The following is a 115,343-nucleotide window of genomic DNA, read 5'->3' on the forward strand; positions in this document are numbered from 1 at the left end:
AGAAGCCATATCCAAGTAATCGTATTAACGATTGATTTCAAAGTCTTTGTAATTTTTATTTTCATAAATTCTATTTTAATAGGTTACGCTTTATGAAGCGATTTTTAAAAATTTGTAAGGCTTTTGGTGCTAAAGCATACTGGAGTTATATGTTGCCTGAGCATCGCCACAATAAGTTTTGATCAGCGCTATTACTAAACTCAAACCACTATGCTTTAGACACGAAACCCGTGATTGAATGAAAAATGTCAAGTGTTGGAAGTCATTATTAAATATTATTTTATGTGTATAATTTGTAGTTGGGGTTAATTCTTGACATTAATATCATATCTATGTATCGACCATTTTTAAACGTGCTCAAACGCTTTACACCCTCTGTTTCAAATCCAATTTTTTCATATAGAGATTTTGCTGATATGTTATCAGCATGCACTTCTAATTCCACGCGTACTAAATTCAGCCAGTTATCAGCCTGATTAATTGCCTCTTGCATTAGAGATTTCCCTACACCTTTACCTTGACTAGCAGGGTGAACAGCAATAGCTACTGAAGCAGTGTGTTTGCCACGTGCTTTATTTGTTAGGAATAAAGTGGCGTGTCCAATTACTTTCCCATCTATTTCTGCAATCAGAGTGTATTGATCCGATGACGAGAACAGATTTGAAACTTGTGAGGAACTCAAAAATGGAGGCTGTGAAGTATTCGCTAATACCTCACTAAAGCTATAAATTTCATGAAGATCTTTATGGTCTATTTCTTCTAAATGTCTTATTTTCAAACTACATCCTTATTGTAAATTGGACTGAACGCATAACGTTCGGTTTAGGGGCGGCTGAAGCATAGCGTAGAAAGCCTCCCCCCTTAAAGTAGACACCACCTTATGCGGCTATTCTTTCATATTCATCTGGGCTTTTGAACCCAATTGAACTATGTCTTCTCTTCAAGTTATAGCATTTATCAAGGCACCAAGATGAGTTCGCCCTAAGGTCCTTAACCGACTCAAAGTAAAAGCCTTTGATACTATCAGTTTCAGTGTCTGGAAAAATGATTCTACATACACATTATTATTCATAAACCCTGGTCGATTCATGCTTGGGTCAATACCTGGTTCTTTGAGTCGGTTTTGGTATGCATAGGCACCGTACTCAGACTCACGGTCGTTGTGAAATATTAGATCTGATTTTATTGCTTCTGCGACGGAAAGCTTTATTTAGCGCTGATAGTGTCGATTCAACAGTTCGAGTATCCAACAATTCCCAACCCACTACTTTTCGGGAGTAAAGGTCAATAATTACGGCTAAATATTGCCATTTCCTATTGATCTTCAGATAGGTCACATCACTTGCCCATGGGAGTCTGGTTTCGCCGACATACCATGCTCTCGTTGTATATTTTCAATCTTAATACAAGGGTTTTCAGGTGACGGGCGTTGACGATAGATCTTTCCTGCTTTTCCCACGACTTCAGTCTCTCGCGTAAGGCGCTCAACGTGTTTGTGATTTGCTCACTCACCATTAGCTTTCAGCTCTGTGCTAATTCTTGGGCTTCCATAATTACTATTATGCTGCGTGTAGATAGCCTCTATAGACCCTAGAATCCGTTTACTTTCTATGTCTGGAGTACTCTCATCACTGTTAAGCCGCTTATAAAAAACTTGAGGTTTAATATTTAAATTTCTACATAAGTACCTGACACCAAAGTCTGATCGATTAAGAGCTATGAACGTTCAGGTACATTTCCCACTTTTTTAGGAGATCATTCTCCTTTTGCAATTTCTCAACCTGCTTTTTAAGACGTTTTATCTCTTTATCATCAGTTTGAGACTGAGTTTTCGTTATCTTTGTCATACTTATTCTACGACTGGGCTTCTCGACCAGCTTGCCTTCTCTACTTTCCTGTCGCCATCTATACACCATTATTGGATGCAAACCAATAATGTTAGCGATAGTAGTCGTATCTACTTTCAGTTGATTAGTGAGAGCTACCACTCTAACTTTGAGCTCTGTTGAGTATTCAACAATCCGCTCTTCACTCAGTATTTTCGGCATTTTTTCCTATCCTATTCAAAAGGTAGGCGTCTATTCCATGGGGGGAGGTTTCAAAGCCGTTCCAGTCATGCAAAGCATGGCGACTACAGCCGCTTGTTAGGATCTTGATTCGCAAAACTCTCTCTCATGAACTCTATTACACCAGTAAAGAGAATTCTTATACCACAATTTACTGATGCGGCTCTCAGGGCCTGCATAAGAAATTAATGGCTGATAAAAAGTACTATGTAGAAAAATAGCGGTACGTGCGATTGTATAACCTGGTTCTACACCAACTGTATATCTGGCCATCAGAGGATATAAACAGAAGAACCCAGCTATATAGAATGAAGCAATCCACACAGTTAAGTAGGCGAATATTCTGTGCTTTCTCTGCATTTGTGGGCCTCCTAACGCCCACGGCATGGGCGGCTTGCCTTATGCGCGTTTTGTGCGAAAATGGGAGCGAAGCGACCGCGCAAAACGTGCATAAGGTAAGCCGTCCCGCAGAGGCCCGAAGGGCCGGAGCTTCACTGCCCATGATTGTTATGTTTGATCTCGCCGCGTAGCCTCTAAATATACAGTTCTTTGACGATAACTCTCTTCAAATGCCACCAGCGACGCTAGCAACCCGGCCAAAATAATCCCAAAAGCTGCGTAGACAGCAAACGAAAGCATATATGGCACGGAGACACCAAAATACATTCCAGGAACAATACAGATCGGGACTAAAGCAAGTACAGCAGTTGAAATGAAATGCAAAATTTTGAGGACTGCAAGTAGCGGCTTCAGATTTTCGCTTCTAAGATTTTTATAGCTGAACATTTTGCTTTCCTTGGCTTTCTGCTACCGAAACATAACGTTGCCAGCAAGTGCAGCCGAAGCGGAGCGTAGGCTGTCCAGCCCAGCCTCCGGCTGGGCATTCTTGCCTGGCCTGGTTATAGTTGGCGCGCACTGAACGACCTACTAGCTCTCTGCCAGCCAACTTTGGCTGGCCACTGCCCGATAAATTTACAGGGAAAAATACCATACTTTCCCAACCAGTTAACTATCTGATTCGCACTCTATGATGGCGTAGCTGGCTTGCAGGGCTTGCTGACTTAAAACGATGGCACTGGAGCGAAACTGCGGTACCAGATTACAGGAAAACTCTCAGGAAAAGAGTGCTCAGATAGAGATTGATGCTTGCAGCAGCTACAAAACATCTAAAAATTAGACCGCCACAATAACGCCCACAACAGGGGCGGCCGAAGCGTAACGTAGGCCGTCCCGCAGAGGCCCTGTCAGGGGCCGGCGCAAACTGCCTGTGAATGTTAGGGCTGATTTTGCACGGCACTATCAGCCACCTTAATTAATACCACCGGGGGTAACCTTCTTGCTTGATCAAATGCGAACTTCTCTGATTCAGTTAGAAGAAATTCTTTGTTGCGATACTTTACGTAAAAGTATGATTTTTCATCCATGAACTCACTTTGGAAGGTGATTTGGTTTCCATGTAAGGAGTATGAACCTCTATAGGGCCTGTATGGCGGGTTATTAAGATGACAATTTGGGTCACTTCTATCGCATAGGATGTCGGTGGTCATTTGGTGAATAAAACCACCTTTGTTTACTTCTAAGATGTGCCCGCCAAATAGGCCTAGGCCTATCGTTGATTCGCTTTCATACTTGCCATAAATTTCACTTCCTAGAACTGAGCTAGAAATTAGCAAACACATGGCAGCAACAATTCTTAGCATGATGCTGCCCTAACGTCGCAAACACGCGCTTGACGCGTGCTTTGCCTTGTTAACCCCACTCAACAAAACTCTCCCCTTGCTCATTTATTTCAATGAAAATATCTGAGTAAGGCGAAATTTCAGGAAACTCGACACCAGGGTCACAGCGAACAGTAAACCCAAGAGCCTCCACTAGCCTTCTAGCAAATTCAACATCAGAGTTCCATTTTTCTGCACCCTTGATAAAAACTGATATATAACCATCTTTAATGCCAGTATTAATCAGAACCGCAGTCTTATTACACGTGAATAAAGTATATCTCTCATTGATTTCGCAATCGCAAGACAACGCACCAATCTCTTCATTGAGGAATGAAACCACTTGCGTTGTTTCATTTCCTTTCACGTAAACTTCTATATCTTCCATTTTAGTCATATGGGTTAACGTTGCCAGCAAGGGCAGCCGAAGCGGAGCGTAGGCTGTCTCGCGGAGGGCCGCAGGCTCGGAGCAAACTGCCCGGCATTGTTATGAGTTTCCGCGACTTCAGTGGGCACCGTATTCTCCCAGGCTTGGAAAAGCGAACGTAGTTGTAACGAGAGAAAACATTACTAAGGATTTTATTAAAAGCTCTACTCTTGATCTACGCCAAACTTCGGGTGAACCTTCCATGTTGCTCCACTCTCCCGGCATATCATCATCTAGCGTGACCAAGTGACCGATCACAGCCCACACCGATAGACCGCAAAGTGTATAGATGTACGCAACACCCGCAAAAATTGACAATCCAACTACAACGACAAGGATAAACAAGCTTGATAGAAATATATTTATTTTCTCATTCACAATGAAACCCAGTCATTCGGACTCATAACGTCCTGCTAAACGGCAGCCGGAACAAATTTCAGCAATTTGTTAGGTGTTTCTGGCACGATCTACCCTCTCGATTAACTCAGTTACAATGGGATTTTTTGAAAATGGGTTTAGCCTCATTGGGGGATTAAACGCCAGCTCTTTGCCTATGGCACCATCTGAACGGACATGTAAGATAATCCTTTCTGGTGAGCTCATTTGGTTGTAGCTAATGTTAACAATATCTTTGAGAAGAACTTTTTGCTCCTTCCCTCCTTTTCGGAAGAGTAATGAATCACCATCATCATAGACTTCGTCAGCTAGATCCCAGAGTAGATTTTTGAAGAAGAAAAAGCCAAAGGCAGCCATGAACACTGGCATGACCAAAAACATCAATGACTCTTTGGTTGCCCCAGCTATTAAAGAGGTGACCAAAAATAATGTAAGAAACCCAAACCATATACTTGGGAAAAGCTTCTTAAAATAGAATGTTGTTCCAGATATTTTCTTCATGCAATCTCTGATACCTAACAGCGTATTCAAAAGCAGCTGCATTATATCTCCATTCATATATCCCATCATCATAGACCGCAGGCATAGCGAAAAAAACCAGAAAACTCAGTCTTTTAGACATAATTAGTACAAACGTCAGAATGTGGATATAAGAAGTTGCATAGTTATCTTGTTATTTCGTGGCTTTTGATATTATTGACAATGCCTTAAAAGTCAGTGAGTTGGCTGGTTGCTCCGGTGGATATGTGCCGCTGCTTTTGATCTTGGATACATCTAGAGAACAGCGCCGTAGCTACATTGTTTTAAGCATTATTGCCATTTAACAGTGACATTTTGGGTTTGGCTAAATAGGGTGGGGCTGTGAGCGCTGGGGAGGGGGTGGTAGGTGACTGTGATTTTGAAGTAAAAAAGAGCGGGCTTTGCCCGCTCTTTCAGCTCTTAAGGCCTACTGCCCCAAGCTAAACAGTTGCGTATTACCGCCAGTGGCAACGGTATTTATAGTTTTGGTTTTTTCGGTGGCAAAGCGGAACAGGTAGTGGGGGCCGCCGGCTTTGAAGCCGGTGCCGGAGAGGCCTTGGCCGCCGAAGGGGTTTACACCTACCACTGCGCCTACCATATCGCGGTTTACGTAGCAGTTGCCCACGTTCACACGCTTGAATACCGCGTCGGCGCGGCCCTCGATGCGGGAGTGCAGGCCGAAAGTGAGGCCGTAGCCGGTGGCGTTGATACGGCGGATCACGTCCTCCAGTTCTTCGGCTTTAAAGCGCACCACGTGCAGGAAGGGGCCGAAGACTTCGCGCTTGAGCAGGGAGAAATCTTCGATTTCTACCACTTGCGGGCCGAAGAAGGTGCCTGTGTTGGGCTTCTTGTTTTCATCGAAGGCGAATAGCGGTTTGGCTTCTTTGGCCATACGATCGCGATGAGCTTCCAGCAAGCCCAGGGCTTTTTCGTCGATTACTGGGCCGATATCGGTTTCCAGTTTACTGGGGTCGCCAAGGGTCAATTCTTCGCAGGCCCCTTTGAGCATATTGAGCAGGTTATCTGCAATCACGTCCTGCACACACAGAATACGCAGGGCGGAGCAGCGTTGGCCGGCACTCAGGAAGGCGGATTGAATTACATCGTCTACTACTTGCTCGGGCAGGGCAGTGGAGTCTACGACCATGACATTCTGGCCGCCGGTTTCGGCGATCAGCGGCACGATCGGGCCCTCTTTAGCGGCCAACTGTTGGTTGATCAGGCGCGCAGTTTCGGTGGAGCCGGTAAAGGCTACGCCGCCCAGGCGCGGATCTTCGATCAGCAGTTTACCTACGGCGGCGCCGGTACCGGTAATCAGGTGCAGTACCTTGGGGGGAACGCCGGCGTCGAGCATGATACGCACGGCGTGCGCGGCGATGATTGGGGTTTGCTCGGCGGGCTTGGCCAGTACGGCATTACCGGCGGCGAGGGCGGCAACCACTTGGCCGGTAAAGATGGCCAGGGGGAAGTTCCAGGGGCTAATGGCCACAAATACGCCGCGGCCGCCAAGGAACAGTTGGTTCTTTTCACCGGTAGGGCCGGGCAGCTCGGTGGGCTCAGCAAAGTGTTGGCGCGCGGCATTGGCGTAATAGCGGCAGAAGTCTACCGCTTCGCGCACTTCACTAATGCCGTCGTTGAGAGTTCGGCCCGCTTCCAGGCAGATAATGGCTGCCAGTTCGTTGGTTTTCTTCTCATAGAAGTCGGCGATACGATCGAGAATCTCAGCGCGGCTGTTGCCACCCTGTCGGTCCCAGTCGATCTGCGCTTCGGTGGCGGAGGCGTAGGCCCGCTCAATTAAATGTTTGTCGGTATTGGCGGTATGGCCGATTACTTCGCCGCTGGCTGGGTTGTAAACCGGCTCTTCAGACTTGCCCATTACGCCATCAACAATAGGGCCACCGAGGAAGTGCTTGCCCTGTTGTTTTTGTACTTCTTCCAGCAGGGGTTCTACTGCGAGTGGGTCGGTCAGTTCTATGCCGTGTGAATTTTTCCGTGGCAGGGCCTCTGCGCCCATATAAATATTCTCCGGTACAGGAATTTGCGGGTGGCGGAGTGGGTTGCAGGCTTCGCTTAAATCGAGGGTATCCTGCACCAGTGCTTCAATGGGTGTGTCTTCATCCATAAAGCGGTTCACAAAGGAGCTGTTGGCGCCGTTCTCCAATAGGCGACGCACCAGGTAGGGCAGCAGGTCGCGGTGGGCACCCACGGGGGCGTAAACCCGCACGGGTACACGCTTGCCGTGTACGGCTTCGATCTGTGCGTAGAGCAGGTGACCCATGCCGTGCAGGCGTTGGAATTCAAAATTGGTGCGCTCGCCGGCCATTTCCAAAATCAGGCCCACGGTATAGGCGTTGTGGGTGGCGAACTGCGGGTAAATCGCTTCTTCCGCGTCCAGCAGTTTTTTTGCACACACTTGGTAGGACAAGTCGGTGTGGCATTTACGCGTGTACACCGGGTAATCGCTCAAGCCCATTTGTTGGGCGTGCTTGATTTCGCTATCCCAGTAAGCGCCTTTAACCAGGCGCACCATCAGCTTGCGGCCGGTGTCGCGGCCCAGGGCGATCAACCAGTCGGCCACATGGGGGGCACGCTTCTGGTAGGCCTGCAAAACAAAGCCGAGGCCCTGCCAATCTTTCAGTTCCGGGTCGCGGGCCAGGGCTTCAAAAATATCCAGGGAAATATCCAGGCGCTCGGCCTCTTCCGCATCGATATTCAGGCCCATATCGTATTTGGCGGCGGCCACACACAGGCGCTTTACCTGCGGCAGCAGTTCGTCCATTACACGCTCGCGCTGCAATACGCTGTAGCGGGGGTGCAGGGCGGAGAGTTTGATAGAGATGCCGTTGGCCTCGACAACATCGCGCTTACTATTGTCTTTGCCGATGGCTTCGATGGCCATCATATAGGCGTCGTAATAGCGCTGGGCGTCGGCCATGGTGCGCGCACCTTCGCCGAGCATATCGAAGGAGAAGCGGGTGCCGGGCAGGTTTTCCTTGGGGCCGCGCTTCAGGGCTTCTTCAATGGTGCGGCCCAATACATATTGGCCGCCCATAATTTTCATGGCCTGCATCATAGAAGTGCGCACCATGGGTTCACCGATGCGGCTGATCAGGCGCTTCATCCAGTGAGAGGGGCGCTCGGTAATATCCGGGTCCAGCTCGACCACGCTGCCGGTGAGCATCAGCCCCCAGGTAGATGCGTTCACGAACAGAGAATCTGACTGGCCACGATGGCTGGACCAGTTGCCGGAATGCACTTTCTCGGCAATCAGTTTGTCGGCAGTATCAGCATCGGGAACCCTGAGGAGGGATTCCGCTAAGCACATCAGTGCCACGCCTTCTTTATTGGAAAGGCCGAACTGCTGCAGGAAGGCATCAAGTGTGCCGCGCTTGCTGCGCTGCTGGCGAGAGTGGCGCACCAGCTCGCGCGAGGTGTTCAGAATTTTCTTGCGCAGGGCGTCACTGGGGCGGGGGGCGGCCAGGAGCTCGCTAACACATTGGTTTTCGTCGGCGTGCAAATACTCGTGTGCCCGCTCTCGGGCATTCTGGAGATCTCCGGCGAAGTTTGTCGACATATCGTCTCCCAAGCTCTATATCTAGGGTCAGAATAAAAGACCGGATTATGTGCGAAAGTGCTTAGAATTAATCGCCATTTTGGCGACGGTTGTGGTTAAATATCACGCCTAAATGCGTGATTGCCAGTAGGGTATTTTGTAATGTCTCGACAGTTGGAAGATCTGGATCGTATCGATCGCCAAATACTGCGGATTCTTCAACGGCATGGCCGCCTGCCAAACGTGGAGTTGGCGCGCCGTGTGAACCTCAGTCCCACCCCCTGCCTGGAGCGGGTCAAGCGCCTCGAGCGAGAGGGCTTTATCCGTGATTATGTGGCGTTGCTGGACCCTCTCAAGGTTCATGCCGGCTTGGTGGTATACATCCAGGTGACGTTGAATAACACCGCTACCGAGGCCCTGGAGGCCTTTAACCAGCATGTGGCAGGCCTTGAGGAAGTGCAGGAATGTCATATGGTGGCCGGCGGCTTTGATTATCTTGTGAAGATTCGCATTAAGGATATGCTGGGTTACCGCCGTTTTCTTGGTGAGAAGCTGGCCTCGGTACCGGGTGTACGGGAAACCCACACCTATGTGGTGATGGAGGAAGTAAAAACAGATACTGCCGTGGCGGTACCTGATCCAGAGCCTAAAGGTAAAACTACCAGGCGCTAGGCCTGCGTTTGAACGGTCAAGGATGGCCGAAACGCTCACCACTTGGCAGATAATAAACAAACAAGGTTGCCGAGACGGTGGGGGAGAGAGCACTCTTAGGTATCTTTCCGGGATAAGCTCGAGCAGGGCTACACACCTAAACACTTCCCAGCACCGCAAACCTTTCTATTGATTGCAGATTTCCCAGGGGAAAATGGCGAATTGGCAACCAATGTCTGCCAGGATTTTATTATCCTCAACATTATGAGTGAGCGGTGCCCTGTGCCGCCCATCCAACCGCGATAACGATAAAGTAGGTACTGTATGGATTTTTCACTGAGCGAAGAGCAGCAGATGATTCAGGATGCGGCGCGTCAGTTTGCCGAGAGCGAACTGAAGCCCATCGCCGCAGAGCTCGATAAAACCGGTAACCGCGAGTTGATGCTGGCCAAGCTGAAAGCCTTGGCTGAACTGGGTTTTATGGGGATCAATATCGATCCCAACTACGGTGGCACCGGTGCCGGCACCATAGCTTTCAGCCTGGCGATTACCGAGCTCGCCCGCGGCTGCAGTTCCACGGCTACGACCACTTCAGTTACCAATATGGTGGCCGAGGTCATCCAGGCCGTCGGCAATGAAGAGCAGCGACAAAAGTATTTACCCAAGATTTGCAGCGGTGAATATGCCGCGGGTTCTTTTTGCCTGACAGAACCGGGGTCAGGTTCCGATGCCGCAGCCATGCGCACCCGCGCCGTGAAAGACGGTGACGAATATGTGCTCAGTGGCAGCAAACTGTTTATCAGCAGTGCTGAGTTCGCTGGCATTTTTGTAGTTTGGGCAGTAACCGATCCCGAGGCGGCCAAAGGCAAAGGCATTAGTTGCTTCCTGGTGGAGGCTGGCACACCGGGTCTGATTATCGGTAAGGCCGAGGAGAAGATGGGGCAGAAGGCATCTGTCACCAATGAAGTCTCCTTCGACAATTGCAGAATCCCCGCCGCCAATCTGTTGGGTGCAGAGAACCGCGGTTTCCGCATTGCCGCCGGCGAGTTGGCCGGTGGGCGCATTGGTATCGGCTCACTAGCGCTGGGCATCGGCCTTGAGGCATTGGACTGCGCTCGCAGTTACATGCACGAGCGCGAGCAATTCGGCAAGAAGTTGGCGCAATTCCAGGGTTTGCAGTGGCAATTAGCCGACAAATATACCGAGCTGGAAGGCGCCCGTTTGCTGCTGTTACAGGCTGCCTGGCAAAAAGATGCCGGCCAGGCCTTTGGCCCTGCGGCCTCTATGGGCAAACTGTTTGCCAGTGAAAAAGCCAATGAGGCCTGCTACCTGGCACTACAAATTCACGGTGGGGTGGGTTATACCCGCGAGTATCCGCTGGAGCGTATGAGCCGCGATGTACGCATTACCACTATTTACGAGGGAACCAGCGAAATACAACGCCTGATTATCGCCCGGCATCTACTCGATGTGCGTTGATGGATTTATGTAGCCAGTGACTTGTGGCCCTGGGGAGGTGGACTATTTCCGACTTGCCCAGTGCCCCCGGAGCCGCACCTTATAGTGTCCCAGCCAGGACACCCTGGCTGGCCCCGCCCTTCATAGCGGGGCTAGTGACTAACGACCTTCCTCTGCCAGCCTATAATCCTTCCTATTCTCTACAGAAGAGCCTCTTCTTCCACTTTGCTCTCAACCATTATTTTTTACTAATCGGCAGATCCACTACAGGGTTTGGCGCAATTTAATATCGGGTGAGAAAAATGAAAAAAAACCGAGGTGCTATTGCTAGAAATGGCGCTCTGATCTTATTTTTTTTGTTATTCATTCCCAGTTTACTGTTGGCGTACGAGCCAAAGCCTGCCAGCGTAATTACAAAAAAAGCAAATCAGGCGGTACTGAAAGAGTTGCCCTTTGCCAATCGGGAGGATTTTGCCAATGTAAAAAGGGGATTTATTGCCCCACTTTTGAATGACGGTATTATCAAAAATGAAAAAGGTGATCAGGTATGGAACCTGCAGGCCTTCCAATTCGCCAATGACCAACAAGCCCCTGCCACAGCTAACCCCAGTCTCTGGCGCCAGCTTCAGTTAATCTCCCAGGGCGGTCTCTATGAAGTGATACCGCGAATTTACCAGGTGCGCAGTGCGGACCTCTCCAATATCACTTTTATTGAGGGGGATACTGGGGTCATTGTTATGGACCCCTTAATCTCTACAGAAACCGCAAAAGCCGGGTTGGATTTATATCGTGAGCACCGAGGGCATAAACCGATAGTGGCAGTGATTTATACTCACAGCCATGTCGATCATTACGGCGGTGTGCGTGGGGTTGTTAATGAAGAGGAAGTAAAATCTGGCAGGGTGAAAGTGATCGCACCCAAAGATTTTTTAATTGAGGCGGTCAGTGAAAATGTGTTTGCCGGTAATCATATGGCGCGCCGTGCCAGTTTTATGTATGGCAACCTTATACCCAAAGGCCCAATGGGTACTCTGGGATCGGGCTTGGGGCTGGAAACGTCCACAGGTACGGTCACTCTGATTGAGCCTACCGATACGATCAGTAAAACTGGTGAAACAAGAAAAATTGATGGCCTCACGTTTGAGTTTTTGATGGCACCGGGCTCCGAGGCCCCAGCAGAAATGCACTTTTATATTCCCGAATTAAAGGCGCTTACTGCTGCGGAGAATGCCACTCACACACTGCACAACCTTTACACCCTGCGCGGCGCCAAGGTGCGCAATGCCCGAGCCTGGTCTCGCTATCTCAATGAGACACTTCAGCGTTGGGGGGGGCAGGCGGAGGTGCTCTTTGCTCCACACCACTGGCCCACCTGGGGGCCGGAGAAGGTCGTCAACCATTTGAAAAAGCAGCGCGACCTGTATAAGTACCTCAATGACCAGACCCTGCGACTGGCCAATCATGGCTATAACATGGTCCAGACTGCCGAGTTAATGCAGCTACCCCCAGAGCTTTCCCAATACTGGGCCAATCGTGGATATTATGGCAGTGTCAATCACGATACCCGAGCGGTCTGGAATTATTACCTTGGGTTCTTCGATGGAAATCCAGCGCGGCTCTATCCAATGCCACCCACGGCTGCGGGAAAAAAATACGTTCAATATATGGGGGGTGCGGCCAATCTCATAAAGCAAGCCAAGAAAGATTATGAGGCTGGAGAATACCGCTGGGTGGCGGAAGTGCTGGACAAGCTGGTTTCCGCTGAGCCCAACAACCGCGCTGCCCGTGACCTGCTGGCGAATGCGCTGGAACAGATGGGTTACCAACAAGAGAATGGTACCTGGAGGAACTTTTTTTTAAGTGGTGCCAGGGAGTTGCGTGATGGTATAGAGCGATTGCCAGTGCCATTAACTGCCAGTGCCGATACCATTCGCAGTATGCCTACTGTGCTTATTTTTGATTATTTGGGAATTCGATTAAATGGGCCCAAGGCCACCGGGAAGCAGATTGCTATTAATATTAGTTTGCCGGACATACAGGAAGCTTACTCTCTTGTGCTTGAGAATGCTGTGCTCAACTATGGCCCCCCAATAGAAAAGCCCCAAAGCTTCGTTACTATTAATCGCAATGATCTCAACGATATTATCCTGGGGGCATCCTCTATACAGGAAAAACTGAATGAAGGTGCGGTGAAAATTGATGGGGATGTGGGGCAATTAAAGGTATTGCTTTCCCTTATGGATAAGTTTGATTTTTGGTGGAATCTGGTTACTCCAGAACCTATGAATATAAATACTCCAGCGGAACTGCCGTAAACTATTTTTCTCTGGCTGATATTAGAAATTATGGGGTTTCATTTTCGTTGGTAACTATAAGTCGGAATGCTTATGAAAAAGGGCACTTTGGCGGAAATGCTTAAAGGATTTGGCTCTATAGAGGAGGTTGCTGGTGGGTTTGAAATAACAAGTCTGCAATCCCTGCGGGTATGGGCGATGGTGGCACTAGTAATGCTTCATAAAGTATTTGTTCTGCCATGGCAAGGGAAAAAGAAAAAACGATTGCTTGATGATCTGGATTCACTTAAAAACCTGACTGTAACTATTTCTCGAGATAAGCTGGATAGGCCAAAGGAGGGGGGCTGCTTTCTCAATGAAAAAGATTTAGACTTTTTTGAGAAGAATGGTTATTTGCCTCCGTTTCAGGTTATTTCTAAAAGTGAGGCAGAGCAACTTAGGGGTGAGCTACTGGAAGAATTTTCATGTGATTTTCATGGGAAAAATTACATGAGCGAAAAAGTTAAAGATATTGCTGAAAGGCACGATCAGTGGTCGATAGAGGCGGCCGGACTTTATCAGGCATTGAGAATAAAGTCACTAAGAGCACTATTTCGCAGGCCGCAAATAACAGAGCGCCTAGCTAGCTTGTTGGGTGATGAAGTTATGTGTTGGCGGAGCCAAATGTTTCATAAGTTCCCTGGTGCAAGGGGGACGATATGGCATCAAAATGCTACTTTCCGAGAGACAGGGAAGTATGCCAAGTTACAGCCAAGCCAGAAGATGGACCCAGCTGTTATCCAGTTGAACGCCTGGGTGGCGCTTACAGACTGCACGGAGAAAAATGGTTGTTTGCGTATATTGCCGGGGTCAATGGGCGACGCTCGGATGGATTATCTCTATGGTTATGTTCAGGACAATCAAATCTTTTACTTGTCATTGTTGCCATTTTCTATTTCTCATTTATATGCGTTGCTCAAGATAGCACTCTATGGAACTATTTTTGTTAAGAGTACACTACTTTTTCGTACAGCAGTTGAGCTGTTAGGTGAGGACTACTTTGATAAGTTTAAAGTTGTTGACCTCCATATGAAGGCTGGTGAATGCCTGATTTTTTCCTCTTTGAATATGCACGCTTCATACCCAAACACCAGTAATGATGATTCACGGTTTTCTGTTGTGGCTCGCTGTACACCAAATCATGTTAGGGTGGCTCCATCAGGAGTTGATGTGTATTCAACGGCAGAAGGGTTAGTTGAATACAAGCTTCCAGACGTACCCAATTTTCAAGTATATGGGACAGATATTTATGGCTACAATAAAGTAATGGACGAATAAGTTTTCATTCTTGAATTTTGTATAAACCTTCGTTTATTAGCTTCACTAAAAACCTTGCTACTCCACATAATACTGGGGCATCGCTTAACGATCCTCTCTTGTTTAATGGGTGGCCATATCTTCTGTTATGCTAGTGTTAGCTGTTTCTTTTTCTAAGTTTGCGGAAGCCTTTTTTGATTGAAAGGTAAGATAAGCATCCTTAATAGGCTCCTGTAGTAAAATTTTGCAATCTTGTTCGTAATTATTCAGTAGGCGCCACGGATATTTATTGCCCTGGCGGGGAAGGGCATGATTTCCTCTTCTGACATAACCGGAACTCAGGCTGCTCATCACAGAGTTGATTTCAGCACAGGCCTCGTTATCTTCCGCCAAACAAATCTCATACTGATGTTCATCCATATAATTGATTAAACGGCAGATGTAGCGGGCAGAGATATCTGCTTTTAGGGTCCAGGGGGCATTAGTATATCCAAACACCCAAGACATATTGGGGACACCTTCCAAGAGCACAGCTTTGTAAGTGAGCTTTTCACTGATGGGTACTTTCTTGCCATCAATACTCAGCTGCATGCCTCCGAGCACTTGGATATTTAATCCGGTAGCTGTGATAATGATATCCGCATCGATCTGTTGCCCTGATTCCAACTCGATACCCTGTTTGTCAATGGCCTTTATCTCCCCGGTTTCTACTGAGGCTTTGCCTGATTTTATTGCTGCAAAGAAATCATCATCGGGCACTGCGCAAATACGTTGATCCCAGGGGCTGTAGCTCGGTGTGAAGTGACGCATATCAAAGTCGTTGGGTAGGCTTTTGCGAACACCCCGCAGGAACAGTTTGCGCATAAAATGTGGCCAGCGTTTAGAAGCCTTAAAGAGCCAGCGTTGTATTTTTATATTTCGCCAGCGCGCAAAATTAAACACCCAGGATTTTGGTAGAAACTTTAGTAACAGTGCCGAGAGTTTATCGAACGCGGGTACGGAAATAACATAACTAGGAGAGCGCTGTAACATGGTGACATGCTTGGCTTGATCAGCCAGGGCGGGTACCAGCGTAATAGCGGTGGCACCACTGCCAATCACAACAATTTTTTTGTTTTGGTAATCCAGTTCTTCCGGCCAGTGCTGGGGGTGGATGTAGTCACCCTGAAACTGTTCGGCACCAGGAATTTTGGGGAGATATCCCTGGGAATGATCGTAATACCCGGTACATGAGATTAAAAACTTGCAGCTGTAGTAACAGGGCTTGCCGCTCTGAGTATTGCTTCCCTGCAGAATCCATAGTTCTTTTTGGCTATCCCAGTTGGCGCTGAAGAGGTCGACATTAAAGTGAATATCTCTACTAACTGCATACTCGTCTGCAGTATCAATGAGGTATTGGCGGATAGAGGGTCCATCAGCCAGTACCTTCAGCCCCGGCCATGGGCGGAAGTCGAAGCCAAAGGTGAACATATCTGAATCCGAACGAATACCTGGGTAGCGGAATAAATCCCAGGTGCCTCCGATTTGAGAGCGACGCTCTAGGATGGCAATTTTCTTGGAGGGGCATTCGCGGCGCAGGTGGCAGGCGGTTCCGATACCGGAAAGCCCGGCTCCAATAATTAGCACATCAAAGTGAAGTGGTTGCAAAATCATCATCCTTCTTGTGTCTTTAGACGCAATAGACTGCGTAGATGTGGAGCCTTTTTATTGCTACATTGCGACAAAAAATTATCTTGAGGCGTCAGCTGGCGCCCTGGAGGAGCAATGGGTAGTTTGATACGAGCCAGTGTGCTTACGGGGTATAGCGAACTGGCATCGGAGCTTGGAGGAGATGCCCGCACATTTCTTACGGAATTTAGTCTTCCTGAGGATATTGTCATATCGGATAGCCGCTTGCTGTCACACTTGGATGTAGCGCGCTTGCTGGAACTAACCGCCGAGCGGTTACAGTGCGCTGACTTTGCCCTTCGTCTGGCAGTAAGACAGGGTGTCGATCGATTGGGGGGGATTGCGGTGATAGCCTGCAACTCCACTTCGGCCAGAGAGGCGATTCTGGCGGTGGCTAGGTTTATGTCATTGCACAGCCCCGCTATTCACTTGCGGATTGAATCGGTCCCTGGTGGTACTTTAGAGCGCCTGGTATTCGATCAACTCGATCCGGCTTTATCGTGCTTTCACCAGATCCATGAGCAAACCTTGGGGAGTGCGCTGGTGATGTTGCAAATGCTGATGGGCGCGAATGTGGCACCGCAGCGAGTCCTGTTGCCACATGCCGCTCTGACCGATCCCGCCGATTACTTTGAATACTTTTCCTGCCCGGTGGAATTCCTTTCCGGTTACTGCGCCATGGAGTACCCGGCAGAGCAGCTGGATACTCCGCTCGCTTGTGCCGATCCGGTTACCAAACGGTTGGCCATCAATTATTTAGAGCAGCAGTCTGTTTCTTCTGATGCCTCTCTGAGTACACAGGTTAGGGACTTGATGCGGCAATTGCTGCCTACTGGCCAGTATCAGGTGGGGGTGGTCGCGGCCCACTTAAGCCTGCACCCACGTACTCTGCAGAGACGTCTGGCAGGTGAGGGTCTGCGCTTTGATGCCTTGTTGGACCTGGTGCGTAGGGAGATGGCTGCGGAGTACTTGGCAAATACCGGGCTAGCTCTGGGACAGATTACCGGGCTGCTGGGATATGCGGAGCAGAGCACTTTTCAGCGCGCTTGTCGGCGGTGGTTTTCGGATACGCCGCGTAACTACCGTCGCCGACTGGCCCCTGCCGATCAATAGTCTGTGGGCTCAACCTCTCCTGGGCGCCAGGTCTTCTCCAGCCAGGGCCCCAGGGGGCCATAGAGTCGCAATATCACAAAAAAACCCTTGCCCGGCACTGTCTCCAACCAGTTGTGTTCGAAGCCCTTGGGGACTTGGGGACCAAAGTAGATGTCGTAAGAGCCGTCGGAATTTTGTTTGATCCCTTTGCTCTGGCTGCTTACCGAGGGGAATTTCTGGCTTGTCTTGAGCTGTGAGCGGGTCTGGCTGTCGTAGATATTAACGGCCCAGAAAGCGTTGACAGGCACCTCCGGCGGTAAGTGCAGTTTGTACTTCTTGGCACCATCGAAGGGCTCCTTATTTTCATCGACAAAGGCGATGGCGTAATCAGAGCCCTTGCCGGGCTCAAGGGCAATCATTGCCGGACTTACTCCAGTGTAGGGGTAGAAATAGCTGACCCGTGCATCGCTATTGATGGTTTTGCCATCGGGGCCATTAAAGAAAATATTCTTGCCGGGAAATGCCATTACCCAGGCGCTGTCGGTGCCGGGGTAGATCTTGATATCGGCAAGGGATTTGTCGGTGCGGGGATACCAGACGATAGAGCGGGCGATGCCATTGCCGATGGCAACGGCATCGGTAAGGATCTTGGTCATGCGTTCATCGGGGCTAAACGCTTTGCCTTTTTCGATACCAATAGAGGCAAACAGGCCGCGAGTTTCCGGGTTCAGCATGCCAATCCATTCGTACTGAATGACTTCATTGAGGTGTTTATAAAATTTGTAGTTGTTGGGATGAATGGTATTGAAGGCCTTGCCCGAAGCGCTAATGAACACCATCGGCGGGGGGGTTCCCTTTCTAGAGAGGGGGTAAATCCTGAGGTGGTCTTTGACACTTTGGGCGGCGGCTTCCAATGGCTGTTCCCCAGGTGAGCGCATAAATACCCATACTCGAAAAGAGCGAGGGTAGACGGGAAAATACCCAAAGGGCAGATTGCCTTTGTAGTCTGGCGGAAGAACCAGATATTTACCGCCGCGCCCTTTATCTGGCCCGGAGCGACCAATGTCCTCCACATAGCGGAACCAGGCATCATTAAATGCTCCCGAAACCCCTGGTGGTGAATGCAGCACAGTGGGGCCATCGCGCTTGAGATCCAGAAAGGCGAGGGTGTAAATCGTCGATGTGTTTCCGGTTAGAAATAGAGATTCAGAATTCATCAGCCGATCAAAGATTAAAACCTCATTGGCGGCTTTAGCTCCCAGCTCACGAGCGCCTTTCATTAATCCGTGCACCGAGGCCCCTTGAATGCCTTTTAAGAAGCTATCTACTGCACGCATATGATCCAGGTAGTCGTAGAGTTTCTCTGCCGTATCGGGATAAGGGGCGCCATCGCGAAACTTGAGCAGCCCAATGCTGCTTTCTACTTTATCTGGTGTACTGATGGATTCTACAGACTCCCTACTCACATCAGCGCTTAGGTTAGGATGCAATAGCGCAATGAGGATTAATGGAGTGAGAAAAATCATCCGCGAGGTTATGTTGGATTTTTGCGGCTGGTGGGTGAGCGGCAATGGCCAACTGTTCAATCTCAATTCCTCTTTGATTTTCTATGACAGCTCATAAGACTGATGCAATAAAAACTCGGGCTGCAAATCACATAAATCATCTTTATCGTTTACAACTTCTGTAGCGAGATGCATTGATCGGAATGCGATTCAAAAAACTATCGACGCAAGCACATCCTGGGAAATATTTAGTGACTGATGGTTCAGGTTTTTGCAGCGGCTGGAAGCCAATAAATCGACTTCTGCTTTGCCTATATTGTTTCCAGTGAAACTATTTGTGCCGCATGAAATTAAAAGCCAAGTGAATCCCGCAAGACTCTTCATGATCAAAACCAAGCGTTGGTCTGATTATATTAGCCGCTACTTCTAAAAGTCTTTTTTGGCTTAATTTTCCACCAATTCTTGTTAAGGGTTTGGCCATTAGCCTGATGGAAGTGTCGCCAATAACTCCTCAAAGAGCGCACTGGAATGGCTGTGTTGGTTCTGAGTTCGTGGTGCTTGATGCATTTAATGCCGAGAAGCACAGTAAAAAATTTTTTTGTTAGATGTTTAATGTAACAAAAGGTCAACAACTTAAAGATATAATGTCAATTTCAAAAATTTAGGTTGGCCATGTGACTATTGAGAGTGGTGAGGTACTTTAGAGATAAACCTCATTGATAATGGAAATAATTTGCACATTAATAACCGATTTGCGGAATTCAAGGTGTCACTAAAAAATAGTTTCCCTTTGCTGCTCACCAATAAAATTATTTTTCTGCTGAATGTCCTGTTCAATAATAATCAAAAGTCAACATAAAAAAAATTTAGGAAATTATGACTTTCCTGAACTGCATGAGCCGGAATGAAAACTTCATCACAGGATTTCAAGATAATGCTTGTCATTATGGAGAGCTCACTTTATAAAATGATCGTGCCATCTAGGTAGCTCCAGTTTCTTTTTTGGGGGGAAGTCGGGAGCTATAGAATAATTTTTAAAAAAAATATTTGGACTAATGATGTTCTCGCTTGCCGACCTGTTCGATAGGGTTATTAGTGGCTTCTGGAGTGGAAGCCTTGAAAATCTGACTGGGGAAAACTTATCAAATCAATGCTGTGAGAGGGCTCTGTCTCTTTTGCAGTTGGCCGATACTCCGTTGGTCCATGGAGACAGGCTGGTAATCAGAGCGCAAAACGATATTCCTACAGTGGCAACAATGTTGGCGGCCTGGCACCTCGGTTTGGTGGTGGTTCCCGTCAAGGGTGATGCCTCACAATCCGCAGTGAGTGCAATAGCAAGCGACTGCAATGCCAAGGCCATTGTGGAAGGTGAAAATGTTATTTCGCTGGCTACTTATCGACCGCAGCAGCGATTATTTGAACTCAGCACACCTGTCAGGGTGACAGGTGTTGACCTGGCCCTCATTATCTACACCTCGGGAAGTACCGGTAAGCCAAAGGGCATAATGCTCACCCACCAGAATGTGCTTACTTCTCTGGATTCACTCTCGCAGTATCTTCGCTTGGCTGAGACGGATCGCATACTCTGCCTTTCACCATTGTCATTTGATTACGGTTTATACCAGGTGTTGTTTGCCCTCAAAACGGGGTGCTCAACAATTCTTTACGATAAAACGTTCAACCCTCTTCATGCTTTGAAAGTAATATCTGATCAGAAAATTTCAGTGTTACCCATTGTTCCGGCGATGGGGGCTTCCTTGGCGAAAATTTTGACACTGGTAAAACCTGATCTTTCTGTACTTCGCGCTTTAACCAATACTGGTGGGCACCTACCTGAGTATGTCATTCGCACTTGGAAAGAATATTGTCCGGCGCTCGATGTTTTCTCAATGTATGGTCTCACTGAGTGTAAAAGGGCCCTTTATCTGGAACCGGAACTTTGGGAGCAGAAGATGGGGTCTGTGGGTAAGCCTATTCCCGGCCTAGATGCTCGAATTTTTCTGATGAATGCCGGTACCAACGCCTATAGAGAGGCCGAGGCCAATGAAATTGGTGAGCTTTTCGTGCGTGGCTCCGGAGTTATGCAGGCATATTACGATCCCTGTGCTCAAGGGGGGGCACAAATCTTTAATGGTCTGTACCGGGATGATAACTGGCTTGCTACTGGCGATTTATTTAGTCGGGACCAGGAGGGTTTCTATTACTTCAGGGGGCGCTCCAAGGATCTGATCAAGCAAGCAGGTTTTTGCCTTTTCCCCAAAGATTTGGAAGCCGTAATTGATACATGCCCGTTGGTACACCTCAGTGTAGTGCTCGGTTCTTTAGATAAGTTTCAAAATGAGGTTGCGGTTTGTGTAGTTGAACTGCAGGAAAACACGCCTGAAAATCAACAGCACCTCAAAGTGTGGTTGAAAGAGAATCTGGATGCTGATTACACTCCGAGGGAAGTGCGATTTGTTGAATCAATCGACCTAACAGCAAACGGCAAAATTGATAAGAAAAAACTTGAACAAGAGCTTCAAGCATGAGTTTTCTCAGTTGGAAATACTGAGACTATTTGGTCGGCGGGCAGCGTACTAGCTTATTAATAAATAATATTTTAGACCGGTAAGTCGTAAATACGGCTGAAATATTTGTGCCCTATATAAGAATGAATTTAAATTTATCCTGGTGATATCATGAAAGCTTCATTGGAAAAGCTCGTTGCCCAGCTGAGCCAGCAAAGGCAACACTTTTCAACACCGTGCTATGTCTACTCCCTAAAAGATATTGCCGATAACTACCAAAAACTGAAAGGCCGCCTGGGAACATCTCTCATATATTCCCTAAAGGCGAATAGCTGCCTTGATCTTGTCGTACGTAGTGGTCATGTTTTTGAAGATGGAGTTGAAATTGCCTCTGTGGGGGAGTTGAATCTTCTCCCTCGAGGTGAAAGCCCTCGCTATATCAATAACCCTTCCGCAGATAAAAGTTTCCTCAGAGCGGCAATTGCAAGTAAGTGCACACTGGTGATCGATAATCTATCCCAGTTAGAAATCGTTAAGGAGTTTCAGGGGAAGCGTCCGATTAATCCGCTGATACTTCGTTTGAACCCCAGTACCTTGGATCAATTTGAGAAGGCTCCGGTAACCACGAGAAGAGACCACTTTGGCTTTGGTTGGAGTGATGTTGAAACGGCCTTGGCATTCTGTAAAAAACATGAGTTGAAAGTTGCTGGATTCCATGTGTTCCGAGGATCCTATAATTTCGCAAAGCTCGCTTTTAATACTGCGCAAGCAGCTTTGCAAATAGTTGAGAAATTTGAGAGGGAGCTAGGCTATGCCATTGATTTAGTTAACCTTGGCGGTGGCTTTGATCTGAATTGGGAAAGTATTGATTTTAATTTTGAACAATATAGGGAATTACTTGGTGAATTTCCCTCTCACATAAAAATCGCCCACGAAAGTGGGCGTGCTCTGGTTGCCAGTGCGGGATATTTTGTAACTCAGATTCGCTACGTGAAATCGATAGAAGGGCAGCAGTACGGAATCTGTGATGGCGGCATGGCGCAGAACTTTCTTTTAGCGAAAACGGAAAGTACTTTTAAACGCTTCAGTCAGCCACTGATATTGCGTGGCGATGAAATATTGGAATTTGAGAGCAGTACAGAGAGCTGTTTGCTGGTAGGTACTTCCTGTAACAAGGAAGATGTGATCGGTGAAATAAAAGGCGGGCCTGTACAGCCTGGCGACCTGGCTGTTTTCAGCAATTGCGGAGCCTATAACGCGAGCTATACCGTTGCTCCATTCCTGAGTTTACCTTCTGCTAAATCCTACCTCATGGAGTAACTTATGGAACTGCAATCTATTGCCGGCAGCTTTGTAATCAATCAGCTTTCTTCCGTTTCTCCAGTGCCAGCTTCACTGCAAGGGCTTCTTGAGGAGGCCTGTGTGCGTCTGTTCGATGCTTCAATGATCATTGAAGACCCTCTGACAGAGCCTGCCCCTCTTCGAGAGCCATCGGTCAAGCAGCCACTAGAACAATTTGAACAAACTTTTGTTATTGATCAAATTATTGACAAGGTGCGCGATGAGGGGTTGGCCCACCATTTCCATGAAATGATAGGACTGTTTGGTTCCATCATGATGAGTCTGACGGCGACTGAAGATCAGCTGGCTCAAGTGAATAACTGGGTGGAGCAGGGGATTTTTGGTCACTTCTTGATGACAGACCCCGGTGGCCCAAGCCTGCAGAGCTGGAAGACTGAGATACAGGATGATGATGGTGTTTTGCAGCTTAATATCAATAAAATTCATGGTATAGAGGCACAAAAGCTAGGGTTTGCCATGGTTGTTGCCAAACAGGCAGCAAGGCCATTCCCAGTTACATTGATGCTGCCTCCTGAACTCTGTGCTGAATTGAAGCAGTCATCTGTTGGTGAGCCCTTCCTGGATGGCAAGCTGCAACTGGGGAACTGCCGTGGTCGTGTCTCAGTTACTAAAGAGATGCTGCTTAGCAAAGGTGGTCTAGGGAGTGTTAATCGCTTCCTGACACTTGTGCGTCCCCGTTTTGTGAAGTCTCTGATGCACTTTGTGCTTTGGTTACGAGATCAAGGGGAGGTTGAGTTGTCTGTTGCGGATCAGGAGATTGTCGAGTATCTGATTTATCTCTGTAATGAGCAAACCTCGGCCACCATCTTCTCAATGCATAGTGTGAATAGAGTGCTGGCAACAAAATTTGCCAGTAACGAATTACTTTTGCACTTGGTATCTTCGGGTAAGGTACAAAGCAAAACTCGCCAGCGGGATTTGCTGGCGTTCACCAAGATGGAAGGAAGTTCCTACCGCTGCTTTTTCGAGATTTATAGTAAGGCGAAAGGGCATCGGCTATGAGCTTATACCTGAAGTCAGCGGCATTTACCCCCATAGAAAATATTACTTTTGCAGAGAGTGGAGGCTTGCAAGAAGCCTTCGCACAAATCGGTGAAATTATATCAGAACAGAGTGCTCGTGTAACAGAGGTTATTCCAGAGGAGGTAAGGGCTGAGATTAACCGACACTTTCTTTGTTCAACCATGATTGAGCTACCTTTTACGACTGGGGCCGTTAATACGGACGATTTAAACTCTCTGAAAAATCGACCAAGTATTCCTGTGACCAGTTTTGTGAACACTTATGAGTGTGCATCCTGGGGTTACAGCCTGCGCTATTACTTGCGACAAAATCCAGTTGTACGTTATGTACTAGTCAGTATTCTGGATGCCAATGTGCTGGATTTAAGCTTTTGGCAGAGTAATGAAAATTGGGGCAAGAGCGGCTTTGGTTTATGCACATTGCTCTTGGAAGTCGACTCATTCAGAGTGGAAGATATTACAGCCGGTTGTGCGGTTACCTATAACACAACACCAGAGTTTGCAACAATTATCAGAAAGATGGCCAGTGCTGGGAAGGATCTAACTTTATCTTTGCCATTTTTCCCAGAAAACATACGACAAATATTTACCCGTTTACTCAGTAGTTTCCAGCAGCTTCCCGATCTTCATGAAAGGTGGGGGCACTGTTTTGGTAGTGATCCCTGGTTAAACATTATTAGCCACGGAGTTGAGGGTAGATTCCAAGAGGATGAGAAGCTATTGGTATGTTCTATTGCTCTCAATGGCTATTACTGTACGGCTGAAGTTAGGGTTGACCAGGGTAGCACTTTTTACTTGGCGGAGGCGGTATGAGTAAAGTGATAGAGCTTTCCAGTAGGTTACTGCGCAATCCCTATCCGCAAACCCCTAAACTCTGCGCAGCCCAGACATTGCCCTTGAAAGGTGAATCCGATTTTCTAGCAATTTCTCAGTTACCGGTGGGTACAATTCCAGTACTTTTAAGCTTTGCTGAGCACTATCAACTCTTGGTTGAGCTATTGGAGTGCTTGGATCAATCTGGGGTTTTGATCGAAACAATCTTGATGAGAATGCAGATGCCTGCTGGTGGAAGAATGCCAAAAGTATTTCTACATGAGCGGGTCTTAATGTTGCAGGATATTCAGGCTGAGGAATATATCTTACAAAGGGAGGGCAAACCGTATCTGGTTATTGAGGATAACTTGGTACGACACCCTCTGGAAGCAGGCAATAATAGTATTCACATCAGGATATCTGCTACAGAGAACTGTGAAAAATTAGTTTCTTTATACTCTGAAAAATTATTGGAATTAGGTTTTGGTGCCATTGAAAAAATGGCCAGGGAAGGAACCGCATAAAATGTATATAAGAAGCCTCTGGGTTGATCATAAAGGGGAAACAGAGCAACTGTTGAACTCCCTAAACCATTACCTTTCGGGATTGGATTATATCCCAGAGCTTGTATATGTCGTTTCAGCCGGCGAGGCTAATGTGTTACTGGAGCGGCCGGTTGTTGAGTTTCTAGTTCAGCTGGAAGAGGCTGGGCATAACATTCAATTTGTAGGTAGTGCATGTACCAGTTTTCATGCTGCGCTTTTAAGTTATTCCAAACGTCATGAAGAAGACGCCCTGGTTATAAATTTAGAGCTGGGTAAAGAGCGGCAGCAGGAATGCCTGGATGCCCTGGGTATAGGAATAAAGCCTGGGCAGGACGGTTTGGATGTGATTACAGGAGTGGCAGTTTCCTGGTTATGTAGGCATTACCACGAACGGAGTTTATGCCAAATTTCCAGTTGTGATATTTTATCGCAAGCGCCATCACTCAATGGGGCGCCTGAGCTGGTGCAAAACCTCAAGAAATTAATGGCGACTGATCTGGACAATTCCTGCCGTGTAGTGTCCTTTGATATTCAATCTCGCTGGGCGAAAGGATTGCTGAAAGGCTTTTCTCATGAGGATAAAACTCATTGGCTGCCTAGTGTTGAGCTTGATGGGCTTCACTATCTTAGTATTAAGCCTCTTGCGGAGATTGATAAATATTGTTTGAGAGACGAAATTGAAGGTCTCTGGATAATCACTCTTGGTGGCGGTGGTAGGGCTGGTTGCCTCCGGGTACACAGAACCCCACAAGCAAATGGACAGCTGCTTTCCCGTCTGGTGAACACAGAGACCGTTTCTCTTGAAGAGGCTTATCAGGGTTTTAATGCAGCACAATGTCTCGAAGATGCATACGGCCAGGATCACCTTCCTCATGTTCGCGGCGCCATGATTTATCCCCAGAAAAAATACCGGGGAAGACATAATCAAATATTTCACTGGGTGCTGGGTTCCGGCAGCTGGCGGTCACTCTTGGAAAATCAAGGAGCCAAACATGGGTAGAAATATCTATAAGTCTGATTTGCGGGAATTTAAATTTCTTATTGAAGACCAGTTTCATCAGGCCAAAACACTATTTGAGCACCCACGCTATAGTGATTGCTCTGCTGAAATCGTAGATGATGTTCTGCAGCGTGCGAAAAAATTTGCTACTGAGGTATTGGGACCAGGTTATCAAGAGGCTGATGAACAAAGTTGCCACTTGGTTGATGGCAAGGTACAGCTGCCTTCCTCTTTTCCGGAGATGTGGAGTCGTTTTAAAGAGGAATGGGGAGACTTATCTTCTAGCAGTGGCGGTCAGGTAACCGATCTTCCGCCCTTTATAATGCAAATGCTGTTAGAAATGTTTATGGGGGCCAACCCCAGCTTTATGACCTATGGTGGTTTTTGTTTGCCATCTTCTACCCTGGTAGAAAAATATGGTTCAGAAATTCAAAAAGCACTATTTAAGGACAAATTGGCTACTTCTGAGTGGACTTCTTGCCTTTGTTTGACTGAGCCACAGGCTGGCAGTGATGTTTCCCTGGTCGATACCAAGGCCGCGCGGCAAGCAGACGGTACCTATTTACTCACTGGTGAAAAGTACCTAATCAGTGCTGGTATGCACGACCTAACAGATAATACCTTGTACTTTGTGATGGGTAGAGGGGAGAAGAGTGGCTCGGGAACCTATGGCTTGTCTTGCTTTATCGTACCCAAATACTGGGTTGAAGAAGATGGCAGCCTAGGAGAGTTTAATCATGTTGAATGTATCTCCCTTGCTGACAAAATGGGTTTTAAAGGTTGTGCCAATACTCACCTTACCTTCGGCAAGAATGGCCAATGCCGTGCATATTTACTAGGTGATCGGGAAAATGTTGGATTATTGCAGTTCTTGACCCTGATGAATCAGGCAAGAATTAGCACAGGGGTTTATGCCCTGGGAATGGCTTCTTCGGCTTACTACAACGCTCTAGCCTATGCCAGTAAACGCATTCAGGGCAAACGTTTTCATGAAAGCTTCAGCGCTAAGGCAAGCAGGGTCAATATTGTTGAGCATGTAGATGTGCAGCGCATGTTACTGGAAATGAAATCCAAGGTTGAGGGCTGCAGGGCCTTGATCGCCAAGCTGACCCTATCTGAAAGCTTACTTAAGACATTCGAGGGGGATGAGGCTAAGAAAACTGAGGTTGCCTATCATCAGGGGCTGGTAAACCTACTGACTCCCGTGGTGAAAGCCTATATCAGTGATCAGGCATGGCGCATTTGTGAACTGGCCATTCAGACCTGTGGTGGCCAGGGTTACCTGAAAGAATTGGGTATTGAGCAGTATGCTCGGGATATCAAGGTACTCGCCATTTGGGAAGGAACTAATTATATCCAGAGCCAGGATCTTATCCGAGATAAGTTAGGGCTGGGCAACTCCAGCAAGCTGTTTCAAATTTATAAGAGTGAGTTTGAATCATTTATTAATAGAGCGGGTGATTTCCCCAATTTCAAAACCGAATTTAGTCGCCTTCAAGAATCCTTCGAGCACTTGGAGACTGTCCTGAAAACCGTACATGTGTGGGTCAGGACCAAAGAGATGTTCAAAATTCCGGCTTACAGTACTCGTATTCTGCACATGATGGGGGACATTACTCTTGCCTGGTTGTTGCTAGAAGCTGCCTGTAGTGCATCCAGTCGCCTGAGTAAAGGAGAGGAGGATAAAGCTTTCTACGAGTCGAAGGTCACTAGCGCTAAATTCTTTATCAGGAATGAATTACCCAGAACCAAGATGGTGATGGACATTATTCAGGATCATGATTCATTTTGTCAGGTTGACTCTCCCGTATGGGATTCTCTTCTCACTGGGGTGGAATCGCTGTGATGAATGCTTTCGATCAAATACAAAAAGAATATGACGTTGTCATCATTGGCGGAGGCTGGGCCGGGTTGACTCTGGCTCGGCAAATTAGACGCGGTGGCCAGGATGTTTCAATTTTGGTTGTAGAAGCCAGTGATAGTTTCCGTGCAAAAGTGGGGGAAGCTACTGTTGAGATGACCGGCCATTACTTTATGAAGCAGTTGGGCTTGGTTAATTATCTTTATAGGAACCACCTTCCGAAAAACGGTTTGCGCTTTTTCTTTGATAAACCTGATCACAGCTTGTCTCTAACCGAAATGAGTGAGCACGGAACTACTAGTATTCCGCCTCATCCAGCTTTCCAGCTGGACAGAGCTCGCTTGGAGGCGGACCTGGTTGAAATGAACCGGGAAGATGGTATTCAAGTTCTGATGGGTGTGAAAGCCAAGGGCCTCAGTATTGAGTCTGAGGATAACCGTCATTCCGTTCAGCTGTCTGTGGCTGATTGCAACACTGAGATTGCAGCCCGCTGGTTAGTGGATTGTAGTGGGCGCAATCGCTTTGCAAAGAAACATAAAAAGTTAACACGCCAAGAGAATGTACCCGAGCACTTCTCTTCCTGGGGACGCTTCAAGAATATCCGGGATATTGACTCCATGGGAGATGAATCTTGGAGAAAACGGGCTTTTGGCCGTTTCTTATCTACCAATCATTTTTCCGGAGATGGCTATTGGGTGTGGTTTATTCCACTGAGTGGTGGCTACACCAGTGTCGGAATTGTCGGTGAAAAGGATAAGTTTGAAAAACCACCCACCAAGCGTGAAAGCTTCCTGGAATTCCTGATGAATTATCAGGCAATTTCAGAATTGTTAGATGGCGCTGAGCTGGTGGATTTTGAAGCTTGGGGGCAGCTTGCCTATCGTGCGGATGAATTTATTTTCCCCGATCGTTGGGCTACCTCTGGTTTTGCCTCTATGTTTCTCGATCCGCTGTTCAGTGGTGGTGGCGATATGATCGCTTTGTTTAATGATCATATCTGTAAATATATCCTGATGGATCTCGCTGAACCTGATAGAGGTAAAGCCCAGAATTTACTGAATCAGGAGCTAGCCATTGCGAATCAGACCGTAAAAGAGTTTTATCAAGGCCTCTATGCTCATGTGGCCAATGTATACCCGGTTATTGATTCTGCTGAGCTCTGCTCACCTCTGTTGGCATATAACACTGCTGCTTATTTTCTGGAAATCGCCTGGGACTATATGTCAGGCAGCTACCTGGATCAGGAGTACTGGCAGCGTAAAAGTTACCTGCGCCGGGGTTATATGGCATTGGAGCTTATATTGCAGAGGCAGTTGATAGATACCGCGAAAGTTCTTAAATCGGAAGGTCGTTATTACCGTAGGAATGATGAAGGATTTTTTGAGTCTGGAGCGGATCATTACAAGTATTTTGTCTACCTGATGGGTACTGCTGGTCGGGATGGTTGGCGCATTGATTTAAGGGTAAAGCTGTGGGTTGAGATATTTCTCAAGGTGATTGAGGCCAAATTGGATTTCCCTGGGCTAGCTAACAAAATGGTAGTTCAGCAAAGTATATTGTTGCCGGATTTATTGGGGAGGCCCAATTTAAGCACTGCCGACAAGGGGTGGTTGCTGGAGAAAATTTCTGAAAAATTCTCAGAAATACTCTCAGATGAGGCGGAGCGCCCTGTTCAAGTTAGAGTGACGGAAGACTCTTTCCATACGGAAGCACTGGAAATTAAGGATTCTTCCGGAGAGCTAACTATAGATGAACTTGACAAGCTCGCTAAAAAAGCCAAATCGCTCTGGTCTCAAAATCAGGAATACATTGCGATGCCAGGTATGGTACCGGTTTTCTTGGCATTTGCACGTAGCCAACCCGACAGCATTATGGATTCTGTAATTGATCAGAGAAAAGCTATGGGAATGGATCAACAAGCCTCAGAAAGTCCTGTAGTGGAGGCGGTGTGATTCAAGAGTTTTTCAAAGCGCGTGATAGTAAGAATCTGGCATTTCGCTGGCTGCCAGCAGAAGATACAGAGACCGCGCTCATATGTATGCACGGCAGCACTTTTAGCAGTCAGTGGTATTTAATGTTTGGGCGAATGCTACACAAACAGGGAATGTCCATTTGCTTACCGGATTGGAGAGGGCATGGGAAAAGTGAGGGGCGTCCTGGAGATCTGGATTATCCGAACCAATTACAGGATGATCTGCAGGATCTGATAGCGCACCTCAAGGAGAGAGGAGTTCGCCGTTTTGTACTCGGTGGGCATAGCGCCGGCTCTCTTGCCTCTCTGAGATACCTCGGAATATATGGTACCAAGGACATCGTGGGTTTTTTTGCTATAGCACCACCGCTAACCCAGGCAGAAGAAACTCGAAAGTATGATATTGCCACTTCAGGACTTGAGTACTTTATCCGCTATTTTCGTAAACGGCGACACAGCAGACCAATGGCGGGCCCAGAGCAGCAAAATTTGCCCAAAATAAATCTTTGGAAATATTGGCTGGCGATGCTTATTCCTGCATTCAGGCGGATGCCTGTTTTAAGCTTCCCTCCAGTAGGTTCAGCTGCTGGTAATCAGGGTAGGGTACTTGATTGTAGTTTCAACTTACTTAGTGCTTACACTATTAAGAGATATACCGATCTATTCGCCAGTATTGATATCCCGTGTCATATCACCGTGGGCCAGTACGATGAAGTAGTCGATGCACATACCTTATATACGGTAATGAATTGGTATATCTCACCTAAAGTAGAATCCTATTTAACTGAGATTCCCAATGCTACCCATATGTCAGCTATCTCAGCTTCGGCTAAACCGATCTCCAGCTGGCTCGATAAGGTGGTAGAGAGGCGATTGGAGGCTGCTTTGTGAAACAAATGGTTTATGATATTTCTGGGGTAAAGCCTGTAACACTAGCAGTGGGTGCGGAGTTCTCTGTGTTGGACTTATACCCCGATAAATATAAAAAATTATTGAGCACATCAGAGGTTAAGCATAAGGGTGTTATCCAGAGAAGTGATCGCAATTGCTTTCACATTAAAGTTGCAGATTTGTTCAATTTGCCCCTGTATTACTTTACCCTGAATGAGCAACTGTTCATCAGTGCGAAATTGTCCTCATTTTTGGCCGTAGGTGCAGATAAAGTCGATCTGAACTATTTGGTTGAGCTTGAATATTTCGGTTTTCCTACTGAAAGAAAAAGCCTGCTGGAAAATGTCAGAATGATTTTTCCGGGTGATGAGGTGACGATCACAGCTGAGTCATTAATCTGGCTGGATGATGCTCTTGCTACAGAACCTAATTTGAAGGCTGCTTTGGTAAAGCCTCAAAGCAGAGGGGAGGCCTTATACAATCTTCTCCCCATGGTGGCTTCACAATTATTTACACCTTTCGATCATGTGTTCTTTGCTCAAGTGTTTGAGCAAGTAGAAGCTTGTGAAGAGCTTTTGTGCGAAATTAGTAAAAATAGCCTGCCGCGAAAATTTGGGTTTAATCGTCAAAGGTCAGATATCTTTAAAGCGGCGCACAAGTCCAGAAAGGTTGAAGGTATTGATCTGAAAAACTATGTTAGAGAGATTAATGATCAGCTTGAATCGAGCTGGGAAGCTTCTGGTAAGGAACAGGATAGGGATGTCTACCTGGCAGAGTATTTGTATCATCCTTTTATTCTTTTTCATCTGAATATTCTGGCTGCAGAGTTAGGTAAGGAGGTCAGGCTTGTCGATGAGAGTAATTTGAAAGAAAAGGGTGGTCTGAATCAAATTTTCTCTTTGGATGATAACCCTATAGTTAATGTTTATGAGTCTTTTCAGAGGGTGTTTTTTTACGGAAACCGATGGCTTTCACGTATCTGGTTTTTTATACCCCCTATGATTAGCGCCAAGATTATTAAGCGGCAACAGAAATACTCTGAAGGTGAGCAGCATGTATGTATATATGCTTTGACCCTAGATTATTTGTTGCGATTCTATCCCTTGAAAGTTGGTAATGTAACTGGAGATTAGGTATGTCTACAGCAGTCGTAGAGAGCAAAGTACAGGAACTCTGTGAGCAGATCGCTCTTATGCTGAATGTTGATTCTGTTGATGCGGATACCCCTATTGCTGAGTTGGGTGTGGATTCACTCAATATTGTTGAAGTGATATTGATTTGTGAACAGCTTTATCCTGGTGTGATGAGCCCAGAAAATCTGGTTTTTGATGAGCACACTACCCTAAAGGAAATGGATACACAGTTGCTCGAAAATTCAGCTGAGATTTAAATCTTTTTTAGGGGGTAGCCCATGTTTAAGAAAATGCTAACAATATTAATAAGTAGTCTTCTGATTGGTAACATTATTGCCTGGTTTTCAGGGGCTGCTCCCATTGACTTCAAAAAGATAGACTATAGCAAAACTGAATTTGAACAATTGGAGTTTCTGACAGCTGAGCTGGATCAGAATCAATCTGACCCTGAATTAATGTTGCAACTTGGGCAGCTGTACAGCTACCACAATGAAATAGACAGAGCGGATAATTTACTGGCTACCGCCTACCAACAAGATCCTGAAAATATGCTGATTAAAGCAGCCTATTTTTCCAATGAAGGTAAGTTGGCTGGTGCCATGTTCGATCCGGCCATGGGGTTGTATAAACTTTATCGTCTGCGTCAAGCGATGAATCAAGTGGATGAAGCGGCGCTACAAGCTAGCTCTGACTTTAATGTGCGACTGGTTCGGCTGCTCACTTTTTCTTTTGTCGGTGAAGTTAGCGGTCACTTTGACAGAGTGTTTGAAGATGAAGACTGGTTCATAGCTCTGATAGAAAAAGATAATGATGCTTTACCTGGGGAAGTCAAACAACTTGTGTATCTGGCTCTCGCTAATGCCTACAGGATTAAAGGGTTGGATAATAGTAATGAACTTAATATAGCTCTGGATTATTACCAGAAAGCAGAAAGTTTGGCTGAATGTCCTTCTACCATGCTGGATGCCTGTGAGCAGTTGAGTCAAATGGTTATTACTTTGGGCGAAGCCTAATGTTGGTTGAATTGCGCAATGTATCTAAACGCTATGCCATGGGTGATATCTGGGTAGACGCCCTAAAAGATATCACTCTTTCCTTGGGAAAAGGCGAATTTCTCGCTGTGAAGGGGCCTAGCGGTAGTGGTAAGAGTACTTTGCTTAATATTTTGTCGGCTCTTGATCAGTGCGATTCCGGCACTGTTCAGGTTGGCGGTGTCAATATCGGTAAATTGGGAGAGCACAAGCGTTCAAAATTCCGAAACCGGCACATTGGCATTGTATTTCAGTCCTTTAATTTGATACCAGTGCTTACTGCCCTGGAAAATGTGATGTATCCGCTGACTCTCAGGGGAGTGAAAGATGCCAAAGCAAGGGCTCTGCAGGCACTGAAAGATGTAGGCCTTGAAAAACAGGCTGGGCAAAGACCAACCCAGTTATCGGGGGGGCAGATGCAGCGGGTAGCTATAGCCAGGGCGATTGTCACACGGCCTGATATTGTATTAGCAGATGAGCCTACGGCAAATCTGGACTCGAAAACCTCAGAAACGATCATGGCGCTGATACAGAAGTTGAATAGAGAGCAGGGCATAACCTTTGTTATTTCAACACATGACGATTATGTAACTAGCCTGGCATCCAGAGTGATTACTATTTTGGATGGAGAGTTAGTGAGTGATCGCCTTAGTGGTGACGTTCTGGCCAGTGGGTATGATAGATCCAGTATTACAAGTTCGGGGGTTGAGGTATGAAAATACTTAGCACACAGGATTTTCTGAAGGTACTTACAGCTTTCTTTTTTCTGTTTGTCAGCCTTCCAAAGGTGATTGCTGAGGAGTACATACCCCCTTCAGAGATCCCCTCTTCTAACCTCGAGAGAGTTCGCCTGGTTGAAGATTTAAATGAAGAATCCACACCAGAACAAAAGAAAATTGCGTATTTGGCCGAATTGGCATTGCTGACTTCCTCAGGGGATACACGAGTTGAACAAGTGGAATCCCTGGAACAAAAAATGACCAAATTGAAGAGCACGCAGAACAATGATCCAGAGTTGAGTGCCGCTCTAGGATCGGCAATTTCCTTTCGATCTAGTTTCTATCTCGATCAATTGGCAAAGTTATCCTTATTTTCAAGGCGGGGAAATCGCATGATGGATAGGGCAGTAAAGCAGGCCCCTTTCAATCTTGGGGCAAGATTGCAGAGGGGCATCAGCTGCGCAAATATGCCGGCCTTCTTGAAACGGGCCCGCTATGCAGTAGAAGACCTGGAGTTAGTTCAACAAAAAATTGGTGATAAGTACGGTGATGAGTTCCAGGCATTTGTCGACTACTACCTTGCACAGGCCTATGAACGTAATGATCAGGCAGATAAAGCCAGAGAACTCTGGACAAGGTTGACAGCTTCAGAAACCGAGTGGGCGAAAAAATCTCGCCTGGCCCTGGAGAAACTTTAGTTATGACTCTGGGTTGGAAGGTAGCGCTGTTAAATATTCTTAGAAACGGTCGACGCAGTATAATCACCCTTGCGGCGGTTATTTTTGGCTGTACCAGCTTGATTGTGTTCGGTGGTTTTGTTCAGTCCATGTACGATGGCATGCGTGAAAGCATGATTCGCTCGCAGCTAGGGCATATCCAGATTTATGCCGATGGCTACAACCAATATGGTAAAGCCGAGCCAGAAAAGTACCTGATTCCCTCTGCCAGCTTAGAGCAGATTACCCAGCTAATTGAAGAGAAGAGCCAGGCTTTGGTTGTTGCACCGCGACTGAATTTTAATGGTCTTCTGAGTGATGGGAAGCAGTCAATTGCAATATCGGGTATTGGTATCGATGCTGAAAAAGAGGTACTACTTTCCTCTGCAATCCATATTGTAGAAGGTGAAGATCTATTTCCTGAGGATGTTGCTGCTGCGCATTTGGGAGAGGGGTTGTTCAACTCCCTGGACGCTCAGGTAGGGGACTACCTAACATTGCTTGCAAGCACCCAGGATGGAGCAATAAATGCGGTAGACATTCAGATAGCCGGTGTGGTGACCACTGGCGTGAAGGAATTGGATGATCGCTTACTCAGAGTCAATTTGCCACTTGCGCAGGAATTACTTTATACCTCGGATCTAACCCGGCTGGTTGTATTGCTTGAAGAAACTGAACTAACCGATCTGGCTGTAGACGCCTTGCGTAAGGCATTTAAGCAACAGAATCTAGGGCTGGAATTAAGAAGCTGGTGGGACTTGGCGGCTTATTATCATCAGGTTGTTGGCCTATTTAATGGAGTGTTTGGTTTTATCACCGTAATTGTCCTGGTGATTGTAGCTCTAAGCATATCCAATACCATGTTGATGGCTGTGATGGAGCGCACCCGAGAGATCGGGACTATTCGAGCCATGGGCGGGACACCTACGCAGGTAGTTGGCTTAATTCTTTTAGAGTCTGTGTTTTTAGGTATTATCGGTAGCCTCTTAGGATTGCTTATCGGAATTCTTGCGGCAAAGGGCATTACTTATGCCGAATGGATGATGCCGCGGCCGCCGGGCAGTACTCAGGATTACCCGATAAGGGTATTTGTGGTTAATGAAATTCTTATCAAAACCTTTGCCTTGGGTTTTTTGGTCTCCTTAATTTCTAGTGTTTATCCAGCAGTAAAGGCTTCCAGAATACCGGTAGTGAATGCGTTGAGATTCACTTGACGGTAATGCAATAGGTTTATAGGTGTAGGGTAAAAAGATGAAAAGAAGCCGTTTTATTTTTTTTGTTGGGTTTTTATTCTCCCTAGTCGTGCCAGCAGTGGCTGAGGTAACGGCTGAATCCCTGGTGAATCGATTAGATGAAGTTAGGGGGTATAAGGATCAAGGATTTGTTTTTAATATTACTAATATCAGCTATAAGAAAGATAAAGAACCTCGAACTAATACGCTCAGTGTTAAAGTGTTTAACGATAAGTCTTTGATTCACTTTGAATCTCCCGCTCGTGAAAAGGGGAGGGCCATGTTAAAGGAAGGTAACAATATGTGGCTCTATATTCCCGGAACTCGCCGAGTTATTCGTATTGCACCGTCTCAGCGGCTGATCGGGGAAACCAGTAATGGAGATGTTGTTGGGACTAATTTCTCCAGAGACTATCGTGCAGAAATTATTGGAGAAGAAACTCTCGAAGGGCAGGATTACTGGTTGTTGGAGTTAACTTCAACGGCTTCCGGTGTGGCTTATGCAAAAGTGAAAGTGTGGATGGAAAAGACAGAAGGAAACCAACCCTTTAAGAGTGAATTCTATTCCCGGTCAGATCGCCTACTGAAAACAGCTTTTTACAAAGAATATAAAACCTTTGGCGATGAATTGAAATTACATAAGCTCCTTCTCGTGGATGCCCTGTTGCAGGAAAACTATACCTGGATGAAATTCGATGATTACCGTCTCAAGGAATTGGATCAGGCTATTTTCCAGAAGGCCTCATTGGGTAAACTGAATTAATATAGAAAGACCATGGCGATGCCAAATTTAACCCAGCGCAAACTGGCCATAATCTTAAGTGTCTCTGCCTCAGCTGCTTTAGCTAGTGCGCAAGAGTTTAAAGATCCTTTCTCTAATGAGCTCTCTGAGAGTTCTAAAACACAAGATCTTTCATCCAGTAATAGGGAAAGTGGTAATTATTGGAATTATGATATTTCGGCTATTGCCTATCAGCAGCAGAATAGCGTGCGGGAAGACCAGTATTTTAACCCTGGAAATCTACAATTTAGTGAAAGAGAATCTTTGCTAGCACTGGATTTCAGTAGTCAGTTTTTATCGGGGCCACAATTTTCTACTTTTACTCGCCTAGCCTTTATTCAAGACTATAAGGTGGATGACGGTGGCGCCTCTTCAGAAGAGTTCAATGCCTACCTATTGGAGGGCTACTTATCTTCGTACACATCTAACCGGAGATTGGGTATTAATATTGGCAGGATCAAACCTCAGTGGAGTAATGGTTACAATTGGTCCCCTGCCAACTTACTCAAGCCTGTCTATGACCGGCCAAATCTGGATACAGATGATCTGACCCAACAACAGGGTTGGGATATGGCGCATCTGGATCTTCGCTACGGTGACTGGAACGCGGGTATCTACATTGCTGAAGTGGAAGATAATCTGGATCGGAAGCTGGACCATCCGTTTGCTGACCACGAGTATCAATATGCATTGGTTCTGAATAGGGAGGGGGATCTGGATACCAGGTTAGTAGTACACCAGTTGGATGGTGGAGAACTGAATACGGCCCTGGGTTTGAGTGCATTGGCACGTGATAATATTACTCTACGATTTGAAGGGGCCTGGGAACAGCAGCGCGAGCTGCCAGTGGCTAGTGATATCTCCTATGGAGGTCTACAGGATCACGGCTACCTAAAAGCAGTGCTAGGTGCTCAGATGAGCCTTAAAGGCGGCTGGGATATTACGGCAGAATATCTATACAACGAACATGGGTATGAGTCAGAAGAGTGGGACCAGGTTATCGAACAAGTGGATCTTGCCAAGCAAGGTTTACAGTCCGTTCAAGCGCCAGCTGCCTTTAATTTCCTGATTGATAGCTATGAGCTGTTATCGGTGGGACAGTTGCGCCGAGAGTATTTGTTTTTTATGTGGGGTAACACCCGGATTGAACGTAAGTTTCAGTATCGTCAGAGTATTCAATATAACATTGATGATCAGAGCCAGTATCATAACTTGGAATTAATCCAAAATTGGACAGAGCATTTCAGTACTCGACTTCAGGCCCAAGTGTTTAGTGGCTGTGAGAGTTGTGAGTTTGGTCTAATTCCGAATGAGCACTTGCTCCGCTTGAGTTTTTATTACGATTTTTAGTCATCTACTAATTGTTTAGCTTCAACTAAAACAATAGAAGGCTTTTGGGGCTATTGATTGCTTCCAGCAAGGAAGTTTTCATATTTTTTAGCCTTCTCCAGGTTGCCGGATTCTCGATTAATGGAGATTAAAGCCCGAAGGATATCTATTGAGGAAGGGAATTGCTCAAGCCCCCTCTCAAGCGTTGCCAGGGCTTGTGTAGAGTTGCCGGCGGAGTGTAGTGCGATCGCATAGACATATATATAGCGGCTATCAGTCTGTTTAGACTCAGAGGCCTGCTTGAGATAACCGATAGCCTCTGAGTGACGTTTCTGTCGTATTAATGATAGCCCTAAGGAGTGTTGTATTGCTGCCTTCCTCTCTGCTTTATCCAGGGCATTTCGCAGCACTTCTTCTGCACTTTTCTCTTTTCCCTTTATTCGATAAAGGTCTGCCAGATTGATGTATGCAGCTGTGTAATAGGGCGCTTTACTTATAGCTCGATGATAGAATACTTCTGCTTGCTGTGAGTTATCTCTCTGTTGATGTAGCCCCGCCAAGTTGGATAAGGATTCTGGTCGATCACTGTTAAACAATTCTGAGGTTATATATTCCTGAAGTGCCAGAGAAAATTGCTGGCGAACCTGAGCAGGGTAATTTCCCAGGGGTAAGGTTGCTAGAGCATTGGCGGCCAAAGAGCGGGTGACGCGTTCTCGCTCGTAGAGTAGAGGTATTCCCAAGGCAGGTCGTAATTGCTCCGGTATTCTATCTAATGACTGTGCCAGTGCCAGACTGAGTAGTGGTTCATCGCTTTGTGCTATGGATTGCAATAATTGTACAGAATCGCGGCTGAGGTATTCCGCCAGAAAGGTTATAGCGGTTGCTCTAGCGATTGCTGGCTGTTCTCGGTCTAGGATCAATTTACTTAATTTCTTCTCTGCATCCCATGCTCCTGTAAGGCCTGCGTGTAGAGCCTCGCCAAAGTGGTTTGTCTCTGCTGGGCCAAATCGCTTGCGCAGAACTTCAGCAGCCCACTGATTGCTTTGATTCTTATGGCAATTGATACAGGCATTTGGTGTTTTTAATTGATCTGAAAGGTCTGGACGGGGGATGCGAAAACTGTGATCGCGGCGGCTATCTACCTGCATAAAGTTCTTTGCTGGCATATGACAATTGATACATCGCGATCCGGGGCTGTTTATTGGGTGAAGATGATGATCGGTTTGAGCGAACTTCTCAGGTAGATGGCACTGGGCACAAACCCCGTCGCCACTGCTACGTAACTGTAAACTATGGGGCTCATGACAATTGCTACAGGTGACGCCTGCGCTATACATTTTACTTTGTAAAAAAGAGCCATAGACATAGACCTCTTCGTTAATTTGACCATCCGCATGATAGAGGGGTGGTTGTAGCAGGGCGAGGTTATAGTGATCCAAAAATTTACTCCCAGCAGTTGCGCCAGGTGAGAATGTCGCGCGCCTGGAATGGCATTGTGCACAAGTTTGTATTTCTTTGGCGACCTTGGTTGATTTGCTTGAGGCTATTCCAGTTTCAAGGTTCATTTTCCACTGGTTTGTATTTATCCTCTGTAATTCATGAGTAAAGCCAAAATTTTGAAGGCTCTGTTGTTGATTTTGAGCCCATTCAAGATGCTTGGAGGCGGGCCCATGACAGGATTCACAAGCAATATTTATCTCAGACCAACTGGTTTGAAATGTATCGGTTTGAAGATCGTAATTTTTTTGTAGATTAGTAGAGTGGCAATCCGCACACATAAAGTTCCAGTTCTGATTAATACCACTCCAGTGTAGGTAGTCTGTATGTTCGATCTTTTCATTCGGGTATAAATGGAACCAGCGTTGACCACCATCAACTATTGGGCGGTTATCCCAAGCGATACTGAGCGCCTGTAGCCTCCCGCCGGGAAATTGAATCAAGTATTGCTGGAGAGGAGTTACCCCAAAAGTGTATGAAATGGGGAATTTTTCTAGAACACCTTCAGTTCCTTCGGTCTCGACAAAAAAATTTCCTTTGCGCTTGTAAAAGGTTGTAGTTACTCCGCCGTGGTCAAAGGTGGTTCCATCGAAGTTGCCGAGAACAGTGTCTTCACTGGCTGGCATCATGGCTTGCGCGTGATGGGAGTCTTTCCAGGCAGTGCTTTCTTTTTGGTGACAGTTTTGGCAGGAGGCTGAACCGATAAATGTTGCGTGTTCTTTCTCCGAATGACTTATCTGATGGGTAGTGGTTAAGATAGATTCGTTTTCATCAGTTTTATCCATTTCGGATTTTTCATTCTTATGCCCGCCACATCCAGCTAGTGGTAATAGAACGAGAACAATAAAAATCCTGTGAATTTTTCCAGCTATATTTATCATATATTTAGTTTTATTGACTTTTCTGTTGGATTGATCTGGCTTTGACAAGCCAAGATTAGTTCATTGTGTGCCACTTCAAGCAATCCATGTTTACTTGAGTCTCTTAACCTAATGGCTTTCTCTCAAAGAAAATTGACAGTTTTTTGCTTGCTGCTTCTGATAAATATTTTCCAATCCAGTCCAGGTGTGAGTGCAGATCTTCCATCATGGAATAATACGTCAACAAAATCTGACATCATAAGTTTTGTAAAAAAAGTGACGCGAGAAGGCAGTTCCGACTTTGTTCCTCCAGAGCTTCGTATTGCTGTATTCGATAACGATGGCACTTTGTGGGCGGAGAAGCCTGCTTACGTTCAGTTACTTTTTGCGATAGATGAGATTAAGCGATTGGCACCTGAGCACCCGAAGTGGCAGAAGGAGCAACCTTTTGCCTCCATTCTAAAAGAAGATTTTCATAGCTTATTGACCCTTGGCAAAGCGGATAGGTTAAAAATAATCAGTACTACTCAAACAGGTATGACAGATACGGAATTTAATAGGGTTGTAAATTCCTGGCTTACTGCCGCCAAAAACCCCCTTACGGGAAAGCCTTATCGAAATATGGTTTATCAGCCGATGCATGAATTGCTGGAGTACTTGCGCGCAAATGGTTTTAAAACCTATATATCTTCAGGTGGTGGAGTTGATTTCATTAGGGCACTCTCAATGAGCTTCTACGACATCCCGCCGGAACAGGTAATTGGTAGCCGTTTTAAATTACGGTATGAAGATGATGATGGTCATCCTCAAATCATTACAACGGATAAACTTGACTTCGTGAATGATGGTGTAGGCAAGGCTATTGGCATAAGCCAGGTTATTGGGATCCGTCCAATTTTTGTTGCTGGAAATTCAGACGGTGATTTACAGATGTTGGAGTGGTCTACTTCCGGTAAAGGGCCTCGTTTTGGCATGTTAATTCACCATACCGATAGTAAGAGGGAGTGGTCTTATGATAGTGGCTCTAAGGTAGGGCACCTGGATAAGGCTCTAAAAGCTGCCAAGCTCTATGGGTGGACGGTTGTAGATATGGCAAAAGACTGGGCAGTGGTTTTTCCTCAGTCTAAAGTCACCACACCTGAAAAGGAAATATCTGAAACACCGGTTGAAGATGGTGGTTAACATCCATCTTTCATGCCTTTGAATTCATTGCCGCAAAACCTTCTCTAATGAACGCTTTAAACAAGTTTGTCTAATCTTGTTGTATTACCCTTCCTAAAAAGCGTGAATTTACACCTATTGGCACCAGTAATTTTTAAAAGGTTTTTCTTGTCAATAGAGGTTTATTTGTCGCTATATGCACTCTCTATAGATGTTAAATGATTTATGAGACCCAATATGTTTTCATCCACTCTGGTATTCCGTCGATTGTTCATGGGTGCAATTGTATTGTGTTTTTTGCAATGGCACGTTATTGCTCAGCCTCAGCCTCAGCCTCAGCCTCAGCCTCAGCCTCAGCCTCAGCCTCAGCCTCAGCCTCAGCCTCAGCCTCAGCCTCAGCCTCAGCCTCAGTTGGAGGAGCAGGGGCAAACTCAAGCCCCACCGGAGCTTCAAGTTCAGGACACCCCGCTTACAAAGCCCAATATCCTGGTGATTTGGGGGGATGATATCGGTATTTGGAATATCAGTTTTAATAGCCGAGGCATGATGGGTTATGCCACGCCCAACATTGATCGATTGGCTGTTGAGGGGCTGTCATTTACCGATTACTACGGCCAGCAATCTTGTACGGCCGGAAGGGCCGCTTTCCTGGCAGGTAATGTGCCAGTGCGTACTGGAATGACCAAAGTAGGGCTCCCAGGAGCCAAGGAAGGCTGGCAAAAGAGTGATGCGACAATTGCCACGGTTATGAAAAGCCTCGGTTATGTTACCGGTCAGTTTGGTAAGAATCACCAGGGTGACCGGAATGAACATCTGCCCACTAACCATGGGTTTGATGAGTTTTTCGGAAATCTCTACCATCTCAATGCTGAAGAAGAGCCAGAGAATCGCGATTACCCCAAAAATCCTGAATTCCGCAAAAAATTTGGCCCACGCGGAGTGATCAAGTCTTATGCGGGTGGCTCCATTGAGGACACAGGCCCGCTCACTAAAAAACGCATGGAGACAATTGATGATGAAACTCTAGCTGCAGCTATTGACTTTATAGAGCGTGCTCATCAGGCCGGAAAGCCTTTCTTTGTCTGGTGGAATGCTACTCGGATGCATTTTCGTACTCATGTTCGAGAGGAGCATAAAAATCTGGCTGGACCGAACAGCAACGAGTATATGGATGGCATGGTAGAGCATGACATCCTGGTGGGAAAATTACTGAGTTTACTCGATCGTCTGAAAATTGCTGACAATACGATTGTATTTTATTCCACCGATAATGGACCACACTTCAATACCTGGCCTGACGCGGCCACAACTCCCTTTCGCAGTGAAAAGAACTCCAACTGGGAAGGGGCTTATCGGGTACCGGCTTTTGTTCGCTGGCCTGGAAAATTCCCAGCTGGCACTACCCTGACGGGCATCGTTTCCCATGAAGACTGGCTGCCAACACTGGCTGCCGCCGGCGGAAACCCTAATATCAAAGAGCAACTAAAGCAGGGGGTGGAATTGAACGGTCGCCGCTACCGCAACTATGTCGACGGTTATAACATGTTGGATTATTTTTCTGGTAAGGCCAAGTTGTCACCACGAAAGGAATTTATATATGTTAATGATGATGGTCAAATAGTCGCTATGCGTTACGAGCCATGGAAAGCCATTTTCCTGGAGAATCGTGGTAAAGGTTTTGAAGTCTGGCGCGAACCTTTTACTGAACTGCGTATTCCTTTACTGTTTAATTTACGTCAGGATCCTTTCGAAAAAGCACAACATAGCTCCAATACCTATAATGATTGGTTTATTGATCGTGCATTTGTATTGGTTCCTATGCAGCAGCTCGCTGCCAAGTTCCTGAGCACCATGAAGGAATACCCCCCCAGTCAAGTTCCCGGCTCTTTCAATTTGGAAAAGGTACAAAAACAGCTAGAGGCTGGAGCTTCGGGTAGTAACTGAATTTTCATAGGGCGCTAAATTAGGTCACAGGGCATGAAAAGGTGATGAATTACTCTCTAAACAGAGAGGGAGGGTAGGAAGCTCAGGTCTATAGTAATCGCTTTAAGTCAAGTAAAGCACATAGGTGATTTTTCCTGGATGCACTTTGATGCGTAGCAATAAGCTGTTGTAATTAACAACGCTCTGGTTTGATACAAATTGTCATTCAGGTTTAGGGGTGTCAATTATAGTTGCTTTAGTTTTAAAGGTAACCTAATGATTTTGCCTTAATCTAAAACAAGGCGTTTCCCCAAAGTTTGAATAGTGTTCAACTCTTAAAGTTAAAAAGTTATTTTAAGTTATCTTTCCCCTTGTTTCGGTTCTATCGTACCTTATCTGCCTGATCAAAAGTTAAATTAGCTTACTTCCTTTATATGCCTGTATAGTGTCTCAGGCGCCTTATCGGCGTCTCTGTATATGAAATTTACAAATGGAATTTGGTGATATGTATAAATTTATAGTATTCATCGCTTCAGCGGCTCTTTGGTTGCCCTTACAATCAAAGGGCGCTGATAGTGCTCCACAACAAGCAAAACTTTTGTTTGAACAGGCCGTTTCCTCAGATACTGTTCCTGGTATTAGCGTGGCCGTTGGCGATACTAATGGCACTCAGTGGGCTAAAGGATTTGGGTATTCAGATCTTGAGTCTAAAGTTCCTATGACCAAAAAAACAAAACTCCGTATTGGAAGCGTTTCTAAGGTGATTACTGCGGCTGCTTTGATGCGTCTGGTAGAGCAGGGAGTTTTAAATTTGGATTCAGAGGTAAGACTTTTGGTGCCAGACTGGCCTGAAACCCACCCAGCGATAAGCTTGCGCCAGTTAACCAATCACACCGCTGGAATTCGTGACTACATTATTCCGCATGAGTTTCTCTCGAATGTGCAATACAACAACACTTTAGAAGCTTTGAATATTTTTAAAAATGACCCTTTGCTTTTTATTCCCGGTTCGGATCAGAGTTATTCTACTTATAATTGGACTCTACTGAGTGCGGCAATGGAGTCAGCAAAAGGGGAAACCTTTAAGGAGATAGTTAGTACTGAAGTTTTTGAACCTCTAGGATTGAAGAGAACTACCTTTGATGATGCGGCACCAATTATCCCAAGTAGACAGGGCGCTTATTCTTTTTTTACAGGTGTGCTTATAAATTCTCCAGAGGTGAATAGTAGCTATAAGTATGCTGGCGGTGGAATATTATCCACGCCAAAAGATGTGGTGAAATTTGCGCTTTCTCATCTGAAGCCTGGTTTTCTGCAGGAGGAATCCATTTCTGAGCTATTTACTAACTCTAAACTTTCAGATGGAACAGAAACCAATATTGGTATTGGTTGGTTTCTTGGGGGGCAAGATTTCTTAGCTGGATATAACTCGGAAGAGTATGCGGATATAAGGCGTATTCTCCAAGTACACCCTAATTTGCTATACCACACGGGGCTAAGTATAGGAAGTACAAGTGTGCTTATACTTTGTCCTGAACACCAGCGGGCAGTGACTGTTATAAAGAATGTGGACTTGGAATCCAGTGTGGATCTGGTTGCCCTTTCTCTAAAGACCCTAGATCTCTTTCATAGTAATGAGCAAGTAAAATAGAAGACTCAACTCTCTGCGTGTACCTTAAGTCGGCCTCGTAGTCTCTGGATTGCGAGGTATCCCCGATCCTGAGTTGAAATTAATTGCTGTTGATCCACTATTGTATTTATATACAGTGTTTGGTAGGTTTGTAGTAGAAGGGGTGCTGACCTGTGGAGAGTTTGAGTTTAAGAATGAATTTTTAGTCATTGCTACCCTGCATCTTTTAGCTCTGCAGTTATTGCATTCCATTGAGAGATGGTTCTATCTAATGCCTTTTTGTCTTCTGCAGAGTTGTTTTAAATTTTATTGATTTTCTAAATTTCACTTAGTATCAATTGGAGGGTTTTATGCCACATGTAACAATTACAACAGTTAAAGAGCTAGTTGATGAGCGTGTGAAGAAGGAGTTGCTGCAAAAAATCAGTGATATTATGGTGGAGGTCGAAGGCGGCGGAGATGAGAGTTTTAGGCAGCATGTGTGGGTTTCTTTAGACTTGGTTGAGGCAGAAAACTGGTCGTTAGGTGGGCAAATCTTAACGAAAGAGATTGCCTTGCAAATCAAAAAGAAAGCAGATTCCTGTAGAGCGTTGTAGAGTATTTCCTCCTGATACTTTTATCCTGCGCTTAAAATAAGCTTAATGTGATAAATAGGATGGTACTGTCCACAGCATACTATTAATTTCTGACTGTAGATTATTGGAAATGGGATTAACGAGATGATCAAAGCGATAGATATCGCTATTCCTAATGCCCTGGCTTTCAGGGTATCTGATTCAATTACAGAAAGTGATGTTTCTGAGACTTTGGCTCAAGCAAAGTTGCTTGGTGAGAAGTATAAGAGGATCACTATCTATGAGGAAATTGAGTCATTTAAGGGGCTTGAGTTCTCGGCAGTGCTAGAAAAATTGAAATACTTGGTTAATGTTGGTATTTCTAATATCTCTGCGGCAGCCATTCTGACGGATAAGCAATGGCTACAAAAGATTGTGAAGGCTGAAGATAAGATATTTAGGAATATAGATATCCAGTGCTTCTCTTTGGAACAGCGTGACGAGGCGGTTCAATTTCTCAACCGTTACAGGCCAGAAAAACTCGATTAACTCAGCAAGAGGTAGTTGTGGAATTTTTCTTCGGTTTGGGGCTCAAAGCAAGGAAATTACTACAGGGAAGGAGCTACCCTTAGCTTTAAGGTGAACCCCTTTAGTTGTTCATCCATGCACTTAGCTGTGTATTGGAATACAAGTAACATCAATAATTGATAAAAATGAGGTAGTTATGGTCGTTGAACAAATTCCCGGCTTTGATTTGGTGGGGCTCTGCGCAAGAACAAAGAATGAGAATGAGGCGGATGCCTCTACTGCGCAAATAGCTCCCCTGTGGGAGAAGTTTAGTACCGAGGCAGCTCCCAAGTTTACGGGAGCTCCCCAGATTTATGGGGTTTATACCAACTATGAGTCAGACCATAGCGGGTTGTTTGATATCTATGCTTGCTCAGATCTGCTTTCAACAGATATGTCCGAAGATTTCAAGCCGATACATGTGCAATCGGGAAAGTATCTGGTGTTTTCCGCCCAGGGAGAAATGCCGCAGACGGTTATCGACTTATGGGGTGAGATATGGAATTACTTTTCTTCACCGGATTGTCCTCATCAAAGAGCCTACACCACAGACTTTGAACATTACCTGAGCCCAAATGAGATAAGAGTTGCCATTTCAATCAAATAGTGTCCTTGGGGGCTCCTAAGACGACTGTGCCTACAGGTTTAGGGTCCCTCTATCTTGCTTCGCTTCTACAAAGAGCTTTTTCCGAAAGGCTTTCTGATGGTTGAAAAATGATCGCCTGCTTTACCAAAACTTCAAAACGCCCAGATAGACAGCATGGTCACTATGGACATGTCCCAGCGCCAAAATAGACAGTACTACTATTGCTGTCTCGGTTCGCTTGTGCACTAGGTGCTGGTTGGTGACATCCTATTTCCTACCTCTTCGATACTTTGTCTTTGCAGGTACCAATTCTTCCTCCCTCAAGTTTTCTAACCACATTTCCCTAACTTCCTCTTGAGAATTCCCATGAAACTATGGGGCTAGGAGGGGAATACAGGTGGGCAGCACACTTCTCCTTACAGGCTTCGCAGTTGTTTATTTCTTACTCTCGTTGTTCCTGGAGTCGTTTAGTCTCAGCCCTGAGAGCATCTGTAAAAAGCAAGCTAGCATGATTAAAAGGCACTTATCCTGATCCCAAGGTGCAGAGGGTAGGCCTTGTTAAAGTCCATAACACTAGATAGTCTTTAAGCCCCCTTGGACTGGCGGGTCTGTGCAAATTAGTGGCTCCCTTTGCATTATTCAGTAAGGTTGGAAGCTTTTTGCGCAATATGTCTCGTCTATCACCGCATTGAAAAAGCAGGTTTATGAGCAACAACGAAAAGCGTCCCTTATATATCCCGCATGCTGGCCCCTCTCTACTGGAAATGCCACTGCTAAACAAAGGCAGTGCATTTACCCTAGAGGAAAGGCTTGAGTTTAATCTGGCGGGTCTCTTGCCGACCAATGTAGAGACTATTGAGGAACAGGCTCGACGGGCCTATTACCAGTACCAACAGTGTAAGACTGGCCTGGATAAGCATATCTTTTTGCGTGGTATACAGGACGATAATGAAACGTTGTTCTTTTACCTGATTGAGCATCATATTGATGAAATGCTGCCGATCATCTATACGCCTACCGTTGGGGCGGCCTGTGAGGAATTCTCTAATATTTATCGCAACCATCGAGGTCTGTTTGTTTCCTACCCAGACCGAGAATATATAGATGATATCTTGCGCAGTGCCACTAAGGAAAACGTCAAGGTTATCGTCGTTACCGATGGTGAGCGTATCCTCGGTCTTGGCGACCAGGGTATTGGCGGCATGGGGATTCCCATTGGTAAATTATCTCTATACACCGCCTGTGGTGGTATCAGCCCAGCTTACACACTTCCGGTTACTTTGGATGTTGGCACCAATAACCGCACTCTGCTCAGCGATCCTATGTATATGGGTTGGCGCCATGAGCGTATCTCTCAGAAGGAGTACGATGAGTTTTTAGAGCAGTTTATCGAGGCGGTGAAGCGTCGCTGGCCCAAGGTTTTGGTGCAGTTTGAAGATTTTGCTCAAACAAATGCCATGCCGTTACTGCAGCGCTATAGGGATCAAATCTGCTGTTTCAATGACGATATCCAGGGTACCGCCGCTGTTACCCTGGGCACTATTTTGGCTGCTTGTAAAACCTGGCAGGAGCCCTTAACAGCCCAGCGGGTTTTGATTGTGGGTGCTGGTTCTGCCGGTTGCGGAATTGCTGAACAGGTGGTGTCCGCCATGGTACAGGCGGGGCTCAGTGATACGGATGCGCGCTCGCGTATTTTTATGTTTGATCGATATGGATTGGTCACCTCGGATATGAAGGGGCTGCACGACTTCCAGGCTGCACTGGCTCAGTCACCGGATATCTTCGATGGGGCGCCAGAGTCAGACCTGCAAAGTCTGATCAGTAAGGTGAAACCAAGTATTCTTATTGGCGTATCCGGGCAAGGTGGGTTGTTTAACCAACAAGTAATTGAGGCGTTACAAGCTGGTCATGAGCGCCCACTGGTGATGCCGCTTTCAAACCCCACCTCCCGCGCGGAGGCGACTCCTACGGAAATATATACCTGGACTAAGGGAGAGGCGCTGGTGGCTACCGGTAGTCCTTTTGCTGCCGTGGAAATTGATGGGCGCCACCACCCGGTTGCTCAGTGCAACAATGTGTATATCTTTCCTGGTATCGGTCTTGGGGTGATCGCAGCCAACGCCACACGGGTTACCGATGGCATGTTGATGGCAGCTTCCAACGCCCTGGCGGAGCAGGCACCAGTGGTGAAGCAGGGGGAGGGCGCGCTGCTGCCGCACTTGGATGATATTCGTGAGGTGAGCATTGATATCGCCAGAGCTGTAGCTGCCCAGGCACAGCTCGATGGAGTTGCCCCCAAAGTGAGCCACGAGCAGTTAGAGAGGTCTCTCAAGCGCAACTTCTGGCACGCAAACTATCGCAGTTATCGACGCCGTTCCTTCTAATCACCCTGAATAAATCTAAGCCGGGTATTTTTTACCCGGCTTTCTTTCCTTAAGCCAACTGCTCCCCAGAGTAGAAAACTTCCGGCCTGCGCAGCACAAGATAATCCTCCCATTGAAATCCGTTGCTGAGGAACTCGATCGCCGCCCTTACGCCGGACAGGAACAGGTGTTCGCAGTGCTCTCCTGGCATGGCGAAATCCAACCAGTGGGGATGCTCGCCGTTGGTCATAGGTTCTATAGCGATCTCTTTCACCAGCGTGTGGTATTCCGCATTTAGGCTGGCCCGCACATGGTTGTCGAGCATGTTACGGCAGGTATTGATTAGCCCCATGGCAAAGCGCCCAATCTTGTCAGACTTGGGTTGGTAGTGGTCCACTTCCAGCTTAATGCCAAAAGTGGGTAGTTTGGGGGTACCGACTGGCTTGTGGAAGATATCAAAGGGGAAGTTGGATACCAGGCCACCATCCACAAACTGAATTTCTTTAGGAAAACCATTTTTAAAGAACAGCCTGGGGTCACCAATTCCCTTAATACTGCGCCAGTTCTCGGCCACTGAACTGCATTCATCCAGCTGGGGAATATTCTTCACTGTATAGGGTTTGAAAAAGCCCGGCACAGACATAGAAGCCCGTACGAATTCGGCGGGATTTATCGCATCCGGGTTGCTAAAGTAGAGGGGGGCCTTTGCCGGAAAAACAGCTCGTGTCTCAGTGGTAATATCTGCTGCTACCAGCGCCACTTCTGCAGCGCCCACCTGATGATCGGGTTCTCCCCGATAATGGAGAGTGGGAAACTGGTTGATACGCTGCTTAAGTTGCGCGGTATTGGTAATGCCCAGCTGGCGTAACTCTTCTTGCAACCATTGGCTAAAAGCGTCGCCAGGATTGAGGCCCTTATCTCGCAATAGCTGTTTGCAGGTACGCAGGGAGTCGAATGGGTGTAAGGCCAGGCTACTAAACAGCCCTTTGCCTTTGAGCAGGCGCTGCACAGTTTCACGCGCAAAGCGCTCACCATCTTCAAAGCTGGCAAAGTCCGCCTTAGCCATAATATCCAGTAACTTTGCACTCTTAAGTGAGCTCGGCGTACCGGCAGCGGCTAAAAATAGTGCATTGATGGCACCTGCAGAAGTGCCTGCAACCTTGCGAAAGCGAATACCGGCCTTCTCAAGGATGTAGGTGTAGCCCACCAGGGCAATCCCTAGCATGCCACCGCCTTCCATCACCAGGTCGACATATTGGAGACCGTTAGAGTCCTGCACATCACTAAATGACTTGCCTTCGATCGATGTACGCGAATTTTGCCAAAGGGTATCGGCTTCGGAGATGGCGCTGGTCACCCACGCTGTGTTACTCATATGATCTTTCCCTGAGGTGGCAGTAGGTTCCATACGAAAGTTGAAATTAGTATCGGCTAAAAGAATGGGGCAGGGTATCATCCAGAATCAAATTCGCCATAGCATCCAGTTTGATTTCGTGTCTTCCCACTTGGGCATCACTAGATTCAGTAAGCGGTAAAATCTCTGGGGCAGTGCTTTTACTAAATGAGGATACAAAGGTGGGCGTGTACGGATACGGTTTTCGTTGCTACGGTGGCCTTCATCGATAGGCGCAATCAGGTCTGCACTGAAGATGAGTAATCCGGTGATTCGATTTGAGATTCGGCTGGAAGCTCAGCGCCTTGTCCCTTGCCTGTAGTACCATAGTCAAGGGCTTGCCAAAATCTGCGGTATGCCAATGTATGCCACCCACCGTCGCTGCCAAGTTGCGCAATAAGCTCTAGTAGCCGTACAGTGCCAAATACCTGCCAGTAACGTACAGCGATCTTATAGGTTTTATTGTTGAGTCGAGTACGGTAGCGGGATCACCTTCAGCAGCTGTTGGAGCGACAGTTAGCTGGCCAACAGTAGATCATTGTCGTCCAGGACCAACTTTCTGCCGGCAGCGCTTTGTTCTGTGCGGGGCTGCACGCTATGAAAGTTAAGTGGTCGATAGATTTATGTGAAAGTGGCCAATTTTCACCAGCAAAATGAAAGGTCCACTGGCGCCAGCTCTTGGTGCAGTATTTACGAGAGCACACCCGGCTCAGATTTCTATTGCGGGCTTCGTGACTTCGGAGTAAGACAGAAACTTAATCCTGATTGCATAGTATGGCTAGCGCGGGGATCTTCACTGCGTATTCTTTTCGTAGTTTCGGTACGGCTATGTAATCAATTCCACGATAATAGATATCTCCAAAGGGAAATCTGTTTCTTATTGAGATAAAATTTTTTCCGGGCTGTTGAGAAACTGAGAAAGCGCTATTGCCAGTCCGCTACTAACTAGCTTGTGTTATAGGTGATATAGGTTAGAGGCCTGTGAGGTTGCAGGCTTGTTTAAAGTAGTGGGCAAGTTGTTGTTTCTACTATCCAGTGGTTTTGGGGCTGGGTAGACTTTGGTGTGAGTGACTGTGCGTAGTTTCCGAGTACTAATGTCACGGCTAGAGCATTAAACTTGTTATTAATGCGCCACACCCTAAAAATGTGAGAGGTTCACTTTTTGGGTTGGGCTGCCAAATAGCTAGTGAATAATTAATATTATCCACTAGCTGAAATTACTGACTGTTAAATTGATACACCCATATTGTCTTTAGTACCGACACAATATCCAAATATTTCGTGGAAATAGAGGCTTTTACATTCAAAGTTGGATGCGATATGGAAAGTGTCATTTGGGAATTTAGGATCGTAGAGTCCCAGGTTGCTTTCGGTTCCCACACAGTAGATATCACCTCTTGGGTCACCGGGCCTAAAGGCAATCCAGTCCAGTTTCCAGCCGCCCAGATCACCCTGATCATCCCACTTGTTGTCAATGGGGTTCCATTTGCCTACGTTACCTTTTTCACCAACACACCACATTTCTCCGGAGTTATCGAAGGCAATCATTTTTAGGTCCCAGGGCTTTTCAATGTCCGGTTCCTCCCATGCTCCAGTGGTGGTATTCCACTTGGCAAGATTACCTTTAGTTCCAACGCTCCACATTGCATTTGACTTGTCAAATGCAATCATTTTGGAATCCCAGGATTGGTTGTACTCTTTTTTGTCAACGAGGCCAAAAGTTCTTGAATTCCACTTTCCGATATTATTCGAAGTTCCCACACACCACAGGTTATCTTCTCTATCAAAAGTGACCATATTTAAGTGCCACGTTGAGAGGAATCCTCTGTCTTTAAAGTTCATTTCCATGATTAATCTCCTTTGGGTTTTTGGATCGGGGCTTTCTAGTGCTTCGGGGTACCAAAATCTGAAGACTTAAAGTGAATTCATTGAATAATTAATTAATAAACCAGCTGGAGCCTTGGTAATATTTTTGTTGGCAGTTTTCAGGGAAAAGTATTCGTAGCCTTTTGAAAGGATAAGTTTTTTATTTACGCTTAGTACTTTCCAGTAAAGACTTACCATGTGCCGGCTTATTTATTTTCTATTCGCCGGGTACGGTCTATTCAATGGCGGCTATTGCTGCAAAAAGTGAGATTGAGGCCTTGTGGCTGGTTATATTTCTGTCCACTGAAGGGTAGAACTGGCCACTCGGCTTGATAAAAACCTCCTAATCAGTTGTTTCAAGCGATCTTAAAGCAAAGGTCTGTAATTTAATATCCTCCCCCGCTAAAAGGGCGGGGATTCCTACGGGTGGTTGGTGCCATCTTGGAAATGGTCTTCCAATAGAAGAAAAGTTAGAAAAGTAAAATAATTGCGGGATCCCTAGATGTCGGGGATGGTGATTCAGCTGCCGGATGGCGTCAAGGGCATTTATACCCTTATATCCTGAGCGTGATGCAGCGGCTTAGGTCGTGGAAGTCACTGCCGGATAATTCGTGTTGGCGACAGACTCTCCTTGATTGTTTTTTGCGCTGCTGTGGTGGGTCTTCGGTATGGCTGGGCTGGCTAATCTATAGAGAGCCCTGTTCGCGGAAGCACTGTTGAGGCGCTAATGACGCCAGAGCAGTGGCTGGGGCTTGTTAGCAGGGAGAGGAGGTCAAATATGATTCGGCATATTGCATGTATCTTGGCGAGCCTGGTTCTGGGGTTCTGTGGGAGTTTGAGCCTGGCCGAGACGGAGCAAAACAAAGGAAGGTATCTCGGGGCCTTTAATGACCCGGTGGCTTATTGCCGAGTCGTGGTCAATGCAGACAACCCGGAAGAACCCTATATCGGCCCGGCAAAACCGCAGGTAGTGTTATCGGGTATTTACCAGGCGGCTGGTATTTCTGCCGGTGCGCCGAGGGATTGGGTTGCGGGGGGTACTTTTTGGCGTTGTATGCATGGCGGAGTCTATGCGTGCTTTGTTGGCGCCAATCTTCCCTGTGAAGAAAAGGCGGACACTTCGAAGGAGCCAAGTGAGGCAATTGCCGCTTACTGTAAGAGCAACCCTGCGTCGGAATCTATACCAGCCGTTGTAACTGGGCGGGTGACTATCTATGCATGGCACTGTGAGAATGGCGTTCCAGAAATTACCCGCCAGGCGCTACAGGTAGATGAGCGGGGTTATATTGCTAATTATTGGTATCGGATGGATCGATCAGGATAAAGAGCAATTTTCGCGAAAGTAGTTTCGCCTTATAGTAATTGAGAGCTTCTGCTACTGAGATGTAAAAACATAACGTCGCTGTGAAATACGGGCAAACTGTTTTGGGTTTAGCGCACTTGGGGTTAGCGTACTTAGTGTTAGTGCCGGAAAGGCCCTAGGGGAGGGGGTTACTCCCCCGCTGCTTTTGTGGCCTCTAAAATCTGCAAATTTTCCCCTTTAGGCCTGCTCGTTATCCAGTTTTTTCGCGAGCTTGTGCCCTTCATCAGAGTCCCCAAGTTTCCAATAACTGGAAATGTAAATATGGGTTTTGGGGATTTCTTTATCCTGCTTAAAAAATTTCCGTAACTGCCGCATGCTACTAAATTCGCAGGCGGCCCAGATGGCGGCTTGGCCTGGAAGCCAGGGCAGTGCCTGAATTTTAGGGAGGAGAAGTTCGCCGGAAGGGAGGGAATTTACCATCCAGTGTAGCTGCAGCTTTTTTGGGTGTTTCAGTGGCTGAATATCCGATTCGCTTGAAACTTCTATCACCGCATATCCCCTGGCCTCGTCAGGTAGTTGGGCCAGGTTAACACTGATGGCGGGTAGTGCGGTCATATCGCCAGCGAGTAAAAACCAGTCGGTCTCGGGGTTAACCAGCTTCTTGGGGCCTGGTCCTCCTATCAAAATAGAGTCTCCGGGTTGTGCATTGGCCGCCCAATTTGAGGCTGGCCCTTCATGTTCATGCAAAGCGAAGTCGATATCGATTTCTGTCTGCCGTTGGTGCCTGATGGTATAGCTTCTCATCAATGGGCGTTCACCTTCACCCTGGGAGAAAACCAGTTTTATATAGGCGCTTTCCTGGTCGCTGGGAAAGGATTCCAACTCTTCGCCACCCAGAGTGATACGTAACATGTGTTCTGAGACTTTGGTGGAGCGCAAAACGACCAGCTCTCGTGTGCGTTTTTCAGCCATAGTATTGAGGCTCCTTAATCTGAAGTAGAGTGTTCGGTCAGGTTCTCGATCATAACGCTGGCGATATGGGCAAACGCCTTGAGTTTTTTTTCGCTCAGGTTTTGAGTCATTACAGCGATAACCTCTGTTTCCAGGTTTTGCACTTTTTCAAGAATCTTTTTTCCTGATGCTGTGGGAGCAAGGAACTGACTGCGGCGGTCATTAGGGTTGTCTGTTTTTTTGATAAGTTTGGATTGAACCAACTCATTAAGTACCCGTGTAATCTGGGCCTTATCTTGATTCATTCGCAGTGCAATTGACCGTGCGGTACTCTGCGGATACTTGCAAATTCCCTTGAGCACGCGAATATGATTTACCGGAAGGTCAATTCTTTGCTCCTGAATGCTGATCCGCAGCTGCTTTTTGTAAGCGTGGATCAGCTGGTGCAAGGTTTCGTTGACTGAGTAGCTCACAGGGTTGTCGCGTTAACTTGATTGATATTATCAACTTTATTTTAGGCGGTTGATTGTGTCAACTAAATCGAAGGGTATTGTTTTGGGGCGAAAGAAGCTTTTCGTCGAGGGAGAAATTACTGTGTGAGCTTTGTAGAAACTTTCGCCTTTGGGCGCAAAGTATTGAAAGCTAAAAAGCCGATTAAAGGGGAGGGGGAGCCCCTCCCCAAGAGCGAAAGGAGTCGCGCTTACCAGGTTAAGCTGATATCGGTTCCATCAAACTTTACGTCTGAGTCATACACATATTTCAATGTGCCCTTCCAGAAGGAGCCGTGCCACTCCCAGTCGGCATCGTAGCTGACCTCATTGAGCACCTTTTGACTAAAGGCTTCAAAGCTGCCATAGCGCTCCTCGCTACCCATAATCACTACCCAGGTTTGTTCGTTCCAGTCGCAGCTAACGGTATTGGAATCGCCGTTACCGCAGGGATAGCGCACGGCGATATAGCCGTCGTCTTCCTTGCCGAATTTCCAGTTACCGCTGCGCTTCTCCTCCTCAAAACCTTCTGGCCATTGCAATGCCACGTTGGAGCCACCGGAATGGAACAGTTCAATTGCCGGATAGGGGTTGTATTGGATTACGGCAACATTGTTCACCTGCTTAATCTTAGGGTGGTGATCGTTTTGCATGGTGCTGTTGCCATCGCCAACCTTCGCCCAGACCGATTGGGTGCCGGTGGTAGCGATCCAGGGAGTTTGCTGATAGCCCTGGCGACCACCCCAGTAATTCTGAATGGAGTGCATCATCACACCGCCATCCTTATACATGGAAAAGTTAGCGCCAGAGAGCACGGAGCTGCGGCTGAATACCGCTCCGGCCTTGGCGGCAGCAGGGGCGGCAGCTTCTGAAAGCCCCAGGAACTGGTCGAAAGCTTTCAGTCCTTCATAGCCTTCAAGCTGATATTTACTGACGAACCAAGCGGTATCGGCAGCTACATCCGGGTGGAAATAAGCCCCTTGACTCCAATAGAAAGGCACGCGCTCTTCGCGGGGGAAGTCAGCATAAATATCGTTTTTGGCATCGCCGAGAGAGTGGCCTACCGAGTAATTCATATTCAGATCTTTACCGAAATACTTGAAGATGTCATCGGTAATTTCCAGGCCAGAGGTGGCCAGCATTACACCTGCGGGGCTCGGTGTTCTCACTGATTCCTTACCGAGACCCGTTAGTAGGTAAATGATGCGGTTGATGTTGCCGCCGGAACCGTTCCTGCGGTAGCCATCATTACTGCGGCCTGCGGCTGAGAAAAGGATGCCCTGGTCGTTAGTGACCAGTAGTATGTCCTGCAGCAAGCGTTGCGCAGCGCCCGTAGCCAGCTCGCGAATTTCTGCATCTTCAGAAAAATCGACGAGGTTAAGTAGCGCAGATAGGGTGTAGGGGTAATAGACCGGGGAGTAAAACTCATAGAAACCATACTGGTTTTTTACTTCCAGGTAGCGCTTTAAGCGCTTGTAAGTTCTGTCGTCTTCAAATGCACCGTACTTTTCCTGTAGAAGATACTGGGCAGATGTGTACATGATCATATGGTTTTCAGAGGCGAAGACGTGATCCCCAGTGCCGCCTTCCTTAAACCAGAAGTGGTATCCGTCCAAAGCAGCAAAGAGTTCATCTTTAATTTCTGGGCGGAAAAACAGGATACGGATGAGTCTGGTAAGGGTGAAGTCTGAATTCTTCTTGCCGCCATTACGCAGGACATCCAAATTCTTATTCAGCGCCTCCCAATTGAGCTCATCGCCGGTGTATGCCTGTAAGACGACAGCGGTATCATTAGTGGAAGAAACGCCCTCCTCAATATATTGCAGCTGCCTATCTTGATAGGCGCCCTCATCAAAAGACTGCGCATTGACACTGGCTGAATGTATCGCCAATCCTAAAAAAATCGGGTACAGCATTCCTACTACTGGTACTTTCATCAGTACTTGTTCCTATATTGATTTTGATTTCTGGTGTTAAACACCATAAATGTACCACTTGTGTATTACAGGAATTTATTGGATTAAACGATAGGTATTTTCTCTCGCTGAAGGTTGCCGATTCGATCAGTTGGGTCCCTTGGTTCTCACTTTTAAAATATATTTTTACTCAGGTTTCTTTTGGGTCTGGTTGTTTATTTTTTTGTGTCTTAAAAGTGAATTTTAGTGCTTGTTAATTGGTACGGTTTGGTATTAAAAATAAGTTTGCTATTTGCTTAGGGGGTAGATGGTCTATTACAGGTTGGTGGGTTTTGTAGTCTTTTGAGGGCTGTGCAGGAGAGTGCGAATAAAAGGCGTTGAACGGTTGCTACTTTTTGCTGCCGTAAAAATTTGTAGTAGTGGTGTTAGTCTGTTGATAAGGAGCTTGGCTTGGAGGTCTCTAATTTATTCAGGCGTGAAATCTTGGCGCGGATTTAAGTTTGCTACTTTAAAGTCAGCGTTTAAGGTTTAGAGGTATAGGCTTCTAAAGATTCTGGGACAAAAAATGAAAAAACTACTAATTTTCTTTGCGGCCGGCTGTTTGGGTGCTGTGGCAAATAGCGTTGTGGTCTGGCTGTTTGGGGATTTTGGAATAACCCCATCTCTCGGGGTATCTATCACCCCTACCTTGTCTGCTGAATGGCTATATCCCAGAGTGGTATGGGGTGGTATTTGGGGTCTGTTTTTTATTCTTCCTTTCCTACCATCAAGGCTGTTGTTAAAAGGAAGCATCTTGAGCCTACTCCCCACGGCGTTCCAGCTTTTTGTTGTTTTTCCTGTGATGGCCGGTAAAGGTATGGCAGGGCTTGAGCTGGGGGCGCTTACCCCAATTTTTGTAGTATTTTTTAATTGGATCTGGGGGATTGTTACCGCGCTCACCATAAAGTGGGCTGAGTAATTCCGCTTGTTTCCTTTTTTGATCGGTCTACATTAACAGGATTCTTTTGGCGGCTTTCAAGCCCCGGCTGGTCGTTGTTGATGGCCCCTCCAGCCAGTGATCAATAATGCGGTAAGCAAGTTCGTGTCTTTGCGGGTCGCTTCTACTCTCAGTTAATTCCCCCAGAACCCAGTGATTGTGAGCTATCCAGGTATCCCGAGCGATAGACCGAATTTGTGGGTCTGCCTCACAGAATAGGGGCAACGCCGTACTGAGATTGCTGGGTTGTTGCAAGGTCTCCCTGCTAATAGGTGGTTGTCCTTGGGCTTTCCACCAGTCTCGGGCGGCTTCGGGGTCGTGTCCAAAACGTTGTTTGAAAGTTTGGGTGAATGGGCTGAGGAAGGGCCAGTTGCCCCCTTTTACTATTCGCTCAACGATTTCTCTGGTGGTTGCCCGGTCGCCAAAATTCTCCGGATCGTAGAGCACACGGTCTTTAGCTGCGGCATGTATTGGGCTGGTGGCATCGGCGGTAATCTGGGTATTTGCCGGCAGGGCAGCTGCGGCAATCGGCAGCAGTGATGGAGCACCGAGTCCGAGGCAGTGGAATCTTTGCAAGGGTATGTTGTGATCCTGGAAGCCATCTGTAATGCCTTTAAGCACCTGTGCCAAGCGCACATAACGGCGTGGTACAGGCCTATCCAGCTTGAAAGAGGCTCGGTTGAGCACAAAGAAGTCTGTCGCATTTAAATCCCCGCAAATACTGGCCAGTCCTATGGCAGCTGAATGCACCCCGCTTTGTGCGGCCAGCCGACCGGCGTCCCGGCCGGTGTTGTAATCCATTGCGCTCAGTACTGCATAAACAGTCAAGCCTTGGCTTAGTGGGTGTTCAGCGATTTTTTCCCATAGTCTCAGGCTCTGACGATTGCGCGCGGCGATACGCTCTGGTCGCCAGCCGGTAATTTCCCGCTCCAGGTCCAAAGCCACCAGGCAGGTAGTGGCGAAGTCCTCCTGAGCGATCAGGTGGGTGGGATGCATTAACAGCTGGCGCTGCAGCAGGAGACTGGTATCAATGCTATTTGAACGCTCATTACAGTTGGCAAGTACTCTCTCCGCCAGTGTATCTGCCAATATGCGCAAATCTTTTGGGACTTCATTACCGCGGGGCAGTTGACCCAGTTGACGGCGCAGAGCTTTTACCCGCAGGGTCACTTGTCGGGCTTCTTCAGAGAACTGCGAGATGACCGCATCAATCAGTTGTTTGGTGCCGTTATCGGCAAACAGGGGCAACCCTCTACGGCGTACTTCTGCCGCCATTTGCAGGTTGGGATTGGTAATCCGGTGGGCAGATAGCAGGTAGCCTTCGGCGGTAATCATATGGTTGGCAAAGGCATCCAGTGTCTGCCGGCGTAAATTGGCGATAAATCGCATGGTGGTCATTTGCCAGCAAAAGTCTCCTCAAATCAGCGCGTGGGAGCAGGCTTTGTATTCATCGAGTAGTGCGTGGGCTACTTCCAACTCAATTTCGAGCTCCAGGGCTATCTGTTCGAACAGGTCCCAGGCAGCGAGCACGTCTGGGTGAGTTTCAATGCACTCGGATACTGCGTGATCCATTGGCTCTATGGGAAAATCCATTTCATCCTTTTGATGTAAGTTGGGCAGGCTGGGTATCGCTGTCTCCAGGCATTCGCTGCGCACTGCCTCTTTGGCGGCGTGCCACTCCGCTTTTGCCAGCTGTGCCATCGCCAGAAGTACATCTAATTCCGCAATCTGGTCGTGGACTCTGTCCAGTTCTGTCATGCATCCATCATCTGGTGGCATAGTAGCCCTCCTAAGGACGAATTAGGGGCGTAAATAGTAGCTCTCCGGCCCCCAAGGTGGCCTCAGAGTGCTCATCAACTTGGTGGGCACCTAGAGACCAGTAGAGATTGGCGTTGCTACGCCAGGGCTGGAACCAACGGTTGGCGAGCCTTATAAAGCTCACTTCGAAGCTGGACTTACCAATCTCGGCCAGGGCCAGGGAATCGACCTCAACGGCGGGTTTACCATCGAACAGGCTTGAGTGATGTCTATAAGTGCCACTGAGTCTGCAGAAAGCGCCTGGACAAATACCGGCATGTGGTAGGTGAGCAAAGCGCACCACGGCATTTGCCTCGGCATTACTGGAGGGATCTTTCAATATCAGTTGGCTTAATAGCATGCGGCCCTCCTGAGGTGGGGAGGTGATCTCTTCGACAAAGCCCCTGATTTCAACAAACTCTCCCTCTGGACTGGCTTCTAGCTTCGACAGTTCTATATTTTTACCGTTGGGAAGCGTTGTCGAAAAAGGCATGGTGTAGATATTTTTCTGAAGGTTTTTGATCTCTCTATCGGAATTAAGTCCCTCGCAACCAAGCGCAAGTCGATAACAGGCAGCCTGGCTAGCGATGGCGATGCGGGTGAGAAAGTGCGCATCCACCGCGAGATCGCCAAGCCTCTCCGCCAGGCCGCCACTACCACGTCGCAATATTTCGGTAATTGTGTTGTGTATTACAGCTTGAGCGCTTGCGAACTGGGGGAGTTTGCTCTCAATATCTCCGGCCAGAAACAAGCACGCCTGTTTGATCTCCACTGATTTTCCAAGAAGTAGGGCGCTGTAAATACGCTTGTGGCCACTTTTAAGTAGGTTGGAAAATACTTTTATAATCGTTTTAATGGAATGTATATTGCGCTTGGAAAAGTCGGTACTAGCTGCTTCAGTATCTAGAGCAATATTGAATTGAGCATGTGTTAGCGCGAGTAGCCCTCGACTTAGGCACATGATGACAGCATCAGCGGCACTGTTTAATCTCAGGGCCATTGAAGATGTATTTTCTGGAAAATAAGCCTTTAACAAGTCTATATTTTTTATCTCCCCATTAGCTAATCTGGCCATGGATTCCTGCAGGTTAATTCTCTCGTCCAGGCCTGCAATTTTTTTGCGTAAACGCGTGAGAGTCTGTTCTGAGAGCTTATTACCAGCTAATTCTTCTGCTTTAACGAGAATCTTATTTAACCGATCTTCGGGGTCCATGCTGCGAATTCGCCGCTCAAGGTTTTCAGCCCATTGGTTTCGACTCTCGCCAATAGCAATGCCACGCAGCACAAACAGAAACTCTAAACCCATACGGTGATGCAGAGTGTGCAATTGGTTGGTGCTTTCTAAGAGGCCTTGAAGATTGCGGTACTCACCATAGCCCAACCCTATGCAGAGTCGTGCCTGTTGGTCTAGTTCTTTCCATGAGTGAGATAATATCGGCTGTTGAAGAGTCAGGGCCTCGCGAAAGAGTTTCAATAATTCAGTAGGCTGTTTGTTAAAGGCAGGGAGTAAATCAAACCGGGCACGCTTTAAAGCATTTTTGAGTGGGTAGGGGCTTTCATTGGCCATTGGCATCGGTGTCTCCTGGATGCGATGGGTGGCTCAATATTTACTATTGGCGGAATTGCAACCTTTTCTATTTGGCATGTTATTAAGCATAGTAAATTGTTGAGCGGATATACTTTCGGCGGCTTATTTGCTTTGATGCTTACTTGGGGTTGGGGCTTATATAAAGATAGGTCGGTCTGATTAAGTTTAAAATTTTAGGTTTTCAGGGGGTATTTTAAACACCCTTTAATTCAACGATTTTATTGGATTGAAAAATGGGTGCGGTATTTATAGTTCTATAGGTCTGAGCATATGAGCTTTCCGTCAGGCATGCTGTTGAGAAATCTATCCCTTATTTCAATTTTCACTGGTTATTGAGGTGCTCATTGCGCTGGGTTTGGCGCTCTTTATTTGAGATGTGAATATAAATATATTTCTATTTCCGATTCATTATAAGGGGTGGCATATTGGTTACAGTTAAAGCTTGCTATATTGGGCTGCGCCTAAATCAAGGTGTTTCTTGGAGATCTCAGGTTTCATCTTAAATATTCATTAAGAGAGAAATAAATATGTCACAGGTAAGTGATGACGTAGATTTGGTGGCGGAGAAAAGTTCCAGTCCAGTGGTGGTGAAACTTTCATTAGCAAAAGCTTTCAAGCATAGTGCTCAATCTATTCGCGAAACTCAGAATACGTACAAGCAGAATGTAGTTGCAATAAACACTCTGGTGACTAGCGTTTTGTCCTCAAGCTTGCCTACCTTAAATCAAAATCCGCCGGATTGGAGTGAGTTTGTAGCGGCCTATACACAGGCCAATACCGACGCGCTTGATTGGGTAAATAATGTACTGGCCAGGCTTCTGGATGTGCCCAGTGAGGTGCAAAGTTACAACGGTATTATCAGTCAGTTGTTGCAGGATGCTTTAACCCAGGCGAATACACTCAATAGTGACCCAGGTAATACATCGGCTCTTAATATATTGAAGAACGACCTGGATTCAATCACCTCTCAGCTGGGTATTGTTTCGACCTTTATCAGTGGCGCAGTTAAGGCAATTCAAGGGTTTCAGGATAAATTGCCTGATATGGCGACTCAATTGCAGTCAATTGCCGATAAGTCTGTTCAGGATGCGCAGGCTGATGAACAACAAATTGCTGATTTAAAGAAAGATATCAAGAATCTTCAGGCAGATATCAAATCACTGACAGCAAGCATTGTTGCTCTTGGTATTGCGGATGCTACCGCTATTTCTTTGGGTACTGTCGCTTCTATAGTAGCCTTCCCTGAAGGCCTGTTGACCTGGTTTGTTATGGGGCCAGTAGCTGCAGTGGCAAGTACCTTTATTGCTTTGGATGCCGCCAAAATTGTTGCAGATCAAAAGAGCATCCAGGATAAGCAAGCAAAAATGGATCTGGTAACTGCAGATGTATCAACTCTTCAGATGTTGTCGCAAAGCTTTGGGCAGCTCGCTGAGGAGACCCAGCAGGTTGAAGATAATTTGCAGGCTGTATTGCAAGAGTGGCAAACTCTTGAAAGTGATGTATCTGGCGCCATTAGTGATATTCAGACAGCCATTTCTGACGAGGAGGGCGCTAACTTCTCGGCCGTAATCAATGACCTCAATGATGCGATCACTGAATGGGATGATGCCTATTCCCAGGCGGGCAGCTTGTATCTTGAGCTTAATGTAAATGATGCAGATCTGACAATTGGCATGAGCTCAGATCAAGTTCAGTCTGCTTTTGCCAGTGGCAATGCGGTTGGAGTAATTCAGTACTACAACAGCCTCTAGAAATAGATAACGCAATATTGATTCAAAGGCTTATTTCGAGGGAAATAAGCCTTTTTTATTTATCAATTAAAAAATCTATCTATTTTTCCTGCTGTTATGCTTAGAGTTATGAGGAGTTGGCTTCTACTCTTCGTAGCGGATTTCAGTAATAAAATAAGTCTGCCATTTTTCCCCCTGACGAATATCTATCTCATCGTCGAGTCTGCGCCCTAGCAATGAACGAGCTACGGGAGAATCCATAGAGATCAGGCCGGCTTTTACGTCAAACTCATCTGGGCCAACGATTCTGTAGCTTATGACTACACCTTCTTCATCTTCCAATGTGACCCAGGCACCGAAGAAGACTTTTTCACGATCTTCAGGCACTTGATCTACTACGGTGATTTCCTCCAGGCGTTTGGTCAAAAAACGCACACGGCTGTCTATTTCACGCAGGCGCTTTTTGCCGTAGATATAGTCGGCATTTTCCGAGCGATCGCCCAGCTTAGCGGCATCACTTACCGCCTGGGTGACTCTGGGGCGCTCCTCCTCCCATAGATGCTTAACTTCGGCGCGCATACGTTGCGCGCCCTCCGCAGTGATATAGCGGGAGCCGCGCGGGCGCGGTGGTCTCCATCTTCCCATGGTATTAATGGCTTCCTCTAAAGGTTTGGGATGATTGATTACAGATTCTCAATGGTAATTCCGGGGCCGGCTTCAGCCAGGGGAAAATTGAAAATACGGCTGTAAAATTCCAGCTCTCCCTCCAGGGCCATTTTGATGCTGTCTCCACTACGGAAGCCGTGCCCTTCATTGGCAAAGGTGATATGGGAAACCGGAATACCGCGCTCTTTCAGGGCTCTCACCATAGTTTCCGCCTGGTTTGGTGGTACTACCTTGTCTTCCAAACCTTGGAAGAAAATCACCGGACAACTCAGTTGCTCCACATGATGAATAGGAGAGCGTTGCTGATAGATTGCTTCGGCGGATGGCCAGGGGCCGACTAATTTGTCCAGGTAGCGGGATTCAAACTTGTGAGTGTCTTTAGCGAGACTGCTCAATTCACCGATTCCATAATGACTGGCCCCGGCTTTGAAAGTGTTGTGAAAAGTTAGTGCTGCTAACACGGTATAACCGCCTGCGCTGCCACCTTTGATCAGCAGCCGCTCTGGATCGGCCAAACCCTGATTGACCAGGTATTCGGCGCCTGCACAGACATCTTCCACATCATAGATGCCCCACTTATCGGTAAGGCGGTCACGGTACTCGCGGCCATAACCGGTGCTACCGGAATAATTCACATCCAGAATGGCGAAGCCGCGGCTGGTCCAGTACTGTACTTTCAAATTGAGGCCGGCAGAGGTGGCTCCAGTGGGGCCGCCATGGCTAAAAACAATAAGCGGAGGTTTTTCGCCCTCTGGTGCCTTGAAGTCCGGGTTGTGCGGGGGGTAGTAAAAACCGTGTACCTCTCGCTCATCGACATTGAAAGTAATGGCCTGGGCGCTGGAGAAGAGTTCGGCAGGCAGTGAGCGTTTGTTACTGCTGGCGATTGTCTCAAGGGCCTCACTTGCCAGATCAAAAGAGATTATTGCAGGGAAGCTGTCTCTTGCGGCGGCAATCATAATCGCTTTGCCATTTTCACAGCGCAGGCTCTCGATATCACAGTAGGGCTGCTGGATCAGCTGGTGTTCACCAGTAAGGGTATTTACGCTGGCCAAATACCAAAGGCCATTCTCGGTGTAAGTACAGAGAATTTCCTCAGTACTGATAAAGCCATAAGTGGACATTCCAAACACCCACTGCGGTGTGGCGAATTCAGCCTCTTTTTTCCAAAGCGGGGTATCTTGTCCCAGCTTGTATAAATTCCACCAGTTATTGCGGTCGGAGACATAGTAAAGCTGCCCCAATGGCGACCACTGGGGTTGGAATATGGATTCGTTATCTCCGCCGGCCACTTGAGTGATCTCAATGGCCTCTCCTTGCTCACTCAGAGTGGCCAGGCACAGTTCGGTGCCATCCCAAGGCAGGTTAGGGTGATGCCAGCGCAAGAAGCTCAACTGGTCTCCGCTGGTGTTCAAGGTGGGGTTTGAGTAGAAGTCTGCGCCTTCAACCAAAACCCTTGGGGGGGTAGTCAGCGGAGACTGTAGGTCGATGGCGATAATTCGTGCACGTGCTTCCTGTCCCTCAGCGTGGCCGCTGTCGTCTTCTTCAATACAAATCAGACGATTTCTTTTTGTGTCGAGGTGTAGGTCCGCATAGCGGGATTCACTTTCTGGAGTAATAGCCTCAGGCAGGTCGCTGCCGATCTCCATCCGGTAAATACGCTGATCTTCCGCAAGTACAAAGTACAGGGTGTCGCCGTGGACAAGGTAGCTACCACCGCCATATTCGTGCGCCTTGGAACGAATACTCAGTGGGGTGGGGGTGAGATCGCGCCGGCCATTTTGCGGGCAATACTGCACCAGAACATTACGCCCCTTTTCTGAAGGACGCGACTCTAACCAGTAGTAACACCCATCCACCAAGCTGGCTTCCGCCAGGCGAACACTGCCTTCAACCAATAATTCTGCGTTGATTGCAGATTTCCAGCTGCCATAAGGGGTGGAGTTTGTTATGGAGTGATCACTCATCGGATACCGGTTTCCTAAATTAGATTTTTTTGCATTCTGCCGGGCCTGTTTTAGCGATACAAGGTGCCTTTTTACGGGTTAAAGCCTGTGTTAGTCTTTGATGACCAAGCAAGCGCTTGGTGGCGGGGTTTGATACCTCCTTCATTAACCCCAAAGTATGGATGCGGCTCAGGGTATTTCGCGCACGGATGAGGCGCAGGTACTGAGAGCATGGCAATCAGCGGAATTCGGCAAAGCCTAGTGTGCCGAACCTAAAGCGGCCCAAATAAAGATAATTCAGGAGAGCCTGCGATGTCCGATGAAGTGGTAATCACCTGCGCCCTAACCGGGGTGCTCACCAATCCGCAACAACACCCGGTTCCGGTAACGCCGGAACAAATGGCAAACTCAGCCCGCGAAGCCTTTGATGCCGGGGCTTCGGTAATGCATGTACATTTTCGAGCTCAAGAGCCGGGCAAGGGGCATCTTCCCAGCTGGGAACCGCAAGTGGCGTTGGAAATTGCCGATGCAATCCGGGCTAAGTGCCCCGGAGTTATTTTAAATTTTTCCACCGGCACTATCGGTCGGGACCAGCGTGGACCTCTCGAGTGTGTGCGTGCAGGTAAGCCGGAAATCGCCGCCTGCAATGCGGGCAGCTTGAATTACTTAAAAGCCCGATCCAACGGCACCTGGGCCTGGCCGCCGATGGTGTTCGATAATCCGGTAGACAAGGTGGAGGAACTGCTGGCGGTATGTCGTGAAACGGGTACCAGGCCGGAGTTTGAGTGCTTTGATGTAGGCATTGTCCGCTCCGTTGGTATGTATGCCGATGTGGGTATGGTCGATAAGCCCAACTATAACCTGGTGATGGGGGTGGCATCTGGTATGCCAGCGGATCCCGAGCTGTTGGAGTTGCTGCCTAAATATATGCGTTCAGATAGCTTGTGGCAGAGTACTGTGATTGGGCGTGAGGAAATCTGGCCGGTGCACCGCAAGACCGCGGAGCTGGGCGGCCATTTACGCTCTGGAGTAGAGGACACTTTCTATTTGCCTGGTGGCGAGCGTACCTCTGGCAATGGCCAGTTGATTGAGGCTTTGGCCGTGATCGCAGAAGAGAGTGGTCGTAAGGTGGTGTCTCCAGAGCGGGCGCGGGAAATCTTCTGCTAATTCTTTTCAGTGCATAGACCAGTGGGCCCTCAGTGTCACTGGTCTACCTCCCAGAGCCCACCTTCTGTCGATTTTTCCCCATTTTATGCCTGCTCTATCTTGCTTGGGCGCCAAGAGCCAAGAATCCTTTTCGCTTCCCTTTCCAGCTGGTCTGGATTTTTTAAGCGCCATAGAACCAAGTGATTCTTACTTTTCCTGCAAAAGGTCCGCTTGGTTACCTACCCGTTAGCACTGTAGCGGCTGCTAGTCTTTAGTGGGGATAGCCGTTTCCAGCGGTTGATCTATGCATAAATATAGGCTGTGCCAGGGAGCGGTGGATGCAAGAGTTGTTGGACCGAATAATCAAGGCGATTGATTGGGCCAACCGGCTTTTGTGGGGGGGGATTGAAGGACAGTGGTGGCTCGGTGTCCTGATTATTGCTTTGCTACCTATTGGCCTTTACTTCTCCATTCGCAGTCGCTTTATTCAATTTCGCCACTTTGGTCATATGGCGATGGTAATGGTGCGAGGTATTCATAAGGATCATCCGGGCTCAATTTCCGCGTTTCAGGCGTTTGCCACCAGTGCCGCAGCACGGATTGGCACCGGTAGTTTGGCGGGTGTTGCCGTGGCAATTACTGCTGGGGGTCCTGGGTCGGTTTTTTGGATGTGGATGGTGGCTTGGCTCGGTATGGCCACCAGCATGGTCGAAAATACCCTCGCGCAAGTTTATAAAGAGAAAGGTGAGCAACCTGGGACCTTCCGTGGAGGACCGGCTTACTACATCAAAAAAGGCCTAGGCCCTAACTGGAAGTGGCTTTCAGTAAGTTTTTCCATCTTCTTACTGATGTGCTACGGCTTTGTCTTCAACTCCATTCAATCGAATGCTATGGCCACGGCCCTAAACGACGCCTGGGAAATCAACCCCATGCTGGTCGGGATTGTGGTAGCTGTGATTGCGGGCATTATTGTGTTTGGTGGTATCCGCTCTATCGCACGCTTTGCCGGAGTGGTGGTGCCTTTTATGGCTATCGCCTATTTAACAGTGGCGTTTATGGTTTTGCTGATGAACCTGGGGGAGTTGCCCAAGATTCTGGGTATGATATTAAGGAATGCTTTTGGACTGGAACAGGCTGGCGCAGGAGCCCTGGGGGCGGTAGTTTCCAATGGAATAAAGCGTGGGCTATTTGCCAATGAGGCGGGGCTTGGCTCTTCACCGAATGTGGGTGCAGCAGCGGATGTTAAGCATCCACTGGTACAGGGCTATGTGCAAATGGCTTCCGTTTTTCTGGATACCATTGTTATCTGTACCTGTACCGCGGCAATTATTTTAGTTGCCGATGTGTATATGGTGGGCAATGTGGAGGGAGTTAAATTAGCTCAGGACTCTCTGTCTAGCGTGGTGGGTTCCTGGGGAAGTGGTTTCGTGGCGTTTGCACTGCTGTTTTTTGCCTTTACTTCGATTATTGGTAATTACTATTACGGTGAAACCAATATTTTTTATCTTTACCATACTCCCACTTCTATATTTTGTTATCGGATAATTTTTTTAATTTTTATCCTGTTTGGTGCCTGGGTTTCTTACAGTGGAAGTACTGAGAATTTTACCTTGCTCTGGCGCATGGCAGATGTGGCGATGGGATTTATGGCCTCTACCAATATATTGGCTATTACCTTGCTCTCCGGTGTCGCTTTCAAAGTGCTGGGAGACTATGAAGCACAGCTTAATCAAGGAATTAAGGAGCCGGTGTTTGATGCGAGAAAATACGATATTAAAGGGATTGATCACACAGTATGGGATCGGAATTGAGCTCGCTGCCCACTGAGTTGTGAGTACTGGCTTTGTGGGCAAATTGAATAAAAAGTTGTATTAGAGAGTAGGCTTTTGAATTGCCAAATAAAAAATAAAGCCAATTTGCACCATGGCCAAAAGAGCCGAAATGATGCGTGTAGGTTGAGGCATGGATTGGCGCAGTGCGAAGAATCCGGCAATCACATAACCGAATACCAGTGCAACCTTTACTGCAAGCCAATGGAAGACAGCCGGATTCCAGCTGCCGATCACAACCAGCGCTACAGCTGCAGATAACAGCAGGGTATCATTGGCATGGGGCATCCAGCGAAGGAAGGTTTTTCTCCAGTGAGGCTTTCCTGTGAACTCCAACCCCATTCTCAACAGAAAAAGAGAAAGGCTAAGTACTGCGGCTGTGATATGGGTATGCTTAATCAGTGTGTAGGTAAACATCTATAAAGCTAAAGGGTTGTTTCAAATTAAATTTCTTAGTCATGGTGTAAAAGTCACCAAGTTTGCTAAGAGTGCAACTAGAGCCGCTGCTGATAATAGCGGCTCATCGCGATTCTGTACATCAAAAAGATAGAAGGATACTTTTCTGCGTAAGTAATTGAACCCTATCCATATTCAATATTTATCAGTTAGTGGTGAAGGGGCAAGCGGCTCCATGTTGACATTTGGATAAGTTGCTGGTGATTTGCACTCCGGTGATGTTCTCTAAGGCTTACCTCTATTTCTTTTTAATCTTGGAGTGTTTGTTGCGTTGCTGATGCAGGATAGTGTGAGAGTCTGAGGAGATAAGGAGTAAAGAGGTAACAGGCTTTTATTAAGTTTGAAAAAAATCAACCGAGTAGATGCTGGGTGTCAAAGATATTTGTTTGAGTGACCAGTGAGCTTTTGTAAAGCAACTTGCTTTCAATAGATACTTTGACTTTACGATTCAGTCCTGTTTCTATCGCACGATTACAGTTAGCCTACATCTGTTTGGTGGATATTCTTGAACTCTCTCTCATGGTGAGTAGACTGAACAATTCGAAATGGCCGGTAAATACGAGTTTTACTCGAGAGGCAGTGAGAGAAATTGTTTACGGCTTAGTGAAAGCTATTTTTCTTAAAGGATATGTCGATATGCTAAAGGCAGAGTATCGTGAGCGCGGCCCTGTGCCGCAGGATGTGATTGAGGCGGTTCCGTTTAATGAGCCGGAACTGGAAGAGGGGCAGGTATTACTGGAAATGCTGGCTACACCTATCAACCCCTCAGATGTACTCACGCTGACCGGTGAATATGGCATGTTACCGCCTCTGCCTGCCATTGGCGGGAACGAAGGTGTTGCCAAGGTAGTTAAGCAGGGTCCGAATGTGTCAGGCCTTGATATTGGCCAAACTGTTCTGTTGCCCGTTGGCAGTGGCACCTGGGCCACGCACATGGTGGCAAATGCTAAGGGACTTATTCCTCTGCCAAATGAGGTAGATCCCATACAACTATCCATGATTACCATTAATCCCCCAACGGCCTACCTCCTGCTCAGTGAGTTCGTCGATCTGAAAGAGGGAGACTGGGTGATTCAAAACGCAGCAAACTCTGCGGTAGGAACTTATCTGACAAGTTTGGCAAAAATTCGTGGTCTGAAGGTAGTCAATGTAGTTCGCAGATCCTCGCTGATTGAGCCAATGCTAGAAGCCGGTGCCGATGTGGTGCTGGTAGATGGTGATCAGGAAGGGGAGAGCCTAGCCAAGAGGGTTAAAGCTGCAACCGCAGGTGCTGAGATTCGCTTGGGTATAGATGCCGTTGGGGGAATGGCTACTGCTAGACTGGGTGAAGCCCTTAGCGAGGGTGCCACACTAGTCAACTATGGTGCCCTGAGCGGTGAGCCATGTCTGCTCGCTCCAGGGGTGATTATCTTTAAGGATATTACTGTACGCGGATTCTGGCTGGCCAAGTGGTTTGCTAATGCTTCACCTGAGCGGCAGCAGGAAGTTTTTGGAACCATTACGAGCCTCGTTGCCCAGGGTAAGCTTTCTGCACCGATTCATGCAACTTATCCCCTTAGCGAAGTGAAGGAAGCCGTTAAAGTTGCTGCGGCAGGTGAGCGTAACGGTAAGGTTCTTCTAATTGGTGAGTCGCTACACGTTTAACTTACAAGACATCTTCTGGTAAGAATAACGTCACACTGACTTATTAGGTGCCCTTTTAGGGCACTCTATAGTAGGAGTTGCGGGGTAGCTTATTAACTTCAGGCTATCCTTATTTTACACTCTAATCAGCTAGTTAATTTTTTTACCGGAGAAAATAAGAATCTGTATTTTATAGTTTTCGCAAATAATAATGTGTAAATATGTAATCTGTTCTAGGTAAGCCCGCTAATTGAAATACTTTACCAGCCGCTCAGATCTTCTGTATCTTCTCCCCAGGAGCTTGTAGTCACTCGCTCTACAGTGCCGGTAACAACCTGGCTGCCTTCTTCCATTTTGGTAAGCTCCAGGTTATCCATAAAGTCCCACAAAGGAGATTTGCTAATGCGCAAGGCTTTTTCACTGGGAATATGATGTGGAGGCCAGAATTGGCTAGGGGTGTATGCAATATGTAGAAGATGCTTGTCTGATATGTGGGTATATAGGTTGAAACACCAATTTAGACTTTGGTTACCGTCAATAATTTCGTACCAGTTTCTGCCCTTGAATTTGTATTCTTTAATTTCTTCTATGCTCCAGGCGCTAAAAGCGTAATTGAATCCAGAATCAAGGAAATGGCCCAGATTATCTTTATGCTTATTAAATATAAATTGCTTTAACTGGTTGTGATCAGAGAGGTCGAAGACTCCAGATTTGGATGGTTCCCGTATCTGGATCACTCGAATCTCAAAGCAAGCAGTGCCAATAATCCAGGCATCTTCTGATCCCACATCTACACTGCAGCCGACATTGATTGAATGCAATTCAAACCAAATATAGGGGCTCTTATTGCCCCAAAGTGGCTGTCCACCATAAAATCTTGGATAGCTATCTTCTTTGTTGATTGGCGTAGTGTATGGGGCATAATGATTGCCTCCATAAATATGCTTTACTAACTTTCCTGTAAAAGACAGGTGCCAGCCGCCTAAGTCGTAGTGGTGTACGGGTAGCGCATTGAAGGGCAACCAGTAAATATCATTGAGTTGCTCAATAATAGGGTGGCCTAGATCCAGTGAGTCTACCTTAGCCATACTTAACCCCATCCATCTTTGAAGTTTCTTACAAATCTTATAGCCGCGTCTGAGAAAGTACGATTATTGTCAATGCTATTCATATATTTATTTTGATAATAATTGCTGCCCCCCTGTATCATTTTGTCGAACTCAGACCAGGGCGCATCCATTTTCTGGAGGCCAATCACCGCGTTATCTCCATCCTTTACTTGGTGCACCTTACTGGCTATATCATCCAGGCTATGCCTGTAACTGGTCTTTTTCGTTTGTGCACCTACGGCTTCAACTTCCCGCATCAAAAGCCCAATATTTTCTCGTGGGTTAACAAAATAAAAACAATGCTGTTGTAGCTTTTTCCCTCCGGCTATCTGGCTAAACTCCTTCAAAGTACGGTGAAGCATCTTGGCACCCTCTCCGAAAACATACCAATGATGCTTTAAAGTTTGATCTCTCTCATCCCAAGGTAGCGATTTATATAACAGGCGGGCAAGCTCTCGAGGTCCGGCGTCTGGCCCAGAGAGTTTCTGAGTCGCCGTTTTCCAGACTCCAAGCTCATCGACGAGATAGCTTGGAGCATAGTAGAGTGAAAAACAGTCGTTTAGTTGCTTTTGGTTTGCATTTCCTGTGGTCTTTAAGTAGGCACCATATTCTTTTGCGGTAGATAACGCATCATATTTAGTACCATCAAAGAAAGCGCCAATTGCGCCAATTACGGTGGGAATAGTGTCATCTTCAATGGATTCAACTCCCCATCCTCCCCTTCCTAATTTCGAGAGATAAAATCCTGCTGGCAGAGACTCCGCTCCGGAAATTCCGTTGGCTCGCTTGAGCTCTGTGATATAAACACCAGGACCTCTATTATGACTATTGCCCTCTTGGTACACGGTATAGCTAACCTGTACAGCCCCTATATTTTCGCGGTGTTGAAAGCCATTAGTTTGGTTACTTTCGGAGGTGATTCCAGCAGCGGTACTGCTGAGCTGATTTATTTGGTTTGCCGTTTTTCTGCCCGCCTCAGAGTTGATATCGATCAAATCAATAAACCGAGGAAGCAGTTTCGGATCAATAAAGACAGGCTTTCCATTTTGTCCTTTAGTGGTTTCGTGGAAAAAGATAAAGCCTGTGTAGTCAATATTGTGAGGGTTAGTCATATACTCTCATCCCTGATAGTCATTCACCATAGCGCTAAGGCGCTAAATCCATTGCGCGATCATATCATGGAGTGACTTGAAATCTGCCAGTCTTGACTACTGCCCATAAGGGTTTTTGTGTGATTTATTTCACATAGAGAAAATGTGGTACGTGTGTAATATTTTGGGGTTGTGGGTGATGAGTTGAGAGCCTTGCTTAGGTGTAATTGGCTGTAATTTTTTGTGCTGAGAATAACCTTGATATAGTCGCCTGAGAGGAGGTTGGGTGTGTCCTTTTTGGTTATGGCTGTTGTTGGATCACTTGATTTTCTGCTGTCTTAGTGATTTTTTTGTGTTTTGCGATACGTGTTATTGCGATCCATAAATGATTTTCTAGTGTTTTCTTTCAGAGAAAATTTTCTGTAAGTCCTATTCTTTTCTCGCTTTATAGCGGTTGGGAGGGAGCAACTGAGGCGATGCTCTTCAGTGAAGTTGTTGATCTGGATTTTGTGGTTGGCTCTTAAATCCAATTGTTTGAGTTCGTTATTGGGGTAAGAAATATAGCCCTCTTTTGTATGGTTTTATTTCGCCTTTTGGTTGGTGGTTTCAGTAAAAAATATAAATTATTTTAGCTGTGTTGAGTGAGGGGCTTGGCCTGCTTTCCAGGTGCGGTTATAAGCATGGGTTTATATTCGGGTCAGTTGTATGCTGTATAAGGGTTGCCACTATTAGCATGAACGTGGCGTATTTAAAGTCTAATTAATTTTCTTTTGGGGGGCTTTCCTGTCAGGTAAAAATAGAAGCTTTTGTCCCTTATATACCTATCCAGTTAATCAGATTTGGTTTCATTCTATGATTTGATTATTTGTTTGATTAATATCTAGAGGTTCCGACTTGGAATGTATGCCTTTCGCAAGGCAAGATAACAATAAAGTCACTATAGTGACATAGGTATATCATGACAATAAAAAAACAAATGATCAAATTATCCCTTTATGGGCGGCTAGTAATTCTTATGGTGGGCCTTTTTCTAGTTCCGGGCGTCAAGTCGACAACAACTCAGGGTGTTATACAACTGTCCCTGCAAGAACAGTTAGATAAAGATGTGCCTTTCAACCATTCGCAATGGGTGGGTACTCACAACTCTTATAATGCGCGGGAGTGGGACAGTGCCTATTGGGCGGATCCCAATCAGGATATTTCAATCTATGATCAGTTAAACTCCGGTGTACGTGAGCTTACTTTAGATGTCGGCGATTACGGAACATTTTTTGGGGAGAATCAGCTGCGGTTATGTCATGGTGTCTGCTTTGGTGGTGAAAAAAAGTTTCGCCGTGGGCTGGAAAGTATTGTTCGCTGGTTGGAAGAGGGGAATGTTCAGTCAGTCATATTGTTGAAACTTGAAATAAATTCTGATCATTATGGCCAGATAGCCAGTCAGTTGCGTGCTGAGTTAGGAAGCTATCTTTATGAGGCGAGTTTCTCTGGAGGGGGATCTAATCGTTGTACCGGTCTACCGGTGGATTCCTTGAGTAAGCAGAATGTGTTGGATTCTGGAAAAAATATAGTCGTTGTAAATACGGATTTAATCTGTCCACAATCAGGGAGCTTTAGGTCTGTGGTACATCTCGGTCTGCAATATCAGGGGTTCCACAAAGACAAATTTAGTAAACCTACAGATTCCAATACTTGTAAGTTAATGACGACCTCGGCAAGCAAGCAAATGACGCGGTTACACGATCCAAGCACTCTTTATGGCATTGGTAGTGGTGGTAAAGGGCCGCAAGACAAAGAAATCACTGAGTCTAATGTAAAAAGCTATCTTTCCTGTGGGCTCAATATATTTGAAATGTTCTGGTTCAATGGTGATGGTAGTGCTGGGCATCTTGAGCCCGAAGACCTACTCTGGTCTTGGGAAAGTACGGAGCCGAACAACTGGAATGGCAATGAGCATTGCGCTATTTCAAAGGTGAACGGTCGTTTTAATGATGTAGCGTGCTCCAAAAGCTATCGCTTTGCTTGCCGTGATGAAGGTGACTGGAAGATTACTGCTGCTGATGCGGACTGGTCTCAAGGAGAAGTGGCTTGTAAATATGAGTACCCTGGATCAGTTTTTGATGTTCCATTCAATGGCTATGACAATGCACGCCTTATGAGTGCCAAGATCGGAGCTGGGGTTTCCACAGTTTGGCTAGCGTATCACGATCTAAATCAGGAAGGCCTTTGGCAAAAGGGTGTGAACAAACAATAGAATAATACTGCTGCTTCAAATAAGAGGAAATCAAGGAGAGAGGTGGCCTTAATGATGAAGTAATATTTACCAAGTATTCTCGCAATTGTTGGGGGGCTGGGTTTATCGCTTGTTCTTTGCTGAGAAAAGTGCAACACAGCCCCGAATTTCTATTGAATATTCTGAGAATCTACTTTGCAGGAAATTCTCCAGATCTTTCTGGCTGTCTAGGGTGTTAGAAAATATTCCTTTCTTGTTGTAGAAGGTCATTAATCGTTTGGCGATTGCACTTTTGTAAACACCTTCATGTAAAATTGTAGAGCCAAAGATAGTGCCATGATCTGAGAGTAGTTTATTAAGATAATCTATGGCAATAAGCTTTTCTGATAGTCTCCCCGGTAAGCAATGGAATAAATAATTAACAGAAATGGAATCAAATGGCTCTATATCATTAGGCATTTCACCCAGTACGTTTGTGTGAAATAGAATAGGTTTGTATCTTGCAACACGCTTTGCTGAGATATTCAAGCAGTTCTGGTTTAAATCCATAAGTGCCAATCTGATATGAGGTGAGGGAAAATGACATTTATCCATAAAATAGCCAGTGCCGACACCCACGTCCAAGTGATTGACGCTTACATTTTCATCAAATTGCCGAAGAATTATTGGTGTAGGGCAGCGCCAAATAAAGCGATTTGATAAAAATAACACCCAAAAATCATATAGCCATAACAGTGTCTTGGAATATGCGGCTTGGCCCTTCCAGACTTCTTTACTTATTCTCATGATACTCTCCAAGCTACTGGGGTGGCCGATAGCTGATAAGGTTGCTCCTGATTGAGGATGTAAGCGTTTATCGTGGGAAACCCGCCAGAACCTTTTAATTGATCTCCTGAGTTTAATTATATGAATCGTACATTTGTGGCCTTTAAGGTCAGTATCCTTGCCTCGGTTTATGTCTGCGCCATCTATTGATGGATTGGTTGGACACAGTGGGATATAGCAAAACATGACGATGTTGGTATGAAATGCTAATGGATTAATAGGTCATATCAAGGGAAAACCGATCAGTTACTCCAGGCATAAGTAGCTACAGATTAAAAAGAGTGGGGAAAATGAAGGTGAGCGATTATGCGACAAACCACCGCCGGTCATTGGCCGGCGATGGTGACATATGGCGTTAAGCCTGGGTAGTGAGGTATTTCAGAATATCGATAACTTGTGCAGGGCTCTGGGCCCAGGCTTGGGCTGAACCATCGACTTCTTTCAAGGCGTGAACTAGGGATTCATCGTGTAGAGTGATATAAGGCTTTCCCAGGGCTGCGCAGTAACCGGCATCGAATGCGGCGTTCCACTGCTTATATTTTTCTCCAAAGCGAATGATGGCCAGGTCGCAGTTCTCAATAGAGTGTTTGATTCGGATGGCATTGACCTTGGCCGATTTATGATCACGCCAAAAAGAGTTGAACTCTTCACCAAGGCCATCACCCGCCGCATCACTGGCATCGTGATCAGTCACTGCGGATGAAAAGCTGATATCTAACCCTAGATTTTTGCAACCCTCTATAATTTGGGTTCTCCAGTTAGAATGAATTTCACCGGAAAGGTACACTTTTAGCTTCATGGGGCCGCCTCTTGGGATAATAAGCACTATGTATCGTATAGTTGTGGCTTATTTTACATGATGCTGCAGTGGATAGGAAAAGACACGGTATGGGCTGCAGCCTCTACAGTGAATGTAGGGCTGGCCCTAAGGCCAGCACATTGAGCTTAACTTTAAAGTTAGAGTTTTTGCTTGATAAAGGTTACTTTATCTGGCGTTTTACCAGCTGGTAGCCGGGTAGAATGCATTTGGCGGAGTAACCAGTTCCCATCTACCTTGGCTAGGACGGCACTCTCCAGCCAGATAACATCCTCGCTTTTGTTTTTCTGGGTAAAGTTGGCTTTGTTCCAATAATTGACAGTCAGTAATTCGCCTTGCTGCTCGTAGTTGATGATGCTGAAGTAATTCGTTCGGGTGTAACCAGCGGGTTTAACTACATTAACAAGATCCTCTATGGTCCAGATCTCCCCATGTTCTAAAAGGATGAATGAATCAGTAACCGTACTTCTCATTGCCTGATGATCAAAATTTGACATGGCGGCAAAAAGTTTGTTGATGGTGTTAAAAGCTTCAGGCCTCTTGTCGGCATAGCAGCTGGCGGTGACGAAGAGGAGTAGCAAGCCGAAGAAAGTTCTGGTCATAATGTGTATCTCCCTATACTCGTGCATTTTGATGTAAACCTGTGCAGGTCTGCAGTGATTATATCTTTGCAAAGCAATGGCCGGTCAATACTGATCTTATGTGTTTGGTATCTTGAGCTGTATTGTTTAGGAAGGCTTCCCCCATATAGGATCCCCTTTAATTCCTGTTATGTTTATTTGGGGGCTCGGCAGGGCTTTTGCCGGGTTGATGAGGTGGGCTTACTAAGGAGCTACTAAGCCGGCCGGGATGCAGCTAACTCCAATATCGCCTGGCATTGAGATTCGATGGTGCTTGAGTTACCGGGGATTTTTTTTGCACTCCATTGCAGTGCATGCCAAAGTACACATAGATATTTATAGATTAGCCGCCAATGGTAAAGGCGCTGCCTGTCATCTCCATTTGGTGGGTGATGGAGATAATTGACCAGTAGCTGTTGTTGCTCAGCAGGGGAAAATTGGTGCTCCTCAACCAAAGCGGCAAGGTCATAAAATCGATCTCCCATGGAAGCATATTCCCAGTCGATTGCGATTAGCTCCCCGCTGGTACTTTCGATCAGGTTTTCTTTGGTTAGGTCATTATGACAGAGACCGGGAGTATCACTTACAGCCTTTAAAGCGCTAATACTGCTGGATAGTTCACGGTGTAATTGTTTAAGACGTGGATAGAAATCAGCTTGAGTATTAATCGATGACCAATAGCGGTCTATTTTCTGATCAATATCCAGGTGGTTCTTAACCGGCGAGAGAGAGTGAATGCTATTAAGTCGTTTGGCAAGCCGCTTCAAAGCGCTGGGGCCCTCTTTGTGCCAGGGTTGGCCTTGAATAAACCTTGTTACCAAATAGTGATATTGAGGGTCACAATAGACAAGGGGAGCACAGAGCCCGGCGCGAGTGGCTTGGTTGAGGACTTGGGCCTCTGTTGCCCGGTCGAGATCCAGCGCTTGGCTAAGTGGGGAGTTATGGCGAATAACCAGGAGCTCTTCCCCTGATGAAACTAAATAGGTTCGATTGGTCTGCCCACCTGCCAAGGTCTGTATAAACCTAGGTCTGGACTGGCTCCACTGATGCCAGTCGCAGGGAATGATGTCGCTTGGGCTTTGGCGCATAGGTATAGATAGGGCGATATTGCTACTGCAAAGCGGCGGAGGCTTGTCTTCCCGTTAAAGAGGTTAGTCCGGGCTGATTTTGCTTATTGTAGATGGATTTCCACTGGAAAAAGCCAATAACAACCAATACCACGTAGAGCAAAAAGAGGAGCGCAGTCAGGTACAACCCTCTATCCAGGTAAAGGTAGATGGAGGCCCCATCCACTACAATCCAGTAGATCCAGTTCTCCAAAACTTTGCGGGTCACCATATAGGTGGTGACCACAGCTCCCAAAGTGGTGAAAGAATCGAGATAGGGTAGGGCGGCACTGGTAAAGTTATCTAGCAGATAACCGAATACTAGGGTTAGCAGGAAAACGCCACTAATCACCATCAAGTGGGTTTGCAGTGGCCAGCGATGAATTCTTAAATCTTTGTTTTTATCCTCGTGATGACGCCATTGCCACCAGCCAAAAATCGCCATGCCCAGGTAGAACACTTGCAGTGCTGATTCCATTAGCAGGCTGACATCCCAAAATAAAACTAAATAGATTGCCGTGCTGATAAAGGCAGCATACCAGCAGCTGATTTTCTCGCGCATCGCCAATAACAGGTAAGCAAGGGCGAGAACAACAGCTGCCACTTCCCAAAGAGACATGGCTGCAATTGAGGTGCGCAGAATTTCTAGGAGCTCTGAGTTAAGCATGGGGTTTTGCCGGGGCTAGGTCGCCATCAATAAATTTACAAACAAAAATAGCGCGTCCAAACTGCTCATAGGATTTGCGCATTTCTATTTTGAGAACATCCATTAGCAAATCATATTCGCCAAATACCTGAGTGCTCATAGTGTTAGTGATTACTCTCAGGCCTGAATGGCTATTCAGGCGTCCAATAAAGGCTCGAATACTGGGTATGTACTCATCTTTGAGAGGGTACATGCTGATTTCTGCGGAGAGCTGCATAGCTTTTCTCATTATTCACCGAGATCCAGGGGGTAACTATCCTTGGCTCTTATTTATCCAACCCGATTAAGTCCGTGAATTATCAGATAGCTATGTATCTGATGATTCACGGGCGTTAACCATTGGCTATTTGCTAAATTACAAGGTGTCCTATTAGAAAGTATAAGTACCGGTTATCCCGGCAATACGTGGTTCACCCTGTTGATAATAAGCCTCTGAGGTATAGCCATTAACTGGGTTATTTCCAAAATAAAAGCCTCTGGTATAGTAATCCTCACCTGTCAGGTTTCTACCCCATAGAGAGACTTCCCAGTTATCAAGCCTATAGGTGAGGCGGGCGTTAACCAATTCGTAGGCCGTGGATTTTTCATTGTGGCTATTAGAGAAGTAAAACTCATCCTTGCCTTCCAATTCCAGACGCAGTACCCAGTGGGTAGTGAGATCAATCTCGGTGCCAGTGAAGAACTGATAGCTTGGCGCATGAGCTACATCACGCCCATCCAGATTTACCGGAGATAGTACCGTACCGGTTTCTTCATCCTTCTCTGTATCTACGTGGGTACTGCTTATAAAGTTTTCAAACTCGGCGTTTAGCCAGCCTGCAGAAGCGAAGAGGCGCACAGTATCCGTGGCTTGGAAATTTATTTCCGCCTCAAAGCCGTAAGTTTCACCACCTGCTGCATTACCCAGGTATTCCCTAAACTTTTTACTTTCTGGATTAAAGAGTGATTGTTTGGCTTGAACATCGCTGCGGTCTTGGTAGAAAGCTGCTAGCTGCGCCTGTAGGCGGTTATCCAGCCAGCTGCCTTTGGCGCCGAGTTCGTAGTTAAGCAAATGCTCTGTATCAAACTCGAACATCTCCCTGTAAGTTTCTTCATTACTCGCGAACTCTGCGATGATCGCACCGTTCACACCCCCTGCCTTATAGCCGCGTGAAACGGTGGCGTACAGTAGCGTGTCTTCAGAATAATGATATTCCAGGGTTATATTTCCACCCCACAAATCCTCATTGCTATCTGCCTTAGTGGAATAGGAATCAGAATAATCCGCGCTGCGTTTTTCCAGGCGAAGCCCGGTAATCAGGTTGAGAGCGTCGGTTAGTGTGGTGCTCAGCTGTCCGTAAACAGCGCTGTTTTTGGTATCAAACTCACTGCTAAAAAAACTGTATTCCGTGATTGTGCCTTTAGTTTTTCCTGAAGTCTGCAGGAGGTCTTCTTGCTCATTACGATGATAAACCCCCAGTACCCAGCTAGTGCGCCCCGCAAAGAGTTTGGAGCTTTCAGTGGAGAGCAGGCGTAAATCCAGGCTGGCGTTGTCTTTGTCCCGCTGGTAATTGTCAGTTTGGCTGTATTCCAAAGGGTGAAATCCGATATAGCTCCAGTCCTCATCGTATCCGTATTCGGTATCGGAATTGGCATGGCTTAGGGTGGCTTCAAGAGTGAAATTCTCGTTACCAGACCACTGCCCAGTTAAAGCGCCAGCCCAGCTTTCCTGCTGGTCCCGACCGGGCTTGTCGGAGAGGGTCTTGCGGGTATTGTATAGAGAAAAGGCATCGTAGCCGTTATCGGCGTCAAGGTAGAAAAGGGTGAGGCCGAGTTTTAAATCGTCACTGGGAGAATAGGCCAGCTTACCGCGCAGTACGGATTCATCAATATTGTTGGTGTCATCACGGCCCAGGTACTGATTTTCCATATAGCCGTCGGACTTTCGCTCGCTGGCGGCTATACGGTAGCCAAGCTGCTCAGTCAGGCTGCCGCTGCCAATGGCGGTAAGGCTACGACCACCGTATTCACTCAACTCGGCGGAGACTTTGCCCGTTGTTTCTGAAGTGGGCGCGGCACTGCGCATATTGACCAGGCCTGCTAGGGCATTGGCGCCATACAAGGTGCCTTGCGGGCCTCGTAGAATCTCGACTTGTTCTATGTCCAGGGTGTTGGCGGCCAGGCCAAGGCCTGTGAAGTCGATACCATCAATAACCAAGCCGACTGAAGGGTTTACTGGGTCGATAAATTGGCTGCGTTCACCGATACCGCGAACCTGGATAAAGCGCCCCCGTGAGGCGCCCGTAGAAAAATTGACATTAGGTGCCATGTTCAGGAGTTGGTCCAGGTTGCCAGCTCCGCGCGCCTCAATACTGCTGGTGCCGATTACACTGACACTGCCGGGTAGATCTAGCAGGTTGGTATCACGTAATTGAGCTGTCACTACCACTTCCTCAAGCCCGCCCTCCATGGGCTTAGCGGCCATTGCTAGCCCAGCGGACAGGCCAGCCACAAGGCCGATAGATTGAGCAATCGGGCGGATTGTGAACAGTTTTTTCATGGTTCTCTCTCGAATCAACACTAATGAAAGAGACCCGGAGAGCGACGAGGGGAGGGCTTTGGCACGCCTACCTATTCCTACGCCGGTATTAACCGGATCAGGTTCAAGGGTTTGCTTAAGGTGATCTTCTTGATCCCTTTGCATCTCAGGCCTTGGCCACCCCTTAGGTTTTTGCGGGCGCGATGATAGCAGATGTTTCGCCTTTTATGGGCAGGAAGGCGTTTTTGATTGAGATTAGGCCGCCTGGCTATGGGGGGCAGAAGTATTGGTATTAAAGAATATCCAATATAATTTTAGTTTTCGGTTGCCAGGCTGTGGCTAGATTTAGGGTTGGAGTAACAGTGAAAAATTGTCCAGGTTGTAATGAGAAGCCTATCTCTCTGATTGGCTGGTGTAGTGGTCTCAACTCGATAAAATGTGTCTGTAAAAGCTGCGGTTTGAATTTGTCAGCAAATTTTGTCACTTGGCTTGTACTGTTTGTCATTGTTGTAATGATGGGTGCAGTTGCTTATACCGCATTAGTTCACTTCGATGTACATTTTAAGCAGGACCGGTGGTTGCTGATTGGTTTGATCTCTATCCCTGTGCTTATCGGATCGTTGCTGGGGTATTTGGTTGGTGGCTACAAGGTGCAGAAAAGGGGCGGTAGGTAGAGTAGGGTATATGCAAGTATTCATCGTGTGGTGACTTCCTACGTTGAAGGGGCTAATAGTGGCATTTCAAAGGCAGTGTCACTCTCTTGAATAGTAACTTTTGTCCATTGCCCATGGTAGATTGGTAGAGAGAAATTGATGGAATTGGTAGTACAAGAAAAATTAAAAGCACTTGAAGCTAAGAAAGGTATAGAAATTTTATATGCCTGTGAGTCTGGTAGTCGGGCGTGGGGCTTTGAGTCGCCGGATAGTGATTGGGATGTACGTTTTATTTACAAGCGAGATCTTAACCACTATTTGACACTTGGGACTCCTAGAGATGTTGTAGAAGTGCCTTTCGATAAGACCTTGGGGGATGAGCTTGACCTTGTTGGCTGGGATATCAATAAAACCCTAGGACTGTTAAGGGGCAGCAATCCGACATTAATCGAGTGGCTGTTTTCACCAAAAGTGTATTTCAAACGGCAAGAGGTTTTGGATGAACTTCGGAGCCTGGCGCTCAAGTGTTGGCGGCCGCGGGCCTTAGCGCATCACTATATCAGCATGGGGTTTAACTGTTATACAAAATTTGTGCAAGAAAAGGACGCTGGTGTTAAGGAAATTAAGGTTAAAAAGCTGTTATATGTAATACGCTCAATTCTGAATGCGCTTTATATAAAAAGATTTCTATCGATCCCTCCAGTCAACTTTATGCAAATGTGCGAAGAATTACTAGAGGATGATCAAGAGGAATGGCTATTCAAGCTGATAGTCAGTTTGATTGAGCAGAAAAAGGGGTTGGATGAAGGCAGTTTTGTGATTCTAGATGGTCAACTTGATGATTGGATTAATGCCAAGCTGGATCGCGGAGTGGCTAACTCAATTGAAGAACGACCTAAATTAGATTTACAAAGTTTTGATAAGGTTTTTCATTGGGTGCTTGGTGTAAATCTTAAGTAATATTTCTTTAAAGCTTGGGGCCTGGCTGATTCAGCTTGGGTAGTGGATATTTTATTCTCGGCTTCTCAATTTTATTTTTTGCGAGCTTAAGTTAGTTCATTTTTCAAAAAATCAACAAAGACTTTTGTTTTGGCTGGCATAGCTCTACCGCTTGGAATTAGGGCGCTTACCGGTGGTCCTGGCACTACTTTTTCAGGGAGCAGTTGAACAATTTTACCATTCCGGATGGATGTAAATGGATTGGTTAAACCTCCTGTAGTTTTCTCAGTAGATATTGCTTGTATTGTAAATGCAACTCAAGCATCAAGTTTTCTTCTTTCTATTTCACGGGAGGCGAGCTTTTATCATGACTCTCTTTTAAATAATGGTTTAGAAATTTCTGGGTACCATTACATGGTCTTACAGGTGAAGGGTAATTTTCACCTTGAGGCATTTTTAAAGCCATAGTATTCATTAGATGTTCATGCTGCTTTCGATATTCTTTCAGTGAACTTTAGGGAGATCCCCTGTTTCAACTTTATTCACCGGATGGAAGGAAGCATCTTATGACTGAGGCAGAGAAAAGGCAGAGAGCAAGAAGTCGCTGGAGACATTTGCGTTCTACATTGAAAACGCTGGGGCTTTTAGGTCGCTCAAGGGGGGCAAAAATGGTAGCCACTCCTTATTGGCCGGAAGTTCATCATCCCAACCACCAGGCGACCCATGGCCGTAATGGCAATGTCCGCTATCTCTCCGACCGGGATAGGCAGAAACATCTGGCCACATTTACAGGAAACATGCTGGTTATTCCTCCGCAAAGAAGGTTTGAGCTGGGTATCCTGCAAAACACTGCGGGCAACATAATTTATGTTGTGGATTCACAGCGTAATTTCTATGTCGGAAGAAAAAACTTAGGTCATTTCCATCATTCCTCATTTCTGGCTGGTGGGTCGGTGTTGGGTGCAGGAACCATTGTGCTGGGTGCTGGTTATCAAATACTTGAGGTCAATAACCACAGTGGTCACTACAGGCCAGGTGCCCGGGAATTGAAGCGGGTGGCGCTTGCTATTAGTACGCTCGGTGGGGATTTGAATCAGATACCATTTCGTGTATCGGGGGCAGGGCCCGATGTTGTTTATGGTAATGGGTTAGCACTTCTCGACGCGGCGATCTAGTTGGTTTGGTTGGTGCTTAATAGGGGGAAGCTGGAAAGGGCTTGGGTCGCCCTCGGTTTTCTGTATATGAGATTTGTGAGGGGGTTCAGGCAAGGTATAAAATTGGGGAAATAGAAGAGGACAATGCCGGGGTAGAAGCAGTGTGCCCTTGCCAATGTGGACAGGGGCACACTCAGTCGAGTATCGACCTTAGAAGCGTCTGCGGAACATTGGCAGAGGTTGATCTACACCGGACTGATAGCTGTCCCCAAAATCCTGTAGGGATTCTTTCAGGCTGGTGAGGGATTGGTTGCCTTCAAAGGCGTAGGCGTTAAAGCCACAGCGCTGCAGGTAAGTGAGCTGGTCGCGCATAAAGCCACCCACCGCACGCAGCTCCCCTTTAAAGCCAAAGCGCTCGCGCAGCATGCGGCCGGCGGTAAAGCCGCGGCCATCGGCAAATGCCGGGAAGTTAACTGCGATCAACGGAAAATTATTCGCCTCGTTGCCGATAAGCTCAGCACCTTCGTCGCTGTCTATCCAGACCCCCACTTCTGCACTGCGTTCTGCCAGGGCCTCCCGATGGGCTAACCACTGGCGCAGCGGTAGGATCAGCTTGCCGGAGGGCAGGGTATTTGGATCAATGGTTTCCTCTTCCTCCAGTTGAGGTAGTAGCTGCCAATCATTGGCGCTGACCTCACCATTGAGAATTAGCTCGGAGGGGTTGCCCGGCTGTGGGCCCAGCTTAACTGGCTTTGGCATAGACTCTCTCCTTGAAGGGCTGCAGGCCGATGCGGTTATAGGTGTCGATAAAGGGCTCTTCTGTCTGGCGCTGTTCGATGTAGAGATCGAGGATCTTGCCGATCACCCCGGTAACTTCTGCGCGAGAGAAGCTGGGGCCCAGTACCTTGGCCAGACTGGCTTCGTTGGAAGCACTGCCGCCTAGTTGTATCTGGTAGAACTCCTCGCCTTTCTTGTCCACACCGAGGATGCCGATATGGCCCACATGGTGGTGACCACAGGCATTCATGCAGCCGGAAATGTTCAGATTCAGATCGCCCAGGTCGTAGAGGTAATCCATATCGTCGAATTGGCGCTGAATGGCTTCGGCGACTGGGATCGACTTGGCGTTGGCCAGGGAGCAGTAGTCGCCGCCGGGACAGCAAATCATATCGGTGAGAGTGCCAATATTGGGTGTGGCAAAGCCGTGTTTGCGCGCCTGTTGCCACAGCTCGTACAGTTGGTCCTGTTCCACATCGGCCAATACCACGTTTTGGTCGTGGGTGGCACGGGCTTCGCCGAAACTGTAAGCATCGGCCAGATCGGCGATGGCCTCAAGCTGGCGGTCGGTGACATCACCAGGGGGCACACCCGTTGGCTTGGTGGAGAGCTTGATAGCGCGGTAACCCGGTACTCGGTGAGGGTAAGTATTGCGCTCCAGCCAGCGCGCAAAAGCCTTGTCGCTATCAGCCTGCTGCTGCAGGGTCGCCTCGCTGGCTGCACCATCAAAGCTCTTGTAGTCAGGCTCGGTAAAGAAGGACTTGGCCCACTGCAGAGCTTCTGGGGTCAATTTCTCTACCCCGTCTTTAATGTGCTGCCACTCTTCTTCCACACGGCGGCCAAATTCTTCGGGGCCTAGGGCTTTCACCAGAATCTTGATGCGCGCCTTGTATTTGTTATCGCGACGGCCCAGCTGGTTGTATACCCGTACAATCGCTTCCAGGTAGGAGAGCAGATCTTCCTCCGGCAGGAAATCGCGGATGGTTTCGGCGATAACTGGTGTGCGGCCCTGGCCGCCACCGACAAGCACCTGGAAGCCAATCTCTTCGCCGCGCTTCACAATCTGCACACCGATATCGTGTACACGAATCGCAGCGCGGTCCTGCTCGGAACCGCTAACCGCGATTTTGAACTTGCGCGGCAGGAAGGCGAATTCCGGGTGGAAGGTGGACCATTGGCGGATCAGCTCGCAGTAGGGGCGGGGGTCGGCAATCTCGTCGAGAGCGATGCCCGCATAGGGGTCAGAAGTCGTGTTGCGGATACAGTTACCGCTGGTCTGTACAGCGTGCATCTCCACTTCAGCCAATTCGGCCAGAATAGCTGGGACATCTTCCAGCTGGGGCCAGTTATACTGCAGGTTCTGGCGCGTGGTGAAGTGAGCGTACCCTTTATCGTAGTCTCGGCTGACGCGGGCGAGACGGCGCAGCTGGTTGCTGTTGAGCAGGCCGTAGGGCACGGCGATGCGCAACATGGGGGCCAGTCGCTGAATATAGAGGCCATTTTGCAGGCGCAGTGGCAGGAATTGTTCCTCACTCAACTCGCCGGCGAGGTAACGTTCCGTCTGGCCGCGGAACTGGGCAACGCGATCATTGATGATGGCGCGATCCCGGTCGTCGTATCGATACATAACAGCTTGATTCCATTGCCTTTGTGCGCGGATGGTGGAGAGAGGGGCAAGCCCCGGATGGTTCTCCGCTGGCGCCTAACATACCAGTACGCTTATGCAATAAATAACAATATTTTCCGCTATGTCTGTAACCAACAGTTATAAGAGGGTACCGCTGGCTTAGGAGAGCCGGCAAGTAAGCGTTTTCTGTTCCCGTTGATCATATTTGATTGCGGGTATCACTGTAGATTATAGCGACAACGCTTTTCTGAGGGGTAGCTTGGATAACTCGTGTGAAGCCAAGGAGTATCACAGGGGAGGACAACTTTGATGCTCACCTCTACGATCTTTGATAATGGTCATGAGCTTGTTATGGAGGTTGCTGGCCAAAGGATCTATGGGGGAGCAAGTTCAGTTATACCGGTTCGGGATTGCTGTAAGTCTAATTTTTTTGGCCGGGTGGCTATAGCGGCTCTCGCAGGATTACATTACTGGGAGTCTCCTCGTGTATTCTCAGCGAGAATGAATCCATCATCGTTCATAGCAAGAGGCTCGTTTTGAAGTTGATGCAGCTGTACTGCGCTTATAATGAGCGTAGATTGTGGGTGTAGCTTCGACTCTGATGATGGAGTTCTTGCAAGATGGTAAAGAAATGGTGTTAGTTCTTCATTATTGAGGCCCCGTTAATGCTCTCAATTCACTTGCCACCTTCGGATCACGTTTGATTAACATTTGGTGAAGGCAGGGCGGGAAGGATTCAATTGGTTGGCACTGATGTCGGTTAGGGGTAGCCTCTGCAGGCTCACCGGCGTTAGAAAAAGCCCCTTTCAGTTTACAGAAGGTTTTTTGGCCGGCATTGAGGCTTCCTCAGGCATCCGGTCAGATAGAAAAGGTGGGGAGACTGCCGCCCCTTATTGGCCTGGCTTCCCCGCGATACGTTTCCTTTTACTTCCTTCAATACTTCTTTTCTGAAGACGTATTTATTTGATTGATACCTTCGTCTTAATTATCGCTCCTGACAATTTTGTAAAAGGGAGGGGCTTTTGTAAATTCAGCCTGATAAATCCTTCGTGCTAGTATTTTTTTGCTGAAGGGTTATTTCATTTTGTGAGGCCTGCAAAAAATTAGAGCTGTTTGTGCTGCGGGGTTTCACTGAAAAATTATTCTTCAGTTCTCCAAGGGAATGCAAATCTGGCACACGTAGGAAGGCACACTCAAGATTCTCTGTTTGGGGGCAAGTTTTGGGGGTAAAAAGTGTGGAAGCGGTTTATTTTTTGCATGATGTGTCTTGTTGAGGGCATGAGATGTTTGCCTTAAAAATTACACGGCCAACAAAGCTCGCGTAAATCATAGCGAATAGGTGATGAAGGTGAGGCTTAAGCTTGCTCCTGAGCTTAGGATAATTCCAGGTTAAGAAATCAGATAACAGAAAAATCAACCTGACAATACGATATATTTATTCTGCACACCTGACTTAATTGACAGCGGATGCCCTATTGTTAATTTTTTTTGAAGTTGATTTATATGTCAGTATACTCGCGCGCATTATCCCCGCCTCAATGATCGGGTGTGGTTTTTTCCAGTAAAAAGTAAAGAGCATCTCCGCTGTGTCAAAGGATTGTATTGCGCTAACTCGTGCCTGGTTGTCTGGGCTTATTTTTCTTTGTTTATCTTCTGTGGCTTTGGCGAACATATCGGGCCCCACATCCAGTTCTACAGGAAAATTTACAATATCCGGAATTGCACGTGCCCAGTTTCTTACTGAGTACAGAAATGGTCTTGCAATAAGAGATATTCCCGTCAGCGAGGGTTCGATATCAATTGCTGTTTCATCCTCAGGAACCTATAAATATGAGGGTTGGTGGCGGTTCTGTTTACTTGATAAGCCAGGGCCGGGTCCACTTGCGTTGAGTCTCCCCAATCCCGGTCCCGGCTTGCCTGACCCTGGCCTACCTGATCCCGGTCAGCCCGATCCCGAACCCGATCAGCCTGAAGACAGTTGTGAAGCATGGGATAGCAGGAAGAACTCCATCGGCAGCCATACAGTTGAAGTTACTTTAGAGCCTGATGCCACGCCCCCGGGCCCTATTTATTTTCCAGCTATCAGTACTTTGCCTGATGTTAGCGAAGACATTAAGTTGGGCTATCCTACGAGCCTCTTCAGAGTGGCCTGGGGCGAAGCTTCTGAAAAGCCGAAAAGATATGAGCTTTGGCGAAAAAGTGGGGAAAGTACCAGCTGGCAAATGGAGTACTCTGGTCCAGATCTTTATAAGGATTTTACTAATCTGTTAACCGACACCTATCAATTTCGGGCTCGAGCCTGCAATTCTGGTTGTAGCAGCTATACAGATATAAAAAGTATCACCTTAGTTGAAACCCCATTTGAAATGTCTGCGACAAGTGATGGGGATGGTGGAATATCTGTTAGTTGGTGGCCGGTTAGGGGGGCCGATCATTATATTCTTCAAGAGCAGAAGGATGATGGTCCCTGGGTTGAAGTTTACAGTGGGGCAGAGAATCGCAAAACCCTAACTGGCCGCCGTTACGGTAGGTTTGGATATAAAGTTGCCGCGGTCAAAGATGGTACCACTGGAGGGGCTAAGGCTACTTGGATCACCGTAGAATGGGTTCCTGTTTCTACGCTTCCGAATGTGGGCACGGTACCGTCGCCTACCGATTCCAGTGTATTGGCCTCCGACCGGGTTGGAATATTGCCTGGGGAATTCCGTGTGAGTGAATCTGGTGCGGCTACTTACACAATTCCTCTTCAGGTGGGCCCGTCATCAGGTGGTAGTACTCCGGATCTCAGTGTGACTTACAGTAGTTCCGGCAGCAATGGTTCTCTAGGGGTTGGCTGGGGTATCAATGGGTTGTCCGTTATCACCGCTTGCCGCAAAACTCTTGAAGAAGATGGTGCTAATGGCAGTGCTTTTGACCGATTCTGTCTAGATGGCCAGCGTCTGAAACTGGTGTCGGGACAGTACGGAAGTTTCGGTAGTGAGTATCGCACCAGCATCGATAGCTTCGTACGGGTAAGCTTGGTTTCAAGCTCTACCGGCAACGGTCAGGGCTTTGAGGTGTATCGAAAGGATGGCTCTATCTCTTATTACGGTATGAATGCGGATGCGCAACAGGAAGGTGCTTGGTACTTGAATACCCAAGAAGATAGCGTTGGCAATCGTATTGAGTACACCTACCTGAAAGATACCGCGCTCGGCGAACACCTGATTGAAACGGTAGATTATTCCGCGAATGGTCACTACTCAACACTGAATCGGATTCAGTTCCACTATGATACGAACCGTAACGATAAGATATACGGTTACCGCTTCGGACAGAAGATAGCCGCAACTCGCAGACTCACAGCGATTAGTTCTAGCGCGGACTCTGTGGAGTTGCGCCGTTACAATTTCAGTTATCAGGAGAGTGCTACCGGGCGTTTACTGCTAGAAGAGGTGGAGGAGTGTGTAAATAGTAATTGTCGCAAGCCGACAGTGTTTACTTACGCAAAATCTGACAGTGATGGCTTAGTTAATGGTCTTGCCAATCCTGCTATTTTCCACTCTGGCTTTGAGGGTGGTAAATATGGCGATGTGAATGGTGATGGGCGCACAGATTTTGTATTTATTCGTTACGATGGTAGCAATGGAAAACGCTATATTCGTATTGCGCTTGGAACAGAGCAGGGTTCACTTGCTATCCAACCAGGACAGATGCGCATTCGATCCAACGAGCGGAAAGAATGGCACCTGTTAGATTATAATAATGACGGCATGGATGATTTGCTGCATACGCCAATATCTGACAGCTCTTCCTATTGGGAGGTGAATTATTCGAACGGTTCAGCGTTTAGCGTTACAGATACGCCTACTGCAATTACCTTCCAAAAAGATCAAGTAGGTCAAATGCATGATTTTAATGCAGATGGGTTGCCGGATTACATATATTTTACAGGAGGTAACGCAAACCTTTTCAATAATGGGGAAGCTAAAATAAAAGTTAGAGAGCTGCAGCGTAGCAGTTCAGGGAAGTTGTCTTTTAAAAATAGTGAGGTGGTAAGGAGCCTATCCCTCCCCAGCTCTACTCCCCCTGGAGGTAAAAATTTCCTTTACTCTGGTCTGACACGAGTGAATGTGCGTGATAAAGACATTGTTGCAGATTTTAATGCTGACGGTGTTGCGGACTTAACCGCAGTTGTATCAACCCACTGGCGTTGTACTGAAGTTTCTATAGATTGTTATGAAGGAATTACGTCGCAAACGGATTATCATTTTGTAGTGCTGATGTCCGATGCCAATGGTAGGCATTCTACTGTTTTTTCACGTAAATTATATAATAGTGGTGGCTCCACTGAGCATATGGTGAGCGATCTCAATGGCGATGGCTTACCTGATTTACTTTTTAGAACTAATAATACAGGTACCTGGGGAATTTATCACTTTACTGGTGAGAAATTTATTTCTGCAGGTTCTCTGCCTGCTATCGTAGATGACAATATTCAGTTGTATGATTGGGATATGGATGGTCTGATCGATATTCTCTACCCTAATGCTAACGATAAAATAAATAATGAATACCAGTATTTATATGCACTCCTCAATAAATCAAACGGCTTTGGTACTGGATTCAAGACTGGGTTAATACTTGGTGTGGATAAGAATGATCACAGTCACTATATTATGGATGTGACTGGGGATGGTCGTCCTGAAATTGTTGAAAATTGCGCTAACCGGGATGAAAAAGAAAACCATTGCGATGATATGCGCAGCCGCTCAGGCTTCTTTAGTAGTTCTGGCTCTACAGATAAATATGTGCGTGTCCTCAAGCCTAAGCATGGCGATAAACCGGTTGATATTCTTGAATCTGTTGAAAATGGTTTCGGCGTTAGAACAGAAATTCAATATTCGCGCCTTAATGATGACAGCTCTAATGTCTACACCCGCAAGAAGGGTTCCTTCAAACTAAATTACGGGCGTGGTTCACCTGTTTTTGATCTGTATTCACCGACGTACGTGGTGAAGAAAGTGACTTCTGATGCGCCGGCGGCCAACGACAATAGCAATACTGTAGAGGCGCATTACCACTATGCAGGTGCACGTATGCAGAGTGGTGGGCGTGGCTTCCTTGGATTTGAGTCAGTCACTACCTATGATCCACAGAATAAGGTGAAGACTACAACACACTACCGTCAGGATTATCCCTTTATCGGAATGCCTTCACAGACGGCCAAGGTGATTGAACCGAATGCAAGCAATATCAAAAATCCGGCTACCTGTAGTGAATCCAGCCTGAAGTTAATTAATTGCTCTATTAATACGCTTAAATCGGTTGAGCCGGTATCTGGTAAAACAGTAATGCCTTATATCAGCCAAGCACAAGACAAGTCCTATAGCCTGAATGGTGATTATCTGGGTAAGGTGGTGACTTCCACTAACTATACGGCTGCTAACGATATCAAATATGGTAACGTCAGCTCGGTGGTGGTTAAAAACTACGACGCCTCTAACACCCTAGTGCAAAGCAAAACCACAAGTAACAAGTACAATAATGTAGTCAGTAGTAACCGCTGGCATTTGGCTCGCCTAAGTGAGAGTAGCGTTACTACTCAACGGTATGGGAGCTTGGCTGCACCACAGATCAAGCGCACTGTACATTTTGGTTATGACGACCAGACTGGCTTGTTAACTGATGAGTGGGTAGCCAAGGGTAGTGCACAAGAGTTGCATACCCACTATGAGCACGATCGCTTTGGCAATCGCATTAAATCTATTGTCACGAATGCGCTTGGTGAAAGCCGCACCAGCCGCACTGCTTATGATAACTATGGCCGCTTCCCCATCAGTCAAACCAATGCTCTTGACCAGACGGTAGCCCGGTATCTGGAAATAGATGCCTATGGTCAGCCGCGCGAAGTGTTAGATATTGGTGAGGTGGCTACCATTTATGCTTATTCCGAATTTGGAACTCGCTTCTTTGAGTACCATGAGACAGGCAGTTATAGCACTACCCTGAGCGCGCTTTGTGCTGACAGTGGTGGCTGCCCCACAATAGCTGGGGTGCCAGCCCACTTTAAAGTGACCACTACCGGGATAGAGCAAGCCAAGAGCGTGACATACCACGATCGCTTGGGCCGCGAGATTCGAAAGCAAACCCAGGACTTTCACGGTAATCCGGTATTTGTCGATACTCAGTACGATGCGCAGTCCCGCGTTAAAAGGATCTCTGAACCCTATAGCAGTAGTAACTCCCCAAGCTGGACTACTTACTCTTACGATATTCTAGGGCGTACCACCAAAGTGGACGCTCCTAGTGGCCAGTGTGATAGCACCATTACTTACAATGGCCTGATAGAAACCATCAAGAACTGTGCTCAGCAAACCAAGGTTACCCAGAAAAACGTCCTCGGTGAGTTGGCTCAGGTTACCGATAATATCGGCGGTAAACTGCAATACAGCTACTATGCCGATGGCAATCTCAAACAGGTGCGCACCCTGAACAGCGGCGGCGCTGAAACTTCGGCAACTCGCGTTGATTACGATTATCTTGGTCGCAAGAGTCGCATGGTGGACCCGGATAAGGGCACCTGGACCTACGGTTACACAGGCTTTGGTGAACTGGCATGGCAGAAGGATGCCAAAGGGCAGGGCACCGCCATGAGCTATGATGCCCTCGGCCGCATGGTGACTCGCGCCGACTACACTAGCTTCGATAGCAATAACCAAACGGGTACCCTGCAGAATTTTAGCCGCTGGTTTTTCGACGAGTACCCCGGTTGTAACTCGATCAAGTTTAAGGGTAAGTTGGTGGCTGTGGCCCAAGCTCCCGTTGCTATTAGGCCTGGCTGCAATGTCAATATGGAGGACGTCAGTTACTTAAAGCTGATGTACTACGATAAATACGGCCGTCTAGGCGAGACTGTTACCGGGCTCGGTGTACTCGATGGCGAGGGGGACTTTTATGAAAAGGTCACGTACGATCAATACGGCCGCATTAGTGGCAGTTTCGATGCGAGTAATCAGCAGCTGAGCAAGGGCGAGGGCTACTTGCGTGGTGTAGAAACGGTTTACAACCCATTTGGTTTTAAAGTGGGTGTGCGTGATGTAACCGCCCCTGCAGATAGTGGTTATTATTACCGGGTTAAGCGCATGAACCTGCGCGGCCAGGTGGAAGAAGTATTGCTCGGCAATGGCCTCACCACCACCTATGCCTACGATCCACAACATCACCGCCTCACCAGTATCCTCACGGATATCAATCCCGGTGTCGGTCAGGTGCAGAATCTGCATTACGACTGGAATGCCATCGGCAACCTGCTCTCTAAAACCGACCTCAGTGGCGATGGTAGTTACAGCAAGGACCTGCAGGAACGTTTTGAGTATGACGGCCTCAACCGCCTTCGCTATGCGCGCCTCTATCAAGCCGGCAGTCAAGCTGCCACCCAGGAGGTTCGCTATGATGATGCCGGTAATATCACCTATAAAACGGGCGTTGGTAGTTATGAGTACAATGGCCCACGCCCCCATGCGGTAACCAAAGCCGGTAATACCACCTATCACTACGACGACAACGGCAACATGAGCAGCGACTCGGGCAGCCGTACGCTGGACTACACCATCTTTGATAAACCCAGCCTGATCACTAAGGGCAGCCACGATACACGCTTTACCTACGGCCCGGATCGCAGCCGCTTCAAGCGCGTGGACGATAATGGCAAAGGCACAGTGACCACCTTGCAGATCGGCAGCGTTGAGAAAGTGATTGAGCGCAGCACCTCCGGTGCTTATATCAAGAGCTTCTATCGCCGTAATATCGCAGGCGTTGCTATTGAGCGTGTCGAGCTGAATGCATCTGATGAAATTGCTGGAACCAGCACCCAATATTTGCACAAAAACCTGCAGGGATCTCTGGATGTTATTACCGATAGCACCGGTCAGGTTGCCAAAGATACTGCGGGCAACAAGCTGGTTTATAGCTTTGATGCCTGGGGTAAGCGCCGCAATGCCTTAAGCTGGGAACAGATTGCCGGCGCGCCTGCGAATACGGTTAGCGCCCTCAGTGTGGGAGCCTTTAATCACCTGAGTAGCAACCGCGGTTATACCGGTCATGAAATGCTGGATGAGGTGGGCCTAATCCATATGAATGGACGGGTCTACGACCCAACCCTGGCCCGTTTTGTCTCTGCGGACCCAATGATTGATGGGGTCACCTCGGTTCAGGGCTACAACCGCTACGCTTATGTGCACAATAATCCGCTGACTTACACGGATCCATCTGGGTACAGTTCCTGGAATAAGTTTAGAGATGCTTTCATTAATAGCCGCGATATTCATCGCTATATGGCCGGCAAGCCATTTTTGAATGCAATTGCACAAGTTGCCATTTGTGTAGCTTCTAATGCTGGTTGTCCGGCGGCATTAGCCATGTACAACGCAAATCAAACCTATCAACTAACAGGAGATATAGGGTTAGCTTTCCGCAATGGTGTCTTTGCAGCAGTTTCAGCGGCAGCCTTCTCCGGCATGCCCAGAGGATGGAGTCCGACTAATATTGCAATCCGTGGAGTAACCGGAGGTATATTGGCAAAACTGGGTGGTGGAAAGTTTGCCCACGGTTTTGTCTCGGCGGGAGTCGGTGGTGGATTTGGGGAAAATACGCATGTAGCCGTTAAGATGGTGGTTTCAGGGCTGGTATCTGAGGCTACAGGTGGCAAGTTTATTAATGGGGCGGCGACTGCTGCATTCGCAATAATAGCTAAAGCAGTTTCTGAGGAAGGCTTTGGCCAATTTAAGACGGACTCTCAGCTGTTAGAGGGTTATCGAGAAAGTCTAAATAAATATGGAAGTACCAGTTCTTCATTTGAGGTTTCCGAAGATTTAACCATTGATTACACGATTAGTGGGCCAGACGGGTTTTCAAAAACTGTAAGTAATAACCTTGCTCGTCTGAATAAAACTGAAAAAGGTCGACAGATTTTAGTTGGTATTGCTAAGAGTGATACAAAACTAAGCATTTTCTACAATCCGGGGCAGAATGCGGCAACACAACGTAGGTTTTGGGATTTTTCTTGGGAGGGGACAACAGTTGCCTATGATCCTAACTATGTTCGGGCACCAGCAGGCCTTTTTGTGACAAACTCTGGCAGGCCAATTTCACCACTAATATCGCCAGTACATTCCCTGGCCCATGAGTTGATTCATGTTTGGCAAAATTCTTCCTGGTCTAATGTCGTCCCACAAGTGAGTGGGGTGGTTGTAAGTGAAAATCCATGGGAAAGGCAGGCTTCAAACCATATGAACTTACTGCGTGCAGAGCAGCGCTCAGGATATATTCGAGTTAGATATTAAAAATGATAGAGAATTGCACTATGCCATTTTTCATAAAGTATTTAGGTAAGTTGGTGATTATATTTTTCCTGGCTATTTTGGGGGTGGTGGTTGGTAACTTTGTGGGGCCGGATGCAGCAATCTCTCCCTTTTTGCCTACTAGTGCGGATAGGCAGTTTATGGAGTACACAGGAATCCTTACGAATTTTTCTCTTGGGTTTTTTACGGCTGTTTTTAGCTTCTTGGGTTGCATCTTGCTGAATTTATTGTTGCGGCAAGGTTTTGCCGTTTCCTTAGGGGTGTGGTTTACCTATAATGTAATTTTGCACTTAAGGATGCATGCATTACCGGAGATAGATGCCCCCTTTATTTTTGCATTTCTTGTTGGGCAGTTGGCAGTCTTGGGGGTATTGAAGCTTCTTGAGGGGAGCTGTGGAAACATTGGGGATGGCTACATTGATAGATTAAGGTTTTGAACTTTGGGCGAAAAATTCAGGATAAACCTACTTCGAAAGAAGCATGGTTAAAGTCTCAAAAAGGCCTAGTTGCAACTCTTTAGCTTTATCGCGTTCCGAGGCCAAGCGCTTCATAAGCCTCGCTGTGCTTGCAGGGTAGCTTCAAGGTTGCAAGCGTCTTTTTGTGAAATTTCCCTATTCATGCTGGTTTTCTGAAGTATCTGAATCTCAGGCTTTTTCTTTGAGAAACCTAATCGAACTGAAGGGCTGAGCTTCGAAGGCATAATTAAGAATATATGGATTTTATTCTTAACTGTTTTTATTTCCCAGGATCTTTAAGTAATATTCTGGACTTTAAAACCTCTGTGATTAGTTGGGATGGTTGAGTATTTCTGTCTAAAGTTAAATTTCCATAGATTGATGTTTCATATCATTGCATGCTGAGATTAATAGATGAAAAATTTTGGTGTGCCTCCAGTTGGGTAGATGTTTTTGCCTGTTGCTGGGAGGTGGCAATGAAATTCTAAGGTTAAGGAGTGTTAAAAGTATTTCTCCGGATACTTTTAGTTGGTTGTGAGCTTATAGGCTCAAGAACGAAAAGAGTAAGTGTTTATCCAGTTTGGTTACACGGCTTTTAGTTTGCAAAGTGTTTGGGTGGAGGAGAAATTAGCTACTCATTTTTATGGCGTTAATATGGTTGAAGGTGGGTAAAGGAAAGCAATAATAGTTTCGCAAGCCTTATGTTCAATATCAATTTAGTGGAATAAAAATCCTAAATGGGGGGTTAAGTATGGCAATTTTAGCCATCTGTGCAATGCAGACTTCCATTAGGTCAGTCAAACCGTCTCCCAGAAAGTCCGCTACGATGATGTCGGCAATATCACCCAAAAAACGGGAGTTGGTAGCCATGAATTCAATGTCCCACGCCCCCATACGGAAACCAAAGCCGGCAAAACTAGTTGTCAGTACAATATCAACGGCAATATGAGCAGTGACTCAGGCAGCATTAGCTGCCCCCTCCGTCTTTGATAAAAAACCAGCCTGGTGATTAAGAACGGCCATGATACACGCTTCTACTACGGTCCACTGCAGCTGATTCAAGCGGCTGGACGACAATGGTAAAGGCACTGTAACCACCTTGCAGATTGACAGCGTAGAGAAATGGTCGAGCGTAGTACCTCCGGTGCAACTATCGAGAGCTTCTCCGCCGTAATATCACAGGGATTGCTATCAAGTGTATCGAGCTGAATGCATCCGATGAAGCCGCCAGTAAACAGGATGAACGCAAAGATCTCCAAGGCTCTTTGAATCTCATCAACGATAGTAATGGACTGGTAGACAAAGATACTGCTGGTAACAAACTAGTTTAAAGATTTGCTGGCCCGAACGGGTACCAGAATACACTGATTAGGAAATTGAAAAGATTTAATTTCTGTGTTTATGAAGATGAAAAGCTTCACTCTGTTTAACAATTCTCTTATCTCCCATATTGAGATTGCTCATGTTTGTTTGAGTAAAGGTTACACATAAGAATCAAGGCTGTGTAATTTGGATTGAGGCGAAAACTTAAATTAACTTCATAAAAGGAAATGTTATGCCATTACCAAAAGATATAAAGGAGATGGGAGCTGCTGTTCACCCTGTTGGTGATTTTGATTTGCACTATCAAAATCCAAAGCCCCATGAAAATGGTAGCCGTTCTATTTTGACGATGAATGTATCGGTATATCTTGAGCTTGGTTATCAGTCTAAGCACGATAAAATAGTGCATGGATATTGCAGTAAAAACGATATACAACAAAGAAATACTGATGGCAGCCAGATTTATTATAAGGATAATCCTAGTGCGGATAAGGTGCTGAGTACCTTTTACAAAGCGCGTGCAGAGACTGCTGCAGTGATAGTAAAAGATTACTTTGTTGGTCAGTGGTTAAATGGAAAGACACTTCAAGAAAATAAGAAGATGTTCCCCTCTGTGCAAAGAGATGAGCAAGACGATGGTTATCACTATGATGTTACATGTTACTACACTCCGGATACTACTTATGTAGTATTTCATTGTCATCCACCGAAAGATATCAGGGTCGCACTCTAACTATCCTTAAGTGAATTGCAGCCTTAAGTAATGAAGTTCTGCCGTTAAAAATTATGAAATAGATAATGTGGCCTTCAAGGGGATGGTTCTCTTGGGGGCTATATTGTGAATATTTCTAAAGTATTGTATAGCATTTTACAGGTGTGCAATTTATAGATGATATTAGTCGTTTTGTGAGTTTTTGCAGATGAAGTTGTAATAGTTGGTATTCGTGAGTGTAGTAAGGGTCGCTCAGCTGATATCTTGAAGTTGTACTTTTAATATGAGCTGTATTTCTGTAAGTCTTGCCCTCTGCATTTTAGGTGTTTATTGGTGCCGCTTTTGGTGTTTAGGTATTCCGCCCAAATGTTGATGGGATGGGACTTATGCCGGTAAAGGCTTTGGCTTGGGGGTGGGGGCTAATTACTTTCTTTTAGAGTGGTAATTAATTTTCTGCGTAAGCATGATTTGTATGATCTGAAATTAAATTGATGTGGATCAAGGCGTTTAATTAATGAGTGTTTTTTGTTGATTTTTATGAATATTTTTGGTGGCTAAATAGGGTTTCTAAATCTGAACGATGGTTTCAATTGGAATATAAAGACAGTTTGTGCATTTTAGTAAGGCGCAAAATTTCCCTTTGAAAAGCTTATACGATAGACTCCGCGACCTGTTTTTGAGGTGGAAGCCTCGTGGTTAATTACATCGGAGTTCAGAGTGTCCAGGGATTGGAAGGCTATTTTTAGCATTTTTACATTTGTATTTTTTTACTTTTCTTTCTCTGGTCTTGCCTTGGCCGGAGTCATATCCGGAACAACCAATAGTTCCACGGGAACTGTCAAGCTTACTTTCTCTAAGGTTTCTCTTGCCTCAAAGGCTGAGTTTAGAATTTATAAGAGTGGTTCGCTTTATCGAACCTATAGCGTAAGTCCTAGCGGAGGAACGAAGACATATAATTTGGGAACTGGAACTTATCGTTTTGATTTGTGGGCTGGGAATGAATGTCTACAATGGGGTCGCAATGGGCACTGCTATGAACCGGGTTTTTTCTCTAAAAGAGGTAGCCATACGGTCAAGGTAAGTATTGCTGGACCAGGCGCTGTTACTTTACCTAAAACTAGCAAAACTGGGGGGTTTAAGGTTAGTTGGGGTAAAGCATCAAAAACTCCAGATAAGTACATATTGTGGGAGCGAAAGAACGGTGGAGCCTGGAGTGATATTTACTCCGGTGGGGGTCTTTCAAAGACATTGGCTGGTCGATCAACGGGTAAATATGAATATAGAGTGCAAGCATGCTTTACAGCGTGTAGCAGCTATGTGTACTCTCAGGCAATAACCGTTGCTAGAACACCAAGCTCGGTTACTGTCCCCTCTAAAAGTACAAATGGGAGTGTTGCAATCTCGTGGAATGCGGGTTCTGGTGCGTCAAAATATATACTGCAAGAGAAGAAAAACAGCGGCTCATGGGTCGAAGTATATAAGGGAAATCTAACTAAAAAGACGCTAACAGGTAGGGGAACCGGTATCTATAGCTATCGGGTTGCCGTGATTCAAGGGAGTTTGATAAGCTCGTATAAAACTTCATCAAATGTCACTGTTTCCCGGGCTCCAGGTGTTCCTAAGAATCTTGTTGTTCCCGGTAATGATTCTAACGGGGTTTACAAGATCAGCTGGGACTCGGTATCTGGCGCCTCAAGGTATAAAGTTGAACAGACGGGTGATGCTACAGGGAGCTGGAGCCAAACAGGAATAAGTAAAACAATCACTAAAACAAAAAACGGTAGTTATTCCTATCGTGTGAGGGCATGTAAAACATATAATAAGGTTGAGTCCTGTAGTGGATGGACAAGCAAAAAGACAATTAATCTAAAGTTACCCAACATTGCATTGCAATCAGTATCCAAGTCTGGAAAGGTAACTTTAGTTTTTAACACTGATTGGCCAAGGGCCGAGCGTTGTGAGTTAAAGCGAGATAATGTTACTGTAAGTAGTGCTAAATTTAGTTCTGGGTCAATATTTTCTGAGACTTTGAGTGCTAGTGGGACCTACAGCTATCGATATTCATGCCAAACGTGTTTATTAGGTAGCTTTCCTAACTGCCCGGAGCCTGATTTTGCAGGTTATGCATCAGTTTCAGCTACGATAGTCATTGTTCCCAATAAGGCTACTCTCTCGATAAAAAATAATAAATCTTACAATGGTAATGCCAGTTTAAAATCCAATAGTACTGGGCCGATCAGCTCCGTACGTTGGCAGAAGCGAAAAAAAGGCACTGCTTGGCCCTCTGATAGCTCTTACAGCACAGCTGGAGCAGTGGATTTTACTGCTACAGGTTTAACAGATGGAAGCTGGGAGTTCCGTAGTAAAAACTGTAACTCTTCAGGTTGCAGCGCTAGTTGGAGCGCTACAGCAGGCATTACTGTTTGGAATCAGCCTCTTCCGTCTGCCCCCGTTTTGGACTCTATAGCCAATAGCTCTAACGGTAGTATAAGTTTGAATTGGAGTGATCGCTCCAATGAGTTTGTATATCAGTACAAAATTTATGAAGGCGGTAAATTTTTAAAAACTGTTTCTACTAGTTCCACTTCTCCATCCAAGGTTACAGGTACACAATTGAAGCGGAATGATGGTGTTTATAAATATCATCTTGTAGCTTGTAACTTGAGGGGGTGTTCGGGAACGGGTAACTCTAAGTCTGTTATTGTGGCTAAAAAGCCGGGTAAACCTAGTGGTTTAAATTTATCTCCGCTTTTCTCCCGAACGGGAAGTGTTGACCTGAATTGGGGAAGTAGCAGTGGCAACTTGGTTCGTTATGAAATTTTTTCAGGTACAGCCACTTCCGTGGATGGAACTATTTCTTGGAATAACTCTACAGTAATCAAACATACAAACCTGGATAATCTGTCTAAGTCTTTTAGTCTTGATGGTGGATTCTTTGCTTATAAAATCCGTGCTTGTAATCAGGTTTCTAGTTTTTCTAGTTGCTCTGCTGCAGCAGTAACAGAAGTTGTGCAGGTAGAGCTTTCATCTCCTCCTGTTTCCGTAGATACACCACCACACAAGGCTACTGCCCTAGCGAATACTGATCCCGCGGTATTGGCCTCAGATCGTGTAGGTATTGTGCCTGGAGAGTTTCGTGTCAGTGAGTCTGGTGCGGCCACCTATAGCCTACCGATTCCAGTTGGCCCCTCATCGGGCAGTAGTGTGCCCAGTGTTAGTGTTAGCTATAGTAGTTCTGGGGGGCATGGTCCACTGGGTATTGGTTGGGGCATTAGTGGGCTCTCAGCAATAACCGCTTGTAGAAAATCTTATGAAGAAGATGGAGTGAATGGCAGCCAGTTTGATCGATTCTGTCTCGATGGTCTGCGCCTAAAATTAGTCTCATCTGGCCAATACGGTGGTATTGGCACTCAATATAGAACATCCCTGGATTCTTTTCTTAGGGTCAAGGTGGTATCGACCGGCGTCGGTAGTAAAAAAGGCTTTGAGGTCTATCGTAAGGATGGGTCCATTTCTTACTATGGCCTAACAGATGATTCTCAGAGTACCAATGCTTGGTATATCAACAAGCAAGCAGACAGTGTCGGCAATCGAATTGAATACTCCTATCTTAAAGATAGTAATGTTGGTGAACACCTCATTGAGTACATAGATTATTCGGGTGGAAGTAATGATATTCTCGTTAACCGAATAGAGTTTAACTACGATACTAATCGTTCAGATAAACGCTATGGCTATCGTTTTGGACAAAAGTCCGCTTCGACGAGACGATTGACCTCAATCATCTCTACGGCAGAGTCCGAGGAAATACGGCGCTATAAGTTTTCCTATAAAAAGAGTGGGACAGGTCGATTATTGCTCGAAGAAGTAGAGGAATGTGTAAAGAGTAATTGTCGTAAACCAACGGTATTTACCTATTCAAAGTCTGATGGTGCTGGTCTTGTTAAAGGGCTTGCGAATCCCAATATTTTTCACTCTGGCTTTGAAGGTGGTAAATATGGCGATGTAAATGGTGATGGACTTACAGACTTTGTATTTATTCGCTACGACGGTAGTCATGGAAAACGCTATATTCGAGTTGCTTTAGGCACTAAGCAAGGGTCGCTTGCCATTCAGCCCGGGCAAATGCGAATTCGTTCCAATGAGCGTGAGGAATGGCACCTCTTAGACTACAACAACGATGGTAAAGATGATTTACTGCATGCGCCAATTTCCGACAGTTCTACATATTGGGAAGTCAATTACTCTAATGGATCTGGGTTTAGTGTAACTGATACTCCTACAGCAATTACTTTCCAAAAAGGTCAGTTGGGTAAAATGCATGATTTTAATGCAGATGGTTTGCCCGACTATATCTATTTTACTGGGGGTAACGCTGATCATTTCAGGAGCCAATCACCTAACCTTAAAATCAGGGAGCTGCAGCGCAGCAGCTCCGGCAAGTTATCATTCAAAAATAGTGAAGTAGTAAGAAGTTTGTCTCTTCCCAGTTCTACCCCGCCTGGGGGAAGAACTGGCTTATATATAAATCGAACTAATGTGAATGTGCGCGATAAAGATATCGTGGCTGATTTCAATGGTGACGGAATTGCAGACTTAACTGCGATTGTGTCAACTAACTGGCGTTGTACCGAGCCATCTATCGATTGTTATAATGATATTACTTCAAAGACCGATTATCATTTTGTTGTGTTGATGTCCAATGTTAATGGTGGGCATTCTGCTGTCTTTTCAAGGCAAATATTTAATAGTGGAGGGTCCACTGAGCACATGGTGAGTGATCTCAATGGTGATGGCTTACCTGATTTACTCTTTAGGGTCAGCAATAAAAGTGCCTGGAGTGTTTATCACTTTAATGGGGTTAGATTTATAACCACAAAAGCTCTACCAGCCATCGTAGATGATAATATTCAGTTATATGACTGGGATATGGATGGTCTGGTCGACATTCTTTACCCGAATGCTAACGATAAAATAAATAACGAATACCAGTATTTATATGTGCTCCCCAATAAATCAAATGGCTTTGGTACAGGAGTCAAGACTGGGTTAATACTTGGCGTAGATAAGAGTGACCACAGTCACTATATTATGGATGTGACTGGAGATGGCCGCCCTGAAATCGTTGAGAAGTGTGCTAATCGTGATGAAAAAGAAAACCACTGCGATGATATGCGCACCCGCTCAGGGTTCTTTAGTGGTTCTGGTTTTACAGATAAGTATGTTCGTATCCTCAAACCTAAGCATGGTAATAAACCAGTTGATATTCTTGAATCTGTTGAGAATGGTTTCGGCGTTAGAACAGAAATTCAATATGCACGCCTAAATGACGACAGTGCTAATATTTATAATCGCAAGAAGGGCTCCTTCAAGCTAAATTATGGACGCGGTTCACCCGTTTTTGACTTGTATTCACCGATGTACGTGGTGAAAAAAGTGATTTCTGATGCGCCGGCGGCGAATGACAATAACAATACTGTAGAGGCTCATTACCACTATGCAGGTGCGCGTATGCAGAGTGGTGGGCGCGGTTTCCTCGGTTTTGAGTCGGTTACCACTTATGACCCTCAAAACAAGGTGAAGATAACAACCCGGTATCGCCAAGACTACCCTTACATAGGGATGCCTTCACAAACGGCTAAGGTAATAGAGCCCAATGCCAGCAATATCAAAACTCCGGCTTCCTGTAGTGAATCCAGCCTTAAGCTGATTAGCTGTTCTATTAATACGCTTAAATCGGTTGAGCCGGTATCCGGTAAAACAGTAATGCCCTATATCAGCCAAGCGCAGGATAAGTCCTATAGCTTGGATGGACATTATCTGGGCAAGGTGGTGACTACCACTAATTACACGGCTGATGTTGATATCAAGTATGGCAATGTCAGCTCTGTGGTGGTTAAAAATTATGATGCTTCAAATAACCTTGTTCAGAGCAAAACCACAAGTAACAAATATAATAATGTGGTTAGCAGCAGCCGTTGGCATTTGGCGCGACTGAGTGAGAGCAGCGTCACTACTCAGAGGCAAGGTAGCTTGGCTGCACCACAGATCAAGCGCACTGTACATTTTGGTTATGACGCCCAGACCGGCCTTTTAACTGATGAATGGGTAGCCAAAGGTAGCGCAGAAGAATTGCACACCCGTTACGAACACGATCGCTTTGGTAATCGTATTGCAGCTACTGTGACCGATGCGCTTGGTGAAAGCCGTACTAGCCATACGGGTTATGACAGCTATGGGCGCTTTCCGACCAGTAAGACTAATGCGCTTAGTCAAACGGTAGAGCAGTATTTGGGAATGGATGCCTTTGGCCAACCAGGTAAAGTATTTGATATTAGTGGGGTGGCTACCAATTATGCCTACTCTCAATTTGGTACTCGCTACTTTGAGCATCATGAGACAGGTAGTCATAGCACGACCCTGAGTACACTCTGCGCTGACAGCGGTGGCTGCCCTACGGTCGCTGGTGTACCGGCGCATTTTAAGGTGACTACTACCGGTATTGATAAAACAAAAACGGTAATGTACCACGATCGTCTGGGCCGGGAGATCCGCAAACAAACTCAGGACTTTCATGGTAAATCTGTATTTGTAGATACCCAGTACGATGTGCAGTCCCGTGTTAAAAAGATTTCCGATCCCTATAAAAGCGGGAGTTCTCCGCGTTGGACCTCTTACTCCTACGATATTCTAGGACGCACCACCAAAGTGGATGCACCCAGTGGCCAATGTGATAGCACCATTACCTACAATGGTCTGAGAGAAACTACTAAAAATTGTGCACAGCAAACTAAGGTTACCCAGAAAAATGTGCTCGGTGAGCTGGCCCAAGTCACTGATAACATCGGAGGAAAACTTAAGTATGAATATTTTGCTGATGGCAACCTCCGACATGTTCGTGTATTGAATAGCGGAGGCGGCGAAACTTCAGTAACCAGTATTGAATACGATAATCTGGGTCGTAAGAAACGCTTGGTAGATCCGGATAAGGGCACATGGACCTACGGCTATAACGGTTTTGGCGAGTTGGCTTGGCAGAAAGATGCCAAGGGGCAGGGTACCACCATGACCTATGATGCCCTTGGCCGTATGGTGACTCGAGCCGATTACACTAGTTTCAATTCCAGTAGCCAAACAGGCAAGCTACAGAACTTTAGCCGTTGGTACTACGACCAGGATCCTGGTTGTAATTCCAAATACCGATTCGATGGCAAACTGGTGGCCGTAGCCCAAGCTTCCGTAGTTATTAGCGGTAGCTGCAATACAAATATGGAGGACATTAGCTTCCTTAAGCTAATGCACTACGATATTTACGGTCGCCTGGGTGAAACTACGACGGTGCTGGGTGTACTTGATGGCGAAGGGGATTTTTATGAGAAGGTCACTTATGACAAATACAGCCGTGTCAAGCGTAGCTTTGACGCCAGTAATCAGCAGGTAGCTCGCCAACAAAATTACCTATATGGCATGGAAACTGTTTATAACAGCTATGGGTATAAGGTGGGTGTGCGGGATGTGAAGGCTCTTGCCGGGCAGGGTTACTACTACCGCGTGAAGCGCATGAACCTGCGTGGACAGGTAGAAGAAGTATTATTGGGTAATGGCCTCACAACCACTTATGAGTATCACCCACAGCACTATCGCCTCACCAGTATCCTCACAGATATTAATCCTGGGGTAGGTCAAGTGCAGAATCTGCATTATGACTGGAGTGCCATTGGCAACCTTTTGTCTAAAACCGATCTCAGTGGTGATGGTAGTTACAGCAAGGATCTACAGGAAAGTTTTGAGTACGATGGCCTGAACCGCCTGCGCTATGCACGGCTCTATAGTGGTGGTAGCGAAGCTAGCGTACAGGAAGTGCGTTACAACGATGCCGGAAACATCAGATTTAAAAGTGGGGTTGGAAACTATAGTTACGATAGTGCTCGACCTCATGCTGTGACAAAAGCTGGAGGCCTTAGTTATGAATACGATGAAAATGGCAACATGGTGCGAGGTTCAAATAACCGCATAAGGGAATATACGGTATTTGATAAGCCAAGTTTACTCACCAAAGATAGTCATAAAACCCGTCTTTATTATGGTCCCGACCGTAGTCGCTTCAAGCGTGTGGACGACAATGGCAAAGGTACTGTGACTACCTTGCAGATCGGCAGCGTCGAGAAAGTGATTGAGCGCAGTACCTCCGGTGCCCATATAAAGAGCTTCTATCGCCGCAATATTGCGGGGGTTGCTGTTGAGCGAATACAACTAAATGCGTCGGATGAAATTGCCGGTACTAGCACTCAGTATTTGCACAAAGACCTACAGGGCTCCCTGGATGTCATTACTGATAGTAAGGGGCAGGTTGCAGAAGATGCTGCAGGTAACAAGTTGCTATACAGCTTTGATGCCTGGGGCAAACGCCGCAACCCGTTGAACTGGGAGCGTATTGGTTCTGGCCCCTCGAATACGGTTAAGACTTTAAACGTTGGTGCTTTTAATCATTTAAGTAGTAACCGTGGTTACACAGGTCATGAAATGATGGATGAGGTGGGCCTTATTCATATGAATGGTCGGGTGTACGATCCCAATCTGTCACGCTTCTTAACAGCGGATCCGATCATTGATGGTATTACTTCGGTCCAGGGCTACAACCGTTATGCCTATGTGCACAATAATCCGCTGACTTATACGGATCCTTCTGGGTATAGTTCTTGGAATAAGTGGAGAGACTCTGTAGTAAAGCCGGTGGTCGCGGTAGTGATTGCTATTTACACTGGAGGACAGTCTCTTGCAGCGTTACAGGCTGGTCAGACTGCGGCTGCGGCTGGGTGGGCCGCTGCCGGCGGCGCTGCCGCTGGAGCAGTACAAAGCGGTACAGTTAAAGGTGCTTTTTTTGGTGCTTTCAGTGCAGTGGCATTTATGGGGATTGGTAATGCTTTTCAAGGAGCGAAATGGGCAACTCAGGGCGTTGTTGGGAAAGGAGTAATGGGCACTGGTCTGAACGGCTATGGTTATGCTGCAAAAGTCTTTGCTCACTCAGTGGCAGGCGGCCTTTTGTCTGAGGCTCAGGGAGGAAAGTTTAAGCATGGATTTGCTGCAGCAGGTGTGGCTCAAGCATTCTCAGGGGCTGTCGACTTGATTGATGCCGGAAATACTGGCTTTAGTACTGCTAGGGTTGTTGTCGCAGCTCTCTTGGGAGGAACCACTTCAGTTGTATCCGGAGGGAAGTTTGCCAATGGAGCTATAACAGCTGCTTTTGCTCGGGCTTTTAATGAGGAGTCTCATAGAAGCGAAGGAAAAGGAGAGGATGGCAGTTGTGCAAGCCCATCTGATGGAAATTTAGTAGCCAGTTGCTATGCCACTGGGGGCGGTAAACGTTTTGAGTATAAAGGGGAGACGGTCAAACTGTGTGAATATAGATGTACTGTCACATTTAAGGGTTCAAAAACAACAATAACTGATATTGGGACTTTTTCTGTTGATCAAGCCGAAAGCCTTACTTTACCGAATTTGCGAAACGTGAATGCTTGTGGCGTACCAAACATAGAGGTTGGAAGTGATTCCCTAGGGTGTTTTGGTCAAGTGAAAGGTATTGAAAGGATGCCTGGACAGTCTTTAACGACTACCTCTAAAATTATGACTTCATTCCAGGTTCAACCGATCCATGGTGATCTTTATGAAATCTTGAAGTCCTATCATGACTTAAGAAAGATGGATGTTATGCGTGTAATAGATGAGAGGTCAGAATAGGGTTGTAGAGCCATGAAAATGATATGCGGCATTGTATTTTTTATTTCTTTTGGCTCATTTGCGGCTGGTGCAGGGGATGTCGGTGAAGTTAAATGCGATAATTATCCTGCAGGTGGAAATATATATAAAATTTGCTTTATAAATGTAGATGGAATCAATGTTCCTCATGGAAAGTATGAAATCATTAATGAGAAAGGGGTAGCCGTTCTTGAGCAATATTACGAGAGAGGTGAGGAGGTGGGTTTTTTAATTAATCGTGCAGATGATGGTAAAGTTTTGAAGGTTTGCTATTTTTCTCGCGGTAAAAATGAATCTGAATGCATAGAGTTGTAGTTTCTTTATTTGACGAAAATCTATTGGAATATACAGGATGGCGTCCTGTTAAATTTTAATAGAGTTGAAATAACGTCGTGATAAAAATTAATTTTTTTCACGGCAGAGCAATTATCTCAGAGCTCTTTTATATTAATTAATGCATAGGTAAGGTATTGCCTCTGGCGGTGAGGCTTGACAGGGCTCTGCCGTTTCGGAGCGCAGAATGAAAAATATGGCCTCCATGAAACGGCAAGTTCTATAAAGGAGGTCATGTGCGAGATTGACAATTCAAAGCTCACGTGAAGTATGATTGCAGGTACCACGTGGTATTTGTACTTAAGTACAGAAAGAAAGTATTATTTGGAGCGTTGAGACGGAGGTGGGAGCGATATTTCGAGACTTATGCAAGGGTATTGAGTTGGTCGAGGGGTGCGCAATGAGGGATCACATTCATATATTGTTAATTATTCCTCAGAAATTGAGTGTATTCTAATACGGTTGGGTTTTGAAAGGAAAATCTGCGTTCCAGATATTTCGGAAGTACAAGCATGTACAGAGAAACTTTACAGGAAGACACTTTTGGGTCCGGGGATACTGCGTTAGTACAGTGGGCTTGATGGGCAGATAATTCGAGAGTAAATCAAGAATTAAGATACTGAAGAGCGTCGTTAAGAGCAGATGCAGCTGGCGGGATTGTAACTAGCCCCCTTTGGGGGCTTTCACCATACCACCCGCTATGTGGGTGGTTGCTGATTTTGAGAGAATTCTTTTATCTATGTTCGATTTTGCTTGAATCTGATGCCAAGATCATATATGAGGAGGTTGTTTTGCTCATGCCGGCATCTAGCTTGCCACCAAAGGGCTAATCGGAAATATCTTCTAAAAACCAGTACTGGTAGCTATGAGTATTTTGGCTCAGGCTTTAGTTATACTCCCTGGGTGGGTCAAGTTAATCTGCGTGATATATTTATATATATTGGAGGCCTGATATGGGTTCCCCAAAATTTTATTTATAAATAGGGTATGCGTAGCATTTCCGATTTAGATGATTTTCGATTTAGTATGGAAATTGCCGGTGCGTTGGCGAATATAGTTAGCGCCCTCTGCGTGGGAGCCTGTAATCCCCCAAATTGCAATCGCAGTAATATCGGTCATTAAATGCTGGATAAGGCAGACCCTTTCCCTATAAATGAACAGATCTACGATCTAACCTCGGGCTACCTTGCAACTGCAGACTCAATTTGCTCTACTTGTTATGCCGCTGCCTGCGGCTCACCTACTTTGAATAACAATAATGTGTAATCGGAGAAATTCGATGAAGGAAGAAGTAGCTGTTACCCCGGAAGAAGACAATTTCGCAGATGCCATCGCCGCTGTAGCTCTGGTCGCTATCTTTGTTGCAACCTGTATTTTCTGGGTTGCTACCCGCTGAACCATTTGATGTCCCGACCCGGAGCCGAGCCGTACCGGGTACTTCTCCATAAATCTCCCTTTATGACCCACAGCAATATCTTCCCTGGGGCTATCTGCTAGGGCTGAAATCTATTTATTCAGTAATTTTTGTAATCAAGCGGGCGAGGAGCCCGCTTATGATGAGAGAATTCTAGCTGGGGAGAGTTTTAGCCCATATTGCCCAGTACGGTCTTTACGATCAGTATCAGGGTTAAGACAAACAAAATGGTGAAGACAATTCCTGCGACAACAAAGTGCATCATGCTACCGCTTTGAAAGTCCTTCTCTCGGTTCTTGTTGCTCTGAACTCCAATGGCCCCTGCCAAAGTGCTTAGTACAATCTGGCCTAGTCCGGGCTTCCTTGCTCGTTTCTTATTATTTTCCTGCATGGGGGGATCCTCACTCTTCGAGATTTGGGCGCAGCCAGCGCTCCAGTTCCTGTTCATTAATTCCTTTGCGCTTGGCCAGGCTTTGCAGCTGGTCCCTACCGATTTTACCGACATTAAAGTATTTGGCCTGTGGGTGGGCGAAGTACCAGCCGCTGACTGCGGCCGCTGGCATCATGGCGAAATGCTCGGTCAGGCTGACCCCGGCATTTTCTTCTGCGTTCAATAAACTGAACAAAGTCGCCTTTTCTGAGTGGTCCGGGCAGGCGGGATAGCCGGGCGCCGGGCGGATACCCTGATAGGCTTCTTTGATCAGCTGCTCATTGCTCAACTCTTCGTCCGCCGCATAGCCCCAGTATTCCTTGCGTACCTGGCGGTGCAGGGTTTCAGCAAAAGATTCTGCCAGCCGGTCCGCCAGGGCCTTCACCATAATTGCGTTATAGTCATCGTGCTTGGCTTCGTAGCTCTGTGCCAGCTCGTCGGCGCCAATGCCAGTGGTAACTGCGAAGCCGCCGACATAATCGATATAGCCGGAATCCAGAGGAGCGACAAAATCTGCCAGTGAACGGCACAGACCATCGCCGCCCATCTTTTGTACCTGTTGGCGAATATGATGTAAACGCGCCAGTTCATCACTGCGCGCTTCATCTTTGTACACGATGATATCGTCGCCGATGCTATTGGCGGGCCACAAACCGAACACAGCGCGGGCGCGCAGCTGCTTTTTGGCAATCATCTCTTTCAGCAGGCGCTGGGCATTGTGGTAGAGATCGCTGGCAGCCTCGCCGACCACTTCATCCTTGAGGATAGCCGGATACTTGCCCGCCAGATCCCAGGATAAAAAGAAGGGTGTCCAATCAAGCGTATCGAGGAGGTTTTCCAGGGGAAAATCTTCGATAACGGTAATTCCCAATTTTTTGGGTTGTACGGGTTGGTAATTTTGCCAGTCGAATTCAGGGGCGTTATCTCGGGCTTCCGCATAGGTCAGCCGGGTGTCGTTGCGCTTTCTATTTGCGGTGCGGGTGCGCACCTTTTCATATTCCGCGCGAACCTTTTCAACAAAGGCGGGGCGCAGTTCATCGGAAATCAAGCTGCTGGCCACCCCCACAGCGCGCGAGGCATCGGCCACATACACTACCTGATTGCGATTGAATTGGGGATCAATTTTCACTGCGGTGTGTGCCTTGGAAGTAGTGGCACCGCCAATCAGCAGGGGGATATCGAACTTCTGGCGTTCCATTTCTGCGGCGACATGCACCATCTCATCAAGGGAGGGGGTGATTAAACCGGATAGACCGATAATGTCACAATTCTTTTCCCGGGCGGTTTGCAGAATAGTTTCTGCGGCCACCATCACGCCGAGGTCGATTACCTCGTAATTGTTACAGGCCAGCACCACCCCGACGATATTCTTGCCGATATCGTGCACATCGCCTTTTACCGTGGCCATAAGGATACGGCCGTTGGGCCGGCTGTCCTCGGTTTTTTCCGCTTCGATAAACGGTTGTAAATAGGCGACGGCCTGCTTCATCACCCGTGCCGATTTCACCACCTGGGGCAGGAACATCTTGCCCTCGCCAAATAGGTCGCCAACGATATTCATACCGTCCATCAGCGGACCTTCGATCACATCCAGGGGGCGGCTGCTATTGGCGCGGGCCTCTTCGGTGTCTGCCTCGATATAGTTGTTGATTCCTTTTACTAAGGAGTGCGCCAGACGTTCTTTGACCGGCAGCTCACGCCAGCTGAGGTCTTCCTTGCGCGCAGTGCCGCCGCCTTCACCCATATATTTGGGGGCGATATCCAACAGGGCTTCGGTGGCTTCGTCATTGCGATTGAGAATGACGTCTTCCACCTTTTCCCGCAGTTCTTCAGGCAGCTCGTCATAAACCGCGAGCTGACCGGCGTTGACGATGCCCATATTCAGGCCGGCCTTGATGGCGTGGAATAGGAATACCGAGTGAATCGCCTCGCGCACCGGGTTGTTGCCGCGGAAAGAGAAGGAAACGTTGGAGACACCACCGCTGATTTGGGCACCGGGTAGGTTCTCACGAATCCAACGGCAGGCCTCAATAAAGTCCACCGCGTAGTTGTTGTGCTCTTCAATGCCAGTGGCGACAGCGAAAATATTGGGATCGAAAATAATATCGGTGGGATCGAAACCGACTTCCTCTACCAATACTTCATAACTGCGCTTACAGATTTCGATTTTGCGCTCAAAGGTATCCGCCTGACCCTGCTCATCAAAGGCCATCACCACTACGGCGGCACCATAGCGCAGGCACAGTTGCGCCTTCTCAATAAACTCCTCTTTGCCTTCCTTGAGGCTGATGGAGTTCACGATGGGTTTACCCTGAATACACTGCAGTCCGGCCTCGATCACCTCCCATTTGGAGGAGTCCACCATAAAGGGCACCTTAGCGATGTCGGGCTCGGTGGCGGCCAGGTTGAGAAAACGGCGCATGGCGGCGTGTGCATCGAGCATCGCCTCATCCATATTGAAATCAATCACCTGCGCGCCATCTTCCACCTGTGCGGCGGCGACCTGCAGGGCGGTATCGTAATCCTCTTCCAGAATCAGTCGCTTGAAACGGGCGGAGCCGGTCACATTACAGCGCTCGCCCACATTGACGAAGAGGGCGCTTTCGTCGGCCACAAAAGGCTCCAAACCGGAAAGGCGTAAAGCCGGTTTGATCTCGGGCAACTGGCGCGGAGGGATATCGGATACCGCCTCTGCAATGGCGCGGATGTGTTCTGGCGTGGTGCCGCAGCAACCACCGAGAATATTGATAAAGCCACTGCGGGCAAACTCCGCCACAATCGCCGCGGTTTGCTCCGGGGTTTCGTCGTATTCGCCAAACTCATTGGGCAGGCCGGCATTGGGGTGCGCGGAAACATAAGTGGCACAGGCACCGGATAGGGCCTCCACATAAGGGCGCAGCTCAGTGGCCCCTAGGGCACAGTTAAGACCAACGGAAATCGGCTTGGCGTGGGCGATGGAGTAATAAAAGGCCTCAGTGGTCTGGCCGGAGAGGGTGCGGCCGGAGGCGTCAGTGATGGTGCCGGAGATCATAATCGGCAACTCGAAGCCCAGCTCCTCAAACAGCTGCTGCATGGCGTAAATGGCCGCCTTGGCATTGAGCGTGTCGAAGATGGTTTCAATCAGGATCAGGTCACTGCCGCCCTCTATTAGGGCGCGGCCGGCTTCCACATAATTGTGTACCAGCTCATTGAAAGTCACATTGCGCGCACCCGGGTCGTTGACATCTGGGGAAATACTGGCGGTGCGAGAGGTGGGACCAATCACCCCGGCCACCCAGCGGGGGCGCTCGGGTGTGGAAAGAGCATCCGCCGCGCGCCGGGCCACTTCTGCAGAGGTTCGGTTCAGCTCTACTACAAGATGTTCCATGTCGTAATCAGACTGGGACAGCTCAGTCGCATTAAAAGTATTGGTCTCGATAATGTCGGCGCCAGCTTCCAGGTATTGCCGGTGGATTTGTTCGATCAGGTAGGGACGAGTAATGCTTAAAAGGTCGTTATTACCTTTCAGATCCTTATGGAAGTCAGCAAAGCGGGCGCCGCGGTAATCTTCTTCCTGCAACTTTTCCCGCTGAATCATGGTTCCCATAGCGCCGTCGAGAATCAGGATGCGCTGAGCGAGCGCGGCTTTGAGTTGCTCCAGGCGTTGATTGCGGGAAAGCGCAGACATTGACCAATCCTTAATTGTCTATGGCGGGAAAGGCATCAATCTTAGCACACGGATACTTGCCAACAGGGGCTAAATTGATGGACAAAAAATACCACGACACAATAACCGGTAAATTTTTACTAACGGCGTGCAATTTCTATCTATAGTTTGGCCTTCAGCAGACATAAAAACTCAGGAGAGGGCCTGGCTCGCCAATGGTACAAAAGGTTGTACCAAGCGAAAGTCTGGCTCAGTGAAGGAGATACATCGTGCAATCAATGGATAAGAACCGCCGGGTTGTATTGGCTTCCCGGCCCGAAGGGGCACCGAGCGAAGACAATTTTAGTATTGAGGAGTTGGGGGTGCCCGAACCCGCTCGGGGTGAGGTGTTGTTACGAACGGTTTTTCTTTCCCTGGACCCCTATATGCGCGGCCGCATGAGTGATGCCAAATCGTACGCAGAGCCGGTATCCCTGGGGGGCGTTATGGTGGGTGGCACAGTAAGTCGGGTGCTTGTGTCACACCTGGATGATTTCGAAGAGGGAGACTGGGTACTGGGTTATTGCGGATGGCAGGATTATGCAATCTCAGATGGTGAAGGGTTGGTGAATCTTGGTAAAAATCCCAGCCATCCCTCCTATGCACTCGGTGTTTTGGGTATGCCGGGTATTACCGCCTATTACGGGCTGCTGGAAATTGGCCAGCCAAAAGCAGGGGATACTCTGGTTGTCGCTGCAGCTACTGGCCCTGTGGGCTCCACTGTAGGGCAGATTGGTAAAATTCAGGGATGCCGGGTAGTTGGTATTGCCGGTGGAGCAGAAAAATGCCGCTACGCGGTAGAGGAGTTGGGCTTTGATATCTGTCTCAACCACCGAGCAGAGGAGTTTCCCGAGCAGTTGGAGGAGGCCTGTCCAGACGGTGTGGATGTGTATTTCGAAAATGTGGGCGGAGATGTATTTGATGCGGTTTTACCGCTTCTCAATGACTTTGCCCGGGTTCCCGTGTGTGGGCTGGTTGCTCACTACAACGCCACGTCACTGCCCGAGGGCCCGGATCGCCTGAGCTTGTTGATGCGTGAAATCCTTACCAAGCGCCTTAAAATCCAAGGATTTATTATTTTTGATCAATATGAGCGCTTCAGCGATTTTATTATTGGTTTGAGTCACTGGGTTGGCGAGGGTCGCATCAAATACCGTGAGGATCTGGTGGAGGGATTGGAAAAAGCGCCCCGCGCCCTGATGGGGTTATTGCGGGGGGAGAATTTTGGCAAAGTCGTGGTGCGCTTGGGTACCGACGATTAATTGCAGAACTGAATCAATAACAGGCACCAGGGAGGTCGCCGATGAAAATTTTAATGGTTTTGACTTCACACGATAAGCTGGGCAATACCGG

General features: G+C 46.8%; 82 protein-coding genes, 1 pseudogene and 1 riboswitch (2 of these 84 running past the window's edge). Of the genes and pseudogenes, 46 read left to right on the forward strand and 37 right to left on the reverse strand.

The genetic code is table 11. From position 1 onward, the window contains the following. From ACJJIC_RS11485 to putA, 9 genes are all read right to left on the reverse strand, one after another. Positions 1-65: the beginning of a hypothetical protein gene (locus ACJJIC_RS11485; RefSeq protein WP_444924800.1), read on the reverse strand. The gene continues 502 nt to the left of window position 1, outside the view; the window shows 65 of its 567 coding nt (coding positions 1-65); its start codon is at positions 63-65; the stop codon falls past the left edge of the window. Positions 66-280: 215 nt separating this feature from the next. Next, positions 281-778, reverse strand: a complete 498-nt coding sequence (locus ACJJIC_RS11490; RefSeq protein ID WP_444924801.1) for a GNAT family N-acetyltransferase — start codon at positions 776-778, stop codon at positions 281-283. A gap of 373 nt (positions 779-1,151) precedes the next feature. Next, the gene (locus ACJJIC_RS11495; RefSeq protein ID WP_444924802.1) at positions 1,152-1,337 is read right to left on the reverse strand and encodes a DDE-type integrase/transposase/recombinase; all 186 of its coding nucleotides are present in this window, start codon (positions 1,335-1,337) and stop codon (positions 1,152-1,154) included. Between the two features lie 372 nt (positions 1,338-1,709). Further along, a complete protein-coding gene (locus ACJJIC_RS11500; protein WP_444909891.1) occupies positions 1,710-2,048 on the reverse strand; it encodes a transposase in 339 nt (112 codons plus the stop codon). Between the two features lie 525 nt (positions 2,049-2,573). Next, positions 2,574-2,852 (reverse strand): hypothetical protein, encoded by a 279-nt coding sequence (locus ACJJIC_RS11505; protein WP_444909890.1) that lies wholly within the window; start codon positions 2,850-2,852, stop codon positions 2,574-2,576. Between the two features lie 488 nt (positions 2,853-3,340). After that, on the reverse strand, positions 3,341-3,766 hold the full coding sequence (locus ACJJIC_RS11510; RefSeq protein WP_445356953.1) for a hypothetical protein: 426 nt from the start codon (positions 3,764-3,766) through the stop codon (positions 3,341-3,343). Positions 3,767-3,815: 49 nt separating this feature from the next. Beyond that, positions 3,816-4,181, reverse strand: coding sequence for a hypothetical protein (locus tag ACJJIC_RS11515; protein WP_444924803.1), 366 nt, complete (start codon positions 4,179-4,181; stop codon positions 3,816-3,818). Between the two features lie 477 nt (positions 4,182-4,658). Next, positions 4,659-5,150, reverse strand: a complete 492-nt coding sequence (locus ACJJIC_RS11520) for a hypothetical protein (protein ID WP_444909887.1) — start codon at positions 5,148-5,150, stop codon at positions 4,659-4,661. Positions 5,151-5,553: 403 nt separating this feature from the next. After that, entirely contained in the window at positions 5,554-8,700 is a 3,147-nt protein-coding gene (gene putA / locus ACJJIC_RS11525) for a bifunctional proline dehydrogenase/L-glutamate gamma-semialdehyde dehydrogenase PutA (RefSeq protein WP_445356954.1), read from the reverse strand. Between the two features lie 141 nt (positions 8,701-8,841). Here putA and ACJJIC_RS11530 point away from each other — a divergent pair, with 141 nt between their 5' ends. The 4 genes from ACJJIC_RS11530 to ACJJIC_RS11545 all read left to right on the forward strand — a co-directional run bounded on the left by ACJJIC_RS11530 (position 8,842) and on the right by ACJJIC_RS11545 (position 14,399). Beyond that, a complete protein-coding gene (locus ACJJIC_RS11530) occupies positions 8,842-9,351 on the forward strand; it encodes an Lrp/AsnC ligand binding domain-containing protein (protein ID WP_252085528.1) in 510 nt (169 codons plus the stop codon). Positions 9,352-9,654: 303 nt separating this feature from the next. Then, on the forward strand, positions 9,655-10,809 hold the full coding sequence (locus ACJJIC_RS11535; protein ID WP_252085529.1) for an acyl-CoA dehydrogenase family protein: 1,155 nt from the start codon (positions 9,655-9,657) through the stop codon (positions 10,807-10,809). Between the two features lie 281 nt (positions 10,810-11,090). Continuing rightward, positions 11,091-13,103, forward strand: a complete 2,013-nt coding sequence (locus ACJJIC_RS11540) for an alkyl/aryl-sulfatase (protein ID WP_445356955.1) — start codon at positions 11,091-11,093, stop codon at positions 13,101-13,103. Between the two features lie 72 nt (positions 13,104-13,175). Then, positions 13,176-14,399: a phytanoyl-CoA dioxygenase family protein gene (locus ACJJIC_RS11545; protein WP_445356956.1), complete on the forward strand. Its 1,224-nt coding sequence runs from the start codon at positions 13,176-13,178 to the stop codon at positions 14,397-14,399. Positions 14,400-14,501: 102 nt separating this feature from the next. Here ACJJIC_RS11545 and ACJJIC_RS11550 read toward each other — a convergent pair whose 3' ends face one another. Beyond that, the gene (locus ACJJIC_RS11550; protein ID WP_445357890.1) at positions 14,502-16,031 is read right to left on the reverse strand and encodes a flavin-containing monooxygenase; all 1,530 of its coding nucleotides are present in this window, start codon (positions 16,029-16,031) and stop codon (positions 14,502-14,504) included. 111 nt (positions 16,032-16,142) lie between these two features. Between ACJJIC_RS11550 and ACJJIC_RS11555 the strand changes: the two genes are divergently transcribed. Continuing rightward, positions 16,143-17,159, forward strand: coding sequence for an AraC family transcriptional regulator (locus ACJJIC_RS11555; protein WP_445356957.1), 1,017 nt, complete (start codon positions 16,143-16,145; stop codon positions 17,157-17,159). Here ACJJIC_RS11555 and ACJJIC_RS11560 read toward each other — a convergent pair. Further along, entirely contained in the window at positions 17,153-18,724 is a 1,572-nt protein-coding gene (locus ACJJIC_RS11560; RefSeq protein WP_445356958.1) for a DUF1254 domain-containing protein, read from the reverse strand. The two genes, ACJJIC_RS11555 and ACJJIC_RS11560, sit on opposite strands and share 7 nt — an antisense overlap. A 977-nt stretch (positions 18,725-19,701) precedes the next feature. Here ACJJIC_RS11560 and ACJJIC_RS11565 point away from each other — a divergent pair. From ACJJIC_RS11565 to ACJJIC_RS11645, 17 genes are all read left to right on the forward strand, one after another. Then, the gene (locus ACJJIC_RS11565) at positions 19,702-21,171 is read left to right on the forward strand and encodes a class I adenylate-forming enzyme family protein (protein ID WP_445356959.1); all 1,470 of its coding nucleotides are present in this window, start codon (positions 19,702-19,704) and stop codon (positions 21,169-21,171) included. Positions 21,172-21,321: 150 nt separating this feature from the next. After that, on the forward strand, positions 21,322-22,470 hold the full coding sequence (locus ACJJIC_RS11570) for a type III PLP-dependent enzyme domain-containing protein (RefSeq protein ID WP_444888732.1): 1,149 nt from the start codon (positions 21,322-21,324) through the stop codon (positions 22,468-22,470). A 3-nt stretch (positions 22,471-22,473) separates the two neighbouring features. Further along, complete coding sequence (locus ACJJIC_RS11575; RefSeq protein ID WP_444909881.1) at positions 22,474-23,514, forward strand: hypothetical protein; 1,041 nt, start codon at positions 22,474-22,476, stop codon at positions 23,512-23,514. Beyond that, on the forward strand, positions 23,511-24,347 hold the full coding sequence (locus ACJJIC_RS11580; protein ID WP_445356960.1) for a hypothetical protein: 837 nt from the start codon (positions 23,511-23,513) through the stop codon (positions 24,345-24,347). The genes ACJJIC_RS11575 and ACJJIC_RS11580 overlap by 4 nt, the downstream gene beginning before the upstream one ends. Then, positions 24,344-24,871 carry a hypothetical protein gene (locus tag ACJJIC_RS11585; RefSeq protein WP_445356961.1) on the forward strand — a complete coding sequence of 176 codons (528 nt, stop codon included), beginning with the start codon at positions 24,344-24,346 and terminating at the stop codon, positions 24,869-24,871. Before ACJJIC_RS11580 ends, ACJJIC_RS11585 begins: the two co-directional genes overlap by 4 nt. Before the next feature lies 1 nt (position 24,872). Beyond that, positions 24,873-25,892, forward strand: a complete 1,020-nt coding sequence (locus tag ACJJIC_RS11590) for a hypothetical protein (RefSeq protein WP_445356962.1) — start codon at positions 24,873-24,875, stop codon at positions 25,890-25,892. Then, a complete protein-coding gene (locus tag ACJJIC_RS11595) occupies positions 25,885-27,738 on the forward strand; it encodes an acyl-CoA dehydrogenase family protein (RefSeq protein WP_445356963.1) in 1,854 nt (617 codons plus the stop codon). Before ACJJIC_RS11590 ends, ACJJIC_RS11595 begins: the two co-directional genes overlap by 8 nt. Next, entirely contained in the window at positions 27,738-29,705 is a 1,968-nt protein-coding gene (locus ACJJIC_RS11600; RefSeq protein WP_445356964.1) for an NAD(P)/FAD-dependent oxidoreductase, read from the forward strand. Before ACJJIC_RS11595 ends, ACJJIC_RS11600 begins: the two co-directional genes overlap by 1 nt. Beyond that, positions 29,702-30,616 (forward strand): alpha/beta hydrolase, encoded by a 915-nt coding sequence (locus ACJJIC_RS11605; RefSeq protein WP_252085541.1) that lies wholly within the window; start codon positions 29,702-29,704, stop codon positions 30,614-30,616. Before ACJJIC_RS11600 ends, ACJJIC_RS11605 begins: the two co-directional genes overlap by 4 nt. Continuing rightward, positions 30,613-31,749: a hypothetical protein gene (locus ACJJIC_RS11610; protein ID WP_445356965.1), complete on the forward strand. Its 1,137-nt coding sequence runs from the start codon at positions 30,613-30,615 to the stop codon at positions 31,747-31,749. The genes ACJJIC_RS11605 and ACJJIC_RS11610 overlap by 4 nt, the downstream gene beginning before the upstream one ends. A 2-nt stretch (positions 31,750-31,751) precedes the next feature. Then, positions 31,752-32,006: an acyl carrier protein gene (locus ACJJIC_RS11615; RefSeq protein WP_252085543.1), complete on the forward strand. Its 255-nt coding sequence runs from the start codon at positions 31,752-31,754 to the stop codon at positions 32,004-32,006. Positions 32,007-32,027: 21 nt separating this feature from the next. Continuing rightward, entirely contained in the window at positions 32,028-32,762 is a 735-nt protein-coding gene (locus tag ACJJIC_RS11620; protein ID WP_444885276.1) for a tetratricopeptide repeat protein, read from the forward strand. After that, the gene (locus ACJJIC_RS11625) at positions 32,762-33,496 is read left to right on the forward strand and encodes an ABC transporter ATP-binding protein (RefSeq protein ID WP_444898446.1); all 735 of its coding nucleotides are present in this window, start codon (positions 32,762-32,764) and stop codon (positions 33,494-33,496) included. Before ACJJIC_RS11620 ends, ACJJIC_RS11625 begins: the two co-directional genes overlap by 1 nt. Beyond that, positions 33,493-34,197, forward strand: a complete 705-nt coding sequence (locus ACJJIC_RS11630) for a hypothetical protein (RefSeq protein WP_445356966.1) — start codon at positions 33,493-33,495, stop codon at positions 34,195-34,197. The genes ACJJIC_RS11625 and ACJJIC_RS11630 overlap by 4 nt, the downstream gene beginning before the upstream one ends. A 2-nt stretch (positions 34,198-34,199) precedes the next feature. Beyond that, positions 34,200-35,429 (forward strand): ABC transporter permease, encoded by a 1,230-nt coding sequence (locus ACJJIC_RS11635; RefSeq protein WP_445356967.1) that lies wholly within the window; start codon positions 34,200-34,202, stop codon positions 35,427-35,429. Between the two features lie 37 nt (positions 35,430-35,466). Beyond that, complete coding sequence (locus ACJJIC_RS11640; protein WP_444898443.1) at positions 35,467-36,210, forward strand: outer membrane lipoprotein-sorting protein; 744 nt, start codon at positions 35,467-35,469, stop codon at positions 36,208-36,210. An 18-nt stretch (positions 36,211-36,228) separates the two neighbouring features. Next, positions 36,229-37,578 carry a hypothetical protein gene (locus ACJJIC_RS11645; protein WP_445356968.1) on the forward strand — a complete coding sequence of 450 codons (1,350 nt, stop codon included), beginning with the start codon at positions 36,229-36,231 and terminating at the stop codon, positions 37,576-37,578. A gap of 50 nt (positions 37,579-37,628) precedes the next feature. On the opposite strand, the gene ACJJIC_RS11650 is transcribed toward ACJJIC_RS11645, so the two are convergent. After that, positions 37,629-39,839, reverse strand: a complete 2,211-nt coding sequence (locus ACJJIC_RS11650) for a tetratricopeptide repeat protein (protein WP_445356969.1) — start codon at positions 39,837-39,839, stop codon at positions 37,629-37,631. A 207-nt stretch (positions 39,840-40,046) separates the two neighbouring features. On the opposite strand from ACJJIC_RS11650, the gene ACJJIC_RS11655 reads away from it, so the two are divergent. From ACJJIC_RS11655 to ACJJIC_RS11685, 7 genes are all read left to right on the forward strand, one after another. Beyond that, positions 40,047-41,096 carry an HAD family hydrolase gene (locus ACJJIC_RS11655; protein ID WP_445356970.1) on the forward strand — a complete coding sequence of 350 codons (1,050 nt, stop codon included), beginning with the start codon at positions 40,047-40,049 and terminating at the stop codon, positions 41,094-41,096. 216 nt (positions 41,097-41,312) lie between these two features. Continuing rightward, the gene (locus tag ACJJIC_RS11660) at positions 41,313-43,019 is read left to right on the forward strand and encodes an arylsulfatase (RefSeq protein WP_445356971.1); all 1,707 of its coding nucleotides are present in this window, start codon (positions 41,313-41,315) and stop codon (positions 43,017-43,019) included. A gap of 469 nt (positions 43,020-43,488) precedes the next feature. Further along, positions 43,489-44,649 (forward strand): serine hydrolase domain-containing protein, encoded by a 1,161-nt coding sequence (locus tag ACJJIC_RS11665; protein WP_445356972.1) that lies wholly within the window; start codon positions 43,489-43,491, stop codon positions 44,647-44,649. 329 nt (positions 44,650-44,978) lie between these two features. Then, positions 44,979-45,224, forward strand: coding sequence for a tautomerase family protein (locus ACJJIC_RS11670; RefSeq protein ID WP_444890603.1), 246 nt, complete (start codon positions 44,979-44,981; stop codon positions 45,222-45,224). 123 nt (positions 45,225-45,347) lie between these two features. Then, entirely contained in the window at positions 45,348-45,731 is a 384-nt protein-coding gene (locus tag ACJJIC_RS11675) for a SpoIIAA family protein (RefSeq protein WP_445356973.1), read from the forward strand. A gap of 175 nt (positions 45,732-45,906) precedes the next feature. Continuing rightward, a complete protein-coding gene (locus ACJJIC_RS11680; protein WP_252085556.1) occupies positions 45,907-46,356 on the forward strand; it encodes a GyrI-like domain-containing protein in 450 nt (149 codons plus the stop codon). A gap of 683 nt (positions 46,357-47,039) precedes the next feature. Then, positions 47,040-48,719, forward strand: coding sequence for an NAD-dependent malic enzyme (locus ACJJIC_RS11685; RefSeq protein WP_252085557.1), 1,680 nt, complete (start codon positions 47,040-47,042; stop codon positions 48,717-48,719). A gap of 49 nt (positions 48,720-48,768) precedes the next feature. On the opposite strand, the gene ACJJIC_RS11690 is transcribed toward ACJJIC_RS11685, so the two are convergent. Next, on the reverse strand, positions 48,769-50,073 hold the full coding sequence (locus ACJJIC_RS11690; RefSeq protein ID WP_445356974.1) for a patatin-like phospholipase family protein: 1,305 nt from the start codon (positions 50,071-50,073) through the stop codon (positions 48,769-48,771). Positions 50,074-51,318: 1,245 nt separating this feature from the next. Continuing rightward, a complete protein-coding gene (locus ACJJIC_RS11695) occupies positions 51,319-51,939 on the reverse strand; it encodes an NHL repeat-containing protein (protein WP_444885261.1) in 621 nt (206 codons plus the stop codon). A 796-nt stretch (positions 51,940-52,735) separates the two neighbouring features. On the opposite strand from ACJJIC_RS11695, the gene ACJJIC_RS11700 reads away from it, so the two are divergent. Then, on the forward strand, positions 52,736-53,281 hold the full coding sequence (locus tag ACJJIC_RS11700; protein ID WP_445356975.1) for a hypothetical protein: 546 nt from the start codon (positions 52,736-52,738) through the stop codon (positions 53,279-53,281). A 216-nt stretch (positions 53,282-53,497) separates the two neighbouring features. Here ACJJIC_RS11700 and ACJJIC_RS11705 read toward each other — a convergent pair whose 3' ends face one another. The 3 genes from ACJJIC_RS11705 to ACJJIC_RS11715 form a co-directional block, all read right to left on the reverse strand. Further along, entirely contained in the window at positions 53,498-54,232 is a 735-nt protein-coding gene (locus tag ACJJIC_RS11705) for a siderophore-interacting protein (protein WP_445356976.1), read from the reverse strand. A 14-nt stretch (positions 54,233-54,246) separates the two neighbouring features. After that, a complete protein-coding gene (locus tag ACJJIC_RS11710) occupies positions 54,247-54,684 on the reverse strand; it encodes a MarR family winged helix-turn-helix transcriptional regulator (protein ID WP_445356977.1) in 438 nt (145 codons plus the stop codon). A gap of 227 nt (positions 54,685-54,911) precedes the next feature. Continuing rightward, positions 54,912-56,636, reverse strand: coding sequence for a hypothetical protein (locus tag ACJJIC_RS11715; RefSeq protein ID WP_445356978.1), 1,725 nt, complete (start codon positions 56,634-56,636; stop codon positions 54,912-54,914). Positions 56,637-57,180: 544 nt separating this feature from the next. Between ACJJIC_RS11715 and ACJJIC_RS11720 the strand changes: the two genes are divergently transcribed. Continuing rightward, positions 57,181-57,573, forward strand: a complete 393-nt coding sequence (locus ACJJIC_RS11720) for a hypothetical protein (protein ID WP_252085564.1) — start codon at positions 57,181-57,183, stop codon at positions 57,571-57,573. Between the two features lie 27 nt (positions 57,574-57,600). Here the strand turns inward: ACJJIC_RS11720 and ACJJIC_RS11725 are convergent, their stop codons facing one another. Genes ACJJIC_RS11725 through ACJJIC_RS11735 form a run of 3 tightly spaced genes read right to left on the reverse strand, consistent with a single transcriptional unit; the run spans position 57,601 to position 60,961 of the window. Beyond that, entirely contained in the window at positions 57,601-58,989 is a 1,389-nt protein-coding gene (locus tag ACJJIC_RS11725) for a hypothetical protein (protein ID WP_445356979.1), read from the reverse strand. Positions 58,990-59,007: 18 nt separating this feature from the next. After that, the gene (locus ACJJIC_RS11730) at positions 59,008-59,370 is read right to left on the reverse strand and encodes a hypothetical protein (protein ID WP_444888763.1); all 363 of its coding nucleotides are present in this window, start codon (positions 59,368-59,370) and stop codon (positions 59,008-59,010) included. 10 nt (positions 59,371-59,380) lie between these two features. Then, positions 59,381-60,961 (reverse strand): hypothetical protein, encoded by a 1,581-nt coding sequence (locus ACJJIC_RS11735; RefSeq protein WP_445356980.1) that lies wholly within the window; start codon positions 60,959-60,961, stop codon positions 59,381-59,383. 542 nt (positions 60,962-61,503) lie between these two features. Here ACJJIC_RS11735 and ACJJIC_RS11740 point away from each other — a divergent pair. Further along, the gene (locus ACJJIC_RS11740) at positions 61,504-62,727 is read left to right on the forward strand and encodes an enterotoxin (HBL) (protein ID WP_445356981.1); all 1,224 of its coding nucleotides are present in this window, start codon (positions 61,504-61,506) and stop codon (positions 62,725-62,727) included. Between the two features lie 123 nt (positions 62,728-62,850). Here the strand turns inward: ACJJIC_RS11740 and greB are convergent, their stop codons facing one another. After that, complete coding sequence (gene greB / locus ACJJIC_RS11745; protein WP_252085569.1) at positions 62,851-63,351, reverse strand: transcription elongation factor GreB; 501 nt, start codon at positions 63,349-63,351, stop codon at positions 62,851-62,853. A gap of 38 nt (positions 63,352-63,389) precedes the next feature. Next, positions 63,390-65,336 (reverse strand): S9 family peptidase, encoded by a 1,947-nt coding sequence (locus ACJJIC_RS11750; protein WP_445356982.1) that lies wholly within the window; start codon positions 65,334-65,336, stop codon positions 63,390-63,392. 291 nt (positions 65,337-65,627) lie between these two features. On the opposite strand from ACJJIC_RS11750, the gene ACJJIC_RS11755 reads away from it, so the two are divergent. Both ACJJIC_RS11755 and ACJJIC_RS11760 read left to right on the forward strand, forming a co-directional pair. Next, positions 65,628-66,482 (forward strand): beta-keto acid cleavage family enzyme, encoded by an 855-nt coding sequence (locus tag ACJJIC_RS11755; protein ID WP_445356983.1) that lies wholly within the window; start codon positions 65,628-65,630, stop codon positions 66,480-66,482. 317 nt (positions 66,483-66,799) lie between these two features. Then, on the forward strand, positions 66,800-68,272 hold the full coding sequence (locus ACJJIC_RS11760) for an alanine/glycine:cation symporter family protein (RefSeq protein ID WP_444885250.1): 1,473 nt from the start codon (positions 66,800-66,802) through the stop codon (positions 68,270-68,272). Between the two features lie 60 nt (positions 68,273-68,332). Here ACJJIC_RS11760 and ACJJIC_RS11765 read toward each other — a convergent pair whose 3' ends face one another. Further along, positions 68,333-68,707 (reverse strand): SirB2 family protein, encoded by a 375-nt coding sequence (locus ACJJIC_RS11765; RefSeq protein WP_445356984.1) that lies wholly within the window; start codon positions 68,705-68,707, stop codon positions 68,333-68,335. Positions 68,708-69,382: 675 nt separating this feature from the next. Between ACJJIC_RS11765 and ACJJIC_RS11770 the strand changes: the two genes are divergently transcribed. After that, positions 69,383-70,390, forward strand: a complete 1,008-nt coding sequence (locus ACJJIC_RS11770; protein WP_444890587.1) for a zinc-dependent alcohol dehydrogenase family protein — start codon at positions 69,383-69,385, stop codon at positions 70,388-70,390. A 239-nt stretch (positions 70,391-70,629) separates the two neighbouring features. Here the strand turns inward: ACJJIC_RS11770 and ACJJIC_RS11775 are convergent, their stop codons facing one another. Together ACJJIC_RS11775 and ACJJIC_RS11780 are read right to left on the reverse strand one after the other, a co-directional pair. After that, the gene (locus ACJJIC_RS11775; RefSeq protein ID WP_444909855.1) at positions 70,630-71,457 is read right to left on the reverse strand and encodes a hypothetical protein; all 828 of its coding nucleotides are present in this window, start codon (positions 71,455-71,457) and stop codon (positions 70,630-70,632) included. Between the two features lie 2 nt (positions 71,458-71,459). Then, positions 71,460-72,590 (reverse strand): hypothetical protein, encoded by a 1,131-nt coding sequence (locus ACJJIC_RS11780; protein WP_445356985.1) that lies wholly within the window; start codon positions 72,588-72,590, stop codon positions 71,460-71,462. Between the two features lie 937 nt (positions 72,591-73,527). On the opposite strand from ACJJIC_RS11780, the gene ACJJIC_RS11785 reads away from it, so the two are divergent. Continuing rightward, complete coding sequence (locus ACJJIC_RS11785; protein ID WP_445356986.1) at positions 73,528-74,820, forward strand: phosphoinositide-specific phospholipase C-related protein; 1,293 nt, start codon at positions 73,528-73,530, stop codon at positions 74,818-74,820. A 102-nt stretch (positions 74,821-74,922) separates the two neighbouring features. On the opposite strand, the gene ACJJIC_RS11790 is transcribed toward ACJJIC_RS11785, so the two are convergent. From ACJJIC_RS11790 to ACJJIC_RS11820, 7 genes are all read right to left on the reverse strand, one after another. Next, on the reverse strand, positions 74,923-75,585 hold the full coding sequence (locus ACJJIC_RS11790; protein ID WP_445356987.1) for a class I SAM-dependent methyltransferase: 663 nt from the start codon (positions 75,583-75,585) through the stop codon (positions 74,923-74,925). A gap of 394 nt (positions 75,586-75,979) precedes the next feature. Then, positions 75,980-76,423: a YtoQ family protein gene (locus ACJJIC_RS11795; RefSeq protein WP_445356988.1), complete on the reverse strand. Its 444-nt coding sequence runs from the start codon at positions 76,421-76,423 to the stop codon at positions 75,980-75,982. Between the two features lie 158 nt (positions 76,424-76,581). Continuing rightward, on the reverse strand, positions 76,582-77,043 hold the full coding sequence (locus ACJJIC_RS11800) for a nuclear transport factor 2 family protein (protein WP_445356989.1): 462 nt from the start codon (positions 77,041-77,043) through the stop codon (positions 76,582-76,584). A 233-nt stretch (positions 77,044-77,276) separates the two neighbouring features. Then, positions 77,277-78,149 (reverse strand): phosphotransferase, encoded by an 873-nt coding sequence (locus ACJJIC_RS11805; RefSeq protein WP_445356990.1) that lies wholly within the window; start codon positions 78,147-78,149, stop codon positions 77,277-77,279. Between the two features lie 22 nt (positions 78,150-78,171). After that, positions 78,172-78,834 (reverse strand): nicotinamide riboside transporter PnuC, encoded by a 663-nt coding sequence (gene pnuC, locus ACJJIC_RS11810; protein ID WP_252085582.1) that lies wholly within the window; start codon positions 78,832-78,834, stop codon positions 78,172-78,174. Beyond that, on the reverse strand, positions 78,827-79,090 hold the full coding sequence (locus ACJJIC_RS11815) for a hypothetical protein (protein ID WP_252085985.1): 264 nt from the start codon (positions 79,088-79,090) through the stop codon (positions 78,827-78,829). Before ACJJIC_RS11815 ends, pnuC begins: the two co-directional genes overlap by 8 nt. Before the next feature lie 153 nt (positions 79,091-79,243). Then, positions 79,244-81,412, reverse strand: coding sequence for a TonB-dependent receptor (locus ACJJIC_RS11820; RefSeq protein WP_445356991.1), 2,169 nt, complete (start codon positions 81,410-81,412; stop codon positions 79,244-79,246). A gap of 57 nt (positions 81,413-81,469) precedes the next feature. After that, a riboswitch (TPP riboswitch) is annotated at positions 81,470-81,586 on the reverse strand. A 617-nt stretch (positions 81,587-82,203) separates the two neighbouring features. Here ACJJIC_RS11820 and ACJJIC_RS11825 point away from each other — a divergent pair. Both ACJJIC_RS11825 and ACJJIC_RS11830 read left to right on the forward strand, forming a co-directional pair. Beyond that, positions 82,204-83,004, forward strand: coding sequence for a nucleotidyltransferase domain-containing protein (locus ACJJIC_RS11825; protein WP_444909847.1), 801 nt, complete (start codon positions 82,204-82,206; stop codon positions 83,002-83,004). 545 nt (positions 83,005-83,549) lie between these two features. Further along, positions 83,550-84,158, forward strand: a complete 609-nt coding sequence (locus ACJJIC_RS11830; protein WP_252085585.1) for an IQM protein middle domain-containing protein — start codon at positions 83,550-83,552, stop codon at positions 84,156-84,158. Between the two features lie 189 nt (positions 84,159-84,347). Here ACJJIC_RS11830 and ACJJIC_RS11835 read toward each other — a convergent pair whose 3' ends face one another. Together ACJJIC_RS11835 and ACJJIC_RS11840 are read right to left on the reverse strand one after the other, a co-directional pair. Further along, positions 84,348-84,896 carry a DUF934 domain-containing protein gene (locus ACJJIC_RS11835; RefSeq protein ID WP_444888780.1) on the reverse strand — a complete coding sequence of 183 codons (549 nt, stop codon included), beginning with the start codon at positions 84,894-84,896 and terminating at the stop codon, positions 84,348-84,350. Further along, positions 84,880-86,541 (reverse strand): nitrite/sulfite reductase, encoded by a 1,662-nt coding sequence (locus ACJJIC_RS11840; RefSeq protein WP_444909846.1) that lies wholly within the window; start codon positions 86,539-86,541, stop codon positions 84,880-84,882. Before ACJJIC_RS11840 ends, ACJJIC_RS11835 begins: the two co-directional genes overlap by 17 nt. A gap of 1,886 nt (positions 86,542-88,427) precedes the next feature. On the opposite strand from ACJJIC_RS11840, the gene ACJJIC_RS11845 reads away from it, so the two are divergent. Further along, on the forward strand, positions 88,428-95,864 hold the full coding sequence (locus ACJJIC_RS11845) for an RHS repeat-associated core domain-containing protein (RefSeq protein WP_445356992.1): 7,437 nt from the start codon (positions 88,428-88,430) through the stop codon (positions 95,862-95,864). A gap of 20 nt (positions 95,865-95,884) precedes the next feature. Continuing rightward, positions 95,885-96,319 (forward strand): hypothetical protein, encoded by a 435-nt coding sequence (locus tag ACJJIC_RS11850; RefSeq protein WP_444909844.1) that lies wholly within the window; start codon positions 95,885-95,887, stop codon positions 96,317-96,319. Positions 96,320-97,048: 729 nt separating this feature from the next. Here the strand turns inward: ACJJIC_RS11850 and ACJJIC_RS11855 are convergent. Next, the gene (locus tag ACJJIC_RS11855; protein ID WP_444909843.1) at positions 97,049-97,207 is read right to left on the reverse strand and encodes a hypothetical protein; all 159 of its coding nucleotides are present in this window, start codon (positions 97,205-97,207) and stop codon (positions 97,049-97,051) included. 685 nt (positions 97,208-97,892) lie between these two features. On the opposite strand from ACJJIC_RS11855, the gene ACJJIC_RS11860 reads away from it, so the two are divergent. The 4 genes and pseudogenes from ACJJIC_RS11860 (at position 97,893) to tnpA (ending at position 109,053) form a co-directional block, all read left to right on the forward strand. Continuing rightward, entirely contained in the window at positions 97,893-98,393 is a 501-nt protein-coding gene (locus ACJJIC_RS11860) for a hypothetical protein (protein WP_444888788.1), read from the forward strand. Between the two features lie 696 nt (positions 98,394-99,089). After that, positions 99,090-108,110, forward strand: coding sequence for an RHS repeat-associated core domain-containing protein (locus tag ACJJIC_RS11865; RefSeq protein ID WP_445359689.1), 9,021 nt, complete (start codon positions 99,090-99,092; stop codon positions 108,108-108,110). Between the two features lie 12 nt (positions 108,111-108,122). After that, a complete protein-coding gene (locus ACJJIC_RS11870; protein ID WP_445356994.1) occupies positions 108,123-108,443 on the forward strand; it encodes a hypothetical protein in 321 nt (106 codons plus the stop codon). 281 nt (positions 108,444-108,724) lie between these two features. Beyond that, positions 108,725-109,053 (forward strand): annotated as a pseudogene (gene tnpA / locus ACJJIC_RS11875) (IS200/IS605 family transposase). 991 nt (positions 109,054-110,044) lie between these two features. Here the strand turns inward: tnpA and ACJJIC_RS11880 are convergent. Both ACJJIC_RS11880 and metH read right to left on the reverse strand, forming a co-directional pair. Further along, positions 110,045-110,266, reverse strand: coding sequence for a DUF2970 domain-containing protein (locus ACJJIC_RS11880; RefSeq protein WP_252085595.1), 222 nt, complete (start codon positions 110,264-110,266; stop codon positions 110,045-110,047). A gap of 10 nt (positions 110,267-110,276) precedes the next feature. Next, positions 110,277-113,972 carry a methionine synthase gene (gene metH, locus ACJJIC_RS11885; RefSeq protein ID WP_445356995.1) on the reverse strand — a complete coding sequence of 1,232 codons (3,696 nt, stop codon included), beginning with the start codon at positions 113,970-113,972 and terminating at the stop codon, positions 110,277-110,279. A gap of 257 nt (positions 113,973-114,229) precedes the next feature. Between metH and curA the strand changes: the two genes are divergently transcribed. Continuing rightward, positions 114,230-115,252 (forward strand): NADPH-dependent curcumin/dihydrocurcumin reductase, encoded by a 1,023-nt coding sequence (gene curA, locus ACJJIC_RS11890; protein ID WP_445357891.1) that lies wholly within the window; start codon positions 114,230-114,232, stop codon positions 115,250-115,252. A gap of 41 nt (positions 115,253-115,293) precedes the next feature. After that, positions 115,294-115,343, forward strand: partial view of a type 1 glutamine amidotransferase domain-containing protein gene (locus tag ACJJIC_RS11895; RefSeq protein WP_445356996.1) — the start only. It continues 631 nt past the right edge of the window; only the first 50 of its 681 coding nucleotides appear in the window; its start codon is at positions 115,294-115,296; its stop codon lies off the right edge, out of view.

The sequence above is a fragment of the Microbulbifer mixtoriginis (SeqCode) genome (genome assembly GCF_052468275.1).

What these genes read in the sequence shown, in the direction of transcription:
- ACJJIC_RS11500 (WP_444909891.1), bottom strand. Translation starts at nt 2,048, where the DNA reads ATGCCGAAAATACTGAGTGAAGAGCGGATTGTTGAATACTCAACAGAG.
- ACJJIC_RS11505 (WP_444909890.1), bottom strand. Translation starts at nt 2,852, where the DNA reads ATGTTCAGCTATAAAAATCTTAGAAGCGAAAATCTGAAGCCGCTACTT.
- ACJJIC_RS11510 (WP_445356953.1), bottom strand. Translation starts at nt 3,766, where the DNA reads ATGCTAAGAATTGTTGCTGCCATGTGTTTGCTAATTTCTAGCTCAGTT.
- ACJJIC_RS11515 (WP_444924803.1), bottom strand. Translation starts at nt 4,181, where the DNA reads ATGACTAAAATGGAAGATATAGAAGTTTACGTGAAAGGAAATGAAACA.
- ACJJIC_RS11520 (WP_444909887.1), bottom strand. Translation starts at nt 5,150, where the DNA reads ATGCAGCTGCTTTTGAATACGCTGTTAGGTATCAGAGATTGCATGAAG.
- putA (WP_445356954.1), bottom strand. Translation starts at nt 8,700, where the DNA reads ATGTCGACAAACTTCGCCGGAGATCTCCAGAATGCCCGAGAGCGGGCA.
- ACJJIC_RS11530 (WP_252085528.1), top strand. Translation starts at nt 8,842, where the DNA reads ATGTCTCGACAGTTGGAAGATCTGGATCGTATCGATCGCCAAATACTG.
- ACJJIC_RS11535 (WP_252085529.1), top strand. Translation starts at nt 9,655, where the DNA reads ATGGATTTTTCACTGAGCGAAGAGCAGCAGATGATTCAGGATGCGGCG.
- ACJJIC_RS11540 (WP_445356955.1), top strand. Translation starts at nt 11,091, where the DNA reads ATGAAAAAAAACCGAGGTGCTATTGCTAGAAATGGCGCTCTGATCTTA.
- ACJJIC_RS11545 (WP_445356956.1), top strand. Translation starts at nt 13,176, where the DNA reads ATGAAAAAGGGCACTTTGGCGGAAATGCTTAAAGGATTTGGCTCTATA.
- ACJJIC_RS11550 (WP_445357890.1), bottom strand. Translation starts at nt 16,031, where the DNA reads ATGATTTTGCAACCACTTCACTTTGATGTGCTAATTATTGGAGCCGGG.
- ACJJIC_RS11555 (WP_445356957.1), top strand. Translation starts at nt 16,143, where the DNA reads ATGGGTAGTTTGATACGAGCCAGTGTGCTTACGGGGTATAGCGAACTG.
- ACJJIC_RS11565 (WP_445356959.1), top strand. Translation starts at nt 19,702, where the DNA reads ATGTTCTCGCTTGCCGACCTGTTCGATAGGGTTATTAGTGGCTTCTGG.
- ACJJIC_RS11570 (WP_444888732.1), top strand. Translation starts at nt 21,322, where the DNA reads ATGAAAGCTTCATTGGAAAAGCTCGTTGCCCAGCTGAGCCAGCAAAGG.
- ACJJIC_RS11575 (WP_444909881.1), top strand. Translation starts at nt 22,474, where the DNA reads ATGGAACTGCAATCTATTGCCGGCAGCTTTGTAATCAATCAGCTTTCT.
- ACJJIC_RS11580 (WP_445356960.1), top strand. Translation starts at nt 23,511, where the DNA reads ATGAGCTTATACCTGAAGTCAGCGGCATTTACCCCCATAGAAAATATT.
- ACJJIC_RS11585 (WP_445356961.1), top strand. Translation starts at nt 24,344, where the DNA reads ATGAGTAAAGTGATAGAGCTTTCCAGTAGGTTACTGCGCAATCCCTAT.
- ACJJIC_RS11590 (WP_445356962.1), top strand. Translation starts at nt 24,873, where the DNA reads ATGTATATAAGAAGCCTCTGGGTTGATCATAAAGGGGAAACAGAGCAA.
- ACJJIC_RS11595 (WP_445356963.1), top strand. Translation starts at nt 25,885, where the DNA reads ATGGGTAGAAATATCTATAAGTCTGATTTGCGGGAATTTAAATTTCTT.
- ACJJIC_RS11600 (WP_445356964.1), top strand. Translation starts at nt 27,738, where the DNA reads ATGAATGCTTTCGATCAAATACAAAAAGAATATGACGTTGTCATCATT.
- ACJJIC_RS11615 (WP_252085543.1), top strand. Translation starts at nt 31,752, where the DNA reads ATGTCTACAGCAGTCGTAGAGAGCAAAGTACAGGAACTCTGTGAGCAG.
- ACJJIC_RS11620 (WP_444885276.1), top strand. Translation starts at nt 32,028, where the DNA reads ATGTTTAAGAAAATGCTAACAATATTAATAAGTAGTCTTCTGATTGGT.
- ACJJIC_RS11625 (WP_444898446.1), top strand. Translation starts at nt 32,762, where the DNA reads ATGTTGGTTGAATTGCGCAATGTATCTAAACGCTATGCCATGGGTGAT.
- ACJJIC_RS11630 (WP_445356966.1), top strand. Translation starts at nt 33,493, where the DNA reads ATGAAAATACTTAGCACACAGGATTTTCTGAAGGTACTTACAGCTTTC.
- ACJJIC_RS11635 (WP_445356967.1), top strand. Translation starts at nt 34,200, where the DNA reads ATGACTCTGGGTTGGAAGGTAGCGCTGTTAAATATTCTTAGAAACGGT.
- ACJJIC_RS11640 (WP_444898443.1), top strand. Translation starts at nt 35,467, where the DNA reads ATGAAAAGAAGCCGTTTTATTTTTTTTGTTGGGTTTTTATTCTCCCTA.
- ACJJIC_RS11645 (WP_445356968.1), top strand. Translation starts at nt 36,229, where the DNA reads ATGCCAAATTTAACCCAGCGCAAACTGGCCATAATCTTAAGTGTCTCT.
- ACJJIC_RS11650 (WP_445356969.1), bottom strand. Translation starts at nt 39,839, where the DNA reads ATGGATAAAACTGATGAAAACGAATCTATCTTAACCACTACCCATCAG.
- ACJJIC_RS11655 (WP_445356970.1), top strand. Translation starts at nt 40,047, where the DNA reads ATGGCTTTCTCTCAAAGAAAATTGACAGTTTTTTGCTTGCTGCTTCTG.
- ACJJIC_RS11660 (WP_445356971.1), top strand. Translation starts at nt 41,313, where the DNA reads ATGTTTTCATCCACTCTGGTATTCCGTCGATTGTTCATGGGTGCAATT.
- ACJJIC_RS11665 (WP_445356972.1), top strand. Translation starts at nt 43,489, where the DNA reads ATGGAATTTGGTGATATGTATAAATTTATAGTATTCATCGCTTCAGCG.
- ACJJIC_RS11670 (WP_444890603.1), top strand. Translation starts at nt 44,979, where the DNA reads ATGCCACATGTAACAATTACAACAGTTAAAGAGCTAGTTGATGAGCGT.
- ACJJIC_RS11675 (WP_445356973.1), top strand. Translation starts at nt 45,348, where the DNA reads ATGATCAAAGCGATAGATATCGCTATTCCTAATGCCCTGGCTTTCAGG.
- ACJJIC_RS11680 (WP_252085556.1), top strand. Translation starts at nt 45,907, where the DNA reads ATGGTCGTTGAACAAATTCCCGGCTTTGATTTGGTGGGGCTCTGCGCA.
- ACJJIC_RS11685 (WP_252085557.1), top strand. Translation starts at nt 47,040, where the DNA reads ATGAGCAACAACGAAAAGCGTCCCTTATATATCCCGCATGCTGGCCCC.
- ACJJIC_RS11690 (WP_445356974.1), bottom strand. Translation starts at nt 50,073, where the DNA reads ATGAGTAACACAGCGTGGGTGACCAGCGCCATCTCCGAAGCCGATACC.
- ACJJIC_RS11695 (WP_444885261.1), bottom strand. Translation starts at nt 51,939, where the DNA reads ATGGAAATGAACTTTAAAGACAGAGGATTCCTCTCAACGTGGCACTTA.
- ACJJIC_RS11700 (WP_445356975.1), top strand. Translation starts at nt 52,736, where the DNA reads ATGATTCGGCATATTGCATGTATCTTGGCGAGCCTGGTTCTGGGGTTC.
- ACJJIC_RS11705 (WP_445356976.1), bottom strand. Translation starts at nt 54,232, where the DNA reads ATGGCTGAAAAACGCACACGAGAGCTGGTCGTTTTGCGCTCCACCAAA.
- ACJJIC_RS11715 (WP_445356978.1), bottom strand. Translation starts at nt 56,636, where the DNA reads ATGAAAGTACCAGTAGTAGGAATGCTGTACCCGATTTTTTTAGGATTG.
- ACJJIC_RS11720 (WP_252085564.1), top strand. Translation starts at nt 57,181, where the DNA reads ATGAAAAAACTACTAATTTTCTTTGCGGCCGGCTGTTTGGGTGCTGTG.
- ACJJIC_RS11725 (WP_445356979.1), bottom strand. Translation starts at nt 58,989, where the DNA reads ATGACCACCATGCGATTTATCGCCAATTTACGCCGGCAGACACTGGAT.
- ACJJIC_RS11730 (WP_444888763.1), bottom strand. Translation starts at nt 59,370, where the DNA reads ATGCCACCAGATGATGGATGCATGACAGAACTGGACAGAGTCCACGAC.
- ACJJIC_RS11735 (WP_445356980.1), bottom strand. Translation starts at nt 60,961, where the DNA reads ATGCCAATGGCCAATGAAAGCCCCTACCCACTCAAAAATGCTTTAAAG.
- ACJJIC_RS11740 (WP_445356981.1), top strand. Translation starts at nt 61,504, where the DNA reads ATGTCACAGGTAAGTGATGACGTAGATTTGGTGGCGGAGAAAAGTTCC.
- greB (WP_252085569.1), bottom strand. Translation starts at nt 63,351, where the DNA reads ATGGGAAGATGGAGACCACCGCGCCCGCGCGGCTCCCGCTATATCACT.
- ACJJIC_RS11750 (WP_445356982.1), bottom strand. Translation starts at nt 65,336, where the DNA reads ATGAGTGATCACTCCATAACAAACTCCACCCCTTATGGCAGCTGGAAA.
- ACJJIC_RS11755 (WP_445356983.1), top strand. Translation starts at nt 65,628, where the DNA reads ATGTCCGATGAAGTGGTAATCACCTGCGCCCTAACCGGGGTGCTCACC.
- ACJJIC_RS11760 (WP_444885250.1), top strand. Translation starts at nt 66,800, where the DNA reads ATGCAAGAGTTGTTGGACCGAATAATCAAGGCGATTGATTGGGCCAAC.
- ACJJIC_RS11765 (WP_445356984.1), bottom strand. Translation starts at nt 68,707, where the DNA reads ATGTTTACCTACACACTGATTAAGCATACCCATATCACAGCCGCAGTA.
- ACJJIC_RS11770 (WP_444890587.1), top strand. Translation starts at nt 69,383, where the DNA reads ATGCTAAAGGCAGAGTATCGTGAGCGCGGCCCTGTGCCGCAGGATGTG.
- ACJJIC_RS11775 (WP_444909855.1), bottom strand. Translation starts at nt 71,457, where the DNA reads ATGGCTAAGGTAGACTCACTGGATCTAGGCCACCCTATTATTGAGCAA.
- ACJJIC_RS11780 (WP_445356985.1), bottom strand. Translation starts at nt 72,590, where the DNA reads ATGACTAACCCTCACAATATTGACTACACAGGCTTTATCTTTTTCCAC.
- ACJJIC_RS11785 (WP_445356986.1), top strand. Translation starts at nt 73,528, where the DNA reads ATGACAATAAAAAAACAAATGATCAAATTATCCCTTTATGGGCGGCTA.
- ACJJIC_RS11790 (WP_445356987.1), bottom strand. Translation starts at nt 75,585, where the DNA reads ATGAGAATAAGTAAAGAAGTCTGGAAGGGCCAAGCCGCATATTCCAAG.
- ACJJIC_RS11795 (WP_445356988.1), bottom strand. Translation starts at nt 76,423, where the DNA reads ATGAAGCTAAAAGTGTACCTTTCCGGTGAAATTCATTCTAACTGGAGA.
- ACJJIC_RS11800 (WP_445356989.1), bottom strand. Translation starts at nt 77,043, where the DNA reads ATGACCAGAACTTTCTTCGGCTTGCTACTCCTCTTCGTCACCGCCAGC.
- ACJJIC_RS11805 (WP_445356990.1), bottom strand. Translation starts at nt 78,149, where the DNA reads ATGCGCCAAAGCCCAAGCGACATCATTCCCTGCGACTGGCATCAGTGG.
- pnuC (WP_252085582.1), bottom strand. Translation starts at nt 78,834, where the DNA reads ATGCTTAACTCAGAGCTCCTAGAAATTCTGCGCACCTCAATTGCAGCC.
- ACJJIC_RS11815 (WP_252085985.1), bottom strand. Translation starts at nt 79,090, where the DNA reads ATGCAGCTCTCCGCAGAAATCAGCATGTACCCTCTCAAAGATGAGTAC.
- ACJJIC_RS11820 (WP_445356991.1), bottom strand. Translation starts at nt 81,412, where the DNA reads ATGAAAAAACTGTTCACAATCCGCCCGATTGCTCAATCTATCGGCCTT.
- ACJJIC_RS11825 (WP_444909847.1), top strand. Translation starts at nt 82,204, where the DNA reads ATGGAATTGGTAGTACAAGAAAAATTAAAAGCACTTGAAGCTAAGAAA.
- ACJJIC_RS11830 (WP_252085585.1), top strand. Translation starts at nt 83,550, where the DNA reads ATGACTGAGGCAGAGAAAAGGCAGAGAGCAAGAAGTCGCTGGAGACAT.
- ACJJIC_RS11835 (WP_444888780.1), bottom strand. Translation starts at nt 84,896, where the DNA reads ATGCCAAAGCCAGTTAAGCTGGGCCCACAGCCGGGCAACCCCTCCGAG.
- ACJJIC_RS11840 (WP_444909846.1), bottom strand. Translation starts at nt 86,541, where the DNA reads ATGTATCGATACGACGACCGGGATCGCGCCATCATCAATGATCGCGTT.
- ACJJIC_RS11850 (WP_444909844.1), top strand. Translation starts at nt 95,885, where the DNA reads ATGCCATTTTTCATAAAGTATTTAGGTAAGTTGGTGATTATATTTTTC.
- ACJJIC_RS11855 (WP_444909843.1), bottom strand. Translation starts at nt 97,207, where the DNA reads ATGGCTACCAACTCCCGTTTTTTGGGTGATATTGCCGACATCATCGTA.
- ACJJIC_RS11860 (WP_444888788.1), top strand. Translation starts at nt 97,893, where the DNA reads ATGCCATTACCAAAAGATATAAAGGAGATGGGAGCTGCTGTTCACCCT.
- ACJJIC_RS11870 (WP_445356994.1), top strand. Translation starts at nt 108,123, where the DNA reads ATGAAAATGATATGCGGCATTGTATTTTTTATTTCTTTTGGCTCATTT.
- ACJJIC_RS11880 (WP_252085595.1), bottom strand. Translation starts at nt 110,266, where the DNA reads ATGCAGGAAAATAATAAGAAACGAGCAAGGAAGCCCGGACTAGGCCAG.
- metH (WP_445356995.1), bottom strand. Translation starts at nt 113,972, where the DNA reads ATGTCTGCGCTTTCCCGCAATCAACGCCTGGAGCAACTCAAAGCCGCG.
- curA (WP_445357891.1), top strand. Translation starts at nt 114,230, where the DNA reads ATGGATAAGAACCGCCGGGTTGTATTGGCTTCCCGGCCCGAAGGGGCA.